We start from the raw sequence: 115343 nt of genomic DNA on the forward strand, positions 1-115343 counted from the left end.
TGCTTCGTGCGTAATTAAAATATCAGCCTTTTCCTGTTCTAATGCTTCAAAATCCGATGGAAATATAGAAGAGCGATGTCTTAATGGTACTCCACCACGCCAAATTTTTTCTTGTGGCGAGTATTGGCAAAAATGAATCGGATCAAAAAACATAGGTCGGTTAGGTGGCATCCAAATATAACCTCTAAAGACGCCACCAATCCCCGCAATTTTTACGCCTTGAATTTCCACTACCCTGCCGTGAATATTGCGTTCTTTCCAATGGCTGTTCCAAATAGCGTCAAAGGCGGCAACGGTTTTGCTATCATGATTACCGTGAATAAACCAAATATCACAATATTGTGAAAGTTTATCTAACTCATCGGGTGTAGTTAGTTGGAGATCGCCTAGAATAACTAGAGCTACATCTTCTTTTTGTTGTTGCAAAATAGGATAGAGATGTTCATAACTGCCGTGCGGATCTCCTGCAAAAAGTATCATTATTATGTCCGTTACTATTACTGTGATTGTGAATCGTTAAGGTTATATTGTTTAAATTGTAATGGAATCGGCTCTTCATTTAAAATCGCCTCAACAACCTCTTTTGCCTGATTATAACGATCTAAATAACTTGGCGATTCAATTTCAATATAAGGAATGCGGTATTTTTCAAGCAATTTTTTCAATAATTGTTGGAATTGTTGGCGTTGTTTCTTGGAGCCTAAACTACGTAAGCCGTCGGCAACCCATTTTGTGTTGTTAGACAGCAAAATCGTGACATCAAATGGATACTCTCGAATCATTGAATCTAAGAATGGGTGAGATTTACCTTCATATTGAATACAAAACGCCTGCGTTGTAATGTAATCAGTATCAATAATCGCTACTTTATGTGCGTGCTTCATCGCATAATCAACATAACGCTGATGCCCTAGTACCATTTGAGGATAGTCGGAATATTGCATTGCCTGTTCATTACCACCTAGTTGCTCAAACACAAATTCACGCCCGAATTCCCAAGCCGACGTAGTGTTAAACACATTTGCCAACTTACTCACTAATACCGATTTACCGCTACTTTCGCCACCTAAAATTGCAATTGTTTTGACAAAGAACGGGCGAACTTCTTTCGGGATAAAACGCCAATATTGAAACGGATTATTACGAATTTGGGTTGCAGAAACATTAAATGATTCACGAGCAGGATCGACTAAATGTACCTCTAAATGCAAATATTTTTCATACGGATCTTTATCTTGTGTTTCGCTACTAAACACAACGGTTGGATTAATATTTTTTTCTGCAAATAACGCTTTGACACGCGTAGACCAACCTTCCCAACCGTTAGGATAACTTGGAATGCCATCTTCGACTAAATGATGAATAAAAATTTGTTTTTGTTGATATTTAAAAATTTGTTGCACCCAACGAAGGCGATCTTCGTTAGTTGGCATACGCTTCATTTTGCTTTGCTCAAAAAGACGTAAATCACGCTCGGAATCAGTACACACAATAACATGTAGCACATCAACTTTACTGAATGCCTCATAGATCATATTAATATGACCTGTGTGAATTGGGTAAAACTTACCAAAAATGACACCAGAACGCTGATTATTATCTTCGACAATCTCTAAAACTGAGTGTAATGCTTTAAGTTTATTGGCACTTGGATTTTTAATTTTGCCGCTCACAAGTTGATTAAAATAGGCTCGTGTTACACCAGCTTGTTCACAAATATCATTCACTTTAAGTTTGAGCTGTTTGCGTTTTTGTTGAAGATAAGTGAAATCTGTCATAATTATTCTCCCTGAGTTTAACTGCAATCATATAGCAAAATGTAGCATTTGAATATCTTTTTATACAAAATAAGCGATATTTATGTCATATTCATATATTCATTAATAACACATAGGATTTTTTTTCCTTTTTTGCCGATTTATCGCTATAATCACAGCAATTTTCACTCATAAAACGGTTTATATTTTATGCAGCTCATCCGAGGCTTTCACAATTTAGACAAATATAGTGCTTTAAACAAAGGCTGTGTTCTCTCTATTGGAAATTTTGATGGTGTGCATATTGGGCATCAAAATATTCTAGCTCGCTTATGCGATAAAGCACTTGAGTTAGGTTTACCGTCAGTTGTGATGATTTTTGAGCCACAGCCTCGCGAATTTTTTGCAAAAAAAAGTGGAAATTTAACCGCTTGTAGCCCACCTGCTCGCCTTATGCGTTTGCGGGATAAGCTAAAATATTTAGAAGAAACAGGCGTGGACTTTATACTTTACGTTCGTTTTAGTGAAAAATTTGCCCAAATTTCAGCAGATGATTTCATTAGTGATTTATTGGCGAAACGCCTGAAAGTTCGTTATTTAAGCGTAGGTGATGATTTCCGATTCGGTGCAAAACGCAGCGGTGATTTTGAAACCTTACGCAACGCAGGCTTAAAATATCGTTTTGCCGTGGAAGAAAGCCATACTCATAGCTTAAATGAAGAGCGGATTAGTAGCTCATTGGTGCGTGAGGCGTTACAAAACAATGACTTAGACTTAGCCGAAAAATTATTAGGTAAACCTTATTCCATTCACGGTCGAGTTGCACACGGTAATAAACTTGGCAGGACGATAGGCTTTCCAACCGCTAACATTATGCTTAATCGCCTTGTTACTCCTGTTCAAGGGGTATTTGCAGTAAAAGTGAACACTAAACAAGGTTGCTACAACGGTATCGTAAACGTGGGAAATCGTCCCACTATTAATGGCACAAAACCACTATTAGAAGTGCATATTTTCGATTTCAACCTCTCTATTTATGGCGAGGTGATTGAGGTAGTATTTCTTCATAAGATCCGCAATGAAATTAAATTCCCTAACTTTGAGGAATTAAAGGCTCAGATTGAAAAAGACTGTCTGCAAGCGGTAGAATTTTTTAAGAAATTTGCAAGTTAAATCTCTCTAGTTTTCAGCCTCATAGGGGCTTAATTATGCTTAACTGAGTACGGTTAGGCGTTGCTAGGTATAAAACAGATAATTATGTACGAGAAAAAAATGACTATTGATTACAAAAACACCTTAAACCTGCCTGAAACAGGCTTTCCGATGCGAGGGGATCTCGCAAAACGCGAACCTGATATGTTAAAAAACTGGTACGACAAAAACCTCTATCAGAAAATTCGTATCGCCTCTAAAGGCAAGAAGACTTTTATTTTGCACGATGGTCCTCCGTATGCGAACGGTAATCTGCATTTAGGGCACGCTGTAAATAAAATTTTGAAAGATATTATTATGAAGTCTAAGACTTCATTGGGCTATGACACGCCTTATGTGCCGGGTTGGGACTGCCACGGTTTACCGATTGAGCTGAAAGTAGAAGGCATTGTGGGCAAGCCGAACGAAAAAATTTCAGCTGCGGAGTTCCGTCAAGCGTGCCGTGATTATGCCAAAGAGCAGGTGGAAGGGCAGAAAGCAGACTTTATCCGTATGGGCATTTTAGGCGATTGGGATAATCCATACCTCACAATGAATTTCAACACCGAAGCGAATATTATCCGAACTTTAGGTAAAGTGATCGCAAATGGTCATTTATATAAAGGTTCAAAACCAGTTCATTGGTGCTTAGATTGCGGTTCTTCTTTGGCAGAAGCGGAAGTGGAATATGAGGATAAAGTATCACCTTCAATTTATGTGCGTTTTGAAGCGGTAGATGCAGCTGAGGTGGAAGCAAAATTCAATGCACAAAGCAAAGGCAGTGGTAAATTATCCGCCGTGATTTGGACGACTACGCCGTGGACGATTCCCTCTAACCGTGCAATTGCAATTAATCCTGAATTAGCCTATGCCTTAGTGCAATTCGGCGATGAGCGTGTGGTACTAGCGGTCGATTTAGTGGAAGATGTTGCAAAAGTAGCAGGCGTGGAAGCCTTTGAAATTTTGGCGACCACTCAAGGTGAAAACCTAGAATTATTACGCTTTAACCACCCATTTTACGAGTTTAACGTGCCATTTATTTTCGGCGACCACGTTACCACCGATGGCGGTACGGGCTTGGTTCACACCGCACCAGACCACGGTGCGGACGACTTTGTCGTGGCTCGTAAATATAATATCGAAATGGCTGGCCTAATTTCAAACGATGGTAAATTTAAAGCAGAAACGCCATTCTTTGCTGGTTTAGGTGTGTTTGAATCGAACGAAAAAGTCGTGGAAAAACTGCAAGAAGTGGGGGCGTTATTAAAATTATCCCGCATTAAACATAGCTATCCACACTGCTGGCGTCATAAAACGCCGATTATTTTCCGTGCTACTCCACAATGGTTTATCGGTATGGAAACCCAAGGCTTACGCCAACAAGCATTAGGCGAAATCAAATCGGTACGTTGGATCCCAAGCTGGGGCGAAGCTCGTATTGATAATATGGTGGCAAACCGCCCAGATTGGTGTATTTCACGTCAGCGTACTTGGGGTGTGCCAATGGCAATGTTTGTTCATAATGAAACTGAAGAACTGCACCCACGCACTTTAGAGCTTATCGAAGAAGTGGCAAAACGTGTGGAAGAAAAAGGCATTCAAGCGTGGTGGGATTTAGATCCAGCAGAGCTATTAGGTGATGATGCGAAAGAGTACCGCAAAGTGCCAGATACGCTTGATGTGTGGTTTGATTCAGGATCAACTTATGCCTCTGTTGTAGAACAACGCCCAGAGTTTAATGGCAAATCTGCTGATATGTATTTAGAAGGTTCAGACCAACATCGTGGTTGGTTTATGTCATCATTAATGCTTTCCACCGCAACTAACGGCAAAGCTCCATACAAGCAAGTTTTAACGCACGGTTTCACCGTAGATGAAAAAGGCAGAAAAATGTCGAAATCACTCGGTAACGTGATTGTGCCAAGTGAAGTATGGAACAAAAATGGAGCGGATATTTTACGTTTATGGGTGGCTTCAACCGATTACACAGGCGAAATTGCGGTTTCACACAATATTTTAAACAGTGCAGGGGAATCTTACCGTCGCATTCGTAATACGGCTCGCTTCTTGTTAGCGAACTTAAACGGCTTTGATCCGAAACGTGATTTAGTTAAACCAGAAGAGATGATCGCTTTAGATCGCTGGGCAGTATCGTGTGCGTTAGAGGCTCAAAACGAGATCAAAGAAGCTTACGACAACTATCAATTCCACACGGTGGTGCAACGCTTAATGCGTTTCTGCTCAATTGAGATGGGGTCGTTCTATTTAGATATTATCAAAGATCGTCAATACACGACTAAAGCAGATAGTCTTGCTCGCCGTAGTTGCCAAACTGCGTTGTGGCACATTTCTGAGGCTTTGGTACGCTGGATTGCACCAATTCTGTCATTTACTGCTGATGAAGTTTGGGGCTACTTACCGCAAGTAGAAAACCGAAGTGAGTTTGTCTTTACCGAAGAATTTTATGACGGTTTATTTACCTTAATTGAGCAAGATAAATTAGATGACGTTTACTGGCAGCAAATCTTAAAAGTACGTTCGGAAGTAAACCGAGTGCTTGAGCAAGCCCGTAAAGACAAAATTATTGGTGCAGGCTTAGAAGCAAAAGTAACGGTATATGCAAATGATGAAATTCGCCGATTGTTAGAACAACTTGGCAATGAATTACGTTTTGTATTAATTACCTCACAAGCTATCATCAAGCCACTTGTTAAATCAGATATTACTGAAGGCGAATTAGCTGGTTTAGCAGTGAAAGTCGAAAATGCAGATGGCGAGAAATGTCCTCGTTGCTGGCACTACGCTACCGATATCGGCAGCCACGCAGATCACAAAGAAATTTGCGGACGTTGTGTGGAAAACGTAGCGAAAGTTGGTGAGAAACGCTTGTTTGCTTAATTGATAAATTGAGTATGTTAGGCAGGGAAACCCCTGCCTTAATTTTTTATAGGGTAAGTGCATTTATACGCAATATAAATTTTCGTTTATTCATTTCACTTGCCTCTATCCAAATGCAGCTTATGTGTGCCGTTAAGCGAAAATCGCTTTATTGCCAATTTCAGTGTAAAATACGTGCCATTGATTGAAAGATCAGGAATTTTAGAATGTTAATTTTAAATAAACAACGCAAAGCCAAACATGTATTGGAAAATTTGCCCTATTTGCCGCAACAAGCGGAGCAGGTGACATTTCTCTCCTCAAGCCAAGCGTTTAAGCAGGAAATTCTCAAGCGGATTGCGTCTGCAAAAAATCGGATTTATTTGACCGCTTTATACTTTGAAAAGGACGAAGCAGGGCAGGAAATTTTAACTGCACTTTATGATGCTAAACGAAGTAACCCTGATTTAGACATTAAGGTATTAGTTGATTGGCATAGGGCTCAACGTGGGCGTATTGGGGAAGTAGAAAATCTTTCAAATGCAGGCTGGTATAATCAGTTTAGCATAGAGCAAAATTTACCCGAAGGCCAAGAAATTGCATTTTACGGTGTGCCGATTAATAGACGGGAAGTATTTGGTGTGCTGCATCTCAAAGGTTTTGTATTTGATGATACGATTTTGTACAGTGGTGCAAGTATTAATAACGTTTATTTACACCAATTCGATCGTTATCGTTACGACCGCTATCACGTAATTAAAAATAAAGCGTTATCGGATAGTTGGGTAGATTTTATTCAACAAAATATATTATCTAGTGAAGTGGTTAAGCGTTTAGATACAGCTAACCGCATGAAAACAAGTGAAATTCGCCCACAAATTAAGGCCTTTCGCAAGCAATTAAGCCGAGAAAAGTATCCGCTTAAAGGTGCTTTGAGAAGTCACGATTTGATGGTTGCGCCATTGTTTGGTTTAGGTCGTCGCAGAAATCAGCTCAACAAAGTTATTGAGGCGTTGTTCTACCAAACAGAACAAAAATTAACGATTTGCACGCCTTATTTTAATTTTCCGCTTTCGTTAAGAACTCGTATTGAATGGTTGCTGGCAAACGGCAAATCAGTGGAAATTATTGTGGGCGATAAAACCGCTAATGATTTCTATACCAAGCCTGATGAAAAGTTTACGATGGCATCAGCATTGCCTTATTTGTATGAAAAGAACTTACGGGCTTTTGCTAAGCGGTTAGATTTTTATATTCAAAATCAACAGCTTACTATTCGTTTGTGGAAAGATGGCGAAAATAGTTATCACCTAAAAGGGGTGTGGGTAGATAACCGCTATATTTTGCTCACAGGGAATAATTTAAATCCGCGTGCGTGGCGTTTAGATGCTGAAAATGCGATTTTAATTTCTGACCCGAAAGCAGAGCTAAGTGAAAAAGCGGAAATGGAGTTGAGCCAAATTCGCCAACATACGCAGGTTTTAAGCCATTATAGCGATTTAGAAGTGCTGACAGATTACCCTGAAAATGTGCGTAAATTGCTGAAAAAATTTGGTAGAGTTAAACTTGATAAAATTGTGAAGATGTTATTGTAGTAGATTTTGTATGGGCGGACCGATGTGTTCGCCCAATTTTAAGGAAAAATATGAGCGAACAAATTTATGGTATTCACGCTGTGAAAGCTTTCTTAGACAATGCTCCAGAGCGTTTAATTGAGGTGCTAGTGCTTAAAGGGAGAGAAGATAAGCGATTAATTCCGTTATTAAATGAATTACAACGTTTAGGCGTTTCAGTGCAACAGGTTAATCGCCAAACGTTGGATAATAAATCACAAGGTGAAGTGCATCAAGGTATTATTGCGAAAGTCGTGCCACAAAAAGAGTTAAACGAACACGATTTAGATGCAATTCTCAGCCAAAAACAGAATCCGTTGCTACTTATTTTAGATGGTGTTACCGATCCTCATAATCTTGGTGCGTGCTTGCGTACTGCTGATGCAGCAGGGGTTGATGCGGTAATCGTGCCAAAAGACAAATCGGCCCAACTGACATCAATCGCTCGTAAAGTGGCTTGTGGTGCAGCAGAGGTAATGCCGCTTATTCGCGTTACCAATCTTGCCCGTACAATGCGTGATTTGCAAGAAACCTACAATATATGGATTGTTGGAACAGCAGGAGAAGCCACGTCTAGTATTTATGAAGCGAAATTAACTGGCTCAATTGCCTTAGTGATGGGAGCAGAAGGAGATGGAATGCGTCGTTTAACTCGTGAGCATTGTGATCAGCTTATCAGCATTCCAATGGCAGGCTCGGTATCATCGCTTAACGTCTCTGTAGCAACAGGTGTTTGTTTGTTTGAAATTGTTCGCCAAAAGCTGGCAATAGAATAAGAAAAAAAGATGAGTGTAGTAGGAGCTTATAGTCAGGATTTGTAATATTATGAAAGTGGCGGGCAAATAACCCGCCTTTCTTATTATTTGGAACCAGATCCCCAATTAAACCCCCAATTATAATAGTGATCGCACTCTTTATGTCCATTGTGGAAAGTGATCTCTTTCCTTACTGACATTTGATTTCCGTGAAACTCAATTGAGGCAATCGCACAGAATGTTCTGGGATCAATTTGTCTACCCATTTCCACGACAATATCAGGCTGGCTAGGCACTTTTACTGTTACTACTGCATCAGATTCCCCCCATCTAGCTACACCCTCATAGATGAAACAGTAAACGATAATTCGTTTAATATATTGAGTTCCTTGCGGATTCACTAAAATATTCTCACCTGAATTATTGCCAGCACCTCGATCATCGCCACAATGCCAAATATAAGGGGCTTCGGTATAGCAACCTTGTCGGGTACGTTGATTTCTAGCTCCTCCTCGATTATGTGAAAATTGTAATCCATCAATCACTGAAGATTGCCCATTATTTAATTCATAATAACATCCTAAATCTAAATCAATATCTTGGCTTTTGTTAAATAGGTTGGCAAATAGCCCACTATTTTTTTTCTGCGTCCAATTTAAATTGATTACAATGTTTTGATTATTACTTTTAGATAAATCAATACTCGTAGAATCTCCCGATTTTTCTAATACGACTTTACTAAGTGATATTTTAGGCTTTTTAGTTACATCAATCGCCATATGCTTTCTCCATAAAAAATGGGTAATTGCTTACCCATTTATCCAATTAAATATTAATACCGTAATTTCTTGCTAATGCGGCTAAACCACCGGCAAAGCCTTGTCCTACGGCACGGAATTTCCATTCTCCGTTATGGTGATAGATTTCACCAAAAATCATTGCTGTTTCAGTTGAAGCATCTTCACTTAAATCAAAACGAGCGATTTCATTATTATTTGCTCCATCTACACAACGAACAAATGCACTAATAATTTGACCGAAATTCTGTTTTCTTGATTCTGCTTCATGAATAGTTACTATAATCGCAATTTTTTCTACCATAGTAGGTAATTTGTCAAGGTGTACAATGATGCTTTCATCATCACCATCGCCAGCTCCGGTACGGTTATCACCCGTATGTTCAACACTGCCATCAATTGATTTCAAATTGTTATAAAAAATAAAATCGGCATCTGAACGTACTTTTCCATTTGCATCCAAAATAAATGCACTAGCGTCTATATCAAATTCTGCACCATCGGTTGTGCGAACATCCCAACCTAATCCAATCACTAATTTAGTTAAATTAGGGGCGTTTTTACTTAGGCTTACATTACCGCCTTTTGATAAAGATACTGACATATAAATTCTCCATTAAGTTGATGAGTAAAAATGCACCTTCATAGAAGGTGGCTTTGCTAAAGCCCCCTAGAAGGGGGCAATTAAAATTCGAATTCATAGAACCCGAATTTTTATATATCTGATAAACGAAGTTGTTTATCTTCTAATTCGTGCTTTTCCTGATATTTCACATACTTCCTTATCATTTCTGCATTGACACCTACGGTGTCTACGCAATAACCTCTTGCCCAAAAGTAGTTACCCCACAATTTATGCCTACGTAATGAGTTTTTTATTCAGGCAAAGCCTTTTAAGGCGATGACCACCTTCATAGAAGGTGGTTTTTAGTTAGCGATAAAATTAGTAGCAATTTTGATTAAACCAGTTAGTTAATTGGTTTAATTTTGCAATATTCTGGTTGTATTGATTCACTTCATATTGAGAATATTGATTAAGCGAACTATGATTTAAATCATTTTCTAACCATTCAGCTTCATTATAAATTTTGACACACTGCTCCATTAACTCATCACTAATTACAGGTACATAGCCACTTGTTGAGGATGTTGGTGGAGTTTTATAAGGTTGCGATAGTGCAGAGCTAGAAACAAGTAACAGGCTTAAGACAAAATTAATTTTTTTCATTATTATCTTTCTCTGGAAAAATAAAGGAAGCCAATACACCAACAGTTAATGTTCCTAACACAATCAATAAACTGGTATTTGGAGAGATATGAATACCTGTATCACCGAATGCATGATTCCAAGATTGAATCCCCATCTTGATACCAATAAAGAAAAGTAAAGCGATAACAGCTTTTTCAAGATGAACCAGATATTTAGTAAGTGCAGCTAAAATAAAGTAGAGGCTACGTAATCCTAGAATGGCAAAAATCATAGCAGCATAAACGAGTAATGGTTCTTGGGTAACTGCAATGACGGCAGGAACAGAATCAAAAGCAAATGCAACATCTGAGGTTTCAATTGCCATAAGGCAGAGGAATGCTGGTGTAGCATAGCGAATCCCTTTACGAGTGACTAAGGCTAAATTTTCTGCACCCAATTCATGATGTTTAACAAAGAAACGTTCTCCAAACAATTTGGGATAAACACGCATTGTTTTCCCGATAAAGCGGACACTCCAATGATTAGAATAGTCTTCAATCTCCTCATCTGACTCATTGTTACTATTGAGCATTTTATATCCACTCCAAATAACAAAAGCAGCAAAAATGAAACCAACATAAGGACTGGCTGTAAATAGGCTTGCTCCAATTACCACAAATATTGCACGAAAAACCAATGCTCCTATAATTCCCCAGTAAAGAATACGGTGTTGCAATTTGCCAGTGATTCCAAATGATGCAAAAATAGCAACAAAAACCATTAAATTATCAATTGATAGACTTTTCTCTAGCACATAACCAGCAAGATAAAGATCAGCGGATTCCTTATTAAATCTCGCCCACAAATAACCATAAAAAGCTACAGCTAGCCCAATCCAAAATAGAGACCAAAGCGAAGCATCTTTAAGCGTAATCTCTTTAGTATTGCGATGAGCAAACAAATCAATGTACACCGAAAAGGCAATAACCCCCAAAAAGACAAGGATTGTTTCGACAGGAAAGCCAAAATTAGCCATAATATAATTCCCTTAAAATTCAAGCATAGCTTGATAAATAAACAAACAAAAACTAGAATCAGTGTAGTTTTTTTCGTTTTACTTAACCACCTAAAAAAGATGGGTAAAATTACACTTTTTATAAGTAAAATTCTCCAAATAGTAGGTATTTATGGAATACAATAAAAAAATTAGGGTATTAAGAGAGATTAGGCAATGGTCTCAGGAAGATATGGCAGAAAAATTGAATATGTCAGTAAATGGTTATGCAAAGATTGAACGGGGAGAAACGAAATTAACACTCAATAAATTAGAACAGATTGCCAATATATTTAATATGGATGCTTTGGAATTTATGCAAAATGCAAATAATGGTGTCTATTTTATGATGAATGAGGTTGTAGATAATAATACAATATATTATGGAACTAACGAAATCTCAGCTATTGAAATTGAGAAGCTAAAATTATCGCTACAATTAAAAGATAATATTATTTTCCATAGTGAGGAGCTTTTAAAAAGTAGAGATCTTTTATTAGAACAGAAACAGAGGGAGATTGATTCATTGAAAGAGATTATTGCATTGTTGAAAGAAAAATAAATGCCTCTTTTAGGAAAGATAATAGGTCAGTTTTGCTGATATTTTGCTAAAAACTGACCGTCTATTGCTTGGTTTAGCTACTTTATAAAATTTTTAATTCAAATAATCTTCTAAATTAATCACCTTATCGCACGATTTCTCAATTAAATACGGATCGTGGCTAACTAAAATTAAGCTACAATTTCTTGCCCTGCATTGGCTTATCAATAATTCAATGGTTTCTTGCTGCGTGATCGGGTCAAGTCGAGAAGTGACTTCATCGGCAAATAGTAACACTGGGTCAAGTAATAAAGCACGCAAAATTGCTACTCGTTGTAGCTCACCACCGGATACATTTTCCGCATTGCGTTGTAAAATTTCTGGGCTTAGAGAAAGTTGTGCCAATAAATTTGGAATTAGTTTGCGATCTAATTTATGTTTATTGATCACATCATCAAGCAAGGTTTGTAGGCTCACATTCGGGGCGAAAGCCTCGGGTGGATCTTGGTAGAGCTTTAATACCTGGTGCTTTTTGTGGCTTTGACTGTGCCATTTTACCTCGCCCGATTTTGGTTTTAGCAAACCACATAACACATCGGCAAGGGAGCTTTTTCCAATACCACTATGCCCCACCATACCTAGCACTTCGCCTTTGTGTAAATCAAAAGAGAGATTGCTAAACAAGGTTTTCTTGCCTCGAGCAACACTCAGATTTTTAACCGAGACAAGCGGTTGTTTTTGGCTCAAATTTTGCAAATCTTGAAATGGTTGCCAATGTTTTGGATCTGCGGCAATTAAGGCTTGGGTATAAGGGTGTTGTGGATTGCTTAATAGAGCTTTTGCCTCGCCTTGTTCCAACAGCTCGCCTTTTTTCATTACCAGTATGTAGCCACTGAGTTGTTCGGCAACTTCAATATCGTGGGTAATGGTTAATAAGCCACCACCATTTTGGTAAGCGGATTTTAACAGTTCAATCACTTTGCCTTTGCTAATTGGATCAAGCCCTTTGGTCGGTTCATCTGCCAGTAAAATTTTTCCACCCGCAGCAGTTGCAATTGCAAAAGAGGCACGTTGAGCCATTCCGCCCGAAAGTTGGTGAGGGTAGCTTTCAACCGATTCACCTAAACCGAGTTTGGCCAAATAGGCTTGGCTCTCCGTTTTCGCTTGAGGCGAAGATTTTCCAGCCACATAGTGAAAGCTTTCCCACAACTGCTTGCCGATTTCCATAATAGGGTTTAGCGAGCGACGAGGTTCTTGTGGCAGCATTACTAAGGTTTTGCCCCACATTTTTTCAATCTCAGATTGTTGGTTAAAATCAATTTTGCAAGTTTCAACAAAAAATTGACCGCTTGCAATAAGCTCTTCAGGTAAAGCACCCATAATGGCTTGAATTAACAGGCTTTTGCCCGACCCAGTTTCGCCTAAAATGGTAATATTTTTGCCTTGTTGCAGTGAAAGTGAAATAGGTTGAACCAGCGTTATACCTTCTTTGGTCTGTACGCTTACATTTTGAATTTCTAGTAACATTATTTCACTCTCCCTGATAATAATTGTAGGCTAAGCACCATCAAAAATACGGCAACTACTGGCTGTAAAAAGATCAGTGGTGCTTCGTAGTAATAAGGGAATAATTCCGTCATCATTAAGCCAAGCTCCGCTGTAGGTGGGCGTAACCCTACACTCACAAAGCCAAGTGTAGCTAGAGCCAAAATCGCGTTGCCGAGTGAAAATGCAGATAATGTGGCGATCATTGGCAGTAAACGAGGTAATAAATGGCGTTTGAAGCTATAAAGCCAGCCCATTCCCATTAAGCGTGAGGCTTGAATTTCCGAACTGTTTGCCATTGTTGAGCTAATGGAACGGATCACACGGAAAAATTCTACCCACATTACCAATGAAATCCCTAAGTAGAGCGTCCAGAACGAACCTGGAGAGAGTGCGGCAAACAGTAACACCAGTAATAAGCCCGGTAGTGCCATCACTAAATCACACATAAAGCTAAAAATGCGATCAATCCAACCACCGAAAAAGCCAGCCATAACGCCAGTCAATAAGCCTGCAATTAAGGCACAACATACGCTAAATAGTGATAAGCCAAAAGAGAGGCGAATTGCAGATGACAGGCGAGCAAGCATATCTCTGCCAAGATGATCGGTGCCGAACCACGCCAACGCATTCGGGGTAGAAAGCGTATTGGTTAGATCCTGAAAGCTGATATCCATTGGATAAAAATAAGGTTGTAGAAATGCAAACCCTAGCATCACCACTAAGATCGTAGCACCTAAATATTGTGAAGTTGAAATTTTCATCTTGATGTCCTATCGCTTAATTCGTGGATCAATCCAAGCACTTAGTAGATCAGCGAGGGTGTTTAGTACAACAAATAATCCGCCCATTACTAAGGCTGTACCCTGAATCATTGGTACATCACGGGCAATAATGGCGTGGACTAATGCGTGTCCGCTACCTGGCCAGGCAAATAAACTTTCTACCACCACAACGCCTTCAATTAAATAGACAAGCTGGACTGCGTGATAGGCAATAACTGGGACGGCAATGTTTGGTAAACCGTGTCGGATAAAGGTTTTCCAAAGACTTAGCCCCTTTAATTGCGAGAATTGGTAGAACTCAGCATTTTTTACTTGCACCATTGCAGTACGGGTAACTCGCACCGAAACTGCACTTAAACCAATCGCAAGAGTGAACGCTGGCAAGATAAAATGTTGCCAACTGCCATACCCACCCGCAGGTAGCCATTTTAGCTGAGCTGAAAAGAGCGTAATTAAGCCAATGGCGATGATAAAGATTGGCAAAGAACGCAATAGTGTGCTCAATACTAATGTCAAGCGGTCAAAAAAATGGTTTGGTTTGCCAGCGGCAAGTAAGCCCAGTGGTGGACCAATAAGGATTGCCAAGATTAATGCTACAATCGCAAGGCTTAATGTATGACCGAATTGGTGCTGAATTTCAGCCCAGACTGGATCGCCTGTTACCAATGATTTACCTAAGTTAAACTGCAACAAATCGCCTAGCCAACTGAAATAGCTTTGCCACCAAGGTTGATCTAATGCTAGCTCGGCACGTACGGCTTCAGCTGCCATACTATCGGCTTGATCGTAACCATAGCGGCTGGCAGCAATACGGTATGCCATATCGCCTGAAAGCTGGCGGGTAAGGATAAAGGTCAATGTGCCAACCGACCAAATAACTAATATTAATTGGGTAAAGCGGCGGAGTAGGATTTTTAGCATAGGATAATTTTCTATTTATACTCTTTTCTTCGTTAATTTCTACTGCCAAATCTCCCCCTCCCCTCTTTGCTAAAGAGGGGGACTATCGGATATAAATTTATACTTTATCTCTATTTTAATTATCCTAATGAAGGACTTGAATTTAAAATTTACTGGAGATCTATCACCCCTCTTTAGCAAAGAGGGGAGGGGGAGATTTGGCAGTATATATTGGCGAAGTACGAGCGGTTATTTACTTAGTTTTTCCAAATAAAATCGTCTTTCAAACGGATCTAGTGTTAGGCCACGAATGCTTTGATGCCCTACAACGGTTTGCTGATCATATACAATCGGAATAATCGGCAATTCATCGTGAATAATTTGGCTGACTTGTTGTTTTAATTGCTTAGCTTTTTCAGGATCGTTTTCCGTTTCAAGCTTTTTCAAGGCTTGATCTAAGTTTTCATTACGCCAATTCATTACTCCCCAATCACTACCGCCATTCGCAAAGTCTTGTACCATTAAAGCAAAAGGATCGAGCGTTTTAGCGTAGTTGAAAGCATAAAGTGCCATCTCTAACGTACCATTTTGATGACCTAGCGGGATTTCACTAAAGTTACCCACTGAAACATTGACATCAACTCCGATTTTTTTCCATTCTGCTTGTAAAATAGTGGCGATAATCGGTAATTCAGGACGATCAGAATAGGTTTTTAAGGTAAATGTAAATGGTTTGTCGTCTTTCGTTAATTGACCTTCTGCATTATATTGATAACCAGAAGCGGTCAAATTTTCTTTAATTTTTGCAATCGTTTCTTCGTGGCTCAAATGAGATTCTGTAGTATTAACTCGCCATTCTGAGAAGGCTTTTGGCAAGATCTGATCTGCCATACCATCTTGAATTTTTAAGATCTGCTCGGCAATTGCTTTGCGGTTAATTGCTTGTGATAAGGCTTGACGAATGGCTAAATCATTAAAAAATGGCTTTGCAATGTCCATTTTTAGCTGAGTAGTACGTGCAATCGATGTATTAATCAATTGTAAATTCGGATCGGCTTTTAAACGAGCCACACTGGCTTTATCTAAATTGAAAACTAATGCAGTTTTATCGCTTTGTGCCATTAAGGTTCGGGTTTCACTACGACTGCTGGCTAAATAATTGGCTTGCTGAAGTTGTGGCTTGTTGCCCCAATATTCGTCAAAACGAAGGGTTTCTAATTTTTGTGGTGCTTCGATTTTAGTCGCTTTGAATGCACCTGTACCGATAACTTGTGCCACATTCCCTTTTTCGTCAAAACTATCTTCTGCTAAAATCAACGTGGTGTAGTGCGTTAAGAAAGATGGGAAGGGTACAAACGATTTGGTTAATTCAAATTGAATTTGATTGCTATTTAATGCTTTAATCTCTTTAATAAAAGCTTTTTGCAGGATGCTTGGCTTTGAAAGTGCAATTTTTAATGATTTTTCGACCGCTTGTGCAGTTAAAGGCTGACCGTTGTGGAATTTCGCTTCACGTAAAGTAAATGTCCAAACACTTGAATCTTCATTAGCCATCCATTTTGTGGCTAAACCTTCTGATAACTGACCTTCAAGATTTGCTTCAACTAAAGTTTCCGCAATATTCATTCGCTGGAAAATCACACCTGATTGGTTTAAATCTAAGCTGTTTAATTCCCAAGGAGCCACTACCGTTACAAGCGGTAATATTTCTGGATTTTTTTGCAACTGTTCATTTTGAGCAGTAGGTTTTTCTACATTTGTTTGTGTATTATTTTTTTCATCACAAGCAGCAACACTGAAGGTGGCTACTGTTAATGGAATTAACCATTTTTTCACTTTATATTTCTCCATAAAAAATTGTAGTTTTAGTTAACAACGGCACTTTAGCATATTTCCATAAAAAGTATAATTATGTGTAGTTGGTTGTTTAATAGGCAAAAATAATTATTTCTTATTGCGGTGATGGCACTATTTTTATACCAAAGTGGTTGGCTACTTTCCGTTCTTCGCTTTGTAAAAACGGTAAAGAATTTACCCTCTTATTATTGATAACCATTGTTGAACTACCGCCACCATCAAGATTAATTGCTTTAGTTAGTTCAAGTTTGTGAGCGACTTCTGCGAGCTCATCTAATGTCACGCCACTAAAGGAGAATTGTCTTCCTTCTACCACAACCAGATAGAGCCAATTTTTCTGTTCATTTAAGCCGATAAGAGTGCGAGGGTGTTTATCGTAAAAAATGCTCTGAGCACAGCCGACTTTATCTGTGTCTGCACATTCAAATTTTTTGCTTTTCGCGTTGTACCAATGCCAGCCACTAATTGCTACTTGCCATTTGGGGTTGGTTGACGTCACTTTATTTTTTTCCTCAATCATACATTGATTTGCTTTATCACAAGCAAATATAACCCGATTTTGCACATCATTATATTTTGACCAGCGTTTGCCCTGACTAATAACTAGGCTAATCGGGGTATAATCTTTCCAGTAAAAGTTGGCATTGATCGCAACGTTAGTTTGATATTTTTGTGCAAACTGAGAAACGGTGGATTGGTTATCGCTTTGTTGAGAACCAATCAGACTGATATTTTTGCAATTTAGATCAACACGGGTAATGTGAAACGGGGATTGGTTTGAATAATCAATACATTGGTCTGTAGCGTGGGCAAAGCTAGTTAGAAAGAGCGATAATAAAATAAAATATCTTTTCACAGGCAAATTTAAGTGTTTTGAATACATCAAATAAGCAGTCGGTTTGCAAAATTTTCTGCAAAATCGACCGCTTGTGTTAAAAGGCTAATGTTCTCTTGTTTTAAAGAAGCTTACATCAGGGTAACGTTCTTGTGCAAGGTTTAGGTTTACCATCGTTGGGGCAATGTAAGTGAGGTTATCACCGCCATCAAGGGCTAGATTTACCTCGTTTTTGCGTTTAAATTCTTCGAGTTTTTTTGCATCGTTACACTCTACCCAACGAGCAGTTGCTACATTCACGGTTTCGTAAATAGCTTCTACGTTATATTCTGATTTAAGACGTGAAACCACGACATCAAACTGTAGCACACCGACCGCACCCACAATTAAATCATTATTAATAAGTGGGCGGAAAACCTGCACCGCACCTTCTTCTGAAAGTTGAACTAAACCTTTTAATAGCTGCTTCTGTTTTAGCGGATCTTTCAAACGAATGCGGCGGAACAGTTCTGGTGCAAAGTTTGGAATGCCTGTAAATTTCAAGTTTTCGCCTTGCGTGAACGTATCGCCAATTTGAATTGTGCCGTGATTATGTAAGCCGATAATATCGCCTGCGTAAGCTTCTTCAGCGTGAGTACGATCGCCAGCCATAAAGGTTAAGGCATCAGAAATTACCACGTCTTTGCCGATGCGGACGTGTTTTAACTTCATTCCTTTTTCATATTTGCCTGAAACCACACGCATAAAAGCAACACGGTCTCGGTGTTTAGGATCCATATTCGCTTGGATTTTAAACACGAAACCGCTGAATTTTTCTTCGCTGGCTTCAACGGTGCGAATGTCTGACTCACGAACTTGCGGAGCCGGAGCCCATTCGGTTAAACCATCTAAGAAATGGTTTACGCCAAAGTTACCTAACGCCGTTCCGAAGAACACTGGGGTTAATTCACCTTTGATGAAGGCATCGTGATCAAATTCGTGCGAAGCACCTTGCACCAATTCCAACTCATCACGTAGTTGTTGCGCTAAATCATCACCAACCGCTTGATCTAACTCTGGGTTATCAAGCCCTTTAATAATACGCACTTCTTGAATGGTATGCCCTTGCCCAGTTTGGTAAAGATAAGTTTCATTGTTATAGATATGATAAACTCCTTTGAATAATTTGCCACAGCCAATGGGCCAAGTGATAGGCGCACATTTAATTTTTAATACGCTTTCCACTTCGTCTAATAATTCCATTGGATCACGAATATCGCGGTCGAGCTTGTTCATAAAGGTCAAAATTGGCGTATCACGCAGTCGGGTCACTTCCATCAATTTAATCGTACGTTCTTCAACCCCTTTTGCTGAGTCGATAACCATTAAGCAGCTATCCACCGCTGTTAAAGTGCGATAAGTATCTTCCGAGAAGTCTTCATGCCCTGGGGTATCTAAAAGATTGACTAAGCATTCGTTGTAAGGGAACTGCATCACAGAGGTGGTAATAGAGATACCACGTTGCTTCTCCATTTCCATCCAGTCCGATTTTGCGTGTTGTGCGGAACCTTTACCTTTTACCGAGCCTGCGGTTTGGATCGCATTTCCGTAAAGCAACACCTTTTCGGTGATAGTTGTTTTACCTGCATCGGGGTGAGAGATAATCGCAAAGGTGCGACGTTTATTAACTTCTTGTGGATATGACATAATGTTCTCGTGTATAGGTTAAAACGTAGGGGCGAATTATTATTCGCCCCCCAATCATAATTTGGACTGGTTTTCCATTAAATTAAATATTGGAATATCAAATAGCTACCAGCTTTCTCTGCGGATTGCATCTATCTGACAATTACCTGTTTTACATTCACGTAGGCGATCACGTAAGTATTCGGTGCGTAATTTATTAACTTGATAGTTACAATCTACCTCAATATTTCCATTAGTTTCGCAACGATTATCTCTATATTTGATCCAGTTACGTTGTGTAGTGGTTAAACTTTTTGATATTTCACTTTTTAAATAGGTTTTTAGCTCTTTATAAACTTGATTCAGCTCATTGTCTGATTCTACAAATAACTTAGCAACGCAATAGGTACGATCGTAAGATGTAGTAAATTTTTCACAGGATTCTTCAGCAAAAACCTGGTTTGTTATAAAAAGTGATACTATTCCCAATAGTAACTTTTTCATATTATTCTCCTCAAAAAGCAATTATAGTAATTATGAACATATTTAAATTGACGGGAATATCGCCAGAAAATTAAGCTTATTTTCGCCGATTTGGGACAACAGGGCAAGCGGTTAAATTTTGAGAGAACTTTGCAAATTCGCATTTGCAAAAATTTTGTAAAAATCGACCGCTTGCTATGGAACAACTCAGGAAACGAAGTACAATACCAAACTTTGACTTTATTTTTCGACGAATCTTTTTATGAAAAAACTTATCCCTCTTATCATTACCGCATTAGTATTGAGTGCTTGCTCTTCACAACCAGCAAAGAAACCAAGTCCTCGTATTAAAGCGAAACCTGCTTATATCCCTGCTGAAAATTCAGCTTATGTAGTGTTTGATTTAAAACAGAAAAAGTTTTTAGAAGGTAGAAATGTGAATTTAGTTCTGCCGATTGCTTCGGTGACTAAGTTGATGACGGCGGTTGTATTTTTAGAAGAAAATCGTTATGGAGAAAATTGTCAAACGCAAATTTTGCCTTCAGATGCTGATTTTATTAAAGGCACAACCAGCCCGTTACCGAAGAATACCAACATTGCCTGTAGCGAATTATTAAAAGCGATGTTAGTGCGCTCGGATAACTATGCTGCGCATTCTCTTGCTCATGCAACACACTTAAATAAAGCTCAATTTTTAGCTCGAATGAACAGTAAAGCAAAAGAAATCGGTATGACTCAAACCTACTTTGGCGATAGCTCTGGTTTATCTTCTTATAATGTTTCAACGGTGGTTGATTTAGCAAAACTTGCAGGTTATGCCGCGAGTAAGCTTGAAATTCAGCAACTTTCTAATTCTCCATTGGTAAGTGTTTATGCAGGTGGTCGATATTTTTCAATGAAAAACACCAACAGTATGGTTCGCACCCAATCTTATCAAGCGTTAGTAAGTAAAACAGGTTATACCCGAGAGGCGGGTTATAATCTTGCTTTTATTGCAAAAGGAGATTGTAAAGGTAAACAAATTGGGGTAGTAAGCTTGCATAACAATAATGCAACATCTCGTGCTTATTTTACTGAAGCGATGCTAGCAAAATACCAATGTGTGGCAAATCCATATAGGCAATATGATTAATGGCAAGCTAAATACTTGTCTTGAGAAAACCTCCGTTTTTATCTACAATGTTGCCCTTTAATTAAATGAATTGAGACAAGATAGTGTCAGAAATTAAACTAATTGTTGGTCTTGCAAACCCTGGAACAAAGTACGAAGACACTCGTCATAATGCAGGTGAGTGGCTTATTAATGAACTTGCTCGAATGTATAATGTAAGCCTAAAAGAAGAAGCCAAATATTTTGGCAAAGTGGCTAAAATTAATACCGCTCAAGGAGAAGTGCGTTTATTAATACCAAGTACGTTTATGAATTTAAGTGGAAAAGCGGTTGGTGCACTAGCCAATTTTTATCGTATTAAGCCAGAAGAGATTTTAGTTGCTCACGATGAACTTGATTTGCCGCCTGGTTCGGTTAAGTTGAAAAAAGATGGCGGACACGGTGGGCATAACGGCTTGAAAGACATTATTGCGGCACTGGGTAATAACAAAGCGTTTTACCGTGTGCGAATCGGCATTGGACACCCTGGGCATAAAGAGTTAGTTGCGGCGTATGTATTAGGTAAGCCTGCTCCACAAGAAAAAGCATTAATTAATGCAGCAGTTGATGAGGCGGCACGTTGTACTGAAATTTTATTGCAAGACGGAATAGTTAAAGCAATGAACCGTTTAAATGCGTTTAAAGTGTAATAGAACAAGCGGCAAATTATTATTCGCTCTACAAGCGGTTAAATTTGCATAATTTTTTGCAAAATTGAATTGAAATAAGGAAACAAAAATGGGATTTAAATGTGGTATTGTGGGTTTACCTAATGTTGGTAAATCAACCCTTTTTAACGCATTAACAAAAGCGGGTATTGAAGCGGCAAACTATCCGTTTTGTACCATTGAGCCAAACACGGGTGTGGTGCCAATGCCAGACCCTCGTTTAGATGCGTTAGCGGAAATTGTTAAACCTGAGCGTGTATTACCCACTACAATGGAATTTGTGGATATTGCAGGCTTAGTCGCAGGTGCAAGTAAAGGGGAGGGTTTGGGTAACAAATTCTTAGCCAACATTCGTGAAACCGATGCAATTGGCCACGTTGTACGCTGTTTTGAAAACGATGACATCGTTCACGTTGCAGGTAAAATTGACCCTGCAGATGATATTGAAATCATCAATACCGAGTTGGCGTTGGCAGATTTAGACAGTTGCGAGCGTGCTATTCAGCGTTTACAAAAACGTGCTAAAGGTGGCGACAAAGAGGCGAAATTTGAATTATCAATTATGGAGAAAATTTTACCTGTGCTTGAAAATGCGGGAATGATTCGCTCTGTTGATTTAGATAAAGATGAGCTGCACGCCATCAAAGGTTATAATTTCTTAACGTTAAAACCGACGATGTATATCGCAAATGTAAATGAAGATGGTTTTGAAAATAACCCATATCTTGACCGTGTGCGTGAAATCGCAGAAAAAGAAGGGGCAGTGGTTGTGCCGGTGTGTGCGGCAATTGAGTCTGAAATTGCAGAACTGGATGATGAAGAAAAAGTTGAGTTTTTACAAGATTTAGGGATTGAAGAACCGGGTTTAAATCGTGTCATACGAGCGGGCTATCGCTTGCTTAATTTACAAACCTATTTTACTGCTGGGGTAAAAGAAGTGCGAGCGTGGACTGTTTCAGTCGGTGCAACTGCACCAAAAGCTGCAGCAGTAATCCATACTGACTTTGAGAAAGGTTTTATCCGTGCAGAAGTGATTGCTTACCAAGATTTCATTGATAACAAAGGCGAAGCCGGTGCAAAAGAAGCCGGAAAATGGCGTTTGGAAGGGAAAGAGTATATCGTTCAAGACGGCGATGTAATGCACTTCCGTTTCAATGTGTAATTTGCAAAATTTAGTAGAAAAAAGACCGCTTGCAAGCGGTCTTTTTTGTTTAATTAATTGCGTATTGAATGGTTACCACCAAGCGAACTTTTTTGTCGATGGTTGAAGTATCATAACTACCGCCATAGCTATTATCATCGCTATCTTCGGTGTTTGGGCGGCTTGATTTAATATCAAACGAACCTTGTGAGGCAGAGCGTAATAAGCCGACTTTCACATTGCTGGTTTTAGCAAATTCTTCTGCTCGTACGTAGGCATCTTGGGTGGCTTTTGCAATTAAATCACGTTTTATTTCTTCCAAATTCTCTAAATAATAATCGGGCTGGCTAAAATCAATGGCTTCGTTTTCAGCCCGTAAGAATTGGATTTTTGATAATCCATTTTGTAATTTGGCTAGGTCTTTGGTTGAAAGCACAATAGAACGTGTTGCGTTATAACCATTTTGACGAGAGCGATCTTTACCAAATTCGTCTACATAGTACTCTGTTCTCACATTCACGGAAAGCTCGGTAATTTCACGCTCTGTATCCAAAAAACCTTGTTCTTTCAAAAACTTAACGGCTTGATTTAAGTTTTGCTGATTGGCTTTCATTGCATCATTATAAGTTAAGCCCCAACCAAAAATAGACACTCGCCAAGTGCCTAGTGTGGCTTTATGTTCAGCTTCGGCAAGCCCTTTTACCGTAATGACACCTGTTTGTTGCAAGTTTTTAAATTGATGTCCAAGAATAAAGGCGGCAGCCATCAAACCTACGGCTAAAATAACACCAAAAATGGCAAGATAGCGGTTATTAGAAGTTAAAGACATAATGTTTCCTTGAAAAGTAAAGTAATTACGAAAGATTATACTTTATTGAATTGAAAAATAAACTCCAAATGAATAACTTTTGAGTGTTGTTTATAAAAATTAGGCTTTTTTTTAATCATACGCACCTTAAAAATTTGAATTATATCACAAATTTACAACAAGCCAGTTACATTACTTTTTCTAATGTGTAGAATGCACACTCAAACCAGTTGGTCATATTTTATAATCATAAAAAGAGGTGTTCTATGGCTCTATTCCTGAGCGTTTTTCCAATAGTTTTACTCATTTATTTAATGGTAAAACGCAATGCGTTACCGTCTTATGTAGCGCTTCCACTAACAGCGTTATTCATTTTTATCCTTCAACTTACTTATTTTGGTAACGATACGACCCTCATCTTTGCAAACATCATTGCAGGTTTAGGTGATGTATTAACGCCAATTACCGTTATTTTCGGTGCGATTTTATTTAATCGGTTTTCTGAGGTTTCAGGTGCAACCAACATATTGCGTAAATGGTTAGGAGCGATTAACCCAAATCCAGTTGCACAGCTCATGATCATTGGTTGGGCATTTGCCTTTATGATTGAAGGGGCATCAGGTTTTGGTACGCCAGCTGCTATCGCTGCACCAATCTTAGTAGGTTTAGGTTTTAAGCCATTACAAGTGGCAATGTTAGCACTTGTGATGAACTCTGTACCCGTTTCATTTGGTGCAGTAGGCACGCCAACGTGGTTCGGAATGGGGCCATTATTAAAAGATGGTTTATTAAATGATGGACAAGTACTTGAAATAGGTGCTATTACCGCATTAATTCACTCAATTGCGGCATTTATTATTCCAATTATGGCATTGCGTTTAATTGTAAGCTGGAAAGAAATTCGTCAGAATATTGTGTTTATTTACATTAGTATTCTAGCTTGTGTTGTGCCTTACTTTATTATTGCTCAATTTAACTATGAGTTCCCTTCATTAGTTGCAGGTGCAATTGGTCTATTGGTTTCTGTATTTGTAGCAAATGCAGGTATTGGTTTAGCGAAAACTGAGAATAATCTTGCAGGCGAAAAAGCAACTTTTGGCGAAGTAGCGAAAGCGTTATTACCAACAGGTTTGTTAATTTTTATCTTAGTAATTACACGCGTCCAACAACTTCCATTTAAAGCCTGGTTAAATGATGCAACGACTTGGATTTCAGGCTCGTTAGGTTTTGCTAATGTTGAGATCAGCCAAGGTTTGATTTTTGCTCTAAAAAATATCTTATCTACTAATGTAGCAACCAGCTATAAATTACTTTATGTACCAGCTTTAATTCCATTTGTTATCACGGTATTAATCTGTTTACCGATTTTCTCTGTCTCAGGTAAAAATACTAAAGATATTTTCGGTACATCATTTAGCCAAGTGAAGAAACCATTCTTAGCACTTTTAGGTGCAATTATTATGGTAAAATTAATGTTAATTGGCGGTTCAGAGTCAATGGTGCAAGTTATCGGCAGAAGTTTTGCAGAATTTACAGGCCAATCTTGGACATTATTTGCTTCTTTCTTAGGTGCAATTGGTGCGTTTTTCTCAGGTTCTAATACAGTATCTAACCTAACCTTCGGTACTGTACAATATGCAACAGCACAGCAAGTTGGTTTGTCTGTAACGTTAATCCTTGCATTGCAATCTGTAGGTGGTGCTATGGGTAATATGGTATGTATCAACAATATCGTTGCGGTATGTTCTGTAACAGGTATTGAGAAACAAGAAGGTAATATTATTAAGAAAACAGTAATACCAATGTTTGTGTATGGTGTAATAGCTGCTATTGCTGCATTATTTATCGTGCCAATTTTTTATAATGTATAAGTAAATATCAACATTTAATTAAGAAAGGAAGTGGTGAGTTTTTGTAAATTTTTGCAAATTCCCCTTCCTTTCTCTTTCTTAAATGGAGTCATTTGAATTTAATTCTTATTTTTATTCTGGGAGTTCCCCTATGGACGTTAATTTTTACGTTACCTGCATTGCAGATGTAATGAAAGCGGGTGTTGCAAAAAACACCGTACTTTTATTGGAAAAATTAGGTTGTAAGATCACTTTCTTAGAAAAACAAGGTTGCTGCGGTCAGCCAGCAATTAACAGTGGATATACCAAACAAGCTTTACTAGGTATGAAAAATTTAGTTGAAACTTTTGAAGCAAATGATTACCCGATTGTTGCTCCTGCTGGTTCTTGTGTCTATGCAATTAAAAATTATCCTGAATATTTTGAACGTTTTGGTGAGGTTGAATGGATTGCTCGTGCGAAAAAGATAGCAGATCGCTTTTACGATTTAACCGATTTTATTGTAAATAAATTAGGCGTTAAAGATGTTGGTGCTTACTTACCAGGTAAAGCGGTTTATCATCCGTCTTGTAGCTTATTTCGTAAATTGGGCATTAAAGATGAGCCGATTACCTTATTACAAAATGTAAAAGGTTTGGAACTATTACCCATTAAAAACCAAGAAACCTGCTGCGGTTTCGGTGGCACTTTCTCAGTCAAAATGGCGGAAATTTCGGGTGAAATGGTAAAAGAAAAAGTAGCGAATATTGATACTGATGAGCCAGATTATTTAATTGGTGCAGATGTAAGTTGTTTGATGAACATTGGTGGTCGATTAAGCCGTGAAGGTAAAGAGATTAAAGTGATGCACATTGCTGAAGTGTTAATGCAGGGGGCAAAATAAAATGTCTTATTTACAAACTAACACCCTACCTTTTAAGCAACGAGTTGAACAACAAGTTAATAATCAAGTCGTTCGTAAAGCGTTAGTAAAAGCACAAGAAACGATAGGTGCTAACCGTCAGCGTATGGTCGATGAGTTAGGTAACTGGGAAGAATGGCGTGATGATGCGAAGGCGATTCGTAACCACGTTTTAGCTAATCTTGATGCTTACCTTTACCAATTAAGTGAAAAAGTCACCCAAAACGGTGGACACGTTTTCTTTGCGGAAACGGCAGAAGAAGCGACAGATTACATAAAAAAAGTGGCGAAAGCGAAAAATGCGAAGAAAATCGTTAAGTCGAAATCGATGGTAACCGAGGAAATCGGTATGAACCACGTGTTAGAGGCAGAAGGCATTAACGTGGTAGAAACCGATTTAGGTGAATATTTGCTACAAATTGTAGGCGATAAGCCCTCTCATATTGTTGTACCTGCGATTCACAAAGATCGCTACAGAATTCGCCAAGAAATGCACGATGTGCTAGGTTATGATGGGTCTGAAACCCCAGAAGAGATGACCGCATTCGTTCGTCAAAAAATCCGTGAGGATTTTTTAGAAGCAGATATCGGTATCTCAGGTTGTAATTTTGCGGTACCAGAAACGGGTTCTGTTTGCTTAGTCACAAACGAAGGTAACCTGCGTATGGCAACAACTGTGCCAAAAACGCACATTGCAGTAATGGGAATGGAGCGTATCGCCCCAACTTTCAAAGAAGTCGATGTGTTAATTACAATGCTTGCTCGTAGTGCAGTAGGGGCAAAATTAACGGCATATAACACTTGGCTAACAGGCCCTCGTCTTGAAGGCGAAACAGATGGTCCTGAAGATTTTCATTTAGTGATTGTAGATAACGGTCGTTCTAAAATTTTAGAAAGTGAATTCCAAGAAGTATTACGTTGTATCCGCTGTGGTGCTTGTTTGAACACTTGCCCTGCTTATCGACAAATTGGTGGACACGGTTATGGTTCAATCTATCCTGGTCCGATTGGTGCGGTGATTTCCCCATTATTAGGTGGCTACGAAGAGTTTAAAGAGCTTCCATATACGTGCTCACTTTGTACTGCTTGTAATAGTGTATGTCCGGTCAAAATTCCACTTGCTCAACTTATCTTAAAACACCGTGAGAAAATTGTGGATGCAGGCTTAACGCCGATGACAGAACGCCTCTCTATTTTTGGTTTCAACTTTGCTAACTCACACCCAACACTTTGGAAAGTTGGTGTAAAAGTGGGGGCTAAAGTGGCGAGTAAACTCATTAAAAACGGAAAAGCACCTGTGAATTTTGGTGCATTAGGTGAATGGACAAAAGCACGTGATTTACCTGAATCTGAGGGTGAGAGCTTCCGTGATTGGTTTAATAACAGAGGATAAGAAAATGGATTTACAAAATCGTGAAAATTTCTTAAATAAATTGGCACAACGTATGGGCAAAGCACGCCAGAATGTGCCTGAACCAATGCCTGTGTTGGAAAATAACCACGCTATTACACGTTTAACTGATCTTGTTCAACCACAACTTTGCCAAGAGTTTATTGACTTTGCTCGAGTAATGATGGCAGATGTTATAGAGACGAAAGAAGCCGATGTAGCTCAATCGATCATCGAGATCTGCGAAAAATATGGAGGTACGAGCGTGATCATTAATAACGATCAACGCTTAAAAGATCTCGGCATTACTGAGGCGATTCAAGCGAAATACGAAGACAGCTATGTGTGGGATTTTAACCAATCAGAAACTAACTTTGAGAAAGCCAAAAATGCAAATATCGGTGTGGTTTACGGCGAATACGGCTTGGCAGAATCGGGGGGTATTGTGATTTTCTCAGATAAAGAGTTTGGACGTTCAGTGAGTTTACTCCCTGAGAAATCGGTGGTGGTATTACGCAAAAGCACGGTATTACCTCGAGTCGCACAGCTTGCCCAAATCCTGCACGAAAAAGCGCAACGAGGAGAAAGAATGCCATCTTGTGTGAATATCATTTCAGGCCCATCAGCCACCGCAGATATTGAGTTGATTAAAGTCGTTGGCGTACACGGTCCCGTCAATAAAATTTACCTCGTAATTGACGATCTGTAATTTGCAGAAAAAATCTAAAAAATAACCGCTTGTTGATCTGCCCCCAAAAGTTGGGCACCAAACCGACTGATTAAGGTGCAGATTTTTTATGGGTAAAGATTATGCTATCGAATTTGTCTACTCTGCCTAAAATCCTTTTAAGCATCATCTTATGTTCATCTGTTAATCGCTGATGTGGTGCTAATTTTGCTTTTATCTGTCTAAAAAACACTCAACCAAGTTGATTTTATGAGCAATAGTTAACGCAGGATATTTTTGATACCTAAATAGATGTTTTAAACGCCAATAGCACTCCGTAATCGCTTATGTTTATTTAACTATTGAGATAAGGCTAGAGTCAGTTTCTTGTGTTTGAAGTTTAGTCTTAAAGGACAAAATTAATGGTCAAAGCCTCATTAAAGCCTTATATTACAAGGTTTTAACCTACTTTGTAGATTCAATTTGTCCACTATCCCGATTTTTTAAAGACCAAGCCCTGCGAAATACAGTGCTCAGTCTTTATAATAAACCCTTTTGAGTTCAGTTCAAATTTCAGCCTCTTGTTTCATTATATTAGTACAGCACTCGTGCTCGAATTGTACCTTCGATGGCTTTTAAGCGTTGTAAGGCCTCATCTACGTTATCACATTCTACATCAATGACAACATAACCAATTGTAGGATCTGTTTGTAAATATTGTGCAGCAATGTTCACATTTGACTCCACAAAAATTTGGTTGATTCGGTTTAAAACACCTGGGCGATTTTCGTGAATATGCAACAAACGTTTTGCTTGGTTGTGAATAGGTAATGAAACTTCAGGGAAATTTACTGCAGATAAGGTTGAACCATTATCTGAATATTTCACAAATTTATTCGCTACTTCTGTACCGATATTCGCCTGAGCTTCCGAAGTGGAGCCTCCAATATGCGGAGTTAAGATCACGTTATCAAACTGACATAATGGAGAGACAAACGGCTCACTAATTGAAGCAGGTTCTTCAGGGAAAACATCAAGTGCGGCACCACGCAATGATCCATCTTCAATACGAGAGGCTAATGCGTCTAAATCAACCACTGTGCCACGCGCAGCATTAATTAATACAGATCCTTTTTTCATTTGACCGATACGTTCTGCATTCATTAAATTTTTAGTCGATGCCATTTCAGGCACATGGATGGAAATAATATCACAGCTTGAAAGTAAACCTTCCAAGGTTGGTACTTGTTGAGCATTACCCAGTGGTAATTTATTTTCCACATCGTAGAAATAGACCTTCATTCCTATCGCTTCGGCAAGCACACTTAATTGAGAACCAATATGACCGTAGCCCACAATGCCTAATTTTTTGCCACGAACTTCATTTGAGCCAGTGGCAGATTTATTCCATACACCACGGTGAACTTCTGCATTAGCTGTGGGAATTTGACGCATTAATAAAATCATTTCCCCTAACACTAATTCTGCCACCGAACGTGTATTTGAGAATGGTGCGTTAAATACGGGAATACCTCGTTTTTTCGCAGCCACTAAATCTACTTGGTTAGTGCCAATACAGAAGCAACCCACTGCAATTAATTTTTGAGCTTGAGCAAGCACCTCTTCTGTTAAAAACGTACGTGAGCGAATACCAACAAAGTGTGCATCTTTGATTGCCTCAATGAGCTCTTGGCCGTCTAATGCCTTCTTGTGCACTTCAATATTAGTATAACCTGCTGCCAAAAGTACATCGATTGCATTTTGATGTACGCCTTCAAGCAGAAGAAATTTGATCTTTGATTTATCCAAAGAAACTTTAGCCATATCTTGCTCCTAGTATTATGTGTTTGCGATAATAAATTATTCTAATATAACTGCACCTTCAGGCGTGCCAACAATCGTTACGTTAGCATAACGTTGTGCGAAAATGCCGTTTGTTACCACACCTGCAATATTATTGATGGTATGCTCCATTTTCAATGGTTCTATAATGTTGAAATTATGCACATCTAAAATGACGTTACCATTATCAGTGACAACCCCTTCTCGATATTCAGGCGAACCGCCCAATTTTACTAACTGACGAGCCACATAAGAACGCGCCATCGGAATCACTTCTACAGGCAACGGGAAGGTGGTACCTAAAACATCCACTTGTTTTGAGCTATCAACAATACAGATAAATTTTTTAGCCAAAGAACTTACAATTTTTTCACGAGTTAGAGCCGCACCGCCACCTTTAATCATTGCCCCTTGAGGAGTAATTTCATCAGCACCGTCAATATAAACATCGAGTTCGCTCACTTCATTGGCACTAAAAACTTCAATGCCAATATCACGCAAACGCTCTTCAGACGCTTTTGATGCAGCAACTGCCCCTTTAATTTCATCTTTCATTGAAGCTAATGCCTCAATGAAATAATTGACTGTTGATCCGCTTCCCACACCCACAATAGTATTGGGTTTTACAAATTTTAATGCCGCTTGTGCTGCAATTTTTTTCATTTCTTGCTGATCCATTTTCTGCTCCTTTTAAGCAACAAGCGGTCATATTTTGCAAATTTTTTACAAAATATGACCGCTTGCGATTAATTGCGTTTTACCGCTTCGACAATCTCTTTTGCACAGCTTTGAGCAAGTTGTGCATCTTCACATTCCACCATCACACGAATTAACGGCTCGGTGCCTGATTTACGTAATAAAATACGCCCCTTACCTGCCAAACGTTTTTCAACGCCAGCTGCGACAGCTTTTACCTCATCACTTTCAAGTGGATTTGCGGCTCCTTTTTCAAAGCGAACATTCAACAACACTTGTGGAAAGAGTGGTACAGCTTTAGTTAAATCGTTCAAGCTTAACTTATGGCTTACCATTGCTGCTAACACTTGGAGTGAGGCAATCACACCATCTCCCGTGGTATTTTTATCTAACACGATGATGTGTCCTGAATTTTCGCCACCAAGTTTCCACCCTTTTTCTTTAAGCTGCTCTAATACATAACGATCGCCTACATTCGCACGAGAGAATGGAATCGCTAATTGCTTTAACGCTAATTCCAAGCTCATATTACTCATTAATGTGCCCACCACTCCGCCTTGTAATGTGCCCGAACGCAGTGCTTCACGAGCTAGAATAAAGAGGATTTGATCGCCGTCAACTTTGTTACCTAAGCTATCGACCATTATTAAACGATCACCATCGCCGTCGTAGGCTAAACCTACATCAGCACCTGCTTCTACCACCACTTTTTGTAGTGCTTTAATATCCGTTGCACCGCATTTTTCATTGATGTTTAAACCATCTGGTTTAGTGCCGATTTCAATCACTTCTGCCCCTAATTCACGCATAACATTTGGAGCGATATGATAGGTGGCACCATTAGCACAATCTACCACGATTTTGTAACCTTCGAGGCTTAATTCAGATGGAAACGTGCTTTTACAAAATTCAATATAACGCCCTGCGGCATCGTTGATACGGCTTGCACGGCCTAAACTCTTAGAATCTACGCAGTCCATTGGCTCATCTAACATAGCTTCAATGGTTTCTTCCACTTCATCAGGCAACTTTTCGCCCACTGAAGAGAAAAATTTAATACCGTTATCGTAATATGGATTATGCGAGGCTGAAATAACAATACCCGCTTCTGCACGAAAGGTTCGCGTTAGATAAGCCACTGCTGGGGTTGGCATAGGACCAACAAACACTGCGTCTAACCCCGCTGAGGTTAAACCAGCTTCAAGTGCCGATTCCAACATATAGCCAGAAATACGGGTATCTTTACCGATCAACACTTTTTTTGTGCCTTGTGTAGCAAGTACTTTACCTGCTGCCCAACCTAATTTTAACGCAAACTCTGGCGTGATCGGAAAGCTACCTACCTCACCACGCACACCATCTGTACCGAAATATTTACGAGCCATTACTATTCCTAGTTCTTATAATAAAAGTTTATTTTAAAAAATATTGATAAGCTGGGCTTTCACTCACATTTTGGAAACGATAGCCAAGCTGTTCGAGATGCTGGTTTAATTCTACTTCATCGCAATGATTTAATGCAAATGCCGCAAGAATATCGCCATAATCTGAGCCATGGGCTCGATAATGGAATAACGAAATATCCCAATTTGTTAGTGCTTGTAAGAATTTTAATAATGCCCCTTTTTGCTCAGGGAATTCAAAGCTATAAAGTTGCTCGTTTTGAACTGATTTTGCTCTACCGCCTACCATATAACGAATATGAGTTTTGGCAATGTCATCATCTGATAAATCCACTACATCATAACCATTTTGTTGTAAATCTTTGATGATCTCCATTTTTTCTAGCAAGCCTGAAATTCTCACCCCAACAAATACACACGCATTTCTATCATCTGAATGGCGATAATTAAACTCTGTTACTGCTCTATCACCTAAAATGTGACAGAACGTTAAAAAACTGCCTTTCTGCTCTGGAATTGTTACCGCAAGTAAAGCCTCACGTTTTTCGCCAATCTCACAACGTTCTGAAACAAAACGTAACGTATGGAAATTCAAGTTTGCCCCAGACAAAATACAAGCAAGATTTTTGTCTGTTAATTGATGCTGTTTCACATATTTCTTCAAGCCAGCTAATGAAGTTGCTCCAGATGGTTCTGAAATGGCGCGCACATTTTCAAAAATTAACTTCATTGAGGCACAGATTTCATCATTATCGACTAATATCACATCATCAACATATTGCTGGCAAAGACGAAATGTTTCATCACCAATACGTTTTACGGCAATGCCATCGGCAAATAATCCAACACGTTCTAAATCTGTTGGTTGTCCTTTTTTTAGAGCGTGATACAAACAGGCGGAATCTTTTGACTCCACCCCAATCACTTTAATATTTGGCAATACTTGCTTAATTAACACAGCAACTCCGGCAATTAAGCCGCCGCCGCCGACAGGAATAAACACATAATCTAAATCTGATTTTTGTTGAACTAACTCTAAACCAATCGTGCCTTGCCCTGCAATTACCGCAGGGCTATCAAATGGATGGATAAACGTCATTCCTAATTCTTGTGAGAGGGCAATCGCTTTGGCTTTAGCCTCATCAAAATTTGCCCCAAAAAGCAAGACTTCACCACCAAAGCCACGTACCGCATCGACTTTAATCGAAGGCGTATTTTGCGGCATCACAATCAGTGCTTTTAGCCCTAAATGTTTCGCTGAAAGTGCTACGCCTTGTGCGTGATTGCCCGCAGAGGCGGCAATCACGCCTGCCTCTTTTTGCTCTTTGGAAAGGTTCGCAATCATCGAAAAAGCACCACGTAATTTGAAGCTATGAACAGGCTGACGATCTTCACGTTTAATAAATACATTATTATTTAAACGCTCAGACAGCTTTTCCATTTTTTGTAATGGTGTAACCTGAGCTAAATCGTAAATATTTGAACTTAAAATCAAGCGTAGGTAGTCGATACTAAGTAGGGTTTGTTTGGTTTCACTCATTTTCTAGAAAGGTTGTATTATTTTGTTGTTATTTTAAAGATATTGGTAAACTTTCAGTAAAATTTGACCGCTTACCTACTATCTTTATGGGTATTTAAAAGCAGATCTCCCTCCATAAAGGAGGGAGATCAAAAAATTAATGATGGTGGTGACCATCGCAACCACAGCCATTGTGGCTATGGTGATGATCGTGGCCGCTGCAACAATCTTCCTCATCGTGTCCACCACAACCGCAACTGTGTTCGTGTCCACCGTGAACGTGACCGTGAGCGATTTCTTCGACTGTAGCCTCTCGCACGCCAACTACTTCTACAGAGAATAACAATTCTTGGCCTGCTAACATATGATTGCCATCAACCACCACTTCGTCACCATCTACTTCAGTAATCACAACAGGTAATGGACCTAAATCGGTATCTGCAATAAAACGCATCCCTACCTCTAATTCATCCACTCCCATAAAGACCTCTTTTGGCACACGCTGAACCATATTGTCATTGTATTCGCCATAGCCTTCTTCTGGTTTTACTCGCACTTCAAATACATCGCCAACCGCTTTGCCTTCAAGTGCTTTTTCTAAGCCTTCCACTAAGTTATTATGGCCGTGTAAATACTCTAACGGTTGATTTGCTGGTGCTTCATCAACTAATACGCCCTCTTGAGTACGCACTTGGTAAGCGATGCTTGGCACCAAATCTTTTGTAATTTTCATATTGAATCCTTTATCCACGTTTAATTAAAAATAGCAAGCCATTGTAACGATTTATTTTATATTTGCAATCTATCGGCAAATTTTAACCGCTTGTCGTGTTTATTCACGATATTTCATTTCTATTCAAACTCTACATTTCCTGAGGCTGAAGCATAAATGGTAGTTTTACCTGCCTCAAGTGGCAACGCTTTAGCGGATTTTCCGATTGCAGCTTGTTTCACCGCATACTCCGCACTGTCATACGCTAAACGATGCTGATAATATTGCCCACCACTTTCATCTGGCGTTTGAATATTAATATTGCTCAATTTATATTTTTTTGCCCCTAAGCCTTTTTGGATAATATCAGCTTTATGTTGGAATTTTTTGATGATTTCAAGCGTCATCTCATCTTCAAGTGACGCCTTTTTTTCTGGCGACACGCTAAAATCAACATAACGAATTGCAACATCTTTACTTACACTTTCCAGCACGGCTGCCATTGCATCAAAATCTTTACTTTTTAAATGGATACTGCCTGTGGTTTCCCAACCATCAATATTGCCTTTACCATTATAATTAGCATAGTTAATTACGCCTTCGGCTTCTACTTCAATTGAAGGATATTTTTTCGCTTCTTCCAACACACGATTTAAATGTTGAGCAACCTCTTTTTTCAAATTGGGCAATGACTTACCCGATTTTTGGCTATATACATTTGCTTGCATTAAATCTTTTTCAACAGTGCGAAACACCTCTGTTGAAAAATGAAAGGTCGCAGGTTTATCTTTATTTTCGGCTGACACAGCCGCCGCTTCAGGTGTGACTGTTTGTGCAAAGGTGGTTGCTGTTGCCAGTACAAGCGGTAAAATAGTGAGAAAATTTTTCAATGTCATAATCGTCCTTAAAAGAGTTAAAGGTGATTTATTAGATCTCGTTACATTCAGAAAGTTCATTTACTCAACAGAAAGCACGAGTGCCTGATTACGCCCCTCAATTTTCCAGCGAATGTTGTAGCCCGCAAGATTCATTCCATAAACTCTATCGGCGGTTTTGTTTTGTAGATAGGCAGGCCTTGGATCTTGTGCAATCACATCACGAATAAAGGCAAGTGGCTGTTGAATGCCATATTTTGCAAAATTTTGGCAAAATTCGACCGCTTGTTGAGCAGCTTCACTAAACACAACGGATAACCTCTGCTCTGGTTTCTCTTGTGCAAAGCCCGAAACTGCTCCAGGCTCATTATCTGCATAGGCAATGTAAGGCTTAATATCGAAAATCGGTGTGCCGTTTACTAAATCCACACTGCCTAATTTCAAATAAACTTCACCATTATTCATCACGACTTGTTCTAATTTTACTTTTGATAATCCTAACGGATTTGGGCGGTGCGTTGCTCGGCTGGCAAACACGCCCACTCTTTCATTTCCACCCAAACGCGGGGGGCGAACAGTAGCGTGCCAATCCCGTTCAGGAATATGATGGAACTGAAATATCAGCCAGATATGACTAAATTGCTCCAAGCCTCTTACTGCATCAGGGCTGTTATAAGGAGGCACTAAATGCAAAATACCTTTGCCTTCTGCCACTAAATTGGGCTGACGCGGTACGGAAAACTTTTCATCATAAGGGGTATTAACAAAACCGATAGGGTTTAACTGAATGGAGGCTAATGGCATAAAGGTAGCGTTCATCGGGCTTTTTTCTGTTAAAATAGTGAAAGTGACGATCATTTTAAACGAAATATAAACGATGAACAAAAATTCTCTTTTTTCGATCTGGTTTACTACCGCCCGCCCAAAAACCTTACCGCTGGCACTCGCTTCAATTATTGTGGGCTCAGCGCTAGCACACTGGGCTGGAAAATTTGATTTTATTACAACGCTACTCTCATTTTTGACAACCATTTTATTGCAGATTCTTTCTAACTTTGCTAATGACTACGGTGATCACGTTAAAGGCTCAGATACCAAAGAACGGATTGGGCCTTTACGCGCCATTCAACAAGGTGCAATTAATGGGAAGCAGCTTAAAAAAGCGGTGATGACTTTAAGCTTGCTCTCTTTTCTTTCAGGTCTGGCATTAAGCTTATATGCTTTTGAAACTATTCAAGACTTGTTTTTCTTTATCGGGCTAGGTGTTCTTTCCATTATTGCGGCAATAACTTATACGGTTGGCAAAAAAGCCTATGGTTATTTAGGTTTAGGCGACTTATTCGTGCTGATTTTCTTCGGATTTGTGGCGGTTATTGGGGTATTTTATCTGCAAGTTCATAGCGTACTGCCAATGATTTTATTACCTGCTTTCGGTTGTGGATTACTTTCGGTTGCGGTACTAAATATCAATAACTTACGAGATATTAACCAAGACAGACAAGCTAGTAAAAACACGCTCATTGTGCGAATTGGTAGCCAAAACGGGCGGAAATACCATATTGCGTTATTAATACTCGCGGTCATTTCTTATCTAATTTTTGCAATTTTGGAATTTGAGCATTGGTACAGCTTCGTCTTCTTACTTGCTATTCCTCTACTCGCAAAACACGCTCGCTTTGTTTATCAGCATAAAGATCCGAAAGAGCTTTATCCAATTTTAGGGCAAATGGCAGGATTGGCGTTAATGACTAATTTGCTATTTAGCTTAGGAATTGTGCTGGGTTAAGTGGCAAAATTTCAACAAAAATAAACCGCTTGTAGAAAAACCACAAGCGGTTATTTTTTAGTTAAAATTTACGATTAATCTTTCAAATCTTCTTCAAAAAAACCATCTTTTTCGCCAACTTGGTAATCCGAATTGAGTAATTTATTGACACTATACCAACCCGCTTCAACTTCCACATTCCCCTCAGCATAAGAGCCTAATTCGTATGGCGGATAAACAAACACGATGCCACTAGGCGAGAAATAGAACTGCTCGGAAAGACGAAACTCCTTCTCATTTCCAAATCCGTTATATTTGCCTGATTCATCCACTCGCGTACTACTGTAATTTTTCCAAAGGATCTGTTTAAGCTCTGCTTGATTTTGCTGGCTGATTAAGTCATTTAATTTAATCTCTGCTTTTTTATCCAAATCAACATTAATATAACGAGTATAGTGCATACCATGTGCACCTCCCGCATAGCTATAGGAAGTCATTATGAAAGTAGCAATATTATTGCGTTGCCCGACAAAAGTGCTGTAGATATGGTCATCATACCCAATTGCTGGCTCAGTTTTCGCACTTTCCACTAAATCTTGATAAACGCTTTCACGGTAGTTTTTAAACTCTTCTTCTGTTGGATTTTTTAGCTTTCTGCCTTGTTCTTCGTTGTAATCATAAGCTTGATTAATCAAAAGCTGATTGAGCCAATCAAAATTTGTTTTTGGCAATGAAACAAAAGAGCTAACCTTGCTCTCTGTAATTGCAAATTCTTCTTTTGCATCAACTTGATGCTTAATGACATCTTTTTTATCAAAAATGTTTACAATTTCAACGTGTAATGCCATATTTTTTTGAGCCTTTTCAAGCTCTGCTTTTAAATTCTCATTCTCTGCTTTCACTTCTGAAAGCTCGGCAAGCTCTAGCTCTTTTTTCTCTAAAGCATCTTTGGTACTTTTTAACTCGTTGCCAAGCTGCACAATTTGTTTTTCTGCCTCAAGCACCGTTTGTGTCATTTTTCCGTCTTCACAACCAGCTATCATAAATACGGAGCCAATTAACAGAGCTAATAGTGATTTTTTCATATATTTTCCTTTTGCAAAAAATGCGATAAATACAACCGCTTGTCATAAGTTTAAAAAAATCCCCCACACCGCTTGGCACAGGGGAACTATCAATTAATCGTCTAAGAAACTACGCAAGGTTTCTGAACGACTTGGGTGACGAAGTTTACGCAGTGCTTTTGCTTCAATCTGACGAATACGCTCACGGGTTACATCAAATTGCTTACCTACTTCCTCAAGCGTATGGTCTGTGTTCATATCAATCCCAAAACGCATACGTAATACTTTCGCTTCACGAGGAGTTAAGCCTTCCAGCACTTCGTTTGTTGCCATACGCAAACTTTCTGCCGTAGCTGAATCTAGTGGCAATTCAAGGCTTTCATCTTGAATAAAATCACCTAAATGTGAATCGTCGTCGTCCCCTATTGGGGTTTCCATTGAAATTGGCTCTTTGGCAATCTTCAGCACTTTGCGGATTTTATCTTCTGGCATTCCCATACGTTCTGCCAACTCTTCTGGTGTGGCTTCACGCCCCATTTCTTGCAAACATTGGCGAGAAATGCGGTTTAGTTTATTGATAGTCTCAATCATATGCACGGGAATACGGATTGTACGAGCTTGGTCAGCAATTGAACGAGTGATTGCTTGGCGAATCCACCAAGTTGCGTAAGTTGAGAATTTATAACCACGACGGTATTCAAATTTATCTACCGCTTTCATCAAGCCAATATTACCCTCTTGGATTAAATCCAAGAACTGTAAGCCACGATTAGTATATTTTTTTGCAATCGAAATAACTAAACGCAAATTGGCTTCCACCATCTCTTTTTTCGCACGGCGAGCTTTTAATTCGCCATTTGAAATACGTCCGCCAATTTCTCGAATTTGCGCAATAGTTAAGCCTGAAGCTTGTTCTAAATTTTGTAAATTTGAGATATTAATACGAATATTATCCACATAATTTGCTAATTTTGGCACTGCATTTTTCTTCGCATTAATGGCTTTTTCTATCCACATCTCGCTTAATTCGTGACCTTGGAAGGCTTTTAAAAAATCAGCTTTATTCATTCCTGCATATTCAACTGCATAGCGTTGAATTTGACGCTCTTCCATACGCACTTGTTTCATCAATTTTTGTACAGATGCTACCAGCAAATCAAATTGTTTAGGCACTAAACGGAATTCTAGGAAAATATCGGAAAGAGCCTCAATTTGCTCTCTTGATTTTTTGCTAGTACGCCCGTGTTTTTGAATAAACAGCAATACTTTCTGATGCTGATTGCGTAATGCTTCAAATTTCTCACGAGCAAGCTCAGGATCAATTGAACCATCATCACTACTAGATGAACTATCTTCGCTTTCTTCGTCCTCATTTTCATCATCAACATCAGGAACATCCGCTACTTCATCATCCTCTAATTCTGGATCGATTTCTACTAATGGAGTCTCTTCCAAAACATTTAGATCCACAAATGCCGTGACTAAATCCGATAAACGCATTTCACCTGCTTCAACTTGGGCATAGCTCTCAAGTAAGCCCACCAACGCTTCGGGATATTCCGCTATTGCACATTGTACTTCATTAATGCCTTCTTCAATACGTTTTGCAATGTCGATCTCGCCCTCTCGGGTAAGCAGTTCTACCGTTCCCATTTCACGCATATACATACGCACAGGATCTGTGGTTCTACCTAATTCGGACTCTACGGTTGAAAGCACTTTGGTTGCTTCTTCTACCACATCTTCATCGGCAATATTTTCAGAAAGCAGAAGATCGTCAGTGTCTGGGGCAACGTCTAAAACTTGAATCCCCATATCGTTGATCATCTGAATAACATCTTCGATCTGCTCCGCATCAACTAACTCTTCTGGTAAGTGATCGTGAACTTCAGAGATCGTTAAATATCCCTGCTCACGCCCTTGTGCGATCAGAAGTTCCAATTGGGATTGCTGTTCTTGTTCTAATTGTTGATCTGCTTGGTTTTCCATAGTTTATCCGTTTATTATGCGAGCAAAAATAGTAGAGGATTATACCACTAAATTAGAGAGTGTGTCCTCATTTTATTCTATTGTCTATTTGCAAAAAATTTATAAATTTTGACCGCTTGTTATACGATTTTGCTCTAAAAAAAAGTACTCTTTTTTCTCATCATCAGTTAAGCCCACTGTTCGGTCTTTAGCAATCAATTCTTCTTTTCGACATTCCACTAATTTTGCATAGAGAAAATCAAGCGTATCAATAAAGGTAGTTTCAATATTTTCTGGCAACACTAAATGCTCCCAGCTTGCTAAAGTTTCAAGGATGTTATATTGGGGATGCGCTCGGTAATGTTCAAGTAGCCCACCCATACTGATGCCCGTATTTTGCTGACAAATCGAAACAATATCGGTTAATAATTCAAAGCCAGGCTCTTTTAACGCTTTCAGCGAGCTAACATCAGGCACAAATTTTACCAACTGCGGATTTTGTAGCAATAAGGTAATGAGCAATCGCATTGGAGTTCGCCGAATTTTAACAGCTTGATGTGCTATCTTTTCTTCTGATTTTTTATTCGCAAGTAACGCTTCCAGTTGTATTGGATCTAAAATACCTAGCTTCTGCCCTAAAATATTGCGTAAGTAAACCCGCAACATTTCTCCAGGAATCCGATTAATGAGTGGCACAGCTAAGGCAGCCAGCTTTGATTTTCCTTCTTTTGAGGAAAGATCCACATCTGAAAGCAAGCTATCAAACAGAAAATCACTGAGCGATTTAGCATTCTCTGCTAAATATTGCTCAAACCCTGCTTTTCCTTGTGAGCGAATGAAAGTATCTGGGTCTTCCCCGTCAGGTAAAAAAATAAATTTAAGCTGACGGCCATCTTGCAGATACGGCAAGGCATTTTCTAACGCTCGCCACGCAGCATCTCGACCCGCTCTATCGCCATCATAACAACAGATAATTTGCTCGGTGCAACGGAACATTTGTTGAATTTGCTCACCCGTGGTTGCCGTGCCAAGCGAAGCCACCGCATTATCAATGCCAAATTGAGCCAATGCTACCACATCCATATAACCCTCTACCACAAAGAGATAATCTGGATTTTCATTGACTTGTAAGGCTTGATATAAACCGTATAGCTCACTTCCTTTATGATAAATTACGGTTTCAGGCGAGTTCATATACTTCGCCCCTTGCTCATCATTTGGCAGCACACGCCCACCAAAGGCAATTACTCGCCCACGTTTATCCCGAATTGGAAAGATGACTCGATTGCGAAATTTATCATAAATTCGACCGCTATCATTTTTGGTTAAAACCCCTATATCAAGTAACTTTTGCGTTTCCTCAGGCGATTGCCCAAAAGTGCGTAGTGCAGCGTCAAAAGCGTTCGGAGCAAAACCAATTTCAAAGCGTTTAATAATCTCAGCTGATAAACCCCGTTTCTGCAAATAACGTTGAGGCTCAATTTGGTGGGATAAATTTTGCTGATAAAACGTTGTCACTGCTTCCATCAACTCATAAAGATTACGTTTGGTTTTAAAACTCGCTTGAGGCTTGCCATCTCGATTAATCACATTCTCTCTGGGCACTTCCAAACCGTGCATAGTGGCCAGTTCTTCAATGGCTTCTGGAAATTCCAGCTTATCGTAATCCATTAAAAATGTAATGACATTACCGTGAACACCACAACCGAAGCAGTGATAAAATTGTTTAGATTGACTTACCGAAAATGAAGGCGTTTTTTCGTGATGAAAAGGACAACAAGCCTGATAATCTCGGCCTGCCTTTTTAAGTTTGACCCGATTGTTGATAACCTCAACAATATCGGTACGAGCAACCAGATCATCAATAAACGAACGTGGGATTGTACCTTTCATTGATTTCCTCCTGCTCTTTTAATTGATACAAGCGGTTAAATTTTGGCAAAATTTTACACATTTACACAAACGCTTGCGTTGAACATAATTAAACAACCATAAAGTTGAATAAGCGAGCAATATACAACTGCTTGAAATAAAAATATAAAAACACCAAAACCGTGACCCTAATAGGCATCACGGTTTCGATATATTTTTCCAATTAGCGAACTAAGCTAATTAGTATAAACGTGTATTACGTGCGTTCTCACGGAAGTTACGTTTAGCGTGACGTTTAGCAAGTGATGCTTTTTCACGTTTACGAATTGTAGTTGGTTTTTCATAGAATTCACGAGCACGAACTTCTGCTAAGATACCCGCTTTTTCGCAAGAGCGTTTAAAACGACGTAATGCAACGTCAAATGATTCATTTTCACGAACTTTAATTACTGGCATATGCCATCACCTCAGAAAAATATGATTAAATTATTAACCGCACACAATTTTGGCGGCATAGAACAAAAAAGGTAGCGTATTCTACCCCAAGCACGTTGATAAGTAAAGTGCTATGTTTATCCAAATTTACCCATTACTTTGCGGATGTCTATAAATCATCTCATTTCAGTTGAGATGGAAAATTCAATGTTGAGGGCAACACAGGCACCGCCATTTCATTAGATGAACTTTAGCTTAATGGCGATATATTTATCTTATAGCACAAAAATGTGAATAGCCTTGGCTCAAAAATACCAACAAATCCGCTTTCTCTTTTATGCCAAATAATCGTTTAAATTCACGTATACCGCTTTAAAAAAGAGATAGATAGCCCACATACCTTAGTATAAAATAAGTATCGTTCTTTCATAATATTAGGATTGTCTAATGCTTTTTAATTTCAAAATAGAGAAACCACAAATTATACTTTTCTGCAATATTCTAGTGGCAACATTTTTTGTGAGTGTTTTAACGTTTAAAAAAGGCTATAGTTATGCGCCAATCATATTGGGCATTATCGCAATACTTAACCTTCTCTGCCATTCTCTGCCATTCTCTGCCATTCTCTGCCATTCTCTGCCATTCTCTGCCATTCTCTGCCATTCTCCATCATTTAAAATTAAAACAAATGCGGTTGCTTGATAATGAAGACAAATTTTTTATTTTCTCTCTTATTGCTTATTTTTCAACATTTCTAATATCTGTTATAGATAATCAAGATAGTTTAAGAGAAATTGATAATCCAAGTAGAGTTTTACTATTTATTCCATTAATTTTTTTCTTTAGTCTTTATCCAATAAAGAAAAAAATAATTTTCTATTTTATTCCTATTGGTTCATTTGTTATTGGATTATTAGCCATATACCAAAAATTTATTCTTAACTTTCCTTTACCATTTCCTGAAACACACAGTATTCAAGCTGGCGATATTTCTATGACATTATCTTTATTAAGTATGGTTATTGCTTTTTACTGGTTCAATAAAAATACTAAAATTGCCTTTTTATGTATTTTATTTGCAACTTTTGGATTAAGTGCAAGTATTCTAACTGGTGCAAGAGGTGGGTGGATTGCATTTCCGTTTTGCTTTTTACTTATTTTAGTATGCTATTATAAAAACCTGAATAAAAAGATATTATTACTGATTGTTTCTATCATTACTATTGCTATTTCACTGTTTATTACTAGACCCGAATTTGGATTTAAACACAGATATAATTCTGCTAAAGCAGATATTACAAATTATATAGAAAAAGGAATAAAAAACACGTCTCAAGGTGCTCGGCTAGATATGTGGCAAAATGCAATGATTGCGATTAGTGAAAAACCCATATTAGGGCACGGCAGTTCAGGTTATGAATTATTTAGGAAAAAACAGGTCAATTCCAATCAAATGGCAGAAACAACGTTGCAATATCATAGCCTGCATAATCAATATTTAGAAGCTTTTGTAAAAAGAGGAATGGTTGGTTTTATAGCATTAATTGCTATTTTAATTATTCCGTTTTTTCTTTTTGTAAGAAGATTAAAAACTGATGATTTCGCATTAAAATGTATCGCTGTGTTAGGTATTGTACATATTACTTCTCACTCATTCTTTTTCTTAACTCAATCATATTTAGCACATAATTCAGGATCCATATTTTATTTCTTTGTATTGATATTGCTCTATCATTTACTTAAACAAGAAAAAGAGAATATATAATCAACAAAGGCAGAATGAAATTTCTGCCTTTCTTTTTATCTCTATTAATTGCCATTCTCTAAATACCATTGCACGGTTTTACGCATACCACTTTCAAAGGTTTCTCGCGGTTTCCAACCTAATTCTTGTCTTATTTTTGTGGCGTCAATAGCATAACGAATATCATGTCCGGCTCGATCATCAACATAAGTAATCAAATCTATATAATTTTCTATATTTTTAGGTTTATTTGGTGCAAGTTCTTCTAACAAATTACATATAGCTCTTACTATCTCAATATTGGTTTTTTCTTGATGAGAGCCAATATTGTAAGTTTCTCCCACTTTACCTTTAGTTAATACTCGATATAAAGCTCTAATGTGATCTTCTACAAAAATCCAATCTCGCACCTGCAAGCCATTACCATAAATGGGCAACGGCTTACCCTGCAATCCGTTTAAAATCATCAAGGGAATCAGTTTTTCAGGATGTTGAAACGCCCCATAATTATTGGAGCAATGAGTAATCATCACAGGCAAAGCATAGGTGCGATGCCACGCCCTTACCAGATGATCGCTTGCTGCTTTTGAAGCAGAGTATGGGCTACTTGGGTAATAAGGCGTTTCTTCAGTAAAGAGCCTATCGCTATCCGCCAGATCGCCATAAACCTCATCGGTAGAAATATGTAGAAATCGGAAATTCGATTTCTTAGGCTCATTCAGCCCTTGCCAATAAGCTTTTGCAGACTCTAATAAAGTATAAGTCCCCACAATATTGGTTTGAATAAAATGAGATGCCCCATTAATAGAACGATCAACATGGCTCTCAGCCGCTAAGTGCATAACGGAATCAGGCTGATATTTGCAAAAAATTTCAAAAATATGACCGCTTGCACAAATATCAACTTGCTCGAAATGGTAGCGTTCATTATCGGTAACACTTTCAAGTGAAGCTAGATTCGCAGCGTAAGTCAGCTTATCAACATTGATGATGATATGGTTAGTTTGTTCAATCAAGTAACGAACCAAGGCCGAGCCAATAAATCCAGCTCCGCCTGTAATAAGGATAGTAGACATAAGTTATAAGTGAAAAGAGCTTATTTTAAGATAAAGTATTATACACTTTTCCCAACACATACCTTTGCTCTTTTTAAGATTGCACTTCTACAGCAATTATTAGATAATACTCAACCAAGTAAAATTTGATCTAAAACAAAATGAGCGATATTCAAATTCCTTTAATCTTTACTGATGCCGCGGCACGTAAAGTGAAAACCTTAATTGAGGGCGAAGAGAACCCGAACCTTCGCTTACGTGTTTATATTACGGGAGGGGGCTGTAGTGGGTTTCAATACGGTTTTACCTTCGACGATCAGGTAAATGACGGCGACCTGACTATTGAAAACCAAAGTGTCGGCTTAGTCGTTGATCCGATGAGCTTACAATATTTAATCGGCGGTACTGTAGATTACACTGAAGGGCTAGATGGCTCTCGCTTTGTGGTAACAAATCCAAATGCAAGCTCAACCTGTGGTTGTGGCTCTTCCTTTAGTATTTAAACCATACCATTTACATAAAAAAATAACCGCTTGTATATAAGAAGATAGCCTCACTTTTCAGTGAGGCTATTTTTCTTTATGCTTATCTTTACAACATTTTCCTTTACAAAGCGGGACAAGATCCTCTCCGCCTTCGCTCATTGGATTGCAACGTAAAATCCGTTTAAAGGCAAGATAGCCACCTCTGATTGCACCGTGAATTTTAATTGCTTCAACCGCATAAGTTGAACAGGTAGGGTAAAATCGGCAACGAGGTCCAATCAATGGGCTAATTGCATAGCGATAGAAATAAATAGGCAACAATAAAAGCCTTGCTAACAAGCTAATACTTTTAGGCTTACTTATTGATTGCTCTGAGCTGGCTTTTTGCTCAGACGGATGTGTCTTGCCCATAGTTTTTCCAGTGTTTCAAAAAGCATTGCATTGTCTAATTTACCAATTCCGCCTTTTGCCACAAAGACAAAATCAAAATTCGGTAATTCGTGCTGTTTTAAACGAAAACTTTCTCTCACAATACGTTTAATTCGATTGCGATCGTGAGCACGTTTGAGATGTTTTTTAGCAACCGTTAAACCTAGACGAGGATTCTCTAATGTATTCTCTCTAGCAAGAAGGGTCATTTGAGGGGTACTGGCTCGAAGTGGCTCTTCAAACACCGCTTTAAATTGAACGGGAGCTAACAAACGCAGCTCCCGAGAAAAATTTAGCTTATTCACACTTAAGATTAGAAAGGTGTTTTGGCTGAGTTCTGCAATTATGCAGATAAAGATTTACGACCTTTAGCACGACGACGTGCTAATACTTGACGACCGTTTTTAGTAGCCATACGAGCACGGAAACCGTGTGTACGAGCACGTTTTAATACTGATGGTTGAAATGTACGTTTCATTGCTATCTACCTAAAATTCAAAAAGTTGGCATACAAAATGTTTCTGCCAAACAAGGACCATAAAAAAGAGTTGCAATTCTACAAGCAATCAAAACAAAAAGCAAGAATCAATATAAGTCAAATCCGCTTGTTTGCAAAGTTTTTGAAAAATAAGACCGCTTGTAATAATCACAGAAATTTATATTGGTTTATGGCATAATCTGTTTATGTAATTTACCACCTGTCTTAAGTGAGAATGTAATATGAATCAACAAAAAATCGGTATTTTATTAGCCAATTTAGGCACACCAGACGAACCCACCTCCGCAGCAGTAAAACGCTATTTAAAGCAATTTTTAAGCGATCCTCGTGTTATCGACTTACCTAAAATTAAATGGCAGGCAATTTTAAACTTTATCGTTTTACCGACACGCTCACCAAAGGTAGCAAAGTTATATCAATCGGTATGGAGGGAAGGAGGCTCGCCTTTGCTGGTTATTTCTCGTGAGCAACAAAGAGCAGTGCAACGGTATTTTGATGCCAAAGGCAAAAGTGTGGTGGTTGAATTGGGTATGTCTTACGGTAATCCAAGCATTGAAAGTGCAACAGATAGCCTCATCAAGCAAGGCGTTGATCGAATTATCGTACTACCACTTTATCCACAATATAGCAGTACCACCACCGCTTCAGTATTTGATGCTTTCGCAAACGCTTTAAAAGCACAACGTAAAATTGTGCCATTTGATTTTATTCATAGCTATCATAACGATCCACTTTATATTCAAGCTTTAGCTAACACCATTCAGATTGAACAAGATGAGCTCTTACTCTTCTCATTCCACGGCATTCCCAAACGCTACGAAAACGAGGGCGATTTTTACTCAGCACATTGCTATAAGACGGCTGAATTAGTAGCGGAAAAACTTGGCTTTCCGAAGCATAGATGGCTTGTTTCATTCCAGTCACGTTTTGGGAATGAAGAATGGCTACAGCCTTATACAGATAAAACGCTTGAAAGCTTTCCGCAAAAGGGCGTGAAAAAAGTGGCTGTCGTTTGTCCAGGCTTCTCATCAGACTGCTTAGAAACATTAGAAGAAATTGCAGAAGAAAACCGTGAAAACTTTGAACAGGCAGGCGGAGAATCTTACCGTTACATTCCAGCACTTAATGCGAACGGCGATCATATTAGAGCTTTAGTGAAATTGATTGAAGCAAAGATGTAAAAAATACAAGCGGTTAAATTTTAATACAATTTAACCGCTTGTTAGCTATTTACGGAAAACGTTTACCACACCATTAATGCTGGATAATTTGCGTAAAATCGCCTCAAAATGCGCTTTATCTATAACAGAAATTTGGAATATCACTTGATAGACATTTCCTTCTCTTGCTTCACTATGAATGCTACCGATGTTGCTGTCCATCTTCGCAAAGGTTGAAGTAATGGCTGCCAACACCCCTGGTTCATTCATAATGTCCAACACAATTTCAGTTTCAAACTTAATTGGTTTATCTTTTGCCACTTCCCATATTACTGGCAAATAGTGGCTTGTTTCAACAATATGATCTCTCACATTCGGGCAAGCCGTGTTGTGAACCACTAACCCTTTCCCTGCACTGACATACGCCACAATGTCATCACCTGGTATGGGTAAGCAACATTTCGCAAAACGAATAAGATGATTTTCAATACCTTCAATTTTGATTGGTTGATTATTCTCTGGATTACCGTCCGTATCAATCTGCAGCGGCTCACCCAATAAACGTTGAGCAATCACACTACTTATCTGATTACCTAATCCAATTTCAGACAGCAAATCATTAAATGTTTCTAAACGTAATTCATCTAATACAGGTTGAATCGCTTCTGGTGTGAGTTCATCAATTGAGTTTAAATTCATTACTCGAATTAACTGGCATTTTCCTAATTCAATCGCACCATCTTGTTCTTGATTTTTAAGGAATTGACGAATTTTTGCTCTTGCCTTACCTGTTACCACAAAATTTAGCCAAGAGGCTTTTGGACGCTTACCTTGCTCAGTAATAATTTCAACGGTTTGACCTGTTCGTAAAGGCTGTGAAAGAGAATATGGATTACGATCTACCATCGCTCCTACACAACGATTACCAATATCAGAGTGAACCGCATAAGCAAAATCAATCGCTGTTGCATTCGCTGGAAGTTCAACAATCCGACCTTTAGGAGTAAAGACGAAAATATCATCAGAGAACAAATCAGATTTCACACTATCAATAAATTCAGCAGAGTTGCCTGCACTGTTTTGCAATTCAACAATGCTTTGTAGCCATTTCTGTGCTTTAAGCTGAACCGTGGTATTATGCGGATTTTCGCCCTCTTTATAACGCCAGTGAGCGGTAACCCCCATATCAGCCATTTTATCCATATCTTCAGTACGAATTTGTACCTCAACAGGCACGCCATGCGGACCAATCATAGAAGTATGTAGCGATTGATAACCATTTGGTTTCGGCACAGCAATATAATCTTTCACACGTTTAGGCCGAGGCTTATATAAGGCATGCATCTGACCTAACACTCGATAGCAGTTCTCTACATTTTCAACTACCACACGGAAAGCATAAATATCTAAAATGGAATGAAAATGCTGATCTTTCTGACGCATTTTTTGATAAATTGAATAGAGATGCTTCTCACGCCCATAAACCCGTGCTTCAATTTGCACGTCATCTAAACGCCCTTTAATATCATCTGCAATGCGTTGAATCAGCTCCTTACGATGGCCTCGAGCACTTGCAATTGCCATTTTAAGCACGTGATAACGCTGTGGGTACATAGCTTCAAAACCCAAATCTTCTAACTCATTTTTAATATGTTCAATCCCCAATCTATGAGCCAGTGGACTGTAAATTTCCAATGTTTCTTTCGCTATACGGCGGCGTTTATCAGGACGAAGTGAACCTAAGGTTCGCATATTGTGGGTACGATCAGCAAGTTTAATCAGAACAACTCGAATATCTTTCGTCATTGCCAAAATCATTTTGCGAAAATTAGCCACTTCAGCTTCTTGGCGAGTACGGAATTTTAACTTATCAAGTTTGGAAACCCCCTGCACAATATCTGCAACGCTCTGCCCAAATTCGGCGGCAAGTTCTTCTTCGGTATAAGGTGTATCTTCGATGACATCATGTAAGAGCGCGGCAATCACCGCTTCGTGATCTAATTTCATCTCAGCAATAATAGAAGCAACCGCAACGGGGTGTGTAATATAAGGCTCTCCGCTAGAGCGTGTTTGCCCCTCGTGTGCATCACGTGCAATCACATAGGCACGTTTAACACGCTCAATTTTATCACTCGGTAAATAGCCTTGGATAATTCGATCTAAAGGTTCAAAAAGATACACGTTATACCTCAATAGAAATAAAAATGGACAACGAATTTGCAAATATTGAGGAAAATCCTACCGCTTGCAGACCCTATTGCCCATTCTCTCTTGACGAAAAATAAAATTACGCTTCGTTACTCATTTCAGTTAAAAATGAAATAGCTTCTTGCTCTGCCGCTTCTTGCTTAATAGACTCATGATTTTCTAACTGATCCATAATATCAGCGGTAATAAACCCTTCTTCAATTTCACGTAATGCTATCACCGTTGCTTTATCATTCTCTTCAGGCACAAGTGGCTCACGTGTGTGAAGTTGTAATTGTCTTGCACGACGTGCTGCGACTAAGATCAAATCAAAACGGTTACCAATTTTCTCCGCTGCTTCTTGTACGGTTACACGAGCCATAAATTTACTCCAAAGATATATTCATTTTTATTCATAAAAAGATTGCAGATTATATAGAAATTAGGCAAGTTCTGCAATTATGGCAGGCAGTATTTAGGCAATTTATTTCGCAATTATCTCAACTAATGCCTCATTCTCTTAGATTAGATCGCTTCCCGCCACAAGATTTCACAATCCACTTTCACACTTTCCACCGTGTTCTGGGCTAATTTCTGCTGAATTAAGGCAAAGGTTCTTTCTGCGATTTGTTGATGATCTTGCTTAATTGAGTGAATATGAAACGGCAACGCATTCAATAAATGATGATCGTCGAAAGTGGCTAAATGCAGTTCTTGGGTTAAGAGTTTATCCATTTGGCGATGCTCGGTTAAATAACGCATTACCCCTTCAAGCAAAGTAAAAGAGGCGGTAAATACTGCTTCAGGCAGTCGTCCTAACTTTTCTACAATCTGCGAAAACATCTGATAACCCGATTCAGGCTGATAATCTTTGTGCAGCAGCCAATTTTCATCAAAATCCAAATGCGACTGCATCAATCCTTCACGAAAGCCTTTCAAACGATTTTGGCTCGGCGAGAGCGAGAGCTGACCGCCCAAATAGAAAAATTCAGTTGGCTGATAAGCTCTAACCATATTTTCCACCAACATACTGATTGTTTCGGTATCATTACTGGTTATAGATGGCACATCTAGCCCGGAAATATAACGGTCTAGCTGTAACATTGGGGTATATTGAGTAATACTTTTATAGTAACTCGGCTCGTAGTGAGTAGGAGCGGTAATGAGCAAATCTACCTGCCTATCTAACAAACGCTCTATCGCTTTTTTCTCACCTTCAAAGCTGTCATCAGAGCAAGCAATCACAAGCTGTAAGCCGTTATCACGACATAATTTTTCTAACGTTTTTGAGGTTAACGCAAAACCATAGTTAGTTAAATCAGGAATGACTAAGCCAATTACATTGCTACGTTGAGCTTGTAAAGATTTAGCATAAACATTGGCTCGATAACCGTATTTTTGGGCAATATCTTTTACTTTTTGACAGGTTTCAGGCTTAATTCTAAAATCATTGCCCCGCCCGTTTAAAATCATACTTGCGGTGGTTTTAGACACACCGCTTAGCTCTGCAATATCGCTTAGCGTTAAGCGTTTTTTCACACTTTCTCCTTTTTATCATTTTGGGGCTTTCCCGCCCACTTTGTTTTATTCTACGCTAATTGGTATTACTTTTGCTACTCTCGCTTGGAGAGGACGAGAACTTTTCACGATATTTTCACGCTTAGCAATAAAAAAACGAGACGTTAGCACTTGTTCGCCACCATTGAGGAAAATTTCCACTACCGAGCGGTCAAAGAAAATATCCAGCGTGTCTAATTTTTCGATTTTACAATGACGAACCGTACCAAACTTTTCCATTAATTCCGTTTGCTCACTTTGGCTGCGGTCTAAGCTAAATACGCCGTTTTCAAAACGGATTGTGAGCTTTTGCCCTTGTTCATTGCTGAAAAAATCTAATACAAGCGGTTGATTTTCCACAGAAATTTGCAAATAAGCTGTATCTAAATCATCAATTGCAACATTTTCTGAAATTTCGACCGCTTGTGGCTCGCCTAAATGCACTATCGGCTGCTGTACCACTTTGCCATTTTTTAAGGAAAGCTTGCGAGGCATTGTCAGCATTGAGTGCCATTGGTATTTATCTGTTGGATAAGTGAGATCTGGCAAGCCAACCCAGCCAAACATAATGCGATCCGAATTTTCCACCGTTTGTGGTGCATAAAAATCGAAGCCGTAATCTAATTCTTCAATATGCTCGGCATTAAAACTATTACTATTTAACTGCCCCACCGCATAAGTGGCGTGATAGTTATTTTGGAATTGATGACTGTCACGCAGTTTACCCTGTGGCGACCAAACAAACAGATCTTTTCCGCCAAGTCTGAATAGATCCGGGCATTCCCACATAAACACGTTGCTATTATCAAAACCATTCACATCAAGTTCGGCAACTAAACGAGGAGTATCATTTAGATCATTCATTTCATAAATTAACGCCGTACCAGTTAAATTTTCACGTTGAGCACCAAGTACAAAACGAATTTTGCCTTCCGCTGTAATATAAGGTTTCGGATCACGCACGTGTTCAGTATAACCTGCAGGGGCCTGGTCAATAATACAACGTTTTTCAAGCAATTTGCCTGAAGTATCAAAAATCGCAATATTTTGATGTGGAACTCGAGCGTTATCAGAAGGGCGGCGGGTGTTACCCGTATAGAAAGCCACGATTTTGCCTTGCCATAAAATCGCTCCACCGGAATAGCAACCGTGTGATTCAAACAATTCATCAGGAATTAATAACTCCCCTTTTTCAAAGGTTTGAAAATCTTCGGTCATAAAATGCTGCCAATGCTTCATTCCGTGCAACGCACCGTAAGGAAACCATTGAGCAAAGATGTGGTAGTTCTTACCATCAAAAATTAAACCGTTTGGGTCGTTAAATAAGCCTGTTTTAGGAGCAAGATGGTAAGTTGGGTAGAAATCTTGGTCAGAAAGTACGGTTTGGCGAAGAGTATTTAATTCGCCCTCGCTTTGAGCGTGTAGGCTTTTGTATTTGCCGTTATTGAAAATGTGCATAGGGATTTCCTGTTTAGTTACCCTCTCCCCTTGTGGAAGAGGGACAGATTTTTCTTCGTTCAGAAGACAAATCAGGGAGAGGGAAAATAAAACTATTCTGCCAAAAATGCGTCTAACTCTGCTTTATTCGGCAATGCTGACATCGCCCCTTTTGCAGTGGTGGCTAACGCACCGGAGGCATTTGCTTTGCGGATAACCTCAACTAAAGCGGTTTCATCTTTCCAATCTCGCGTGTTGGCTAAACCGGCTAATAATCCGCTGACAAAAGCATCGCCTGCACCAGTCGTATCAACAGGTGCGAGGGCTTTACCTGCAACCATTTGGCTTTTACCGTTGAAGTGATAAATGGCACCATCTTTGCCCAAAGTAATAATAATGAGTTTTTCTGGATACTGAGCAGTCATTACTTTGGTTGCGTCTTCTAAATTTGCTGTATCGGTTAATAAGGTCAGCTCTTCTTCTGAAAATTTGAGAATATCCGCCATTGAGATCACAGAATTCACCACCGATTTCATCTCATCAAGATTTTTCCAAAGCGATTCACGCAAATTTGGATCAAACGAAACATATCCACCTGCACGTTTTATACGGCAAATCGCTTCAATAGTGGTTGATCGTGAAGGATCGTTAATAAAAGCAATGGAGCAACAATGTAAGAAATCACCTTGACTAAATTCAGGTAAATCGCCAATTTCTAAAAATTGGTCTGCACTTGGATTTACCATAAAGGTAAAGCTACGCTCACCATTATCTAAACCAACGATCACGGTTGAAGTGCGATAATGATCATCTAAAATCATATTCTCTACAGACACCTTTTCTGCCGCCAGCACATCTCGCATAAATTGACCAAGCGGATCGTTACCTACTCGTCCAATAAAACCAGCCTCAACACCTAAACGAGAAACCCCCACCGCCACATTTGCTGGTGCACCGCCTGCACATTTCAAATAGTGATTTTCGCCATCGGGAATTAAATCAACAACGGCATCACCAGTTACCCAAATCTTATTCATAACGTCTCTCTTAATCTGCTTAATATAAAACTAAAACGATTTAGCTAAAGCTATTATATAATTTATTTTATGCTTTAGTGAACTACAAGCGGTTGTTTTTGCCTTCTTTTTTGCACTTTAAAATTTACAAAACCATCGTTACTCAAATGCTTGAACAATGTCGAGAGGCGATAAAATGCCAATTTTTCTAAAAAAATGACCGCTTGTATTCTCGCTACAAGCGGTCATAAAATGTCATTTTTTTACAAATTGACTACATATTTGCCAACACCTAAGGCATCTTCTTTACGAGTTCGGGCAATCACATCTTCTGCTGATTCCACCATACGTAATCCCATTTCCTCTTCCGTACGGATAACCTCACCACGCAGAGAGTTGGTGTAAACATCGGTAATTTTCACATCAACAAATTTGCCTATCATATCAGGCGTTCCCACGAAATTGACGACTCGGTTGGTTTCAGTACGCCCTGTGAGTTCCATTAAATCTTTTTTAGAGGGTCCTTCAACCAAAATGCGTTGCTCTGTGCCCAACATTGCTCGGCTAAATTGCATTGCTTGGTGATTAATGCGTTGTTGCAGACGTGATAAACGCGCTTTTTTCTCCTCTTCTGATACATTATCAGGCAAATCTGCCGCAGGCGTACCTGGACGAGCTGAGTAAATAAAACTGAAGCTCATATCGAAGTTTACTTGCTCAATAATTTTCATCGTTTGCTCGAAATCTTCCGCCGTTTCTCCTGGGAAGCCGACAATAAAGTCTGAGCTAATTTGAATTTCAGGGCGAACTTCACGCAATTTGCGTATAATCGCCTTATATTCTAACGCAGTGTGGTTACGTTTCATCATCGTCAGCACTCGATCTGCTCCGCTTTGAATAGGTAAGTGCAAGAAGCTGACTAATTCAGGCGTATCACGATAAACTTCAATAATATCATCGGTAAACTCAATTGGGTGGCTAGTGGTGTAACGAAGGCGATCAATGCCGTCAATCGCCGCCACTAAACGGAGCAATTCAGCAAAAGTACAAATTCCACCGTCAAACGTTTCGCCACGGTAAGCATTTACGTTTTGACCGAGTAAATTTACTTCACGCACACCTTGAGCAGCAAGTTGTGCAATTTCAAATAATACATCATCCACTGGGCGTGAAACTTCTTCGCCTCGTGTGTAAGGCACAACACAGAATGAACAATATTTGTTACAGCCTTCCATAATTGACACGAAAGCAGTTGGACCTTCCGCTTTGGGCTCTGGCAAGCGGTCAAATTTCTCAATTTCTGGGAAAGAGATATCCACAATCGAGCTTTTACCGCCACGAATTTGGTTAATCATTTCAGGTAAGCGGTGTAAGGTTTGAGGACCAAATACAATATCCACATAAGGGGCGCGATCACGAATATGTTCCCCTTCTTGAGAAGCAACACAGCCACCTACGCCAATAATTAGATTTGGCTTGTCTTTTTTCCAATTTTTCCAACGACCAAGTTGTGAAAATACTTTCTCTTGTGCTTTTTCACGAATAGAACAGGTATTTAAAAGTAAAACATCTGCATCTTCTGGATGCTCTGTGAGTTCAAAACCGTGTGTTGAGTTTAGCAAATCTGCCATTTTTGACGAGTCGTACTCGTTCATTTGGCAGCCCCAAGTGGTAATATGTAATTTAGCCATAGTTAAAAAATAATAAATATATCAATTAGTTAGAAAAGAAAAGCGTAAAGCAATTTATTGTTTTTATACTCAAAATAAACTCTTTACGCAAAATTTATAGCACATTTTACCCTCTCGCCTATTTTTTATCTAGAAATAATCTGCATAAATCTGATATTGCACAAATAAAAAAACCACGATTTTTTTAATATCGTGGCTCTATTCATTATTTTAGAATTATTTTGTTAAGGTTAAAACAACGCTCTCGCCTGCAACAACTTGACCGTTTAATTTAGATAAGTTGCTGATTTCGTCCATATTTGAAATCACAATTGGTGTTAAAACAGATTTAGCTTTACCTTCAAGTAAGGCTAAATCAAATTTAATGATAGGATCGCCCACTTTTACAGTTTGACCTTCTGTCGCAACACGAGAGAAGCCTTCGCCTTTTAATTCAACGGTATCAATACCAAAGTGAACAAATAACTCAACGCCATCTTCAGACTCAATAGAAAATGCGTGGTTAGTTTCAAAAATCTTACCAATTGTCCCATTTACTGGTGCAACAATAACATCACCTGCAGGACGAATTGCAATGCCATCGCCTACGATTTTTTCAGAAAAAACCACATCTGGCACATCTTCAATGTTTACTATCTCACCTGTTAATGGTGAATAAATTTTGATTTCTTGGCTCTCTTTTTGTTTTGAACCAAATAATTTATCAAATAAACCCATCTTAAAATCTCCCTCAGATATTACAGAATTCCTATACATTTTATACGAGAATTTTGTATTTGTATGCTAAATAATTCAAGTTAGTTTAATTTTTGATAAAACTCATCAACTAAACGTTCAATATCCGCAACGGTTGGTTGAGCAAGTGCTTTATCAGCTAATGCTTTCGTCTCAGCAAAATGAATTGAGCGGATTAATTTCTTAATATGTGGCACAGAAATACCACTCATACTAAACTCATCTAAGCCCATTCCAAGTAATAATGCGGTTGCACGCACATCACCTGCTAACTCACCACACATACCCGTCCATTTACCTTCAGCGTGCGAAGCATCTATTACTTGCTTAATTAAATTTAGCACAGATGGGCTTAATGGATTGTATAAGTGAGCAATAATTTCATTCCCACGATCCACTGCAAGTGTATATTGAGTTAAGTCATTCGTACCAATACTAAAGAAGTCCGCTTCTTTTGCTAAGTGGCGAGCATTTATCGCAGCCGATGGAGTTTCCACCATAATACCCAGTTTTAAGTTTTCATCAAAAGCGTGACCTTCACTGCGTAATTGCTCTTTTAATTCTGCCACGATAGATTTCAACAAACGAATCTCTTCTACTGAAATAATCATTGGGAACATTACCGCTAAGTTACCGAATGCTGAGGCACGCAATACTGCACGTAATTGAGTATCTAAAATTTCACGACGAGTGAAACCAATACGCACTGCACGCCAACCTAAGAAAGGATTCATCTCTTTCGGTAAGTCTAAGTATGGTAATTCTTTATCGCCACCAATATCCATAGTACGAAGAATAACCATCTTACCATCCATCGCTTCTACGATTTCTTTATAGGCTTGAAACTGCTCTTCTTCACTCGGTAATTGGCTCCGATCCATAAATAAAAACTCAGTACGGTATAAACCAACCCCTTCAGCACCGTTACGCAAAATTCCATCTACATCACGAATAGTACCAATATTACCTGCTACATCAACTTTATGACCATCTAAGGTTTCAGCTGGTAACTCTTTTAATTTAGCCAGTTCTTCTTTTTCTGCTTTTAATTTATCCTGTAAGGATTTAAATTCTTCAATTTTTTCTTCTGATGGGTTTAAATGCACTTCGTTATTAATGGCATCTAAAATTAAGAAATCACCCGTTTTTACTAAAGAAGTCACATTGTTTGTGCCTACAATCGCAGGAAGCTCTAACGAACGAGCCATAATAGAAGTGTGGGAAGTTCGACCACCAATATCAGTAATAAAGCCTAATACTTTATCTAAATTTAATTGTGCCGTTTCAGAAGGGGTTAAATCGTAAGCGACTAAAATAACTTCATCTTGAATATCGCCTAAATCAATAATATTCATATTTAAAATATTACGCACTAAGCGATTACCGATATCACGAATATCGCCTGCACGCTCTTTTAAATATTCATCATCAATTTCTGCAAGCATTGAGGCTTGCATTTCAATTACCTTACTTGCTGCAACATCTGCAGTCACAAGATTATCACTCAGATAACTTAGAATTTCTTCTTCCAGTTCTTCATCTTCTAAGATCATTAAATGACCTTCAAAAATCGCTTCTTTTTCCTCACCTAAGGTTCGGCGAGCTTTTTCTTTAATTGCGGTTAATTGAGCTACAGCTTTTTCACGTCCATCAAAAAATTTCGCTTTTTCCGCCTCAATTTCGCTTGAGGTAATTTTGCGAGCATTCAATATAATCGGCTCTTCTTTTAAAACTAATGCCTTTCCGAATACAGCACCAGGGGAAGCTGCGATACCTGTAATCATAATCGTGTCCTTATGTAAGATGATAAATCGTCTCGATATTACATAGCAAAACACTTTATTACAGCATTTCGCTGCAATAAAGTGATATAAATCTTAATCCAAGAATAGAAAAAATTACTCTAAAGTAGGAATCAAATCTACTAAGAAATCAACTGCTTTTTGCTCGTCTTCACCGTCAGCAGAAATAGTGATGGTTGTACCTTGAGTTAACCCCAATGTTTGTAATTTAAATAAGCTTTTTGCACTTGCACTTTTACCACCTGAAGCAACCGTAATATCTGATACAAAACCTTTAGCGGCTTTAACAAACTCAGCTGCAGGACGGGTGTGTAAACCATTAGGAGCTGTAATAACAACATCTTTTGAGTACATAATGTATTCCTCTTAAATTTGAGAGTTAAAAAAATTTATTTTTAATCAATTGATTTTCAACCGCAACTTTACTACAAATTTAAATTAAAAACACGCTAAAAAAAGTAAAAAACTTGTTGCATCATACCCCAAAATTGCTATTTTTTTGAGCTAATTTAAAAATCATTTGCTAAATGTCAAGATTCTAGCATACTGCCAGATGGAAATGTTACAATAATTTCAGCACGATTTTCCCTTAATTTTCAACATTTGGAGCAATATGCTTAGCAAATTAACCAAAACAACAGCCTGGTTTATCTACTTCAGCATTATTGCACTTTATGGCTTTAGTTTATGGTCACTGGTCGGACATCAGCAAGATACTACCTTAATTTCTGGCATTTATGTATTAAAAATTCTGGGTTATAGTTCACTACAAGCTACCCTTTCTGCTGTACTTTCACTGATTTTAGGTAGCTTTTTAGCGAGATCTTTTTTCTATTTAGACTTTAAAGGCAAACAATTACTTTATAAAACCCTATCTTTTGTTTGGGCATTGCCTTCTCTTGTGATTATTTTTGCTGTGATTGGCGTATTCGGTCATTCAGGCTGGCTGGCACACCTTTTTCAATTTTTAGGTTGGGAATGGAAGTTTAATTTGTATGGCTTGCAAGGCATTATCATTGCTCACTGTTTATTCAATATCCCATTTGTGATGAAATATTACATTAGCGGATTAAACCTCATCCCAAGTAATCGCTTTCAACTTGCTGCTCAATTAAATTTAAAGGGACGGCACTATATTCAAATTGTGGAGCTACCTGTCATCAGAACGCTTTTACCTTACATTTTTATGACGGTCTTTCTAGTTTGCTTCACCAGCTTCCCGATTGTTTTAATGCTAGGTGGAAGTCCGAAATATAGCACTTTAGAAGTTGCTATTTATCAAGCCGTGACGTTTGAGTTTGATTTTGCAAAAGCGATTATTTTGATTTCGGTACAATTTGTTGTGGGAATGAGCTTACAATTTTTGATGAACCGAATTACCACCTCTGCTTTCAAGCAGTTAAAACAACAACCTAATCGAGTAGATATTTGGAAACTCAAACCAACAGGTTTAACTAAAGCCTTTTTACAAGCGGTCATTTTTTTGCAAAGTTTTGTCATAATTCTACCGCTTGTCAGTGTGATATGGGCTGGCATAAGCGTGTCAAACCTCGGCGAGCGTTTACTCAATCCAGCCCTCTGGAAAGCAATTCAGTTCTCGTTAGTCTTAAGCCTTATTGCCTCTTTTGTAGTGATTGGCATTAGCTATCTTATTGCTCTTGAAGCTCGCCAACTGCTCTATAAAAAATCAAAAATTGCCCACAGTATTTTAGGTAGCGTTGCAATTTATCCATTGTTACTGCCTATTTTTTTATTATCTGTCGGATTGTTTATTTTATTGATGAATCAAGATCTCTCAACGACTGAATTATTAGTTTTGGTAGGCGTATGCAACGGATTAACCTTGCTGCCTTTTATCTATCCGATGCTCTTTTCAGCAATGTGGCATAGCCTCATTTCTCACAACAAACTCGCTCAAAGTTTAGGGCTAACAGGCTTTCAACGCTGGTGGATTGTGGAAAAAATGCAGCTAATTCGACCGCTTGCAACCTGCTTTGCATTGGCGATGTCCTCAAGTTTAGGCAGTTTTACCGTGATTGCCTTTTTTGGAAATCGTGATTTCAGTTCGTTACCTTATTTGCTCTATCAACAACTTGGAAGCTATCGAACCGAAGATGCTGCCGTTACCGCATTAATATTAATGCTATTCGCCTTGTTGCCATTTTTATGTATAAAGGATAAAACATGATCAAATTAGATCTTCAATTTACCTATGAGCAAATGCCAATGCACTTCCAATTTTCCGCTAATCAAGGCGAACGCATTGCTGTAGTTGGGGAAAGCGGTGCGGGTAAAAGCACTTTGCTTAATCTGATTGCAGGTTTTGAAAAAGCGAAAAATGGGGAATTGTTTTTAAACCAAGAAAATCACACTCACACTGAAGTGGCACAACGCCCTATTTCAATGCTGTTTCAAGATAATAATGTTTTTCCACACTTAACGGTAGAGCAAAATATCGGTTTGGCACTTGCACCAAAATTATCCTTCAATGCAGAGCAAAAATTGCAGGTCAAGCAGATTGCCAAACAAATGGGAATTGAAGCATTTTTAAATCGTCAAGCCGATCAGCTTTCAGGTGGGCAAAAACAGCGTGTTGCTCTCGCTCGCACCTTATTACGAGATAAACCAATTTTGCTCTTAGACGAACCCTTCTCTGCCCTCGATCCAAAACGCCGAGAAGATTTACAAAAAATTGTGCTAGATATTTGCCAAAGCCGCAACCTTACACTTCTTATGGTTACCCATCAATTAGAAGAAAGTTTATTTTTGTTTAATCGAGTGCTGACCATTTCAAATGGAAAAATCATTCAAGATCAATTTTTATAAAAATGTGATCTAAATCACAATTTTAGAAATATTTTCAATCTTTTCTTTTTTAGCTAAACCGTTTTAGTTAGAATGCAACCGTTCTATTCACATAAAAGGTAATTACTATGAATTTTCCTAAAATCGCCGAGCAAACGATTGCACAATTAGGCGGAAAAGAAAACATCACAACGCTTGCCCACTGTGCAACTCGTTTACGTTTAACCCTTGCGGATGAATCAAAAGTAAATAAAGAAGCTATTGAAAACATCGAGGGCGTAAAAGGTCAGTTCTCAACAGCAGGGCAATACCAAATTATTTTTGGCTCAGGCACAGTAAACGAGGTGTACGCTGAAATGCAAAAACAGATGGGCATTGGTGATATGTCCACCTCTGAAGTAGCCGCTGCTAGTGCAGCAAATCAGCCATTGCTACAACGCTTGGTAAAAGGCTTAGCCGATATTTTCGTGCCTATTATTCCTGCAATCGTTGCAGGCGGTTTGTTAATGGGTATTCACTCAATGCTTACTGCGGTAGGATTCTTCTGGGAAGGGGAATCGGTTGTAAGTCGCTATCCTGCAATTGCGGACTTAGTGGATTTCATCAATACAGTTTCAAATGCACCGTTCGTTTTCCTCCCCGTTCTATTAGGCTTCTCCGCTACCCGTAAATTTGGCGGAAATCCGTTCTTAGGGGCAGCTTTAGGTATGCTATTAGTTCACCCTGCATTGGCAGATGGTTGGAACTATGCGAAAACTTTAATGGAAGGTAATATCAAATATTGGCATATTTTCGGGTTAGAAATCGAAAAAGTAGGCTATCAAGGCACAGTGATTCCAACGATTATTTCTGCTTGGGTATTAGCAACTCTTGAAAAAACTTTCCGTAAATTTGTGCCATCTTATTTAGATAATTTGGTTACACCACTGTTTTCTCTCTTTATTGCAGGCGTACTCGCTTTCACTGTTATCGGTCCATTTGGACGTGAGGCAGGTTCTGCCATTTCAGCAGGATTAACTTGGTTATATGACACATTAGGCTTTATTGGTGGTGCCATCTTCGGTACATTCTATGCACCAATTGTCATTACCGGTATGCACCAAACCTTTATTGCAGTAGAAACTCAATTGCTTGCAGAAGTTGCAAGAACAGGCGGAACGTTCATCTTCCCAATTGCCGCAATGTCTAATATTGCACAAGGTGCCGCTTGTTTAGGCGTGGCGTTTGCAATGAAAGATGCCAAAGTACGTGGTTTAGCTGTTCCATCGGGTATCTCTGCACTATTAGGGATTACCGAACCTGCAATGTTTGGGGTGAACCTACGCTACCGCCAAGCCTTTATTGCGGCAATGCTTGCCTCAGGTTTATCCAGTGCATTTATTGCATTCTTTAATGTTAAAGCCATTGCCTTAGGGGCAGCAGGTTTCTTAGGCATTCCTTCAATCAAACCAGATAGCCTTGCTATGTACTCTGTCGGTATGGTGATCTCATTTGTTTTAGCCTTCACCATTTCAGCGATTTGGGTAAAAAAAGCTCAAGCGAAAGTGAAATAAAGATAATAATCTAAATAAGAAAAGGGATTAAGTGTTAGCTTAATCCCTTTTGCTATTACAAGCGGTTGTTTTTTTCTAAACAATTGCAAATGATGGGTTAGACATTTTGCATCACACGAGCAATACGTCCATTTTGAATTTCTTCATCACGAATTGTCAGCACTTCGCAGCCGTTTTTAGTTACCACAATTTGATGTTCGTATTGGGCGGAATGACTGCGGTCTTTGGTTTTTACTGTCCAGCCATCTCCCATTAAACGGATTTCTCGTTTTCCTGCATTAACCATTGGCTCAATGGTAAAGACCATACCTTCTTTTAGCACTACGCCACCGTCATCTGCGGCATAATGTACGACTTGTGGATCACAATGGAATTCAGTACCAATGCCGTGCCCACAATATTCACGCACTACCGAAAAACCTTCTTTCTCGACATATTTTTGAATTGCCGTGCCGATCTCTTTTAAACGAATACCCGCTTTTACAGTACGAATGCCTACATAAAGCGACTCTTGAGTCACTTCAATTAAACGCTTATCACGCACACTTGGCTCACCCACCATATACATCATTGAGTTATCGCCGAAATAGCCATCTTTAATCACTGTTACATCAATATTGAGAATATCACCTTTTTTCAATTTTTTATCATCACTTGGAATGCCGTGACAAACTACCTCATTTAAAGAAATACAGACCGATTTCGGGAAACCGTGATAGCCTAAACAAGCGGAAGTTGCGCCATTTTCTAAAATATATTCGTGGCAAATTTTATCTAACTCACCTGTTGTGATGCCTTCTTTCACATAAGGTTTGATCATAACCAACACATCTGAAGCTAACTTACAAGCCTCGCGTAATTTTTGAATTTCTTCTTCATTTCTAATTGGGATATTATTCATTACATTATTCTCACTTAAAAAAATTAAGGGGATTATACCTTTTTTCGGCATAACCCCCAAACCCTCACTGCACTATTTTCTATTTCAAATCTAATTTCTTCATAATGACATTTAACACCACGCCATAAAGTGGGAGAAATAATAATAAGCTCACAAATAGCTTAAAGGCATAATCTACCGATCCGATGGTAAACCAATGTTCCGCCATATATTCATCACTACTTTTATAAAATGCCACAGCGAAAAAGACGAAGGTGTCAATTAATGTACCGAAAATGGTTGAGCACATTGGTGCTAGCCACCAACTTTTGCCTTGACGTAAACGATTGAATACAAAAATATCCAGAAGTTGTCCAACCACATAGCCACTAAAACTTGCCAACGCAATACGAAAAACAAAAAGATTAAATTCAGATAACGCCGCAACTCCCTGAAATTGAGTTTCAAAGAATAAAACTGAAATAACATAGCTAACTAACAACGCGGGCAACATCACGAGAAAAATGATTTTTCGAGCGAGCTCCGCCCCAAAAACTCTCACCGTTAAATCCGTTGCTAAGAAAATAAATGGGAAAGTAAAAGTTCCCCAAGTAGTCGGAATAATCCAATCAGTAAAAGGCACGTTTATTTCAAACGTGATCTGCACTAAATAGTTACTGATAGTAATAATAAAAATATGGAAAAGGGAAAGTAAAATCAGTGAACGAAATTTACCTTCATCGGAAAAGTAAGTATTAAGATTCATATTGTATCCTTTTTAGTTAAACAACAACTTGAGGTAAGGGAACTCAAGGGGGCGTAATCATAACGGTTTTTAAGGAAAATGCAAGCGGTCATTTTTTATTAATTATTTACCAATAAAAACAATGAAGACAAAAACACATATTTATCTATTTTTAGATAAGGTAAACTAGGCTCAACAAAACAAAAAAGGAATATATAATGTTACAAATTAGAAAAGCAAACGAACGTGGTAATGGATCCTTTGATTGGCTTGAGAGCTATCACACTTTTTCATTCGCTAATTATTACGACCCAAAACATATTCACTTTTCCCATTTACGGGTAATTAACGAGGACTTCATCGCCCCAAATCACGGCTTTGGCAAGCACCCGCACGATAATATGGAAATATTAACTTATGTGCTAAGCGGCCGTGTGGCTCACGAAGACAGTATGGGAAATAAAACCGAAGTGAACGCAGGCGAATTTCAGATTATGTCGGCAGGTACGGGAATCTTCCACTCTGAGGTCAATCCCTCTTCAGACGAAACGCTACATCTTTATCAAATATGGATTATTCCAAATCAAAAAGGTGTAACACCACGCTATAGCCAAGACAAATTTACGCCGAAAGAGGGGGCAACGTTAATTCTTTCGCCAAACGCAGAAAATGGCTCATTCAACATTTATCAAGATATGAAATTGTGGCGTTACCAATATCCCACGGCAAAAACAGAACAAGTTACCCTTAACACTAACCGCAGCTATTGGTTACAAGTCGTAAAAGGAAATGTAAAAGTAAACGGGATTGAGCTAACCACCAGCGATGCACTAGGTATTCGCCAAGAAGATCTATTAGAAATCTACGCTCAAAATAACGTAGAATTTTTACTGTTTGACTTAGTATAAATTAGGGCTGTAAATAAGATACAAGCGGTTAAATTTGTAAGATTTTTTCGGTATTATGTAGCAGTTGCACAAAGATTTAACCAATTAAAAACATTAAAATCCCTATTGAAATTTTCACTCAATAGGGATTTTTATTATGACACAAAAGTTACTCAAACACGAGTTAGTTGAACGATTACTTCAACTGAAAGAAAAGCAAGATTTATTAACGGTGCAAATGCAACTTTTAACGCAAGAGATTAGCGAATTGACCGATCCATTTATGCCGAAAACACCGAAAAGCCAGTCTGTGATTACCGCTCGTTTAATCGCACAAGTATTAAGGGAAAATCAGGATACGTGGTTAGTATGTGGAGATATCGCAGAACAGGCATTACGGTTAGTGGGGCAACCGCAGTTTGTTGATGTAGGTGATAGCTATTATAAGGTGGTAAAAAGAATGTTGTTGCGGTTAGCAAAAAAGGCTTGGTTGAGCGTGCAGGGTTTCATTGGCGGTTGAAATTGCTAAAATAGCGACATTTTGTCGCTATTTTTATCAAGGTTTAAATTTTAAGGTTGAAGAAATCGACTGCTTTTGTTCTTCTTTTGTGCTTGTTGCTGAATTTAATAAACTTTGAAAATCACGTTGCGAACTTGTCATTATGGCTTGCATTGCTGGGTGATTTTGCATAAGTTCTGTTTGCTTATTTAACCAAATTTCATTAGCAATATCATTCAAGTTAAGAGCAATTTGCTCTACGTCCATAATTTTATTTAGTAGTGGATCGGCTTCTATATCTTCTCTATATAAACTTACGAGCTTATCAGGATCTTGAACAAAATTACTTAACCGTTCTGCTAGGTCTGGTGTGAAGTGTTCAGCGTATTGTGTGGCTAAAAAATGCAAATCAAATAAATCACGCCCTTTGGTTCGTGTATTTTCCCCGTCATAAGCCGCATTTAGTTTATTATCAATAATCCGATCTACCGATGAAAAGCGAATCCCATCTTTAATCGTAATTTGTTCATCAGGTGTTGGGGTTCGATAGGAAATTTCTATTTTTAACGAATCCTTGATACCTGTATCACGAATATGATAATTAACTACATAACGGCTTACGGTATCTGTATCTTTTTTCACATTGATATTATCAATCACAATACCTTGTGGAGCCGAAGATTTAATTTTATTCAGCAAATTTAATTTCTTTGACGAATCAAAATCTAAATCTTCTGAAAAACGGTTTAAGCCATAACCTAAATAAAGTGCTGTTCCACCTTTTAATACCAACGGTGTATCAGAAAGGTTTTTTAAAATATTGATCATTAACTTTTCGTGATATTTATCACGTTCTGTTAATAGCTTGTTATTGGGTTTTTGTGTTTCCATAGCATTAAATTTTCTCTTTCTTGTTCGGTTAAGTGCGGTTCAATTTGGTCAAGTAATTGATAAACCGACAGTTTATCTTCATCACTCGGGAACCAATCATCTAAAATAACACGCCCAATGGAGCCTGTTTGCAACACAGCCGTGTAAAGATAATCGACACAAGCTCTTGGGTGGTCAGCAAGCCAAACAGGACTGTTTTCAGGGAAATACCCCATATCATTGAGCCTTTTTGTACCGTCAATAATCCCAATATCGCCTAAAAGATGATGGGTATTTCGTTTTTGACCAAAGCCATAAATATAAAAATCTTGCGGATATGCATTGTCATTTAATGCTGCCGCACTATGCCAATCGCCTGTTCCATTGGGGCTATGAATATTGAGAGCCACAAGACTGCTCACATAGCGATTGGTTTGTGTTGGGGGAATGAGTAGCATAGTTTGTCCTAAAATCAACCAGTTATATCTGAATTATCGTTAAAATCTGATTTTATATCAATGGGTTTTCCACTGCCAATAAACTTCTCTACGGCTGATTTGTGTTCTTGTAATCCAACCACGCTGATAAAACGCATTTAACTGCTTACGCACGGAATCCAAATGTTTTTCTGATGGAATGCCTTGTGTCTGTTCAATATCAAAAATTCGTAGGGTAAGCTCGGTAATGGTAAAGGCTTTATTCGGTTCATCACGCATTATCTGAACAAGATACTTTCGGATTTTCCCTTTGAATAATTTATACCTATGGCGATAAATGAAGTTTTCCGTGTTATAACGTGCTATATCTTCTTCCGCTTTCATTAAATCAATGGCTTTTTGAACGGTAGCAATCTTCACATCTAATAATGCTAAATGCTCTAGCACTTGCTTACGTTCAAAGACAAGGGCTTTTAGTTTTTGGTCAAGTTTATAAGCCATTATTATTCCTATTGCCAAATCACTTCTTGATGAACAATTTTTCGTTGCCAATAGCCACACCATTCATTATTTTCATTCGTGGTATTTAGGCATTTGCTTAGCACATCTTTGAACTGCCAACCATTTGATTTTCTACGATGATCTTCACGGTAAGCTACTTCATTAGCATAATTGAGTAAATAGGTATTACTCATTTTATGGGTTTGTCCGTAGTACATTCGTTTGAAGGGGCTAAAGAAACTTTCCGCTTGATTGTTGGTTACACCTAAATCACTACGATATTCTTTTTTGTGATTGACGGTACGTAAATCATAATTCAGCAATAATTCACCGTAAGCATTACTTTCATCAGTATTGATACGGCTCTTTTTCTCAATATAAGCATTAGCAAAAGAATTAACAACAGATTGCGTTTCCAAATGGGTAACAAAGATGTGTGAGCGTTTTGCCCCACGATTTAACTTATCCACTTCCCCTGATAGGGGTTGTAAATCTCGCTTATCTAATAAGGCTTTGCGGATTTTATGCGACAGCACAAACGCCGTACGGTAATCGCCGTACGGTAATTGACTCCCGCATCACGAGCCAGTTGTAGTGATGAAATACCTTTGGCGGCATTCACAAATTTGGCGATGATGTAGAGATAGGTTTGCAGCGACTTCTTGCGATTGGCAAAAATCGTGCCTGATGTAATGCTAAACGTATGATTACAATGTTTGCATCGCCACTGCTGCGAGTAGAGATAAAATAAGCTTTATGTTGTACACTGCACTTAGGGCAAACCACCACGTCTTTACTTCCCCAGCGTAACTCGCACAATAAGCTAAACGCTTCATCATCAGATAGGCGAGCTATCTTAATAGATGAAAGCGTGCGAGCTTTGCTGGTTAAAAGAAAGTGCTGGGTCATTGTAGTTATTTCTGATGATATATGTCTGATTAGGTTAATAATTTAAATTGCAAATTTAAATTGCCGTAAAACTTTTAATTGCCAAAAAATTATGTTATTAGAGTATTTCATACACGCTCAAACGTGATAAAATATTCCTCATTTAATGTCAAATATACGCTCATTTGCGATATTTGTCAATCTAGTATTGAAAATGGAACGCTCAAATGTGCATATCAGAAAGACTGAGACAAATTTGTGAAGCGAAAAACTGGAAAATTAAAGATTTTGCAGAACAGACTGGCATCGCTTACCGCACACTACAAGGTTATGTTGGCGGTGAACGTGAACCTAATGCAGAAGGAATGACTGCCATTGCTAAAGCTGGAGTGAATTTGAACTGGCTGGTAAGTGGTGAAGGCGAAATGTTTCAATCTGAACAACAAAAAACTGTAATGTCAGAGCAAGAAACGAAATTAATTTCAGACTACCGCACTATGCCTGAAAACTTAAAAGATGCTTTCTCAATTTCTTTTAAAGAAATTTCAGAGAAACAGTAATTATTACTTGACATACTAAAATAGGGATCTCAAAAATGTTCAACGCAACGCAACGCAACGCAACGCAACGCAACGCAACGCAACGCAACGCAACGCAACGCAACGCAACGCAACGCAACGCAACGCAACGCAACGCAACGCAACGCAACGCAATAATTTACGTTTATTCATTCAACCTTGCAAATTTACTTTTGGAGGTTGCTAATGAAATCTAAACATTCAGAAACAGAAACAGAATGGTTATTCAAAGATCTTTTGAATGAGAATGGATATTTAGGTGATGACGATTTAATCGTTGAATTTAAAGATAAAACAAAAAATGAAAAAGTAAAGAAATTACTATCCAATGCAAGTAAAAAAGGCAATCGAAATGGTATCCCTGACTTTATCATTAGATCACATAAATATCCCGATATTATTTTTTTGATTGAATGTAAACCCGATATTCGTTTTCATGAAAGTAAAAATAGAGATAAATATGCTGGATATGCAGTTGATGGAGTTTTGCTTTATTCATCTTTTGTATCAAAGGAATTTGATGTTTTATCTATTGCAATCAGTGGAACTCCTAGTGATTACAAAGTAGATGCTTTTTGGCAGCTAAGAGGTACAGATAATGTTAATCATGTTGATGCAGATAAACTTTTACCATACAAAAATTACTTACGTTTAATTTTGGAATCAGACGAAGCATTTCGTAGAGATTATAATACTCTTTTATCTTATGCTAAAACATTAAATGCTGATTTACACAAAAAGAAAATTAAAGAATCAAACAGAGCTTTACTAATTAGTGGCGTATTAGTAGCATTGCAGAATAATGTTTTCAGAATTTCTTATCAAGAAAACAAAACATCAAAAGACTTAATTACAGCTTTGTTAAATGCCATATCATCTGAATTAAGATCGGATGAATTAAAAAATAAAAATGCAGATACGGTTTTAGGAGCATTTAATTTTATTCGTTCAAACAAAACTTTTGAAGATAAGAAAACTGGGCTTGCTAATTTGTTATCTGTAATTAATTCAATTAAAGATAATGTTTATACTTTTCTTGATAAATATAAATATATTGACACTCTCAGCCAATTTTATATTGAATTTCTACGATATGCTAATACAGATAAGGGGTTGGGTATTGTATTAACCCCATTACATATTGCACAACTTTTTGCCAAAATGGCTGGAGTAAACAAAGATACTGTTGTACTAGATAATGCAGCTGGAACAGGGGGGTTCTTAGTTGCTGCAATGGGGGAAATGATCTTAGATGCTGGTGATGATGAACAAAAAATTTTAGATATTAAGAGGAATCAGATTTATGGTATTGAATATGAAGACAGTATTCTTGCTCTATTAGTATCAAATATGATCATTCATTCTGATGGGCGTAGTAATATTTACTGGGGAAGTTCTTTCGATATTATTCCACACAAATTATTAACACATAAAGACAATAATAAAGAAAAAAACGAAGAAAGTAGAAAAATACCCAAACGTTATGAAGATATTGATTTAGATAAAAATAAGATAGATATTGGATTATTAAATCCCCCATTTAAAATGGCTACGGATGATATTGAAGAATTTGATTTTATATTTTCAAATTTAAACGCCGTAAAAAAGGGAGGTAAAGTTATAGCATTAGTCCCTGCCAGTGTTATTAATGATACAACTGGAATTAATTATATAAATAAGAAGAAGCTATTGGATAATCATACATTAGAAGCCGTTGTATCTCTACCAGAGGATTTATTTGCAAATAGTAAAACTTCTATAGTTACAGTTGGGGTTGTTATAACAGCTCACATTCCTCATTCTAAGTTAAAAGAAACTTGGTTTGGATATTGGAGAGATGATAAATTTGCAAAAACAAAAAATCTTGGCCGTGCTGATATAAATAATGAATGGTATGGTGAAAATAAACTTCAAGAACAATGGCTATCATCTTTTATTAATCAAAAAGAAGATTCTCAATTTAGTGTTAAAAGAAAAGTAACAGCTGATAATGAATGGTTAGCTGAAGCTTATTTAAAAACGAATTATAATTCTCTAACTATTGATACTGTGTTGAAGCCTTGCTATCAATATATGGCTTTTAGAATAGAAAATGGCAATATTGGAGATGAACAAGAGATTATTGAAATAATAAATAACGTAACATGTCTTCATTCAAAATTGAATGTTAAGCATCAAAAAAGGCTAGATGAAGTCTTTAATATGCATAACGGTGTTATTTCATCTAATGTTGAAGTCCAAGAAGATAAAATATCAAATGATTACTTACCTTACGTAAGACCATCTAAAAGACAATCTACTAGCTATGCTGGTTTTGTCGAAAGTAAAGCTGTCAGAGATGAAAAAAAATTTCCTGCTGGCACACTATATGTTTCAACTGATGGTGCGGGGAGTCATACATATGCTTATGTATCTATTGAAGAATTTATCCCAAATAGTAATGTTGTAGTATTAGAACCTAAGTTGGATATGAATTTAGAAACAAAGTTATTATATGCTGCATATATAACTGCAAACAGATTCAAATTTTCTTATGGTAGAAAACCTAAAGGTGAACGTTTGGGTGAGCTCCTGCTTCCAATTATTTAATTAGGAAGTAATCTACATTAGCCCTATTTTATGTCTATTATTTAAGTTCTTAGTACCTTTTTTATTTGACAAAAAAACAACGTAGTTCTATATTAAATACCGTTCATCATTGATGAACAATTTGCCAATGAACCATTTATTTATATTTAGCCTAGCTTCTTTCAAAGAAGCACTGCGAACCATATAGGCGTAGAAACCTTTTATTAAGGCTCCATTTTTGGTTTGCAAGTTGTTTATTATTAAAGCCCACGTATTTCTTGTGGCAGTACGGTATTCAAGGCAAAACGCTTTGAGCCGACCTGAAAATTCAAGTGGGCGATTTTTTATGTCTGGCGTTTAGCTTTGAGTGCCTTGTACACACAAGGAATACTTATGGCTCATTACTTACTTTCAAGCAAATCTAAAACATTATCCCTTAAACACATCTTCCGTCTAAGTGAAGATGAAGCCTTCCAACTTTTAAAAGCAAACCGTTGGGGAAATCTCTGATAGAATCATAGAAGTAGCACGTCTAAATTACAGAATAAGTCACTTAGGATAACCACTCAATATGTTTAAAATATCAGCAATTAAACTCATCAAAAAATTTCTCTTGACATAGCTTAGGCCTTTTTTGAACTGGTTATATTCAAAAATACAAAAAATTTCAAAAAACACTTGACAAAAGAAAGTGCTTGACAAGCACCCTATAAAATAATATCTTTTTGCCCACAGAGAATAGTCCCTTTATTATGACTTTGCTTTTTAAGCCTAAAAAGGCTTGAAAATTTCAGAGTTATAATGAAGGGATTTTTGTTTCTATGGCACAACATTTTCGGTTATCAGCGACAGCACGCCAACTATCTGTGGATAGCTTGGTGAGCTTGTCTGATGACGAGATTTTTCAGCTATTAAAACAAGCTCGTTGGGATAATGTAGATGGGATGAATGATGTTATTTGTCCGCATTGTCATACTCGCCACCACGCCTATTTCATTTCTACTCGTAAACAATGGCAGTGCAAACATTGCCAACATCGTTTTTCTATTACAGCAGGCACTATTTTTCAAGGTGCAAAACTTTCTTTGCGTAAAATTGTATTGGCAATTTTCTATTTTTCGACTGAAAGCAAAGGATTATCTGCTATTACGCTATCACACAAGCTCAACGTGCAATATAAAACAGCGTGGGTATTGCTGCATAAATTTCGTGAATCGCTTGATAAAGCCAAAGATTTAACACATTTAAGTGGCGAAGTTCATATTGATGGAGCTTACATGAACAACTACATTCGTCCTAAAAACTTTCTCCATAAACGTATTGATAGACGAAAGAAACGTTATCAGCGTGCAGATAAATCTTGTGTATTGGTATTCCGCCAACGTGCCGCTAATCAAGAAGTGATGAAAGGGGCTGATAGAAGTATTGTAGCCTTAATTAAAGAAGAAAATACGCAAGATATACTTCATTTAACGCAACGTCTAGTCAAGCAAAATAGTACCATTCATGCTGATGAAAACTCTGCTTACGACAGTTTAGCCTTTCATTATGATTTATGGCGAGTAAACCATTCGAAAGAGTACTGTTCGATTGACGGCGTAACGAATAACCTAGCCGAATCCTTTTTCGCACGGTTACGGCGAGCAATTACAGGTGTCTATCATAAGATGAACAATAAATATCTGATGTTTTATGCAAATGAAATAGCGTGGCGAGAAGATAATCGCCGAAAAAGTGTAAAAGAGAAATTTGAGCAATTACTAAAATGTTGCTTAAACACCTTACCATCACGAGATTTTACAGGGTACTGGCAAGGCAATAAAAAACCAGAAGCTAAGTTTGGCTTAGAAAGCCTATATGCTTCAAATGACTTTCACTATTCATTGGTGGCATAATGCAAGCATTTATTTTAATCTACATTCTTACATTAAATGTCTTTTATCAACGAGTAAAACGACTACGCTTTTTCTACTATGTAATGTTATTGGCGATCATCATCACAATAAGCCATTACTTGATTGTGAATTATCAAGATACGCCAATATATTATGCCATAGCAATAGGCAATACTTGGGTAATATTGCTTGAACTCATCACGCTTATCGCAGGCTTAATTTATCGATTTGGTTATTTAAAAACACCTATCCCTGATGCAAATACAATTTTGACAATGCCTACATTGGCACTCTTTCCCTATATTAGCCTATGGGGAAAGATGAAAAATGAACATATTGCCTATTGGGAAAATTTCACTCGTTAATAAGGAAAAACAATGACAGACACATCACTTAACGTTGATTTACGTAAAATGTCCTATGAAGATTTTAAGAAGTTTATGAAAGGATTAGCGATGATTTATTCAGAATCCACTTTTGATTTCAGTTTCTTTTCCCTGCATAAATCCTTGAGTAGTATCGCCAAACAAATAGATCGTCCGCTATATAGCTTATTTACCATTTATGGTGCGTACGAAATCGCAGATAATCAAGTGGTGTTAGCCATTTTTGATATATGCATCAACCTTGATGACGATGAAAGTGAAGAAAACAAAAGACCTAAAGTAGAAGTGAGCTTTGCAGAAGATACCACTCGTTTGCGTTGTCCAATGAGTGTAAGAGATTTACTCACTCAATCAGATTATGTATTACGAGCAGAGCAAGCCTTTCCCCGAATAATGGAAGAAATGCTCTTGGAAAGGGAAAAAGAAAGACGAAAATCAGCACCTATCACGTTTACTGATGAAGAACTTGAGTTACTATTAGAAGGTAGCATTCCATTTGAATAAACAAACATTACTAGCTCTAACTTATTAAACTAAAATGCCTTTAACTTTAATTAGTTAAAGGCATTTTTTATTGCGGTTAGATTTGAGTTTAGGCTTTGTGCAACTGCTACATAATACCGGATTTTTTGCAAATTTCACCGCTTGTTATTTATCCATTATTTTGCTGACGCATCTTCATACAACCACCTCGCGACACGTTTAGCAAAGTAAGTTAAAATACCATCCGCTCCTGCTCGTTTAAAGCAGAGTAACCCCTCCATAATGCACTCACGCTCTTTTAGCCAGCCATTTTGAATCGCAGCCATATGCATTGCATATTCGCCCGAAACTTGGTAGGCAAAGGTTGGCACACCAAAGTTTTCTTTCACCCGCCACACCATATCCAAATAAGGCATTCCTGGTTTTACCATAACCATATCCGCCCCTTCTTGAATATCAATTGCCACTTCGTGTAAGCCCTCATTACCATTCGCAGGATCAACCTGGTAGGTATATTTATTGCCGCCTTTTAAATTACCAGCAGAACCGACAGCATCACGAAATGGCCCGTAGTAGTTAGAAGCGTATTTTGCGGAATATGCCATAATTTGAGTATTAACAAAACCATTTACCTCCAACGCTTCACGAATTTTGCCAATTCTTCCATCCATCATATCACTTGGTGCAACAATATCCGCTCCTGCTTCTGCGTGGGATAAAGCCTGTTTTACTAACACCTCAGTGGTTATGTCATTGAGCACATAACCTGTTTCGTCAATAATGCCGTCTTGTCCGTGAGTAGTAAACGGATCTAAGGCGACATCGGTAATCACACCAAGCTCAGGATATTTCTCTTTTAATGCACGAACCGCTCGCTGTGCCAAACCTTCCTCGTTGTACGCTTCTTCTGCCATTAATGATTTTTTTGCATTGCCCACCACAGGGAAAAGGGCTACCGCAGGTACGCCATATTTCACGAGTTCTTCCGCTTCAATTAAAAGTTGATCGAGAGTTAAACGTTCCACACATGGCATTGAAGGCACTGACACACGCTGATTTTCACCTTCAATCACAAACACAGGATAAATTAAATCATTTACAGTTAATTGGTTTTCTGCCACTAAACGACGACTAAAATCGTGTTTGCGTAAACGACGCATACGGCGTAAAGGATATTGGGATTGAATTACTTGCATTTTAAATTCCTTAACTCCTAAAAATAAAGGCACAGCCTCAGGTGCTATGCCTTTTTAAATAAATAGACTATTACTGTGCAACCTGCTCTGATGGCTCATCATCTTTTGGCCGATAAAATTTAGCACACAGCACCCCCACCTCAAACAGCAAACATATTGGAATTGCCAATAAGGTTTGAGAGAAAATATCAGGTGGTGTGAGAAACATACCAATGACAAAAGCAGCCACAATAATGTAAGGGCGTTTTTCCTTTAAATCTTCAGGGGTTGTTACCCCTGCCCAACACAATAAAATGATAGCAACAGGCACTTCAAAACAGACACCAAACGCCATAAAAATAGTTAAAACGAAATCTAAATAGCTGCTAATATCGGTTGCCATTGTTACCCCTTCTGGTGCAGTTGAGGTTAAGAAACCAAAAACTAATGGGAACACCACATAATAAGCGAAAGCTACTCCACAATAAAATAACAATGTGCTTGAAACCAGCAGTGGGTAAACCAAGCGTTTTTCCTGTTTATACAAAGCAGGGGCAACAAAAGCCCAAATTTGATACAAAATAAAAGGCACAGATAAAAACACTGAAACCACAATCGTCAATTTAATGGGTGTAAAAAATGGCGTTGCAACATTAGTGGCAATCATCGTTGCCCCTTCGGGCAAATTTTCTGTTAAAGGAGTTGCCAATAGCGTATAAATATCATTTGCCCAATACACTAACGCACAAAACACGACTAAAATGCAAATAACACAGCGTAGTAATCGGTTTCTGAGTTCAATTAAATGCGAAATCAGCGGTTGGGATTCATCAGCGTCTGCCATACTCTTCCTCCTATGATGTCTTAGCTATTTCAGCCGTATCAGGCACTGCCAAATCATCGTCTGATGGATAGTATTTAGAAATATCAACTGGCTCTTCCATTTCGGCAAGTTCAGCAATTTCATCTGATGACAGCTCGCTTTCTGCTTGAGTAACATTTAACTGCTCAGACAAATCATCTACAAGCGGTTGCTTTTCCACATTTTTTTGCAATTCTTGAGCTTCTAACTTTTGGTTTTCTTGCTCAATTTGTTGCTGAATTTCAACAACCTGCTCATCCGTTAGTTTCAACACTGTTGCGGATGTAGTAGCATTTTTGTCAAACTCATTTTTGGCAGAGTGAATAGAATCTTGAAGCTGCGTGGCAGAGCTTTTTAGATCTTCCACCGTTTTACTTAACTCAGGCGAGAGAGAACTCAAATTCAGCTCTTCCGCCTTTTTGATACTCTCTTTTAACTCTTGCAGCTTAAGCTCTTGAGACAATTCATTTTGCACATTTGCGGCTAAACCTCGAATTGTACTAATCCAGCCCATTACGGTGCGAATTGCAATCGGCATACGCTTTGGGCCTAGAACTACTAAGCCCACAACCATAATTAGCACTAATTCAGAAAAACCTACATCAAACACGGATTAAACCTGCTCTTTATCTTTTACAACGGTTTGCTGTTGCCCTGTTGAAACGCTTTCTTTTACTTCAACCACTTCAACTTTTTCAACGTTTTCAAATCCTGCATCTTTTTTTTCATCAGACATTGCTTTTTTGAAACCCTTTACCGATTCGCCCAAGTCAGAACCTAAAGTGCGTAACTTTTTGGTACCAAAAAGTAAAACAATAATTGCCACTACAATCAGAAGTTGCCAAATACTAATACCGCCCATAAAAACTCCTTTGTTTAGTTTAGGTAAATAAAATCTTGCTTATTATATGCCAGTTTGGCATATAAAAAAGGGATTTCGCAAAAAATTATGAAAATATGACCGCTTATTTACGCTGTATCAAAATTAATAACAGTGGAAACAGCGTTAATAATGGCACACTTAGCCAAATCGGCAAAGATTCAAATTTCCAAAATGTGCCAAAGATCACAATTGCTGAGAGCGAAAGCACAATAAAACGACGATTAGTATTTAAATGCTGAGATTTCAAACTTTCATTGATTTCAGCTAAACGGAAGTTAATCTGCTTTTGTTGCTGCAAAGCTTTAAATAAGGCCTCAGGAAATTCAGCAAAATACTCACGATATTGCGGCAAACGCTGTTTTATATCCCGAATCATTGCTTTTACGCCAACTTGTTCATCTAGCCAATTTTGTAAAAATGGCTTCGCAGTTTGCCATAAATCAAGCTGTGGATAAACCTGTCTGCCCAATCCTTCGATATAGAGAAGCGTTTTTTGCAACAGCACCAGCTGTGGCTGCACTTCCATATTAAAATCTCTCGCTACATTAAACAGATTCAACAACACCTGCCCAAATGAAATTTCTGACAATGGTTTGGCAAAAATTGGCTCGCACACTTCACGGAAGGCTTGCTCGAATTTATCAATATCGGTATCTGGCGGTGTCCAGCCTGATTCAACGTGCATTAATGCTACACGGCGGTAATCGCGATTGAAAAAAGCCACAAAATTTTCGGCTAAATAACGTTTATCGTTATGATTGAGCGTGCCAACAATACCGCAGTCAATGCCAATATATTGTGGATTTTCGGGGTGATTTGGGTTCACAAAAATATTGCCTGCGTGCATATCCGCGTGAAAAAAACTGTCTCGAAACACTTGGGTAAAAAAGACCTGTACACCACGCTCTGCCAGCAATTTCATATCCGTACCGTTTGCTTTCAGTTCAGCAATATTGGAAACAGGAATACCGTAAATTCGCTCCATCACAATCACATTTTTATGACAAAAATCTTGATACATTTCTGGCACATAGAGCATTTCACTATTTTCAAAATTTGCTCTCAATCGAATGGCATTGTGCATTTCTTTGCGTAAATCAAGCTCGTCTAAAATGGTTTTTTCGTACTCTCGAACCACTTCTACCGCACGTAAACGCTTGCCATCATTCGATAATTTCGGAATAAGCTGGGCGATTTTATACATTAACGCCAAATCGGCTTTAATAACAGGCTCAATACCTGGACGAATCACTTTCAGCACCACTTCTTTGCCTGCAAGCGGTTGATTTTGATTAAATTTTGCCGTATGAACTTGAGCGATAGAAGCAGAAGCCAAAGCAGTTTCATTAAAATCATCAAACCACGTTTCTAAAGGTGCCCCCAAAGCCTGCTCAATAATTTGACGTGCAACGTTGCCATCAAAAGGCTCTACATTGTCTTGTAGCAAGGCAAGTTGGTCAGCCAACTCTGGCGCCAAAAGATCACGACGAGTGGCAAGCATCTGCCCCAACTTAATCCAAACAGGCCCAAGCTCTTGCAAAGCCAAACGCAAACGCACGCCATAAGGTTTTTCATTATGTTGATTTTTAACCCAAAACAACACCTTACGCCCTAGCCTCATTTTGCGAGTAAACGGAATATTCGGCATCGCCTCATCAATGCCATAGCGAAGGAAAGTGCGGATAATGTAATAAAAGCGTCGAGTATTTCTAAATTGCATTAATGAATTCCTAATTTTGCAAATTTTTGCTCTAATTTAACCGCTTGTTGGGCGAGTTCTGCTACTTGATCGTAGAAATGAACCGCTTGTAAGCGGTGTACCAACACTGGGCGTTCTTGCATTAAATTCTCAACTAAATGTTGGTTATTTAGCTCGAACTGAGATTTTATTTTGCCCGCCACTTTTTTCGCAAAATCAGTTGAGGCTTGTGCTAACACATCGCCAATAAAAGGGGAGAGTAGCTCCGCTGGGTCTTTTTCTAGCTGTTCGAGTAACGCGGTGAAATGTTGTAAAACTTGAATATCGCCGTGTAAAATAAGTGATTTATTATTAATCAGTTCGGTAAGTTTTTGCTTATCTGCCAGTTTTGGGAGCGTTTCAAACGCCAGTTGTACGGAACAATCAGGCTCTCCCTCATAATTGCCTAGCCAATCTATCCTCTTCTCACTAAACAGTAGAAAAAAGTCTATTTTGGGCGAAGTTAGTGCAATTTTAAGCACTTTTCCGTTCAGTTTTCGTAAATTCGGTTCAATATGCGGTGAGCGTTTGAGCAACGCATTAAAGGCGGTTTCAATTAAACCGAATGTAAATTGAGGGAGCATCAAATGTTGTTTGAGATTAGTTAACATAATGAAACCGTTAAAATTTATAGCCTCGGTGCAATGCCACAATGCCTGCACTTAAATTGTAGTAATTCACGCTTTCAAAGCCCGCTTGTTCCATCATTGCCTTGAGCTCATCTTGTTTTGGGTGCATTCGGATTGATTCCGCTAAGTAGCGGTAACTTTCGGCATCGTTTACCACAAGCTCACCTATTTTCGGCAAAATATTGAACGAATAGAAATTATAAAGCTGGCTAATTGGGTCGATAATCGGTTTTGAAAATTCCAACACAAGTAAACGACCGCCCGGTTTTAGTACTCGGAACATTGAACGTAATGCTTTATCTTTATCAGTCACATTACGTAAACCAAAACTAATTACAATGCAATCGAAAGTATTATCAGCAAATGGCAAGCATTCCGCATTAGCTTGTACATAACCCACATTACCAACCACACCTAAGTTGCGTAATTTTTCTCGCCCAACTTCAAGCATTGAGCTATTGATGTCCGCTAAAATTACGTCGCCTGTTTCGCCAACCATTCGGGAAAATTTTGCAGTAAAATCGCCCGTACCGCCTGCCAAATCCAGCACTTTTTGCCCTTTACGAACGCCACTACAATCAATGGTAAAACGCTTCCATACACGATGAATGCCAAAAGAGAGTAAGTCATTCATTAAATCATATTTGCCGGCTACCGAATGAAACACATTCGCCACAAGCTGCTGCTTTTGTTCTTTCGCAACGGTTTTAAAGCCGAAATGAGTGGTTTCTAATTGTTCAATTTGTTCGGATTGCTTAACGTCATTCATAGCCAATTCTCTTTCATTAAAATTTAGGTATAACCATAGCAAAAAAGCGGTCGATTTTCCTTAATATTTTGCAAAAATGTTGTCTCAATTTTGAAATGGTCAATTTCATCAAAAAATGACCGCTTGTACATTTTGCAGAAATTCAACAAATACGCCCATCACACCGCCTCGCAGACATTCTTGACCGATTTTCCTAAGTAAGCCACCGCTTTCTTGACTAAAAACCTCAAATTCTGTAACATTCGCACACTATTTTTTATTGAGGATTACACATCTTGGACAGTCATAGTCGATACTTAACACTTTAATCTATCTTGTCTAACCTCAAGTTACCGACAAGATCGGTAATGCTTTCCTAGTATCTTTGCTCCTTTTTGTTCTAGCCTCCTAACCATTCGGAGCTTAATATGATCCGTGCTTTTGGATTGGATAACGCTCGTTTAATCAGCGTTGATGAAACGAACCCCATATTATTAAATGATGCCATTTGGATTGACTTGGTTGATCCAACCGAGGCAGAACGTGGCGTATTAGAAAGTCGCTTAGACCAAACCCTTGCTGAAGAACGTGAATTAGAAGACTTAGAAGCATCTGCTCGTTTTTTCGAAGATGAAGACGGCTTGCATCTACACTCCTTCTTTTATTGCTTAGATGATGATGGTTATGCTGATATCGCAACCGTTGCATTTACTATTCGAGATGGGCGTTTATTCACTTTTCGTGATCGAGATTTGCCTGCATTTCGTTTATATAGAATGCGTTCACGCCGTGAAAAATTGATTGATAGCAATGCTTATGAATTATTACTTGATTTATTTGAAACTAAAATTGAGCAGCTAGCAGATGTCATTGAAGAAGTCTATTCCGATTTAGAAAAATTAAGCCGCGTGGTGTTAGATGCTAAACAAGAAAAAGATAACTTTAATGATGCACTTTCTCGCTTAACCGAATTTGAAGATGCAAGCTCAAAAGTACGCTTGTGTTTGATGGATACGCAGCGTGCGTTAAGTTTCCTGCTGCGTAAAACTCGTTTACCAAATAATCAGCTTGAACAAGCACGCGATATTATGCGAGATATTGAATCACTCCAACCGCATAATGAATCTCTGTTTCAGAAAGTGAATTTTTTAATGCAAGCAGCAATGGGTTATATCAATATTGAGCAGAACCGTATTATGAAATTCTTCTCAGTGGTGTCTGTGATGTTCCTACCTGCCACGCTAGTTGCTTCTACTTACGGGATGAACTTTGAATTTATGCCCGAATTACAGTTTAAATATGGCTATCCTATGGCAATTGGTTTGATGATTATCGCCGCCTCAGCACCTTATCTTTACTTTAAACGTAAAGGGTGGTTATAAAATACAACCTGTAGTTTGATACACTACAGGCTTTCTTATTCATGAAAAATAGATGAGGAAATATTTATGTTCAGCAAATTACATCTTTTTGGCGTGATGATGAAAAACGCGATCATCAAACACCCAATAGAAATTTTATTCGTTACCTATGTGACCGCAATATTGCTCCCTAACATAGGGGACTATAGCCTATTTAAGAAATTTGAAAATTTACTCGCCCTTGCTCCAATTTGCTTTATCGTGCTTTATTTAGCTCGCAATACTAAGGCTTATTGGCTTTTAGTGCTGCTGCCGATTGCAACTGCACTCTTTTTTAATGAAATCAAAATCGAACTTCTTGAAGATTCACGTTATTGGGCGATCGCACTTTGTATTTTCTTATGTTTAATCAGCCAGCATTGGCATAAAAATAACACGCATTTTGTCAGTGAAATGGTCAATAAACTCGTAAATATTGGCTTTGCTTTTGTATTAGCAACGATTATTTTTGCAGCATTAAGTTCGATTACTTTTGCCATTACCGAGCTATTTAATCTTAATAGTTACGACGATTCTCTATTCCAACGGTTTTGGGTATTTGCTATCATTTGGGCTTTCCCTGTTCTCTTTCTAACACTTGAGAACCAAGATTCTGCCGATGATTCTACCTATTTAAACCGCATAGGCGAAATGCTACTGAATTGGATTTTATCACCGGCATTGATTATCTATACTGCCATTATTTATGCTTATGTGGTTTATATTATTATCCGAGGCGAAATGCCAAATGGCGTGGTGGCAAACGTTGCATTCCCCTATTTAATTATTGGTTTGGCAATACAAGCGGTGCAATTATTGCTACAAAATGCAAAATGGCAGTGGTTCTATCGTTACTATGTTTATTTAGCCTTATTGCCACTCGCTTTAGTGTGGTATGCCATTTACATTCGCCTAAGCAATTATGGCTTAACTGAAGCCCGTATTTATTTAGCGATTGGAGCTATTACTTTATCCATCTGTTATGGATTATTGCTAGTACAACGTTTCGCTCAATACCGCTTATTCTCTGCAGTTTCGATTGCAGTCATTTTGATTTCAGTATTTGTTTTAGACCCACAACAAATGGCGATTAAAGACCAAACCCAGCGTTTAGATCGCTATTTGAACGAACATAACTTGCTAGATAAGAATAATAAAATCGATAAAGAAGCCGTATTTAAGCATAAACAATTACTAGGCGATAACCATGCTGAAATTGAACGTTTTGATTCAATGGTGAGCTATGTTGCAAGGGAATTTCGCTCTGAACAATTTAAAGAAAAATATGGTATTGAGTCATCTTATGAACTGATTAGCGAGAGAGATTATAATGAGAATCCACGCATCTTTGAAACCTCTGATCTCAGCCCTATTCGCTTAACCAAAACCGATATGGAAAATGTGAAAGAGTTTATTGTTCTTGAGAGAAGGTTTTATCGCCCAACCCATATCTATACTCGAAGAACCGAAGAAGATAGAAATCAGTGCCAAACGTTAATCTATCAAGGTTATGATTTTACCACTAATGAATTTAATGCGGATAATTATACCAAAACCGCCCAAGCCTGCGATGAAATAAAAGCCCCGACGGAGTTTATCATCGCCTTTAAAGGCATTGAACCAGAAATTCAATTTAATATAGACGATGAAGTGCGAAAAATTTTCGCTAAACACAAGTTAGACATTACGCAAACTCATCAATATGAAGTATTGGAAAACATAAAATCCGATCTACTTAACATTGATTTAGGTAGTGCGGTGTTATCACTGAGTGATATTCGACTTCAGTTTGAAGATAATATTGGCTATATGGTAGATAATTTCAGTATGAAATATTTGATGTTTAAATAACGAAAAAGCGGATTATTTTTTAATAATCCGCTTTTAATTTCAACTAAGCCAAGCTTGCCACCATCACCGCTTTAATCGTGTGCATTCGGTTTTCGGCCTGCTCAAACGCTACATTCACGGGTGATTCAAACACCTCTTCGGTTACTTCAATACCGTTTACTAATGCAGGATATTTTTCAGCGATCTCTTTACCAACTTTGGTTTCACAGTTATGGAATGCCGGCAAGCAGTGCATAAATTTTACTTTAGGATTGCTGGTCAATTTCATTAATTCAGGTGTAACACGATAAGGCATTAATAAATCAATACGCTCGCCCCAGCTATCTAACGGCTCACCCATTGAAACCCACACATCGGTATGCACAAAATCTACGCCTTTAACCGCTTTCTCAATATCTTCAGTCACGGTAATTCTCGCCCCCGATTCCGCTGCGAATTTCTGGCACATTTCCACAAACGAATCTTCAGGCAACAAGGCTTTTGGTGCACAAATTCGCACGTCCATTCCCAACTTCGCCCCGATTAATAGCAACGAGTTCCCCATATTGTTGCGAGCGTCGCCAATATACACATAGCTGATTTGACTAAGCGGTTTTTCACAGTTTTCGATCATCGTTAAAACATCAGCCAACATCTGCGTTGGATGAAATTCATCAGTTAAACCATTAAATACAGGTACGCCTGCATAATCAGCAAGCTCTTGTACAACAGATTGTTTAAAACCTCGGTATTGAATCGCATCATACATTCTGCCTAGCACACGAGCCGTATCTTTCATTGACTCTTTATGCCCAATTTGCGATGAGGTTGGATCAATATAAGTGATATGTGCTCCCTGATCGTAAGCTGCCACTTCAAAAGCACAACGCGTACGAGTTGAGGTTTTCTCAAAAATTAAGGCGATATTTTTGCCTTTTAACTTTTGTTGCTCTGTGCCTGCATATTTGGCACGTTTTAAATCACGAGCTAAATCTAATAAAAAACGAATCTCACGCTCGGTATGATTAACTAAACTTAATAAATGTCTGTTTTTTAGATTAAATGCCATTTTGTTTCTCCCTGTAAACATTAAAATAATTTTTATGCAAAATTATTGCATAAAAACGCAAAATAAAGCAAATAGTTAAGGCAAATAAAATTCGCCCTTACCAACTTCAATCACGTTGCCGCCCACAAAAATGGTGTTTTGACTATCCACTTTTAACGATAAACGATTTGGGCGGTGAATTTCATCACCTTGTGTAATGGTCAGATTGATTGGCGTTAAACCTTTTGCAATATGCCAACCGCCTAAATTTGCTGCTGCAGAGCCCGTGCCAGGATCTTCTACCACCGCACCTTGAGTAGCAAAAAACAAGCGAACTTTTGCTTCACTCCCTATTCTGTGCCAGACATAGAGACTATCTTTGATTACCTTATTATGTATAAATAAATTTGCATTTATTTTGCAATTTTCGACCGCTTGTTGAGAAGTTAGCTCAATCAGTAACTGTTCTACGCCAGTGTTTACGTAGCAAGGTTCGGAGGCAATATCACTAATATCAAGTCCTAAAATATCAGCACATTCAGCACAGCTTAGTGGTGCATTTTCTGACTCAACGCCATTTTTTAAGGCAAAGGTAACAAGCTCATTATGGTGTCGAATTTCCACCAAACCCGCGTTGGTTTCAAGCAGATAATCAGCTGGCAAATTCAAGCGTGAAGCAAGTACAAACGCCGCCCCCACCGTAGGATGACCAGCAAACGGCATTTCGTCATCAGGCGTAAAAATTTTCAGTTTTTTGACCGCTTGTAAATGAACTGAGGATTGAATAAAAACCACTTCGGAAAGATTAAATTGACGGGCAATAAGCTGCATTTCGCTCTGGCTCAAGCCATCAGCTTCATAAAACACCGCAAGCGGATTGCCACCAAAATGAGTTTCCGCAAACACATTCACTAGCTGATAATTATAACTTCTCATTTCTTTTCCTCTATAAATAATCAAATTCTATCATTTTGATTGTAAAACAACCAACTCTATTCGTTATTACCCTTTAGAGTTAGTTGTTTTTGATTTATTTCAAAGTTTTAACAAATGGTAGGGAGTAAACTTGCTTCCAGTGATTATTTTATTTTTATTGAGGTTCGTATGCTTTATGTAGAATTTTTACTTTTATTAGCATTTTTATATGCAGGTAGCCGTTATGGTGGTATCGGTTTAGGGGTTGTATCAGGTATTGGCTTATTCGTTGAAGTTTTCTTCTTAGGTATGCCACTTTCTGCTCCACCAATTAGTGTTATGTTAGTTATTTTAGCTGTGGTCACCTGTGCTTCTATTCTTGAAGCTGCTGGCGGTTTAAAATTTATGTTGCAGATTGCAGAACGCATTTTACGCAATAATCCTAAACGTATCACGTTCTTAGGCCCACTTGTTACCTATATTATGACATTGATGTTAGGTACAGGCCACTCTGTTTACTCTATTATGCCGATTATCGGTGATATTGCTTTAAAAAATAAAATCCGCCCAGAACGCCCAATGGCGGCGGCATCTGTTGCTTCTCAATTAGGGATTACAGGCAGCCCACTCTCTGCAGCAGTTGCTTACTATTTAACCGAAATTACAAAATTACCTGGGTTTGAAGGTGTTACGCTCTTAAATGTAGTGAGTGTAACCATTACAGCCACTTTCTGCGGTGTGATTGCAATGTCTTTATATAGCTTACGTCGTGGTAAAGAGCTTGAAGATGATCCTGAATACCAACGCCGTATGCAAGACTCTGCCTTGCGTAAACAAATTGAAGAAACCAGTGCAACCTCGTTAGATGAGCAATTACCTGCTAGTGCAAAAAATTCGGTGTACTTATTTCTAACCGCAATTGCGACTATTGTGGTGATTGCGATGCTTCCATCTATCAAACCAACAGTTGCAGCAACAGGTAAAGTTGCTGGTATGGATCAAATTATCCAAATCGTGATGCTTACTTTCGGCGGTTTAATCTTAATTTTAACCAAAACTGATCCCAAAAAAGTACCAAACGGTATTGTATTTAAATCTGGTATGGTTGCGGCAATCGCCATTTTTGGTATTGCGTGGATGAGTGATACCTACTTCACTTACGCAATGCCCTCATTCAAAGCAAGTGTAATGGAAATGGTTCAAGCCCAGCCTTGGACATTTGCTTTCGCTATGTTTGCGGTATCTGTCGTGGTAAACAGCCAAGCGGTAACCGCGAAAATGTTATTACCCGTCGGTATTGCGATGGGCTTACCAGCACCATTATTAGTTGGTTTAATGCCCGCAACTTATGCTTATTTCTTTATTCCAAACTATCCATCAGACATCGCAACAGTAAACTTTGACGTAACAGGCACAACCAAAATCGGTAAATACTACTTTAACCATAGCTTTATGGCTCCAGGTTTAGTGGGAGTAATTACTGCCTGTGTCGTAGGCATTACTATAGCGAATATATTAATCTAAAATAGGCATACGGCTTATTATTACTTATTCTTGAATTACATATAAGGGCGAATCATTATTCGTCCTTATATCTTAAGCCCAAAAGCTATGCTCTGGCTAAAACCCACACCTGAATTTCTTCAATGCCACTTTTCAATAATTCTGCACAAATAGCATTTAAGGTTGAGCCTGTTGTCAGCACATCATCAATAATAGCAACTCGTTTATACTTTTTTATCGGTTTATAATTAAAAGCTCTTTTTAAATTTTTACGGCGTTCATTTGCAGTGAGATCTCGTTGTGAAATAGTCTGCCGATTTCTTATTAAACTACTATTATCTAAAGGAATAGCCAACCATTTCGCCAACCAACGCCCTAACAATTCACTTTGGTTAAAGCCTCTTTTCCAATATCTTTGCCAAAATAATGGCACAGGCATAATCACTTCAGGCAATATCAACGCTTGCTCTCTCTGAGCTTGCTTAATAGCGAGTAACAATTGCCGAGCAAGAGCTTGATCGAGCCAATATTGTTGCTGCAATTTAAATCTATGCACCCAATGAGAAAGTGGTGATTTATACTCACCTACTCTAACTAACTTATGCCATTTCAGTTCATTTTTTAAACAGAATCCACAATAATGACGATACTCTAACGCACTCATTCCACAGTGGTAACAATACGGCTGACTTTTAACTAATTGTTGGCAACCACTACAAAAGCCGTGAGCGTCAATTGATAAAACGCTATCGCAATGAAAGCAACGAAAGCCAAATAAATTCATCTTTTCTCCTTTTCTTGTCAGATTATCAAACTTAGTGCTAATTTTTCGCACTATTTTTGTGACATTACTCGAAAAAAGAGTAAAATCTTACTATTAAAAATACAAAGGAAAAACAGATGAATAGACCACAAAAACCAATCAAAATTGTTTTTTTCGATATTGACGAAACCTTGTATGTAAAACACAAAGCCTACATTCCAGTATCAATTAGCGAACAAGTTCTGCCTCGCCTAAAAGCAAAAGGCATTATTCCTGCTATCGCCACAGGCAGAAACCACGGCTGTTTTCCCGAAGCCCTAAAGCCTTATTTAGATCCTGAAACTGGTTTTGAATTATTTGTTACTATCAACGGGCAATATAATTTCTATAAAGATCAACTCATCAGCGATTATTCTCTTAGCCGTGAGCAAATTGAGCGAATTATTCGCAAATCGAATGAATTAGGCATCGCTTATGCCTTTGTAACACCGATGACAATTGCGGTTTCTGAAACCAACCCCATCGTTCACGAAGCCGTTTTGCCTATCACGCCCAATTATTTAATCGATCCGCACTACCACGAAAAAGAACACATTGTCCAAATGCTATTGTTTTACACCAAAGCGCAAACACAAGCGGTCGAAAATAGTGGGATTTTTGCAAATGATTTAAAAGAAGCTCGTTGGCACCCAAATGCGGTGGATATTCTCAGAAAAGAAAATTCTAAAGCACGCGGTATTCAAGATGTATTGGCAAAACTGAATATTGATATTGAAAGCTCAATGGCATTTGGCGATGGATTTAATGATATGGAAATGCTACCCACTGTCGGCTTTGGTGTAGCAATGGGCAATGGCGAGCCAGAGCTCAAGGCTGTGGCAGATTTCGTCACCAAACCCATTGAAGAAGACGGTATTTTATACGCATTAGAAACGCTTAACGTGATTTAAATACAAGCGGTTGTAAATTTTCCTTCATTTACAACCGCTTGTATTATCTCCGCCTGAATAACCTATCGCCCGAAATTGCTAAAATTGCACCAACAACTACCACAACAGCACCGATATAACCTATCCAATTCATATCAGGCTCTGCAAACATTTCAGGGAAGAAATAATGTCCAAGCAATGAAAAAATCATAGTAAAAATCGGCAGCATCGTGGTGACTACGCTCACTTTTGAGGCGTCCCAATGATTAAGAGCCTCGCTGTAAGCACCATAGCCAATTACGGTATTTACACAACAAAAAATAAAACATATCCATAGGAAAACGCCTTCAATATGACCAATTTGGGCAGGAGAAGCAAAAGGCAACATCGTCATTGCACAACCACAGTAAATAACCATTAACGCTTGCTGTGGAGTAAATTTAGCTAGCAATAACTTTTGAGCAAAGGCATAAATAACCCAAACTAAACTCGCAGCGATACCAAATAAAATACCTAATGAATAGTCGTTAAGCTGCAAAATCTCACTGAATTTATCGTTGAAAAAAGCAATTAAGCCAATCATTAATAAGCTAGAACCTAGCTTTTGAAAAACACCAAATTCCTCCTTAAAAACCAGCACGCCTAGCAAAATCATTGTAAAAGGAGCTAACAGCCATAGCACCTGATTCGTTGTAGGAGAAATATAATTTAATGCTTGGGCAAACAAAAAGAAGTTTGCCGATAAGCCTAATATAGCCACAACAAACAAACCCAGCTCTTTTTTACTACAAGCGGCTAAATTTGGTAATTTTTTTGCAAATGCTAAAATGCAGAATAATCCCAATGCTGCGGCTAAAAACCTAAACCAAACTAGAGTTTGAGCGTCCATTGCTTTGATGACTTGCTGTGTAGCAATAGGCGATGTTCCCCAAGCAATTGCAGTAATTAAAGCAAACGAAAATCCTAAAAATGGTCTTTTTTGCTGCATTTTTCTTCCTTGTATTGAGAAATTGTAATTTTAGCATACAAAAAACCTCGCAAGTTGCGAGGTTTTCTTTTGCAATTTTAGCTTTGAAATGATTAGTCAGCAATGATGCTTACATATTTACGGCTTTTATCACCTTTCACTTCAAACTTAACTTTACCGTCAGCGGTTGCAAATAAAGTGTGGTCTTTACCCATACCTACATTTGAACCTGCATGGAATTTAGTACCACGTTGACGAACAATAATGCTACCTGCTAATACAGATTCACCACCGAAACGTTTAACACCAAGGCGTTTAGCTTCAGAATCACGACCGTTACGAGTTGAACCACCAGCTTTTTTAGTTGCCATCTTCTAGATCTCCTCTGAAATTATGCTTGAATCCCAGTGATTTTCACTTCTGTGAACCACTGACGATGACCTTGTTGTTTACGGCTGTGTTTACGACGACGGAATTTAACGATTTTAACTTTCTCGCCACGACCTTGTGCTACAACTTCAGCCACTACTTTTGCACCAGCAACTACTGGTGCACCAATTTTAACATCTTCACCGTTAACGACCATTAACACTGAGTCAAATTCAACTTTTTCACCAGTTGCAATTTCAAGTTTTTCTAAACGAACTACTTGACCTTCGCTAACACGGTGTTGTTTGCCGCCACTTTGGAAAACTGCGTACATATTTACTCCGCTATGTGCCAACTGCTTTTGCGTTTAGGCACTTAATTAATTCATAAAAATAGGGTTGCAATTCTACGAAAAAACTCTAGAAAGAGCAAGCAGGATTTTTATAAAAATATAGAAAAATTTATAGTCTTCGATTTTAGCTAATAAAGGCAAGTTCCCATTAAGCAGAAAAATGAACCTTTTCTATACTCAACAACCACAGCATATCATAAAAGAAAATTATGGGTATAAATGCTTTCTGAAATTATTTTTTGAAGCTAGGCTGATTTAGGGTAGAATATGGGGCAAATTTTACCTCTTAGGTGTAGATGGAAGCAAATGACCACGCAATTAACTCTCGAACAAATTCAAGCCCTTGCGAATGAGGATATGCAAGCGGTAAATGCAGAAATTTTGGCTCACCTTAATTCGGAAGTTTTACTGATTAACCAGCTCGGGCATTATATCATCGCAGGTGGCGGTAAACGCATTCGCCCTTTAATTGCAGTACTTTCAGCACGAGCGTTGGGTTATAAAGGTAAACAGCATATTACTGCGGCAGCCTTTATTGAGTTTGTACATACAGCAACCTTATTGCACGATGATGTGGTAGATGAATCTGATATGCGTCGTGGCAGACCCACTGCAAATGCGGAATTTGGTAATGCTGCAAGTGTTTTAGTTGGTGATTATATCTACACTCGTTCTTTTCAGATGATGACGGATTTGGATTCTCTTCGCGTGCTAAAAGTGATGTCTTCTGCAACTAACGCTTTGGCGGAGGGGGAAGTTCAACAATTAATGAACGTAAACGATCCAAACACCACTGAAGCGAACTATATGCGTGTAATTTACAACAAAACCGCACGTTTATTTGAAGCAGCAACACAATGCGTGGCAATTGCAGCTGACTCAAGTGAAGAAATCGAAAATGGCTTAAAAGACTACGGCTGCTATTTAGGCACAGCCTTCCAGTTAATTGATGATATTTTAGATTACTCTGCCCAAACAGAAAATTTAGGTAAAAATATAGGTGATGATTTTGTAGAAGGCAAACCAACGCTTCCACTGTTACACGCAATGTATTCCGCAGAAAAAGCAGGCAAGGCAGCACAGGCAGAACTTATCCGCCACGCGATTGAAAACGGGGGAGAATTAGAACAAATTCCTGACATATTAGCAATTATGGCAGAACATCGCTCACTTGATTATGTGATGCAAAAAGCCCGTGAAGAAGCACAAAAAGCAGTAGATGCCTTAGCCGTATTACCAGAGAGTGAATATAAACAGGCATTGATTTCATTGGCATATTTGTCGGTGGATAGATCGTATTAACCTGTTACTTTCTTTGCTTGCAAATATAAATAACCCAAATTTCCCGCAAATTCAAAATCGCTCTGGCGGTTCAAAAGGGAATAATAATTTCATAAATAACAATATATGACCCAACCAATTGAACATATTGAAAGCGTGCGTGCTAGACGCAGAGCTCAAAATCAAAAAAAAGACGCAAACGCTCCTTTTGTGCGTGAGAAATTAGCACTGCCGAACGGTCACAACAAGCTGTTATTACACTCTTGCTGTGCACCCTGTTCGGGCGAGGTAATGGAAGCTATTCACGCCTCAGGCATTGAATTTACCATTTACTTCTACAACCCCAACATTCACCCACTCAAAGAGTACCTCATTCGTAAAGAAGAAAATATCCGCTTTGCCGAAAAATGGGGGATTCCGTTTATTGATTTAGACGATGACTACGAAAACGATCGCAAAGAGTGGTTCAAAAAAGCCAAAGGTATGGAATGGGAGCCTGAGCGTGGCGTTCGTTGTACAATGTGTTTTGATATGCGATTTGAGAAAGCGGCAGAATACGCTCATCACAATGGTTTTCCTGTATTTACTAGCTGTTTAGGTATTTCTCGTTGGAAAGATATGAACCAAATCAACGACTGCGGACACCGTGCCGCCGCCAAATTTGATGATGTTGTTTATTGGGACTACAACTGGCGTAAAGGCGGTGGCTCGCAACGAATGATCGAAATCAGCAAACGTGAACGTTTCTACCAACAAGAGTATTGTGGCTGCGTCTATTCCCTGCGTGATAGTAACAAATGGCGGTTAGAAACAGGGCGGCAAAGAATTGAAATCGGCAAACTCTATTATTCGCCAGATTAACATACCGAGCTCGACAAAGCCGTTCTCGGTTAAGCCTCTGGGCTGTGGTTACAAGCGGTCAATTTTGAATAAAATTTTGCAAAAAATCGCCAATAACGCACCGCTTGTCTCGTCAGAGCGACTTGCGATTTCTAGAAATCACAACCCTCAATATAAATTTCAACTTAAAAAGTAAAAAGGAATAAAAACAATGTCAAAATTTGCTATGGTTTTCCCTGGTCAAGGTTCACAAGCGGTTGGAATGCTTGGTGATCTTGCTACTCAATTCCCTATTGTTGAAAAAACATTCGCAGAAGCAAGCGAAGTGCTTGGCTATGATTTATGGGATTTAGTGCAAAATGGTACAGCTGAAGAGTTAGGGCAAACTCAACGTACTCAGCCTGCCTTATTAGCCGCATCGGTTGCTATTTTCCGTGTATGGCAAGAAAAATCCCCTGAGTTAAAACCTACCGTAATGGCAGGCCATAGCTTAGGTGAATACTCGGCTCTAGTTTGTGCCGGTGTGTTAAACTTTCAAGATGCCATCAAATTAGTGGAGCTGCGTGGTAATGCAATGCAAGAAGCGGTGCCTGCTGGTAGCGGTGCAATGTATGCAATTATTGGTTTAGATAACCAAGCTATTATCAACGCGTGTGAACAAGCAGCAAATGAGACAGGCGAAATCGTTTCAGCGGTAAATTTTAACTCGCCAGGTCAAGTAGTTATTGCTGGTACAAAAGCCGCTGCAGAAAAAGCAGGCGAATTATGCAAAGCTGCAGGAGCAAAACGTGCGTTACCATTAGCAGTAAGCGTGCCTTCACACTGTGCATTAATGAAACCAGCGGCAGAAAAATTAGCCACTGCATTGCAAAATATTAAGCTAAATCAACCGCTTGTATCTGTCATTAATAACGTAGATGTGGCAGTTGAAACTGATCTTGATGCTATCCGCAACGCCCTTGTTCGTCAGCTTTACAGCCCTGTACGCTGGACAGAAACTGTAGAGAAAATGGCTCAAGAGGGTATCACCACGCTTTATGAAATCGGTCCGAACAAAGTTTTAACTGGCTTAACAAGCCGTATTGTGAAAACACTTTCATCACAGGCGGTAAACGATGTTGCCAGCCTTGAGGCAGTTCAATCCTCATTTTAGTAGCACATAAAATGAGCAAAGAAACTTTATTTATGCTAGCTAGCATATTGCTTGCATTAGTGATTGTGCCTGCTAGCTATATGTTTAGCGATCTTGATACGCTTGAAAATACCCCCGTATTTAAACAATTTGGTATGCTCTCAATTGCATCTGGTTGCTCATTTTTAGTTTATTTTCTCGCTATCCATCCTAAAATTCGTCAGGCTTTTATTGGCGGTGCCTCTCTCACCTCTGGCGCTATTCAAGCGTGGGCAATTTATGGCGTGCTGTTAAGCCAAGGCGACCCAAAAGGTGCGATAGCATTATTGCAAATTTATTTATTAAGCAGTTTGGGGCTATTAGTCGTCTCAACAATATGGGTATTCGCCCGCCCACGTTGGATTTATCCACCGCAAGGCTCGGCGGTTAAATATGCCTTATTTGGTAGTTCAACCACCGTCATAAACTACTTTATTATTCTTTTTATTTTTTATATTTTAACGCGTTAATCATCGTCTTTTATAGGAGAATATATGAGCAAAATCGCATTAGTTACAGGTGCAACTCGTGGTATCGGCAAAGCAATTGCCGAAGAATTAGTAGCAAAAGGTTACACCGTAGTCGGTACAGCAACCTCTGAAAAAGGAGCGGAATCCATTTCTGCTTACTTAGGCGAAAGCGGTAAGGGTTTAGTGCTAAACGTGGCAGATGCCGAATCGATTGATTGTGTATTAAAACAAGTCAAAGAAACCTTTGGTGATGTGGATGTCTTAGTCAATAACGCAGGAATCACACGTGATGGCTTATTAATGCGTATGAAAGATGATGATTGGTTCGACATCATTCAAACTAACCTTACATCCGTTTACCGCTTATCAAAAGCGGTGTTACGCCCAATGATGAAAAAAGGCGGACGTATTATCAACATTGGTTCGGTAGTCGGTTCGATGGGAAATCCAGGTCAAACAAATTATTGTGCAGCAAAAGCAGGTTTAGTCGGTTTTTCTAAATCACTTGCAAAAGAAGTGGCAAGTCGTGGCATTACGGTAAATGTGGTTGCTCCAGGCTTTATCGCAACGGATATGACCGATGAGCTAAACGACGATCAACGCAATGCCATTTTAAGCCAAATCCCAGCAGGCGAACTTGGCTCTCCACAAGATATTGCAAAAGCAGTCGCATTTTTAGCTTCAGATGATGCTCGTTATATCAACGGCGAAACCATTCACGTAAATGGCGGATTACATATGAGCTAATTTGCTCCTAATTTTACGAAAAGTCAGCAGCTTGCTGGCTTTTCTTTTAAACGTATTTCCCTTAGCAGCATTCAAGCGGTCTTTTTTTGCAAGAAATTAGCAAATATGGCACAATGCCCACTCATTTTTTAATGCTTTTCTTTAGTAGAACTTATTATGAATAAAAATACTTTTATCGTGGGCTTTATGCTCTTTGCGATTTTCTTTGGGGCGGGCAACTTAATTTTTCCGCCAAAACTAGGTTTAGACAGTGGCCTAGATTTTCTACCGTCAATTATTGGCTTTGTACTCACAGGCGTAGGTTTACCACTGCTTGGTATTGCAGTGAGTGGCTACTATCCAGGTGGTTATAAAGAAGCCTTGAGCAAAAATGTTCACCCTTATTTCTCGCTGCTATTTTTAATGGCAATTTATTTAACTATTGGTCCCTTTTTTGCCATTCCTCGTACAGGAGCAACCGCTTACCAAATGTCAGTTGTGCCTTTTATTGGCGAGAGTGGAACATTCTCATTACTCGTATTCACCCTAGCTTACTACTTAGTTGCAGTATGGTTTAGCTTAAATCCATCAACCGTGGTAGATAGAATCGGCGCAATATTAACACCTGTATTATTGCTTGCAATCCTAGGATTAGTCGTTAAAGCGATTATCTTATTAGGCGAAAATGAATTGCCTGCACTCACGACTCAAACAGATCCTACCTCTCCTTTCTTTACTGGTATTGTTGAAGGCTATTTAACAATGGACGCACTGGCTTCTATTACCTTCTCGGTCATTGTCATTAGTGCAATTAAAGCGAAGGGTCTTGGTAATAAAGACTTAATCAAGCAAACCTCAATGGCAGGAATGATCGCCGCAATTGCATTGGCAGCCATTTATATTTCTCTGGCCTGGATTGGAAACCACTACCCGATCAGTATAGAAACCCTTACCGAGCTAAACGCAACAGGCCAGCACATTGGCACATTTATTCTCAACCATGTAGCAACTGAAACTTTCGGCGAGTTTGGTCGCACGCTCCTTGGTGTGATTGTAACATTGGCGTGTTTAACCACCTCTATTGGTTTGATCGTCACCACAAGCGAATATTTCAATGAAATATTCCCGAAAATTTCATACAAAGTATATGTGTTTATTTTCACGCTAATTAGTTTTAGCATTGCAAATCAAGGGTTAGATTTTGTTATCTCAAAATCTGTGCCTGTTCTCTTAATATTATATCCAATTGCGATGACAGTCATTTTCTTGATGTTTATCAACATCTTCTTTCAACTACCATTACTGGCTCAACGCTTACCATTAGCATTGGTTACGGCAGTCTCTATTTTATCTGTTGCGGGTGTAAATGCGATGAACGCTCTACCGTTAAAATCCATCTCAATGGAATGGATTCCCTTTGCAATTGCAGGCACCGTAATAGGATATTTACTGGGTAAGAAATCCTCATAGATAAATAACAAGCGGTCATTTTTCACTTATTTTTTACAAACTGCAAAAATAGCATTTTCTGGGGGCAGGATCAATTCCTGCCCTTTTATATTATAATAACGCTCACTTTTCACTATCCTTGGAGGAGAGAATGCCTGAACTACCCGAAGTTGAAACCAGTGTGCGAGGTATTGAGCCTTATTTAAAAGGGCAAATTATAAAGAAGATTATTGTCCGCCAGCCCAAACTGCGTTGGTTAATTAGCCCCGAATTATCACAAATGGAAAATGCGAAAATTGATGCAATAGAAAGACGAGCAAAATATCTGATTATCCGCACACAAAAAGGCGATATTTTGATACATTTAGGCATGTCTGGTTCACTTGGGATTTTGCAAGCACATCAACAAAAAGAAATTAGTAAGCATGACCACGTCGATCTTGTTACGCAAAATGGCACCATTTTACGCTATAACGACCCTCGTAAATTCGGCTGTTGGCTTTGGATTGCAAAAGCAGAAGATCACCAACTACTGCGTAAACTCGGGCCCGAACCCCTTTCTGATGATTTTACCCCTGATTATCTATTTGCAAAAAGCCGCAAAAAAACAACCGCTTGTAAAACCTTTATTATGAGCAATGAGGTAGTCGTGGGTGTAGGGAATATTTATGCGTGCGAAAGTCTATTTATAGCGGGAATCCACCCTGAACTTGCAGCACAGAATCTCACTAAAAAGCAATGCGAACGTTTAGTCAGCACAATTAAAGACGTGCTAACTAAAGCCATTATTCAAGGTGGCACTACCTTGAAAGACTTTATTAAACCTGACGGCAAACCAGGCTATTTTGCCCAAGTGCTACAAGTGTACGGAAGAAAAAATGAAGCGTGTAACGATTGCGGAAAGCCAATTCAAACCAAAGTAATTGGGCAACGCAATACTTATTTCTGCCCTAAATGTCAAAAATTGCCGAAATAAACTATCTTATATAAAAATCCATACTTAATTCTGATAAGTTTAATTAAGGAGCTATTATGTCTACATATCAACTGAATATCTATCATTTAACCGATAAAGGGAGCGTCAGACTCCTTAATGGAAAAACACATACGCTAAAAACATTAGCAAATCATCAAGACCAAATCGTCAATAAAAAGGGGGAATTGATTCCACTTGACAATATTCCAAAAGCAGAATTGGTCGGAAATGATCTTTATATTTATCTGGAAGACGGGACGAATGAGGAGCCAAACTTGATCATGCAAGATTATGCTCTATTTTCTACTATTGAGGATTTTCAGCTGTTAACCCAGACTAATACAACTTTTAATACTAATCAACCACAGCAGCCATTGACTTTGGCAAAACCGATTATCACTATAGATAATGTGACTGATGACAATGTCATTACTCGCATAGAAGCAGAAAAAGAGAGTATACAGCTGAATGGTCAAGTTGATACAGAGAGAGGAGGTAATATTTCTGTCAATGTTATATTAAATACCAAAACTTACCCGGCAAAAATTATAGGTAATCAATGGTTTGCAACAATTAATACCTCAGATCTTACGACAATACAAGGTAAACAACATCTTATTGTGCAAGCTATCGCCAATAAAACCGAGCTAGTTGCTACATCTGAACTCAAAAAAGAGTATATGGTTGATACTCAAATCGAACATCCTATTATTGAGATAGATCCGATTACAGCTAACAATATTCTAGAATATGTTGAAAGTAAAACCGAAACCATCCATATTACAGGGAAAATTATTAATGTAGAGCACTCTGCCGCTAAATCCGGTGATGAGGTGGTGATTCATTTAGGTAACTCAACCAGTACAGGAAAGTTAACAACAGATGTTAATGGTGAACTCATTTTTAGCATACCGGTTAGTACTGTTTCATTAATTGCTCATCAAAGTGAAGGCATAACGCTAAGTCTTAGTACGACTGATAGTGTAGGTAATGTCTTGGAGAGCCAAAAATCAAAAAACTATCAGGTCAATTTAGAGCGTAATATTAACGTTTCTGTTAATACTATTACCAATGACAACATCATTAATCAAGCTGAAAGTAAAGAGGATATCACAATACAGGGAGCGGTAACCAATGGTGAAGAAGGAGAAAGCATCGGTATTTATTGTTCTTGTCCGGTTTGTGCAAGCGGTTGGCGTCTACTACAAGAAGTACCTTTAAATAGTCTTGGAGCATTTAACTTAACCGTTAACGGTGAAGAATTGATTAGTAACGCTGGAGAATCTCCTGTCATCAGAGCCATCTATCGTAATCAACCAACTAAAACTACTGATAGAGAATATAGTATTGATAGAGAATATAGTATTGATACAGAATTAAATAAACCTATTACTACCGCACCTAAACTCATCAAAAATCAGTCATCGACAGGAAGTATACTATCTGGTGAGTTGGACAATATTGATAACGATGTGAACGCTAGTAATGTGGAAGTGCTTGTTACTATTGATGGTCAAGTACATAAAGCCTCTGTCTCTGAAGACAAACGCTCGTGGACTCTGCTTCAGTCCAATACTCCATTATCTGATTTAGAACATAAATCGGTAACTGCAAAAGTGCTTGTGACAGATAAAGCAGGTAATACGAATGAAAGTGACGAAGTAAAAGCGGAATTTCTACCTCAAATTAACATTACTGAAATTGGTGATAGTTTTAGTGTAAATAATATCGGACCATTAGTTACTATTTCAGGGGAAGTAAACTATAGTGGTCTATTTGCCAGTGGCAGGAATGCCTCTTTTGTTCGCATAATTAAAGTGAAAATTGGAAAAAACACTTTTGAAGTGCCAATGAATGCTGATGGAAAAACGTTTGACTTGAAACTCCCTTTTACTGAAGCCTTAGCGCTAGATAATAAAGAAATTAGCTTCAGCTTTAACAAAGTTAGTGTATTTTCTCCAAAAACAAATAACGATGGCAGTATCGGATTTGAAACTCATAAGAACCAAGCTGTTACCACTGAAAGCATCATACTAAAAAGTGACTACATCACTCCAAACGGTAATAATGGTTATAATCTCAGCATTAAGTCCCCAAGCAGTATTATTGCAGGTGAGGTCATTGGGGATAACATCGCTGTTGGTGAGACTATCGAAATTACTGTCGGTAATAAGGTATTTAACGCAAGCGTAGAACAAGATAAAACATTCCGGATTGCGGTAGAAAACCAATTCTTAGCTGGATCAGGAGATAGTCAAATTACCGCCACATTAAAAACAACTAATCTTGCAGGAGAATCAGTAGAAGTAAAAGATACGGAAACCTTTACATCAACATTAGCGGTAAGTGGGAGCTACAATCAACCACGCCATAACGATGTGGAATTTAATGCACGCCAATATAACCATTTGAGCGATAATTTCAACTTCCATTATTTTATGGATACTTTCTACTCTGCCAAATTAGGAGCTGTGGATTATGGAAGAGTACCATTCGGTGGATTAGGTAACACCCCAGTGATTAAATACCACTTTGCAACTTTAGAGGAGATGGCAATACATCACAAAAATGCAATTAAACCTCTTAGTATTTCGGCACAGCAAAAAGATGCCTTCAGAAAAGCTTATGAGTATATTGCTAAATTCACCAATCTAAAATTTGAAGAGGTTGATAACTATATTACAGATGGCTCAGGAACAAATATTTTTGCCAAAACACATAATGGTGGCGGTGCCGCTTATGCTAGCGTAGGCGATGGCTCTTGGATTTGGGTGAATAGTGCCTTTGGTAATGAAAATGGCTCTACTACCGCACCTAGAATTGCTAATCTTTATAATAATGTCCTAAATTATGTTTATTATGCCGCAATGCATGAAGTACTACACACTCTAGGTTTTAATCATTCAAATGTGCTATTCACCGATAATAACTATAGAGGAAAATATAATGAGGTTGGCCTAGGTAGTAAAGAGGATAAAACAGAATTTACTTATATGTCTTATAATGGCTTATTCGAAACTAAAGGTAGTTATATCCCATTCTATGATTTAGCAGCATTACATTACCGCTACGGTGTTAATAAAACTGTACGTTCTGGCAATAACATATATGGATTCCAACGTTATCGAGATGTAAACAGTGATGGTAATGGTGTCTATATTTGGGATGGCGGCGGTGTAGACACCTTTGATGCCACAAATGAAAGAGAACGTGTTTATATCAACCTGAAACCAGGTTCTTGGATTTATCGTGGCGATACCGCAGAGAAGATGATGACAATCAAATCCATAACAGACTTCAATGCAGTCCAATTCTTTGGGGATGAAGTGGGTGTCAATAAAACAGCCGCAAGAGGAACGCAAAAAATAACCGAATATGTTGAGGGTCAAGCCTTTATTGGTTTTGGTACACAAATTGAAAACGCTATTGGTTCGGTATATAACGATATCTTATTAGGCAATGATGCTGCAAATAACTTAATCGGTAATGGTGGCAACGATATTCTAAGAAGTGGAAAAGGCGATGATTATCTACACGGCGGTATAGGTGATGATGAAATGCACGGTGGTGAAGGAAATGACACCTATGTAGTCGATAGTAACAAGGACCAAGTTTTTGAATTGGAAAATCAAGGTATTGATACTGTCTATAGCTCTATCAACTTCGAGCTTCCTGAAAATGTAGAAAGTCTCACCCTACTAGGTACTATTGCAACACAAGCAACAGGAAATAACCTCAGTAACACCCTTATAGCTAATAATATTGGCAATACCCTCAATGGAAAGGAAGGAGATGATCACTTAATCGGAGGATTGGGAGAGGACATTCTCATTGGCGGAACAGGTAAAGATACCTTTGTATTCAATACTACGTTAAACGGTAAAGTGGATATCATCAAAGATTTTGAGAATGGCGATACTATTGAACTAGCTAAATCAATTTTTAGTGCAATTGAAAATGCCGAACAAGTATTTGATTTTATTAGCTTTAACAAAGGTGAACTTAGTTATAAACCAAATGCAACTACGGAAGCAATTCACTTTGCTACACTCGAAAACTTCTATACCAACTTAGAAACAGCAAATTTCAGCATTATTTAAGTTGATGGCCTACTATTAGCCCCAAATTAGACCAAATCTAATTTGGGCTAATTTCTAAACAACTAGTATAACCAAGCCGCTAAACCCGCAACCAAAAAGTGACGGGACCATCATTTTGTAAACTGACTTGCATATCTGCTGCAAACTGTCCTGTTTGTGTGTGAATTTTCATCGCAGCTTGTTGATGAAAATAGTCATACAAGCGTGCGGCATCAACTGGGCTTGCGCCTTTTGAGAAACTAGGTCGTAAACCCTTGTTAGTATCTGCAACAAGCGTAAATTGTGAAACTACTAATAAACTGCCAGCTGCTTGCTGCACACTCAAATTCATTTTGTCTTGCTCATCGGAAAACACTCGGTAATTCAGTACCTTTTCCAATAATTTATCAGCCTTGGATTCATCGTCATCTTTTTCAACGCCGAGTAAAACCAATAAACCGTGTTTAATTTCACCAACAGTTTGCCCTTCAACCTCAACTTTTGCCCATTTAACCCGCTGGATTAATCCGATCATTTATTTCCTGTTCCTTGCCTACTTCTGTTTCTTTTAATATTGCGGCGAACTGCCCGCCTAATAAAACGACTTGCCAGCTCAATTGAATCCACAACAACATAATCGGTAATACGGCCACTGCACCATAAAGAGCCTGGTAAGAAGGGAATGTTGTGATATACCAAATAAAGGCTTGTTTACCTAAGGTAAAGAAAATTGCCGCCAATAACGCCCCAATAGCGGCGTGCTTAAATTTTACCTCTGTAATCGGAATAAATTTATACACTAATGTAAACAACAACCAAATCAATAAAAATGGCATCAATTCCAATAAATATTGCCCTAATGATACGCCAGAAGCATTAAAAATAGCCAGCGACATCACATAAGTTGTAATTGCAATACTCGCCCCAGCCAGCAAAGGCCCAAATATTAAAATTAAAAAATAGAGTAAAAAAGAGAACCACATCGGACGTGAGCGGCTATTGTGCCAAATGGTATTTAGCGTTTCATCAATATTCTTAATCAGCATAATGGCAACAACAAATAAACCAATAATACTGACAATCCCCATATTTTTCGCATTATCGACAAATAGATCGAGGTATTTCGAGACCGTTTCACTCGCACTAGGGGCAAAGTTATCATAAATCAATGCTTTTAACATCTCACTCGCTTCATAAAAAATAGGAAAGAATGTGAAGATGGAAAACAGCACAATAATTGAGGGAACAATCGCAAGCATAGTACTGTAAGTAAGATAACCTGCAGAAATCGCAATATTATTCTCCACATAACGCTTAGCGAACAATTTAACAAATTCTAAAATCCGTTTTAACATACTATCCTCTTACTAAATAATCGCTCTCACACACCCATTTATAGGTGGTTAATGCTTCAAGCCCCATTGGGCCTCTAGCGTGTAATTTTTGCGTACTCACCGCCACTTCTGCCCCCAAGCCAAACTCACCACCATCCGTAAAACGAGTACTGGAATTGATATACACTGCTGCGGCATCAACTTGTTGTACGAATTGGCGAGCAACTTGGTAATTAGACGTTAAAATTCCCTCTGAGTGCTGCGAACCGTAATGGCGAATATGCTCAATTGCTTGTTGTAAGTCATTCACCACAACCACGTTAAGATCGAGTGACAACCACTCTTGACTTAACTTTTTCTGATCAAGCGGTTCGATTCCTTCAATTTTTTGCAAATCATTACTGTGAATTGTCACACCTAGTGCCTGCATACGGGCAACTAATTTCGGCAAAAATTCTACCGCGATCGCTTTCTCTACCAACAAGGTTTCTAACGTATTACAGGTGCTTGGACGCTGCGTTTTAGCATTCACAATCACTTCAAGGGATTTTTCTTGATCTGCGGTTTTCTCCACAAATAGATGACAAACACCAATACCGCCTACAATCACAGGAATAGTAGCGTTTTCTTTACAGAATTGATGCAAACCTGCCCCACCACGTGGGATCACCATATCAATATAGCGATCTAACTTCAGCAACGCTAATAATAACGAGCGATCTGGATCAGTAACCGCTTGCACCGCTAATTTCGGTAAGCCTGATTTTTCTAACGCCTCTTGTACGACATCAACTAACACTGAGTTGGTAAATTTAGTTTCTTTACCGCCACGTAAAATCACCGCATTACCTGTTTTTAAACAAAGTGATGCCACATCAATAGTAACATTTGGACGCGCTTCATAGATAGTTAAAATCACGCCTAATGGCACACGTTGGCGTTCAATTTTCAAACCGCTATTTAGCACACCACCATCCATTATTTGCCCGACAGGATCAGCAAGTTTTGCCACATTACGTACATCGTTGGCAATGCCCTTTAAACGCTCTTCGTTAAGCAACAAGCGATCAATAATTGCCAATGAAATGCCTTGTGATTGAGCAAATTCAATATCTTTTGCATTCGCATATAAAATTTCCGTGGCACGCTGTTCAAGGCTATCAGCAATCGTCAGTAACGCTTTATTTTTTTGACCGTGGCCAAATTGTGCTAAATCAAAACTGGCTTGCTTAGCTTGTTGAGCAAGTTCTATCATTTGCATAAATTTGTTCTCATTTCATTCACATTTGCATAATCTAACACGTTCTTTTGTATGAAGAAATATGCAAAAGCGAAGAAAATTAGATAAAATGGGCTAATTCCAAACAATTAGGCACCAAAATGACAAATAACTCTCCAAAACAGCTGATTCACATTCTCCCACCACAACTGGCAAACCAAATTGCCGCAGGCGAGGTAGTAGAACGCCCCGCCTCTGTAGTAAAAGAGTTGGTCGAAAACAGCCTTGATGCTGGTGCGAATAATATTCAAATTGACATTGAAAAAGGCGGTTCGCAGCTCATCCGCATTCGGGATAACGGCTGCGGCATCAGCAAACAGGATTTGCCACTTGCTTTAGCTCGCCACGCCACGAGCAAAATCAGCAGCCTGGAAGATTTAGAAGCCATTTTAAGTTTAGGCTTTCGGGGCGAAGCGTTAGCAAGCATCAGCTCAGTGTCACGTTTAACACTGACTTCTCGCACTACAGAACAAAATGAAGCGTGGCAGGCTTACACACAAGGAAGAGAAATGATAGTTGAAATTCAGCCTACCTCTCACCCTATCGGCACAACGATTGAAGTGGCTAACTTATTTTTCAATACGCCAGCACGCCGTAAATTTTTACGCACAGACAAAACTGAGTTCGCTCATATTGATGAAGTGATTCGTCGCATTGCACTTGCCAAACCCAATATCAGCTTTACGCTAAGTCATAATGGCAAAATCGTCCGCCAATATCGCAAAATTATTGATAATTCAGTTGAGCAAAAACAGAAACGGGTGGTCGCGATTTGTGGCGAGAAATTTATTCAAAACGCCAATTATATTGACTGGCAACACGGCGATTTACACTTACACGGCTGGGTTGGCTCACCGATGCTTGCTAGTCCACAAAATGATCTTTGCTACAGCTATGTAAACGGACGAATGATGCGAGATAAAACAATTAATCACGCAATCCGCCAAGCCTATGGTGAGAACATTACGACAGGCAACTACCCTGCTTTTGTTATCTTTTTAGATTTAGACCCCACTATGGTGGATGTGAATGTTCACCCTGCCAAACACGAAGTGCGTTTCCATCAAGGAAGGCTGGTACACGATTTTATTTTGCAAGGTGTCAGCAATAGCCTACAACAAACACATCCGTCACTTGAATTGCGAAACGAGCTCAATGAACCAATGCCTGCTTATGCAAAAGACACAAACCGCCAAGCGGCAGGGCAAAATGTATTTACACAACCCAAAGAGCCAATACAAGCGATCGAATTTTCACAAAAAAATGTAAATCACTCTACTCATAGCTCTTTTACACCTAAATTTGAGCGAAGTAGTAGCAGTCAATCTGCTCAAAAATGGTATAACGAGCTAGTAGGTGGTTCAGATATACGAACGAAAAAAGTAGAAAAAACCGCTGTTAAACTGCCCACTTTTGAGCCGAACATAAAGATAAACCCAGAACCTGCCCCTATTTTGCAAAAAACGGAGCAAATCACACCGCTTGCAAGCCACCACGCCCAAGCCTTGGCAATTGTGAAAAATCAGGCGATATTGATGAAAGAAGGAGAAGATTTCTACTTAATTCCCCTGCACCAATTAGCCAAGCTGAAATTCGCTCACCAACTAGGCACACGGCAAACACAGGCACTACTCATTCCGCTTACGCTCACCTTAAACGACAAACAAACGGAATTGTGGCAACACTATAAAGAAAGCATCGCAGAATTTGGTTTCGCTATTACCGAAAAACATTGGCAAGAACAAACTCGCCTCACGATACTTTCTGTGCCACAAGCCTTGCGTGAACAGAATTTGCAACAGCTACTGCTTTCACTCTTTAACCAACCACAAGCGGTCAAATTAACTGAATTTTTTGCAAAACACTGTGAAATTCCCACCGCTTGCACGCTCAGTGATGCCATTGCGTTACTCTCAGACATTGAGCTTTACCCGAATGGAAAGAAAGAGATTGAAGAAATTAGGAAGGAAGTGGATTTTTCTAAATATTTATAAAGACTAAAGGGCAACTCTCGCCCTTTATCCAAATAAATTAGAATGACTACCTATTCTCAACAATTCTAATTTATCATCAATCTTTCGATAAATCAGCACTAAATCAGGCTGAATATGGCAATCCCGAAAACCTTTCCATTCGCCTGTTAATGCGTGATCGCAATATTTCTCAGGTAATGGCTTATCGTTGATGAGAAAATAGAGTGCTTCAATCAGCGAAGAAGATAATGTATCAACGGTACACTTTTTATAGTCTCGTTTAAAAGCGTTACTATACTCAATCTCTCGCATTAAGTTGCTCCATTAAATCAGCAATGTTTTTAGCTGGATTTAATTTTTCATCTCCATTTCTAACCGCTTTTAATACTTCTGCTGTTTCTACGTTAGGCTGATAGTCAAACTGAAAACGTTTTTCCGTCGCAATTTTTGCTAATGTCATTCGCATAACATCAGAAACCGTCAAACCAATTCCAGCTAAAACTTCGCTTGCCTGCTCTTTAATTTCAGGGCTAATTCTTACGCTAACTAATGCACTATTTGCCATAGAAAACCTCTTTCTTGTAAATCAAATGATATACAATATGATAGCATTTATAAAAATTTGTTCAATGAATAGTTTAATTTTATGACTATGTGGCGGAGCCTAAACTTAGGCTTAAATGTGCTATACTGATTTAAAAGAATTAACTATTCAGCTTAATAATAAAATGACTCAAAAACCCCTCGCCCTTTTTTTAATGGGACCAACTGCCTCAGGCAAAACAGATTTAGCCATCGCTCTCAGACAGGAATTGCCTGTTGAAGTCATTAGTGTCGATTCCGCCTTGATTTACAAAGGAATGGATATTGGTACAGCAAAACCCAATAAGGCAGAATTAGCATTAGCTCCGCACCGCTTGATTGATATTTTAGATCCTGCAGAAAGCTATTCCGCAATGAATTTTCATAGTGATGCATTACATGAAATGGCAGAGATTACCGCACAAGGCAAAATTCCGCTCTTGGTTGGTGGCACAATGCTTTACTACAAAGCCTTATTGGAAGGGCTTTCGCCGTTGCCATCTGCTGATCCCAATATTCGTGCTGAAATTGAAGCAAGCGCGGAACAACACGGCTGGGCGGTTTTGCACCAAGAATTAGTAAAAATCGACCCTGTCGCGGGAGCAAGAATTAACCCCAATGACAGCCAGCGTATTAACCGTGCCCTAGAGGTGTTTTACATCACCGGCAAAACAATGACGGAGCTCACCGCCAAACAAGGCGAGGCGTTACCATATCATATTCTACAGTTTGCGATTGCCCCCAAAGAGAGAGCCGTGTTACATCAACGTATTGAGCAACGTTTTCACAAAATGATTGACTTGGGCTTTGAAGAGGAGGTCAAGCGGTTATTTTTACGTCAAGATTTGCATATTAATCTGCCGTCCATTCGTTGTGTGGGCTATCGCCAAATATGGGAGTATTTGCAAGGCGATATTTCCCTTGATGAAGCGATTTTTAAAGGTATTTGTGCCACACGCCAATTAGCAAAACGCCAAATGACTTGGCTTCGGAGCTGGCAAGGTGAACTCACCTGGCTAGATAGCCTAGATCCGATCAGCTCTAAAGCAAAAATGGTCGAAAAGATCGATGATTATTTAAAGAATTGTGATAATATTTAAACGCCTCAGCACTTATTACGATATTTGCTGTCCTAGTATTCATCACACAACTATAAAAAAGGAAAGAAAAATGGCAAAAGGTCAATCTTTACAAGATCCATATTTGAATGCACTTCGCCGTGAGCGTATTCCTGTTTCAATTTATTTAGTTAACGGTATTAAATTACAGGGTCAGATTGAGTCGTTCGACCAATTCGTCATTTTACTAAAAAACACGGTCAGCCAAATGGTATATAAACACGCGATTTCAACCGTTGTACCTGCTCGAGCGTTATCGCACAGCAGTAATAACCCCCATCATCAACACGCTCAAGCTGCAACAGAAGCAGCTGAACAAACGGAATAATCAACATTACTAATCAAAAAATGTTAAACGAATCATCGCCAAACTCAGAAGAAAATTCTGCGTTTGGCTTTGCTTTATCTGAAGCAAGCCAAATTTCAGAAATAAGTGAAACAACAAAAGACAAAGCAATCCTAGTCCATCTCTATCTCGGTCAGCATAAAGACACAGAAAACCTACTTGAATTTCAAACATTGGTAGAATCTGCTGGCGTGGAAATACTAGCAACGCTGACTACAACTCGCCCAAACCCTCATATCAAGTATTATGTTGGGCAAGGAAAAGCAGAAGAAATTGCAGAAACGGTGGAACAACTTGGAGCTTCTGTTGTGCTGGTTAATCATCAACTTAGCCCTGCTCAAACACGTAATTTACAATCATTATGTGGCTGTCGTGTAGTAGATAGAACAGGTTTAATCCTTGATATATTTGCCCAACGAGCCCGATCCCATGAAGGCAAATTACAGGTAGAACTCGCACAACTTCGTCATTTATCTACTCGCTTAGTTCGCCGTGTAACTCACCAAGATCAACAAAAAGGCGGTTCTGTCGGCTTACGAGGCCCAGGTGAAACACAGCTCGAAACCGATCGCCGTTTGATCAAAGTACGTATCCAACAGCTTTTAAATCGTTTAGAAAAAGTAAACAAGCAACGAGAGCAAAACCGAAAAACACGCCAAAAAGCGGATATTCCAACAGTATCTCTTGTTGGCTATACCAATGCAGGAAAATCTACTCTATTTAACACTATTACCCAAGCTGGCGTTTATGCGGCTGATCAACTTTTCGCCACACTCGATCCAACTCTACGTCGTATTCAAATACAAGATGTCGGAACAACTATTCTTGCTGATACAGTTGGTTTTATCCGTTTTCTGCCGCATGATTTAGTATCAGCTTTCAAATCCACTCTACAAGAAACAACAGAAGCTACTTTACTTTTACACATTATTGACGGTTCAGACGATCGCAAAAATGAAAATATTGATGCAGTAAATCAAGTACTTGATGAAATTGAAGCATTGGAGATCCCAACACTTCTGGTCTTTAATAAGATAGATAAGTTAGCAGGCGTTGAGCCACATATCGAACGTAATGATGACGGTACAGCAACTGCAGTCTATTTGTCTGCCCAAGAAAATAGTGGCATTGAGCTATTATTTCAAGCTATACAGGAGAGACTGAGAAGTAATTTAGTTCATGAAACGCTACTACTACCTGTTACAGCAGGTGCAATTTATGCTCAACTTAAAGCTGAAGATTGCATTAAAGCAGAACATTTTAATGATTTTGGCGAACGCATCATCTCTATCCAAGTCAATGAAATACAATGGAATAAGTGGCTAAAGCAGTTCCCCGCACTTTTAGAATATGTGGAATTAGCAAAATGGGAAAAGCCACAAGCTAAGATACTCTAAGAGAAAATCCTTTTTTAAAGATGATGAATCCTAAAATTTATAGCTCTGCACCATTGACAAATGGTGCAGGTTTTTTATGAATAACTACAATACAAGCGGTCAAAAATGAGCAATTTTCTACCAAACAAGCCTCACCCTCATTTCGTTATTTGTATCGCCGAATGTGTAGCGTAAAATCAAAAGGACTGAACTCTGTATAATACAAAGCACAGTCCTTGAATAAAACAGCCTAACTTTTTAGAGCAGATAGATAAGCGTTTTTTATTAATCTATACTAAATAGTTGCTAACGCATCCCTTGCTTTGAGAATTGGTCTAAAAATGTAGTCGATAATTCTCATATGACCAGCTTCTAATTCAGCTTCTACTAGCATACCAGTTCGAATATCCAAGCCCTTTTTCTGCCATTGTTTTAATGAGTCAGGCGAGATTTCTAAAGAAACTACATAGCTAGGAGGAGCATTTCTCTCCTCTTTATTAGGCACGGTATCTGCACCAATTTTAACAACCTTACCTAGCATAGTGCCATAAATACTATAATCATAAGCAGTTAATTTAAGAGAGGCTCTCATACCAGGCACTACATAACCAATATCTTTTGGTGTTACACGAGCTTCCACTAGCAAATTACCATTATTTGGAACAATCTCTAAAATAGTTTGTCCAGGGTTAACTACAGAACCTATCGTATTGAAGTGAATAAGATTTACTGTTCCACTAGAAGGCGAAACAATTGTTGCTCTATCTATCTGATCTTGAACGGTCTTAATACTCTCATTAGCTAAGGCTAATTGGGATACAGCTTCTGATAGCTCCTGTGCCCTCTTTTTATGGGTATCGGAAAAATAATTTTCTTGCTCCGCCCTAATATTATTAAGTGCTTGTTGTAAAGCAATAATATCTCGCTTAGGCACTGCACCACTATTTTCAAATCGAGTAAGATTAGTTAGTTCTTTCTGTTTTAAAGAAATTTGAGATTCATAATTTCTCTCTCTTGTCAAATACTCCTCCACTTTTCTTGATAACAGGCTCTTTTCTGCTTCAACAAGATCAGGGTATGTATCCTGATAACCTTTTGGAATATCAAAAATTATTGCATTTTCAGATTCTGCTTGTAATCTCAATTTTCTTAATGTAAAAGTAGCAATTTTTTTCTCAATTTCTTCTAATTGGGCCTGATATCTTGTGGTATCAAGTTCAGCCAAAACTTGCCCTGCTTCTATATTATCGCCTTCACTCACATTAAGCTGAGTTAAAATCCCACCTTCTAAGTTTTGCACAATTTGAGTTCTCTCGTGAGATACAACTTTACCATTAGCTCTCACAACCCGACTAAATTGGGTTAAATACGACCACACGAGCAAAGCACTTAATAAGCACACAATTATCCAAAGCAATTTATTGCTTTTTTTAGGTGGTTTAATTTCTTTTGTTAAATCTCTCATATTCAAACCTTAATTATTTTTGAGGTGGCTGATTGGTTTGAGCCTGTTGAATTCTATTTAATACTTCATCTCTCGGACCATCAGCAATCACGTAACCATCAGCAATGACGATAATACGATCAACCATCGCTAAAATGGGCATTCTATGTGTCACTGTAATGAATGTTTTATCCTTAGAAAAATTAGCTAAAGTATTGATAATAGAACCTTCTATATTAGGATCTAAACTTGCGGTTGGTTCATCAAGTAATAAAATTTTACTCTCACTTAATAGCATTCTAGCAAGCTGAACACTCTGTTTTTGTCCAACAGACAATCCTCTCCCACCATCTTTAATCATTAAATCTAAACCGTGTGGGTGAGAAGTTAAAAAGTTAGCCAACCCTGTTTGAGATAGAACCCCCATAATTTGTTGATCGCTAATATTTAGATTATTAAAAGTTAAATTCTGTCTTAACGTACCACTAAATAATTGAATTTCCTGATTAATCACCGAGATAGCATTTCTAATATCGTTACTATATATCTGGCGAATATCTATTCCGTCAATTTTTACTTCACCTGAATTAGGATACTGCAAACCTGATAATAAACGTAAGAAAGTTGATTTGCCAGAACCGTTCGGACCCAAAATACCAATCTTCTCACCTGGTCTAATCACAAGATTTTGAATCTGTAAGGCAGGTTTAGAATCTCTATCATATTGATAACTTACATTTCTTAGCTCGAAAAATCCTCTAATATTTTGACGGCGTAATTTCTGCTGATCTACAGGATCATCTTGCTCTGATTCAGCAATCAAATCTAACTCTTTAAGTGAAGATTTCACTTGAGCCCATCGAATTAAAAGTGAGCTTAAACGAGCAATAGGCGCAAGCGTACGAGAAACAAGAATACTCATTGCAATAATTGCCCCCATCGTCATTTTGCCATCAAAAGCATAATAAACCGCAGTAGATACTGTTAATACATAAGCAATTTGCTGAACACTTGCCGCCCATTGGGTTAAATTAGAGACCAAAGACCGCTGACGCATTGAAATATTAGCAATAATTTCACTAATATCATCCCATTGTTGAGTAAAGAAACGCTGTGATTTTGTTACTTTAATCACATCTAATTGGTAACTTACCTCGTTAAATAAACGGTTAGCAGCGGTACGTGAACCTAATGTTTCTTTTACGATATCCATCATTTTCTTTCTAAACAAGATAGGTGGAATAACCATAAATAACATTGCAATAATAGAAACCCACACAACATTACCGCCTATTGCATATATAACAAAGATAAATAACAATACAAACGGAATATCCACTAAAGAGCCGACAGCTGCTTCAGTAAAAAACTCACGAATAGAGTTAAAATCTCGTATCATTTGGCTTAAATGATTCGGTGTTGGTGTATCATTCTTCAACCTCAAACCTAATAAGCGACGTAACAATAAGCTAGTTGCTTGAATATCAATACGCTTACCGCTAAAGTCTAATAAATGCGATCGGATAATTCTAAGTGTAGCTTCTAATGCAAAAGCAATCATTACCCCAATTAGTAATGCCCACAGCGTTTCTTCAGACTTATTCGGAATAACTCTGTCATAAACCTGTAATGAGAAGAAAGAAGTAATTAACGCTAAGATATTAGCAAAAAGAGAAGCAATCAATACTTTAGTAAATACACCTTTTTCTAAAGAGAATATAGACCAAAACCAATGCTTCTTCTCAACAGGGATAGACTGTTCTAAGTAAATTCGATCAATTTGCTTTCTAATAACGAGTGCAGGCAAACTGATTAAAGAAAGCAAATTCTCTACTTTTAACTCGATTGTTTCACCAAAATTAACTGACGCTAAAGAAATAATATTATTAACAGGGTTTATATCTGTAATTACAGCATATTTACATTGAGAATCTTCTTTTTTCAATTCAATAATGCAAGGTACGGGCAAATTCAATAAGTCTTTATCAGTTAAACCGATATCTAATTGAAAATCCTCATTAAATTTCGCATTATTTTTCACATCAACAAAAGATTTTAGTTCTGCTAACTCATCAACAATTAGCTCAACCCCAATCCAATTTGCTTGAATTTTAATTGCTTCTGGTAAAGTTAAATACCAATTAGGCGTTACGTTATTCTTATCCATTTTCTACTCTGATATGTTAAAGATAGACCCATTCGTGATACGAATTTTGCTTGCTTTCAAATTTAGTAATTGAGCTTGCAACGAAATTAATTGCTGACGGGTTTGCAGTAAAGTTCTATAAGCAGATAGACCGTCAGATAATGTTGCCGAGCCTGCTTCAAATTCCGAACCAAACACTTTTATCGCACTCACTCCCTTTTTTTCTAACCCTATAAGAGTATTTTTATTATTATTTAAACGATTAGTTTCTAATTCAATTCGTTTATTTTCATTATTTAACTGAGTTTGAATTTGTGTAACTTTTCTTTCTGTTGCCTTATAAGCGGATTCAGCCGCATTAACAGTTGCAGATCGGGCAAAAACAGAGGTAGGTAATTGAAAAGAAACCCCAACGTTACGAATAGAATTTCCGTTGGTAGCCTTACCCACTTCCCCATCTAACACTAAGTGTGGGTAAATATCACTTTTGGCCTGCTGAAATTGAGCAAACGCAATCTCTTTGTTAATTTCTGCTTGTCTTAATTGCAACGATTCATTACCCAAATCTGGTAGAATCTGAGAAGTTATACTATATAAACTAGGGATATCATTTAATGTTATTGGCGACATCAATTTTGCAGACAATAAATCTAAATTTAAAGCAATTTCGATATTGATAGCCTCTAACTCAGATTTCAGCTCAGCCAGCCTAAGATTTAACGTATTCGATTCTGATACACTAGAAACACCCGCATTAAATCTCACATCAGCAAAGCCTGATAACTTAGAAATAGAGGCAATTGACTCACGTAATAATCGACTATTTTCAACTAATGAAGAAATTTTAACTACCGATTCAACGGTAGAAGCCATTACTTCTCTCTCTTCAATAAGAAAGTCTAATTGAGAATTATCAATCCCAAGCTCACCTTGTTTCTCTTTATGTTTTGACGAGCCAAAATCCCATACTGTATAGCTTGCCTTTGCACCAATATAAGGAGTTGTTCGGCTGTAATAACGAGCAACAGGCTGAATAGTCGGATAGTTATTTTTATGTATAATCTCTGCTTCTGCCCTCCTCTGCTCAATCACACTCGGTAATGAAGAAATTCTATGGTTATATTCTAAAGCAGAGTTAATAATAGATAAAAAGGAGCGATAATTTTTGGTTGGTATAGATTCCGTGTTTTCCAGATTCAGATTAGTAGTTACAAGAGGGATTGCAGATACAGATACAGATACAGATACAGATGAAATTACGCCAACATTACCAGCACTGCAACTTGAACAAGATTGACTACTAACTTCAAAATCATTTTGATTTTGGCTACAAGCACTTAGAAAAGCCGAAGAGCCCACCAATAAAAGTTTTTTCATAAACATAAATGAGTTACATCACAACACAAAAGATAGATTATTTTTATATTAATTTAATAATCTAAAAAAAAATAGTGTTTTATATATAAATTTGCAAGAAAGTGAAAAAAAACACATTTGTTATATACTTCTGATAATGGATCTTATCGGCAGTGCCATCACCGTTGTTATCGTACTCGATTTTGGTTTGACGGTTATAGTCGTTGTAGTCATATTTCTCAATAATATCAAGACCTTGTACTTCCTGACCATTGATGGTTTGCTTTGAACCAGTCTCAGTTTTATTGTCGGTATTCACATATTTTGCCGTTGTGAGATACTCGGTAATTGTGCCATTTTCTACTTTGGTCGTTGCAGCTTTGTACTCAAAGTGTTCCACTTTATCAAAGTGTGACTCGTCTAATTTCCAAGCATTTTTATTTCCTGGAACTTTCTCTGTCACTCCATTTGCATCGTTGTCGTACTCAATCTTAATAGGATTTGGGTTATCTCTATCTTTATCGGAATAAGTATATTTTTCTGCACGGTCAATTTTGCCATCTGCATTGTCGTCATAGAAAGCAAATGTTTTTTGACCTTTGTCGTTGTATTCAAAGTAGGCACGAGCATCGTCTTTACCTGTTGCATCATTGTTGTATGCAATTTGGGTTTCTAATACGACGTCTTTAGTTTGTTCTACACCAGTTTTACTTTTAACGGTTAGTTTTTTGGTTACAAAAGCTTCAATGGTTTCATATTTATCAATACCATTTTTGCCATCTTGGCTAGAACCTGTGTTAGATTTTGCATCTAAGTCGTATAGGCGTTTTTTCAGATTACCTTGCGTATCGTATATGAAGTAGGTGTGTTGGTCTGCTCCTTTTACATCAAGGTCTTTACCACCGTTTGGTACGCTCATATTACCTTCGCCATTCGCGATATCG

107 protein-coding genes and 4 pseudogenes (2 of these 111 cut by a window edge) are annotated in these 115343 nt (G+C 38.4%); 44 read left to right on the plus strand and 67 right to left on the minus strand.

Going from position 1 to position 115343, the window contains the following annotated elements:
• Both HV560_RS00310 and nadR read right to left on the minus strand, forming a co-directional pair.
• A protein-coding gene (locus HV560_RS00310; RefSeq protein WP_176811893.1) for a metallophosphoesterase family protein crosses the window boundary here: on the minus strand, window positions 1–480 show its 5' portion. 213 nt of this gene lie to the left of the window's left edge; the window shows 480 of its 693 coding nt (coding positions 1–480); the start codon lies at window positions 478–480; its stop codon lies off the left edge, out of view.
• Between the two features lie 17 nt (window positions 481–497).
• Complete coding sequence (gene nadR, locus HV560_RS00315; protein WP_176811894.1) at window positions 498–1778, minus strand: multifunctional transcriptional regulator/nicotinamide-nucleotide adenylyltransferase/ribosylnicotinamide kinase NadR; 1281 nt, start codon at window positions 1776–1778, stop codon at window positions 498–500.
• 189 nt (window positions 1779–1967) lie between these two features.
• On the opposite strand from nadR, the gene ribF reads away from it, so the two are divergent.
• From ribF to rlmB, 4 genes are all read left to right on the plus strand, one after another.
• A complete protein-coding gene (ribF, locus tag HV560_RS00320; RefSeq protein ID WP_176807361.1) occupies window positions 1968–2930 on the plus strand; it encodes a bifunctional riboflavin kinase/FAD synthetase in 963 nt (320 codons plus the stop codon).
• Between the two features lie 99 nt (window positions 2931–3029).
• A complete protein-coding gene (gene ileS / locus HV560_RS00325; protein ID WP_176811895.1) occupies window positions 3030–5846 on the plus strand; it encodes an isoleucine--tRNA ligase in 2817 nt (938 codons plus the stop codon).
• Window positions 5847–6052: 206 nt separating this feature from the next.
• Entirely contained in the window at window positions 6053–7420 is a 1368-nt protein-coding gene (pssA, locus tag HV560_RS00330; protein WP_176811896.1) for a CDP-diacylglycerol--serine O-phosphatidyltransferase, read from the plus strand.
• A 50-nt stretch (window positions 7421–7470) separates the two neighbouring features.
• Window positions 7471–8214 carry a 23S rRNA (guanosine(2251)-2'-O)-methyltransferase RlmB gene (gene rlmB / locus HV560_RS00335; protein ID WP_159628518.1) on the plus strand — a complete coding sequence of 248 codons (744 nt, stop codon included), beginning with the start codon at window positions 7471–7473 and terminating at the stop codon, window positions 8212–8214.
• 83 nt (window positions 8215–8297) lie between these two features.
• Here rlmB and HV560_RS00340 read toward each other — a convergent pair whose 3' ends face one another.
• The 5 genes and pseudogenes from HV560_RS00340 to HV560_RS00360 form a co-directional block, all read right to left on the minus strand.
• Complete coding sequence (locus HV560_RS00340; RefSeq protein ID WP_176807364.1) at window positions 8298–8972, minus strand: TerD family protein; 675 nt, start codon at window positions 8970–8972, stop codon at window positions 8298–8300.
• Between the two features lie 46 nt (window positions 8973–9018).
• Window positions 9019–9594 carry a TerD family protein gene (locus HV560_RS00345; protein WP_176811897.1) on the minus strand — a complete coding sequence of 192 codons (576 nt, stop codon included), beginning with the start codon at window positions 9592–9594 and terminating at the stop codon, window positions 9019–9021.
• A 110-nt stretch (window positions 9595–9704) separates the two neighbouring features.
• Window positions 9705–9851, minus strand: a pseudogene (locus HV560_RS00350) (transposase); the annotation flags it as partial.
• An 82-nt stretch (window positions 9852–9933) separates the two neighbouring features.
• Complete coding sequence (locus tag HV560_RS00355; protein WP_176811898.1) at window positions 9934–10218, minus strand: hypothetical protein; 285 nt, start codon at window positions 10216–10218, stop codon at window positions 9934–9936.
• Complete coding sequence (locus tag HV560_RS00360; RefSeq protein ID WP_176811899.1) at window positions 10205–11215, minus strand: TerC family protein; 1011 nt, start codon at window positions 11213–11215, stop codon at window positions 10205–10207. Before HV560_RS00360 ends, HV560_RS00355 begins: the two co-directional genes overlap by 14 nt.
• A 151-nt stretch (window positions 11216–11366) precedes the next feature.
• On the opposite strand from HV560_RS00360, the gene HV560_RS00365 reads away from it, so the two are divergent.
• Window positions 11367–11795, plus strand: a complete 429-nt coding sequence (locus tag HV560_RS00365) for a helix-turn-helix domain-containing protein (RefSeq protein WP_176807368.1) — start codon at window positions 11367–11369, stop codon at window positions 11793–11795.
• A gap of 93 nt (window positions 11796–11888) precedes the next feature.
• On the opposite strand, the gene HV560_RS00370 is transcribed toward HV560_RS00365, so the two are convergent.
• The 7 genes from HV560_RS00370 to HV560_RS00400 form a co-directional block, all read right to left on the minus strand.
• Window positions 11889–13304, minus strand: coding sequence for an ABC transporter ATP-binding protein (locus HV560_RS00370; protein ID WP_176812809.1), 1416 nt, complete (start codon window positions 13302–13304; stop codon window positions 11889–11891).
• Entirely contained in the window at window positions 13301–14083 is a 783-nt protein-coding gene (locus HV560_RS00375; RefSeq protein WP_176807369.1) for an ABC transporter permease, read from the minus strand. The genes HV560_RS00370 and HV560_RS00375 overlap by 4 nt, the downstream gene beginning before the upstream one ends.
• 9 nt (window positions 14084–14092) lie before the next feature.
• The gene (locus HV560_RS00380) at window positions 14093–15025 is read right to left on the minus strand and encodes an ABC transporter permease (RefSeq protein ID WP_176807370.1); all 933 of its coding nucleotides are present in this window, start codon (window positions 15023–15025) and stop codon (window positions 14093–14095) included.
• Window positions 15026–15253: 228 nt separating this feature from the next.
• Window positions 15254–16840, minus strand: a complete 1587-nt coding sequence (locus HV560_RS00385) for an ABC transporter substrate-binding protein (protein WP_238348742.1) — start codon at window positions 16838–16840, stop codon at window positions 15254–15256.
• Between the two features lie 115 nt (window positions 16841–16955).
• A complete protein-coding gene (locus tag HV560_RS00390) occupies window positions 16956–17717 on the minus strand; it encodes a phosphodiester glycosidase family protein (RefSeq protein ID WP_176811901.1) in 762 nt (253 codons plus the stop codon).
• Between the two features lie 84 nt (window positions 17718–17801).
• Window positions 17802–19382 (minus strand): peptide chain release factor 3, encoded by a 1581-nt coding sequence (gene prfC / locus HV560_RS00395; RefSeq protein ID WP_176807372.1) that lies wholly within the window; start codon window positions 19380–19382, stop codon window positions 17802–17804.
• 105 nt (window positions 19383–19487) lie between these two features.
• A complete protein-coding gene (locus HV560_RS00400) occupies window positions 19488–19865 on the minus strand; it encodes a lysozyme inhibitor LprI family protein (RefSeq protein ID WP_176807373.1) in 378 nt (125 codons plus the stop codon).
• Window positions 19866–20106: 241 nt separating this feature from the next.
• On the opposite strand from HV560_RS00400, the gene HV560_RS00405 reads away from it, so the two are divergent.
• The 3 genes from HV560_RS00405 (at window position 20107) to ychF (ending at window position 22824) form a co-directional block, all read left to right on the plus strand.
• Window positions 20107–20976, plus strand: a complete 870-nt coding sequence (locus HV560_RS00405; protein WP_176807374.1) for a D-alanyl-D-alanine carboxypeptidase family protein — start codon at window positions 20107–20109, stop codon at window positions 20974–20976.
• An 83-nt stretch (window positions 20977–21059) separates the two neighbouring features.
• Window positions 21060–21644 carry an aminoacyl-tRNA hydrolase gene (pth, locus tag HV560_RS00410; RefSeq protein ID WP_176807375.1) on the plus strand — a complete coding sequence of 195 codons (585 nt, stop codon included), beginning with the start codon at window positions 21060–21062 and terminating at the stop codon, window positions 21642–21644.
• 88 nt (window positions 21645–21732) lie between these two features.
• The gene (ychF, locus tag HV560_RS00415) at window positions 21733–22824 is read left to right on the plus strand and encodes a redox-regulated ATPase YchF (RefSeq protein ID WP_176811902.1); all 1092 of its coding nucleotides are present in this window, start codon (window positions 21733–21735) and stop codon (window positions 22822–22824) included.
• Window positions 22825–22873: 49 nt separating this feature from the next.
• Here ychF and HV560_RS00420 read toward each other — a convergent pair whose 3' ends face one another.
• Window positions 22874–23632, minus strand: coding sequence for an SIMPL domain-containing protein (locus HV560_RS00420; protein ID WP_176811903.1), 759 nt, complete (start codon window positions 23630–23632; stop codon window positions 22874–22876).
• 245 nt (window positions 23633–23877) lie between these two features.
• Between HV560_RS00420 and HV560_RS00425 the strand changes: the two genes are divergently transcribed.
• The 4 genes from HV560_RS00425 (at window position 23878) to HV560_RS00440 (ending at window position 28461) form a co-directional block, all read left to right on the plus strand.
• Entirely contained in the window at window positions 23878–25482 is a 1605-nt protein-coding gene (locus HV560_RS00425) for an L-lactate permease (RefSeq protein WP_176807377.1), read from the plus strand.
• Window positions 25483–25612: 130 nt separating this feature from the next.
• Window positions 25613–26344 (plus strand): (Fe-S)-binding protein, encoded by a 732-nt coding sequence (locus tag HV560_RS00430; protein ID WP_159628530.1) that lies wholly within the window; start codon window positions 25613–25615, stop codon window positions 26342–26344.
• A 1-nt stretch (window position 26345) separates the two neighbouring features.
• On the plus strand, window positions 26346–27755 hold the full coding sequence (locus HV560_RS00435; RefSeq protein ID WP_176807378.1) for a LutB/LldF family L-lactate oxidation iron-sulfur protein: 1410 nt from the start codon (window positions 26346–26348) through the stop codon (window positions 27753–27755).
• 4 nt (window positions 27756–27759) lie between these two features.
• A complete protein-coding gene (locus HV560_RS00440; protein WP_176811904.1) occupies window positions 27760–28461 on the plus strand; it encodes a LutC/YkgG family protein in 702 nt (233 codons plus the stop codon).
• 552 nt (window positions 28462–29013) lie between these two features.
• On the opposite strand, the gene serA is transcribed toward HV560_RS00440, so the two are convergent.
• From serA to tsaA, 7 genes are all read right to left on the minus strand, one after another.
• Window positions 29014–30243 (minus strand): phosphoglycerate dehydrogenase, encoded by a 1230-nt coding sequence (serA, locus tag HV560_RS00445; protein ID WP_159628533.1) that lies wholly within the window; start codon window positions 30241–30243, stop codon window positions 29014–29016.
• Window positions 30244–30279: 36 nt separating this feature from the next.
• Window positions 30280–30939 carry a ribose-5-phosphate isomerase RpiA gene (gene rpiA, locus HV560_RS00450; RefSeq protein WP_176807379.1) on the minus strand — a complete coding sequence of 220 codons (660 nt, stop codon included), beginning with the start codon at window positions 30937–30939 and terminating at the stop codon, window positions 30280–30282.
• Between the two features lie 68 nt (window positions 30940–31007).
• On the minus strand, window positions 31008–32342 hold the full coding sequence (gene glmM / locus HV560_RS00455; protein ID WP_159628535.1) for a phosphoglucosamine mutase: 1335 nt from the start codon (window positions 32340–32342) through the stop codon (window positions 31008–31010).
• A 28-nt stretch (window positions 32343–32370) separates the two neighbouring features.
• Window positions 32371–33900, minus strand: a complete 1530-nt coding sequence (gene ilvA / locus HV560_RS00460) for a threonine ammonia-lyase, biosynthetic (RefSeq protein WP_176807380.1) — start codon at window positions 33898–33900, stop codon at window positions 32371–32373.
• A gap of 136 nt (window positions 33901–34036) precedes the next feature.
• A complete protein-coding gene (slyD, locus tag HV560_RS00465) occupies window positions 34037–34612 on the minus strand; it encodes a peptidylprolyl isomerase (RefSeq protein WP_176809270.1) in 576 nt (191 codons plus the stop codon).
• 119 nt (window positions 34613–34731) lie between these two features.
• The gene (locus HV560_RS00470; protein ID WP_176811905.1) at window positions 34732–35487 is read right to left on the minus strand and encodes an SIMPL domain-containing protein; all 756 of its coding nucleotides are present in this window, start codon (window positions 35485–35487) and stop codon (window positions 34732–34734) included.
• A gap of 60 nt (window positions 35488–35547) precedes the next feature.
• Window positions 35548–36270, minus strand: coding sequence for a tRNA (N6-threonylcarbamoyladenosine(37)-N6)-methyltransferase TrmO (tsaA, locus tag HV560_RS00475; RefSeq protein WP_420371381.1), 723 nt, complete (start codon window positions 36268–36270; stop codon window positions 35548–35550).
• Between the two features lie 73 nt (window positions 36271–36343).
• Between tsaA and HV560_RS00480 the strand changes: the two genes are divergently transcribed.
• Window positions 36344–37252, plus strand: coding sequence for a 1,4-dihydroxy-2-naphthoate polyprenyltransferase (locus tag HV560_RS00480; protein ID WP_176807383.1), 909 nt, complete (start codon window positions 36344–36346; stop codon window positions 37250–37252).
• 74 nt (window positions 37253–37326) lie between these two features.
• Here HV560_RS00480 and HV560_RS00485 read toward each other — a convergent pair whose 3' ends face one another.
• From HV560_RS00485 to rpsU, 4 genes are all read right to left on the minus strand, one after another.
• Window positions 37327–38316, minus strand: a complete 990-nt coding sequence (locus HV560_RS00485; protein WP_176811906.1) for an RsiV family protein — start codon at window positions 38314–38316, stop codon at window positions 37327–37329.
• A gap of 93 nt (window positions 38317–38409) precedes the next feature.
• On the minus strand, window positions 38410–40284 hold the full coding sequence (gene rpoD, locus HV560_RS00490; protein ID WP_159628541.1) for an RNA polymerase sigma factor RpoD: 1875 nt from the start codon (window positions 40282–40284) through the stop codon (window positions 38410–38412).
• A gap of 99 nt (window positions 40285–40383) precedes the next feature.
• On the minus strand, window positions 40384–42156 hold the full coding sequence (gene dnaG / locus HV560_RS00495; protein ID WP_176811907.1) for a DNA primase: 1773 nt from the start codon (window positions 42154–42156) through the stop codon (window positions 40384–40386).
• A 219-nt stretch (window positions 42157–42375) separates the two neighbouring features.
• The gene (gene rpsU, locus HV560_RS00500) at window positions 42376–42591 is read right to left on the minus strand and encodes a 30S ribosomal protein S21 (protein WP_006252283.1); all 216 of its coding nucleotides are present in this window, start codon (window positions 42589–42591) and stop codon (window positions 42376–42378) included.
• 532 nt (window positions 42592–43123) lie between these two features.
• Here rpsU and HV560_RS00505 point away from each other — a divergent pair.
• Window positions 43124–44335, plus strand: coding sequence for an O-antigen ligase family protein (locus HV560_RS00505; protein ID WP_238348722.1), 1212 nt, complete (start codon window positions 43124–43126; stop codon window positions 44333–44335).
• A 44-nt stretch (window positions 44336–44379) separates the two neighbouring features.
• On the opposite strand, the gene rfbB is transcribed toward HV560_RS00505, so the two are convergent.
• Entirely contained in the window at window positions 44380–45390 is a 1011-nt protein-coding gene (gene rfbB, locus HV560_RS00510; protein WP_176811908.1) for a dTDP-glucose 4,6-dehydratase, read from the minus strand.
• Between the two features lie 140 nt (window positions 45391–45530).
• Between rfbB and erpA the strand changes: the two genes are divergently transcribed.
• Window positions 45531–45872, plus strand: a complete 342-nt coding sequence (erpA, locus tag HV560_RS00515; protein ID WP_159628545.1) for an iron-sulfur cluster insertion protein ErpA — start codon at window positions 45531–45533, stop codon at window positions 45870–45872.
• A 66-nt stretch (window positions 45873–45938) separates the two neighbouring features.
• Here the strand turns inward: erpA and yidD are convergent, their stop codons facing one another.
• From yidD to rpmH, 3 genes are read right to left on the minus strand one after another with little or no spacing between them, the layout of a single operon-like run.
• Entirely contained in the window at window positions 45939–46265 is a 327-nt protein-coding gene (yidD, locus tag HV560_RS00520; protein WP_176809274.1) for a membrane protein insertion efficiency factor YidD, read from the minus strand.
• Entirely contained in the window at window positions 46214–46588 is a 375-nt protein-coding gene (gene rnpA / locus HV560_RS00525; protein ID WP_176809275.1) for a ribonuclease P protein component, read from the minus strand. Before rnpA ends, yidD begins: the two co-directional genes overlap by 52 nt.
• A gap of 38 nt (window positions 46589–46626) precedes the next feature.
• The gene (gene rpmH, locus HV560_RS00530) at window positions 46627–46761 is read right to left on the minus strand and encodes a 50S ribosomal protein L34 (protein ID WP_005599701.1); all 135 of its coding nucleotides are present in this window, start codon (window positions 46759–46761) and stop codon (window positions 46627–46629) included.
• A gap of 242 nt (window positions 46762–47003) precedes the next feature.
• On the opposite strand from rpmH, the gene hemH reads away from it, so the two are divergent.
• Window positions 47004–47963, plus strand: coding sequence for a ferrochelatase (hemH, locus tag HV560_RS00535; protein ID WP_176807390.1), 960 nt, complete (start codon window positions 47004–47006; stop codon window positions 47961–47963).
• Window positions 47964–48008: 45 nt separating this feature from the next.
• Here the strand turns inward: hemH and spoT are convergent, their stop codons facing one another.
• The 9 genes from spoT to HV560_RS00580 all read right to left on the minus strand — a co-directional run bounded on the left by spoT (window position 48009) and on the right by HV560_RS00580 (window position 58721).
• Complete coding sequence (gene spoT, locus HV560_RS00540; protein ID WP_176811909.1) at window positions 48009–50123, minus strand: bifunctional GTP diphosphokinase/guanosine-3',5'-bis pyrophosphate 3'-pyrophosphohydrolase; 2115 nt, start codon at window positions 50121–50123, stop codon at window positions 48009–48011.
• A 106-nt stretch (window positions 50124–50229) separates the two neighbouring features.
• Window positions 50230–50511 carry a DNA-directed RNA polymerase subunit omega gene (gene rpoZ / locus HV560_RS00545; protein ID WP_159628550.1) on the minus strand — a complete coding sequence of 94 codons (282 nt, stop codon included), beginning with the start codon at window positions 50509–50511 and terminating at the stop codon, window positions 50230–50232.
• A 143-nt stretch (window positions 50512–50654) separates the two neighbouring features.
• A complete protein-coding gene (locus HV560_RS00550) occupies window positions 50655–51668 on the minus strand; it encodes a LacI family DNA-binding transcriptional regulator (RefSeq protein WP_176811910.1) in 1014 nt (337 codons plus the stop codon).
• Window positions 51669–51713: 45 nt separating this feature from the next.
• Entirely contained in the window at window positions 51714–53144 is a 1431-nt protein-coding gene (locus tag HV560_RS00555) for a glycoside hydrolase family 32 protein (RefSeq protein WP_176811911.1), read from the minus strand.
• Window positions 53145–53236: 92 nt separating this feature from the next.
• Window positions 53237–54160: an aminoimidazole riboside kinase gene (locus HV560_RS00560; protein ID WP_176811912.1), complete on the minus strand. Its 924-nt coding sequence runs from the start codon at window positions 54158–54160 to the stop codon at window positions 53237–53239.
• A 242-nt stretch (window positions 54161–54402) separates the two neighbouring features.
• Complete coding sequence (gene miaB / locus HV560_RS00565) at window positions 54403–55830, minus strand: tRNA (N6-isopentenyl adenosine(37)-C2)-methylthiotransferase MiaB (protein WP_176807395.1); 1428 nt, start codon at window positions 55828–55830, stop codon at window positions 54403–54405.
• Between the two features lie 216 nt (window positions 55831–56046).
• Complete coding sequence (crr, locus tag HV560_RS00570) at window positions 56047–56547, minus strand: PTS glucose transporter subunit IIA (RefSeq protein ID WP_159628557.1); 501 nt, start codon at window positions 56545–56547, stop codon at window positions 56047–56049.
• 80 nt (window positions 56548–56627) lie between these two features.
• Entirely contained in the window at window positions 56628–58349 is a 1722-nt protein-coding gene (ptsI, locus tag HV560_RS00575; protein ID WP_176811913.1) for a phosphoenolpyruvate-protein phosphotransferase PtsI, read from the minus strand.
• Between the two features lie 114 nt (window positions 58350–58463).
• A complete protein-coding gene (locus HV560_RS00580; protein ID WP_159628559.1) occupies window positions 58464–58721 on the minus strand; it encodes an HPr family phosphocarrier protein in 258 nt (85 codons plus the stop codon).
• Window positions 58722–58980: 259 nt separating this feature from the next.
• On the opposite strand from HV560_RS00580, the gene thiP reads away from it, so the two are divergent.
• From thiP to HV560_RS00595, 3 genes are all read left to right on the plus strand, one after another.
• Window positions 58981–60555 carry a thiamine/thiamine pyrophosphate ABC transporter permease ThiP gene (thiP, locus tag HV560_RS00585; RefSeq protein ID WP_176811914.1) on the plus strand — a complete coding sequence of 525 codons (1575 nt, stop codon included), beginning with the start codon at window positions 58981–58983 and terminating at the stop codon, window positions 60553–60555.
• Window positions 60552–61193: a thiamine ABC transporter ATP-binding protein gene (gene thiQ / locus HV560_RS00590; RefSeq protein ID WP_176811915.1), complete on the plus strand. Its 642-nt coding sequence runs from the start codon at window positions 60552–60554 to the stop codon at window positions 61191–61193. Before thiP ends, thiQ begins: the two co-directional genes overlap by 4 nt.
• Window positions 61194–61300: 107 nt before the next feature.
• Window positions 61301–62725: a sucrose-specific PTS transporter subunit IIBC gene (locus tag HV560_RS00595; RefSeq protein WP_176811916.1), complete on the plus strand. Its 1425-nt coding sequence runs from the start codon at window positions 61301–61303 to the stop codon at window positions 62723–62725.
• A 97-nt stretch (window positions 62726–62822) separates the two neighbouring features.
• Here HV560_RS00595 and map read toward each other — a convergent pair whose 3' ends face one another.
• Window positions 62823–63626 carry a type I methionyl aminopeptidase gene (map, locus tag HV560_RS00600; RefSeq protein WP_176809283.1) on the minus strand — a complete coding sequence of 268 codons (804 nt, stop codon included), beginning with the start codon at window positions 63624–63626 and terminating at the stop codon, window positions 62823–62825.
• 79 nt (window positions 63627–63705) lie between these two features.
• The gene (locus HV560_RS00605; protein WP_176807401.1) at window positions 63706–64371 is read right to left on the minus strand and encodes a 7-cyano-7-deazaguanine/7-aminomethyl-7-deazaguanine transporter; all 666 of its coding nucleotides are present in this window, start codon (window positions 64369–64371) and stop codon (window positions 63706–63708) included.
• A gap of 197 nt (window positions 64372–64568) precedes the next feature.
• Between HV560_RS00605 and HV560_RS00610 the strand changes: the two genes are divergently transcribed.
• Window positions 64569–65258: a pirin family protein gene (locus HV560_RS00610; RefSeq protein WP_176809284.1), complete on the plus strand. Its 690-nt coding sequence runs from the start codon at window positions 64569–64571 to the stop codon at window positions 65256–65258.
• Between the two features lie 136 nt (window positions 65259–65394).
• Window positions 65395–65771: pseudogene (locus HV560_RS00615) on the plus strand (hypothetical protein).
• A 22-nt stretch (window positions 65772–65793) separates the two neighbouring features.
• Here HV560_RS00615 and HV560_RS00620 read toward each other — a convergent pair.
• The 4 genes and pseudogenes from HV560_RS00620 to HV560_RS00635 all read right to left on the minus strand — a co-directional run bounded on the left by HV560_RS00620 (window position 65794) and on the right by HV560_RS00635 (window position 68453).
• Complete coding sequence (locus tag HV560_RS00620; RefSeq protein WP_176811917.1) at window positions 65794–66627, minus strand: nucleotidyl transferase AbiEii/AbiGii toxin family protein; 834 nt, start codon at window positions 66625–66627, stop codon at window positions 65794–65796.
• The gene (locus tag HV560_RS00625; RefSeq protein ID WP_176811918.1) at window positions 66594–67064 is read right to left on the minus strand and encodes a hypothetical protein; all 471 of its coding nucleotides are present in this window, start codon (window positions 67062–67064) and stop codon (window positions 66594–66596) included. Before HV560_RS00625 ends, HV560_RS00620 begins: the two co-directional genes overlap by 34 nt.
• A gap of 57 nt (window positions 67065–67121) precedes the next feature.
• Window positions 67122–67544, minus strand: a complete 423-nt coding sequence (locus HV560_RS00630; protein WP_176811919.1) for a hypothetical protein — start codon at window positions 67542–67544, stop codon at window positions 67122–67124.
• A gap of 8 nt (window positions 67545–67552) precedes the next feature.
• Window positions 67553–68453 (minus strand): annotated as a pseudogene (locus HV560_RS00635) (transposase).
• A 206-nt stretch (window positions 68454–68659) separates the two neighbouring features.
• Here HV560_RS00635 and HV560_RS00640 point away from each other — a divergent pair.
• From HV560_RS00640 to HV560_RS00670, 7 genes and pseudogenes are all read left to right on the plus strand, one after another.
• On the plus strand, window positions 68660–68992 hold the full coding sequence (locus HV560_RS00640) for a helix-turn-helix domain-containing protein (RefSeq protein WP_075620618.1): 333 nt from the start codon (window positions 68660–68662) through the stop codon (window positions 68990–68992).
• Between the two features lie 35 nt (window positions 68993–69027).
• Entirely contained in the window at window positions 69028–69207 is a 180-nt protein-coding gene (locus HV560_RS00645; protein ID WP_176811920.1) for a hypothetical protein, read from the plus strand.
• Window positions 69197–71599, plus strand: a complete 2403-nt coding sequence (locus HV560_RS00650; protein WP_176811921.1) for an HsdM family class I SAM-dependent methyltransferase — start codon at window positions 69197–69199, stop codon at window positions 71597–71599. Before HV560_RS00645 ends, HV560_RS00650 begins: the two co-directional genes overlap by 11 nt.
• Before the next feature lie 372 nt (window positions 71600–71971).
• Window positions 71972–72082 (plus strand): annotated as a pseudogene (locus tag HV560_RS00655) (IS1595 family transposase); the annotation flags it as partial.
• A 317-nt stretch (window positions 72083–72399) separates the two neighbouring features.
• A complete protein-coding gene (locus HV560_RS00660) occupies window positions 72400–73473 on the plus strand; it encodes an IS1595 family transposase (RefSeq protein WP_176811922.1) in 1074 nt (357 codons plus the stop codon).
• A complete protein-coding gene (locus HV560_RS00665; RefSeq protein ID WP_176811923.1) occupies window positions 73473–73838 on the plus strand; it encodes a hypothetical protein in 366 nt (121 codons plus the stop codon). The genes HV560_RS00660 and HV560_RS00665 overlap by 1 nt, the downstream gene beginning before the upstream one ends.
• A gap of 12 nt (window positions 73839–73850) precedes the next feature.
• Entirely contained in the window at window positions 73851–74363 is a 513-nt protein-coding gene (locus HV560_RS00670; protein ID WP_176811924.1) for a hypothetical protein, read from the plus strand.
• A gap of 155 nt (window positions 74364–74518) precedes the next feature.
• Here the strand turns inward: HV560_RS00670 and hemB are convergent, their stop codons facing one another.
• The 7 genes from hemB to ubiE all read right to left on the minus strand — a co-directional run bounded on the left by hemB (window position 74519) and on the right by ubiE (window position 80398).
• The gene (gene hemB, locus HV560_RS00675) at window positions 74519–75538 is read right to left on the minus strand and encodes a porphobilinogen synthase (RefSeq protein ID WP_176811925.1); all 1020 of its coding nucleotides are present in this window, start codon (window positions 75536–75538) and stop codon (window positions 74519–74521) included.
• 70 nt (window positions 75539–75608) lie between these two features.
• On the minus strand, window positions 75609–76361 hold the full coding sequence (gene tatC, locus HV560_RS00680) for a twin-arginine translocase subunit TatC (RefSeq protein WP_176811926.1): 753 nt from the start codon (window positions 76359–76361) through the stop codon (window positions 75609–75611).
• A gap of 10 nt (window positions 76362–76371) precedes the next feature.
• Window positions 76372–76989, minus strand: a complete 618-nt coding sequence (gene tatB, locus HV560_RS00685; RefSeq protein ID WP_176811927.1) for a Sec-independent protein translocase protein TatB — start codon at window positions 76987–76989, stop codon at window positions 76372–76374.
• Between the two features lie 3 nt (window positions 76990–76992).
• Entirely contained in the window at window positions 76993–77241 is a 249-nt protein-coding gene (gene tatA / locus HV560_RS00690) for a Sec-independent protein translocase subunit TatA (RefSeq protein WP_176807406.1), read from the minus strand.
• A gap of 103 nt (window positions 77242–77344) precedes the next feature.
• The gene (ubiB, locus tag HV560_RS00695; RefSeq protein ID WP_176811928.1) at window positions 77345–78982 is read right to left on the minus strand and encodes a ubiquinone biosynthesis regulatory protein kinase UbiB; all 1638 of its coding nucleotides are present in this window, start codon (window positions 78980–78982) and stop codon (window positions 77345–77347) included.
• Window positions 78982–79611: a ubiquinone biosynthesis accessory factor UbiJ gene (locus HV560_RS00700; RefSeq protein ID WP_176807408.1), complete on the minus strand. Its 630-nt coding sequence runs from the start codon at window positions 79609–79611 to the stop codon at window positions 78982–78984. Before HV560_RS00700 ends, ubiB begins: the two co-directional genes overlap by 1 nt.
• Before the next feature lie 10 nt (window positions 79612–79621).
• Window positions 79622–80398 carry a bifunctional demethylmenaquinone methyltransferase/2-methoxy-6-polyprenyl-1,4-benzoquinol methylase UbiE gene (gene ubiE / locus HV560_RS00705; protein WP_176807409.1) on the minus strand — a complete coding sequence of 259 codons (777 nt, stop codon included), beginning with the start codon at window positions 80396–80398 and terminating at the stop codon, window positions 79622–79624.
• 407 nt (window positions 80399–80805) lie between these two features.
• Here ubiE and corA point away from each other — a divergent pair, with 407 nt between their 5' ends.
• Together corA and HV560_RS00715 are read left to right on the plus strand one after the other, a co-directional pair.
• On the plus strand, window positions 80806–81759 hold the full coding sequence (gene corA / locus HV560_RS00710) for a magnesium/cobalt transporter CorA (RefSeq protein WP_176807410.1): 954 nt from the start codon (window positions 80806–80808) through the stop codon (window positions 81757–81759).
• 66 nt (window positions 81760–81825) lie between these two features.
• Entirely contained in the window at window positions 81826–83628 is a 1803-nt protein-coding gene (locus HV560_RS00715; protein ID WP_176811929.1) for a DUF4153 domain-containing protein, read from the plus strand.
• Window positions 83629–83671: 43 nt separating this feature from the next.
• On the opposite strand, the gene HV560_RS00720 is transcribed toward HV560_RS00715, so the two are convergent.
• Window positions 83672–84676 (minus strand): ornithine carbamoyltransferase, encoded by a 1005-nt coding sequence (locus HV560_RS00720; RefSeq protein WP_176811930.1) that lies wholly within the window; start codon window positions 84674–84676, stop codon window positions 83672–83674.
• Between the two features lie 75 nt (window positions 84677–84751).
• The gene (locus HV560_RS00725; RefSeq protein ID WP_176811931.1) at window positions 84752–85591 is read right to left on the minus strand and encodes a PhzF family phenazine biosynthesis protein; all 840 of its coding nucleotides are present in this window, start codon (window positions 85589–85591) and stop codon (window positions 84752–84754) included.
• 168 nt (window positions 85592–85759) lie between these two features.
• Here HV560_RS00725 and HV560_RS00730 point away from each other — a divergent pair, with 168 nt between their 5' ends.
• The gene (locus HV560_RS00730) at window positions 85760–87094 is read left to right on the plus strand and encodes an anaerobic C4-dicarboxylate transporter (RefSeq protein ID WP_176808963.1); all 1335 of its coding nucleotides are present in this window, start codon (window positions 85760–85762) and stop codon (window positions 87092–87094) included.
• An 85-nt stretch (window positions 87095–87179) separates the two neighbouring features.
• Here HV560_RS00730 and HV560_RS00735 read toward each other — a convergent pair whose 3' ends face one another.
• On the minus strand, window positions 87180–87857 hold the full coding sequence (locus tag HV560_RS00735; protein ID WP_176811932.1) for a ComF family protein: 678 nt from the start codon (window positions 87855–87857) through the stop codon (window positions 87180–87182).
• Window positions 87858–87973: 116 nt separating this feature from the next.
• On the opposite strand from HV560_RS00735, the gene HV560_RS00740 reads away from it, so the two are divergent.
• Window positions 87974–88786: a Cof-type HAD-IIB family hydrolase gene (locus HV560_RS00740; protein WP_159628580.1), complete on the plus strand. Its 813-nt coding sequence runs from the start codon at window positions 87974–87976 to the stop codon at window positions 88784–88786.
• Between the two features lie 43 nt (window positions 88787–88829).
• On the opposite strand, the gene HV560_RS00745 is transcribed toward HV560_RS00740, so the two are convergent.
• From HV560_RS00745 to rplU, 3 genes are all read right to left on the minus strand, one after another.
• Window positions 88830–89753, minus strand: a complete 924-nt coding sequence (locus HV560_RS00745; protein ID WP_176807416.1) for a DMT family transporter — start codon at window positions 89751–89753, stop codon at window positions 88830–88832.
• Between the two features lie 92 nt (window positions 89754–89845).
• Window positions 89846–90103 (minus strand): 50S ribosomal protein L27, encoded by a 258-nt coding sequence (gene rpmA / locus HV560_RS00750; RefSeq protein ID WP_159628582.1) that lies wholly within the window; start codon window positions 90101–90103, stop codon window positions 89846–89848.
• A 20-nt stretch (window positions 90104–90123) separates the two neighbouring features.
• The gene (gene rplU / locus HV560_RS00755; RefSeq protein ID WP_025218095.1) at window positions 90124–90435 is read right to left on the minus strand and encodes a 50S ribosomal protein L21; all 312 of its coding nucleotides are present in this window, start codon (window positions 90433–90435) and stop codon (window positions 90124–90126) included.
• 324 nt (window positions 90436–90759) lie between these two features.
• On the opposite strand from rplU, the gene ispB reads away from it, so the two are divergent.
• The 8 genes from ispB (at window position 90760) to HV560_RS00795 (ending at window position 101466) form a co-directional block, all read left to right on the plus strand.
• Window positions 90760–91755 carry an octaprenyl diphosphate synthase gene (gene ispB, locus HV560_RS00760; RefSeq protein WP_176811933.1) on the plus strand — a complete coding sequence of 332 codons (996 nt, stop codon included), beginning with the start codon at window positions 90760–90762 and terminating at the stop codon, window positions 91753–91755.
• A gap of 105 nt (window positions 91756–91860) precedes the next feature.
• Window positions 91861–92595 carry an epoxyqueuosine reductase QueH gene (locus tag HV560_RS00765; protein WP_176807418.1) on the plus strand — a complete coding sequence of 245 codons (735 nt, stop codon included), beginning with the start codon at window positions 91861–91863 and terminating at the stop codon, window positions 92593–92595.
• Window positions 92596–92785: 190 nt separating this feature from the next.
• Window positions 92786–93727: an ACP S-malonyltransferase gene (fabD, locus tag HV560_RS00770; protein WP_176811934.1), complete on the plus strand. Its 942-nt coding sequence runs from the start codon at window positions 92786–92788 to the stop codon at window positions 93725–93727.
• Between the two features lie 11 nt (window positions 93728–93738).
• Window positions 93739–94215, plus strand: a complete 477-nt coding sequence (locus tag HV560_RS00775) for a hypothetical protein (RefSeq protein WP_176811935.1) — start codon at window positions 93739–93741, stop codon at window positions 94213–94215.
• A gap of 24 nt (window positions 94216–94239) precedes the next feature.
• Window positions 94240–94962, plus strand: a complete 723-nt coding sequence (fabG, locus tag HV560_RS00780; RefSeq protein ID WP_176811936.1) for a 3-oxoacyl-ACP reductase FabG — start codon at window positions 94240–94242, stop codon at window positions 94960–94962.
• Between the two features lie 156 nt (window positions 94963–95118).
• Window positions 95119–96411 (plus strand): branched-chain amino acid transport system II carrier protein, encoded by a 1293-nt coding sequence (gene brnQ / locus HV560_RS00785; protein WP_176807422.1) that lies wholly within the window; start codon window positions 95119–95121, stop codon window positions 96409–96411.
• Window positions 96412–96541: 130 nt separating this feature from the next.
• Complete coding sequence (gene mutM, locus HV560_RS00790; protein ID WP_176811937.1) at window positions 96542–97366, plus strand: bifunctional DNA-formamidopyrimidine glycosylase/DNA-(apurinic or apyrimidinic site) lyase; 825 nt, start codon at window positions 96542–96544, stop codon at window positions 97364–97366.
• Between the two features lie 56 nt (window positions 97367–97422).
• Window positions 97423–101466 (plus strand): Ig-like domain-containing protein, encoded by a 4044-nt coding sequence (locus HV560_RS00795; RefSeq protein ID WP_176811938.1) that lies wholly within the window; start codon window positions 97423–97425, stop codon window positions 101464–101466.
• Window positions 101467–101545: 79 nt separating this feature from the next.
• On the opposite strand, the gene dtd is transcribed toward HV560_RS00795, so the two are convergent.
• The 3 genes from dtd to proA are packed head-to-tail and all read right to left on the minus strand — an operon-like array spanning window position 101546 to window position 104040.
• Complete coding sequence (dtd, locus tag HV560_RS00800; RefSeq protein ID WP_176811939.1) at window positions 101546–101980, minus strand: D-aminoacyl-tRNA deacylase; 435 nt, start codon at window positions 101978–101980, stop codon at window positions 101546–101548.
• A complete protein-coding gene (locus HV560_RS00805; RefSeq protein WP_176807426.1) occupies window positions 101955–102800 on the minus strand; it encodes a virulence factor BrkB family protein in 846 nt (281 codons plus the stop codon). The genes dtd and HV560_RS00805 overlap by 26 nt, the downstream gene beginning before the upstream one ends.
• A gap of 1 nt (window position 102801) precedes the next feature.
• Window positions 102802–104040: a glutamate-5-semialdehyde dehydrogenase gene (gene proA, locus HV560_RS00810; protein ID WP_176811940.1), complete on the minus strand. Its 1239-nt coding sequence runs from the start codon at window positions 104038–104040 to the stop codon at window positions 102802–102804.
• A gap of 119 nt (window positions 104041–104159) precedes the next feature.
• On the opposite strand from proA, the gene mutL reads away from it, so the two are divergent.
• Window positions 104160–106052 carry a DNA mismatch repair endonuclease MutL gene (gene mutL / locus HV560_RS00815; RefSeq protein ID WP_176811941.1) on the plus strand — a complete coding sequence of 631 codons (1893 nt, stop codon included), beginning with the start codon at window positions 104160–104162 and terminating at the stop codon, window positions 106050–106052.
• Window positions 106053–106076: 24 nt separating this feature from the next.
• Here the strand turns inward: mutL and HV560_RS00820 are convergent, their stop codons facing one another.
• Window positions 106077–106343, minus strand: a complete 267-nt coding sequence (locus tag HV560_RS00820) for a type II toxin-antitoxin system RelE/ParE family toxin (protein ID WP_176811942.1) — start codon at window positions 106341–106343, stop codon at window positions 106077–106079.
• Window positions 106330–106596 (minus strand): type II toxin-antitoxin system RelB/DinJ family antitoxin, encoded by a 267-nt coding sequence (locus tag HV560_RS00825; protein WP_159628595.1) that lies wholly within the window; start codon window positions 106594–106596, stop codon window positions 106330–106332. Before HV560_RS00825 ends, HV560_RS00820 begins: the two co-directional genes overlap by 14 nt.
• A 163-nt stretch (window positions 106597–106759) precedes the next feature.
• Here HV560_RS00825 and miaA point away from each other — a divergent pair, with 163 nt between their 5' ends.
• From miaA to hflX, 3 genes are all read left to right on the plus strand, one after another.
• Complete coding sequence (miaA, locus tag HV560_RS00830) at window positions 106760–107713, plus strand: tRNA (adenosine(37)-N6)-dimethylallyltransferase MiaA (protein ID WP_176812811.1); 954 nt, start codon at window positions 106760–106762, stop codon at window positions 107711–107713.
• A 70-nt stretch (window positions 107714–107783) separates the two neighbouring features.
• Window positions 107784–108059, plus strand: a complete 276-nt coding sequence (gene hfq / locus HV560_RS00835; protein ID WP_176811943.1) for an RNA chaperone Hfq — start codon at window positions 107784–107786, stop codon at window positions 108057–108059.
• 20 nt (window positions 108060–108079) lie between these two features.
• Window positions 108080–109474 carry a ribosome rescue GTPase HflX gene (gene hflX / locus HV560_RS00840; protein ID WP_176811944.1) on the plus strand — a complete coding sequence of 465 codons (1395 nt, stop codon included), beginning with the start codon at window positions 108080–108082 and terminating at the stop codon, window positions 109472–109474.
• Between the two features lie 274 nt (window positions 109475–109748).
• Here the strand turns inward: hflX and HV560_RS00845 are convergent, their stop codons facing one another.
• From HV560_RS00845 to HV560_RS00860, 4 genes are all read right to left on the minus strand, one after another.
• Complete coding sequence (locus tag HV560_RS00845) at window positions 109749–110918, minus strand: beta-barrel domain-containing protein (protein ID WP_176807431.1); 1170 nt, start codon at window positions 110916–110918, stop codon at window positions 109749–109751.
• A 13-nt stretch (window positions 110919–110931) separates the two neighbouring features.
• On the minus strand, window positions 110932–113064 hold the full coding sequence (locus tag HV560_RS00850) for an ATP-binding cassette domain-containing protein (RefSeq protein WP_176807432.1): 2133 nt from the start codon (window positions 113062–113064) through the stop codon (window positions 110932–110934).
• Between the two features lie 3 nt (window positions 113065–113067).
• Window positions 113068–114420, minus strand: a complete 1353-nt coding sequence (locus HV560_RS00855) for a TolC family protein (protein WP_238348723.1) — start codon at window positions 114418–114420, stop codon at window positions 113068–113070.
• 79 nt (window positions 114421–114499) lie between these two features.
• Window positions 114500–115343, minus strand: partial view of an Ig-like domain-containing protein gene (locus tag HV560_RS00860; RefSeq protein ID WP_176811946.1) — the 3' end only. Its footprint extends 5981 nt past the window's final position; only the last 844 of its 6825 coding nucleotides appear in the window; the start codon falls outside the window, past its right edge — the gene reads right to left on this strand; the stop codon is at window positions 114500–114502.

Origin of the sequence: Mannheimia pernigra (assembly GCF_013377995.1) — a bacterium.
Taxonomy (GTDB): Bacteria; Pseudomonadota; Gammaproteobacteria; order Enterobacterales; family Pasteurellaceae; genus Mannheimia; species Mannheimia pernigra.

Excerpts from the sequence above, each read along its gene's own strand:
- HV560_RS00420 (WP_176811903.1), bottom strand. The coding sequence starts at position 23,632 with ATGTCTTTAACTTCTAATAACCGCTATCTTGCCATTTTTGGTGTTATT.
- ptsI (WP_176811913.1), bottom strand. The coding sequence starts at position 58,349 with ATGATTACAGGTATCGCAGCTTCCCCTGGTGCTGTATTCGGAAAGGCA.
- HV560_RS00610 (WP_176809284.1), top strand. The coding sequence starts at position 64,569 with ATGTTACAAATTAGAAAAGCAAACGAACGTGGTAATGGATCCTTTGAT.
- HV560_RS00630 (WP_176811919.1), bottom strand. The coding sequence starts at position 67,544 with ATGGCTTATAAACTTGACCAAAAACTAAAAGCCCTTGTCTTTGAACGT.
- HV560_RS00430 (WP_159628530.1), top strand. The coding sequence starts at position 25,613 with ATGGACGTTAATTTTTACGTTACCTGCATTGCAGATGTAATGAAAGCG.
- crr (WP_159628557.1), bottom strand. The coding sequence starts at position 56,547 with ATGGGTTTATTTGATAAATTATTTGGTTCAAAACAAAAAGAGAGCCAA.
- HV560_RS00730 (WP_176808963.1), top strand. The coding sequence starts at position 85,760 with ATGCTTTATGTAGAATTTTTACTTTTATTAGCATTTTTATATGCAGGT.
- rplU (WP_025218095.1), bottom strand. The coding sequence starts at position 90,435 with ATGTACGCAGTTTTCCAAAGTGGCGGCAAACAACACCGTGTTAGCGAA.
- glmM (WP_159628535.1), bottom strand. The coding sequence starts at position 32,342 with ATGGCTCGTAAATATTTCGGTACAGATGGTGTGCGTGGTGAGGTAGGT.
- thiP (WP_176811914.1), top strand. The coding sequence starts at position 58,981 with ATGCTTAGCAAATTAACCAAAACAACAGCCTGGTTTATCTACTTCAGC.
- HV560_RS00855 (WP_238348723.1), bottom strand. The coding sequence starts at position 114,420 with ATGAAAAAACTTTTATTGGTGGGCTCTTCGGCTTTTCTAAGTGCTTGT.
- HV560_RS00425 (WP_176807377.1), top strand. The coding sequence starts at position 23,878 with ATGGCTCTATTCCTGAGCGTTTTTCCAATAGTTTTACTCATTTATTTA.
- HV560_RS00720 (WP_176811930.1), bottom strand. The coding sequence starts at position 84,676 with ATGGCATTTAATCTAAAAAACAGACATTTATTAAGTTTAGTTAATCAT.
- yidD (WP_176809274.1), bottom strand. The coding sequence starts at position 46,265 with ATGGGCAAGACACATCCGTCTGAGCAAAAAGCCAGCTCAGAGCAATCA.
- slyD (WP_176809270.1), bottom strand. The coding sequence starts at position 34,612 with ATGAAAATTACAAAAGATTTGGTGCCAAGCATCGCTTACCAAGTGCGT.
- HV560_RS00470 (WP_176811905.1), bottom strand. The coding sequence starts at position 35,487 with ATGACATTGAAAAATTTTCTCACTATTTTACCGCTTGTACTGGCAACA.
- serA (WP_159628533.1), bottom strand. The coding sequence starts at position 30,243 with ATGGCTAAAGTTTCTTTGGATAAATCAAAGATCAAATTTCTTCTGCTT.
- HV560_RS00845 (WP_176807431.1), bottom strand. The coding sequence starts at position 110,918 with ATGAGAGATTTAACAAAAGAAATTAAACCACCTAAAAAAAGCAATAAA.
- proA (WP_176811940.1), bottom strand. The coding sequence starts at position 104,040 with ATGCAAATGATAGAACTTGCTCAACAAGCTAAGCAAGCCAGTTTTGAT.
- HV560_RS00740 (WP_159628580.1), top strand. The coding sequence starts at position 87,974 with ATGAATAGACCACAAAAACCAATCAAAATTGTTTTTTTCGATATTGAC.
- HV560_RS00595 (WP_176811916.1), top strand. The coding sequence starts at position 61,301 with ATGAATTTTCCTAAAATCGCCGAGCAAACGATTGCACAATTAGGCGGA.
- HV560_RS00560 (WP_176811912.1), bottom strand. The coding sequence starts at position 54,160 with ATGAATAAGATTTGGGTAACTGGTGATGCCGTTGTTGATTTAATTCCC.
- pssA (WP_176811896.1), top strand. The coding sequence starts at position 6,053 with ATGTTAATTTTAAATAAACAACGCAAAGCCAAACATGTATTGGAAAAT.
- hemH (WP_176807390.1), top strand. The coding sequence starts at position 47,004 with ATGAATCAACAAAAAATCGGTATTTTATTAGCCAATTTAGGCACACCA.
- hflX (WP_176811944.1), top strand. The coding sequence starts at position 108,080 with ATGTTAAACGAATCATCGCCAAACTCAGAAGAAAATTCTGCGTTTGGC.
- HV560_RS00745 (WP_176807416.1), bottom strand. The coding sequence starts at position 89,753 with ATGCAGCAAAAAAGACCATTTTTAGGATTTTCGTTTGCTTTAATTACT.
- dtd (WP_176811939.1), bottom strand. The coding sequence starts at position 101,980 with ATGATCGGATTAATCCAGCGGGTTAAATGGGCAAAAGTTGAGGTTGAA.
- HV560_RS00645 (WP_176811920.1), top strand. The coding sequence starts at position 69,028 with ATGTTCAACGCAACGCAACGCAACGCAACGCAACGCAACGCAACGCAA.
- HV560_RS00850 (WP_176807432.1), bottom strand. The coding sequence starts at position 113,064 with ATGGATAAGAATAACGTAACGCCTAATTGGTATTTAACTTTACCAGAA.
- nadR (WP_176811894.1), bottom strand. The coding sequence starts at position 1,778 with ATGACAGATTTCACTTATCTTCAACAAAAACGCAAACAGCTCAAACTT.
- miaB (WP_176807395.1), bottom strand. The coding sequence starts at position 55,830 with ATGGCTAAATTACATATTACCACTTGGGGCTGCCAAATGAACGAGTAC.
- miaA (WP_176812811.1), top strand. The coding sequence starts at position 106,760 with ATGACTCAAAAACCCCTCGCCCTTTTTTTAATGGGACCAACTGCCTCA.
- HV560_RS00440 (WP_176811904.1), top strand. The coding sequence starts at position 27,760 with ATGGATTTACAAAATCGTGAAAATTTCTTAAATAAATTGGCACAACGT.
- HV560_RS00700 (WP_176807408.1), bottom strand. The coding sequence starts at position 79,611 with ATGTTAACTAATCTCAAACAACATTTGATGCTCCCTCAATTTACATTC.
- ilvA (WP_176807380.1), bottom strand. The coding sequence starts at position 33,900 with ATGAGTGAAACCAAACAAACCCTACTTAGTATCGACTACCTACGCTTG.
- rpiA (WP_176807379.1), bottom strand. The coding sequence starts at position 30,939 with ATGGATCAGCAAGAAATGAAAAAAATTGCAGCACAAGCGGCATTAAAA.
- HV560_RS00580 (WP_159628559.1), bottom strand. The coding sequence starts at position 58,721 with ATGTACTCAAAAGATGTTGTTATTACAGCTCCTAATGGTTTACACACC.
- thiQ (WP_176811915.1), top strand. The coding sequence starts at position 60,552 with ATGATCAAATTAGATCTTCAATTTACCTATGAGCAAATGCCAATGCAC.
- HV560_RS00625 (WP_176811918.1), bottom strand. The coding sequence starts at position 67,064 with ATGCTACTCATTCCCCCAACACAAACCAATCGCTATGTGAGCAGTCTT.
- HV560_RS00795 (WP_176811938.1), top strand. The coding sequence starts at position 97,423 with ATGTCTACATATCAACTGAATATCTATCATTTAACCGATAAAGGGAGC.
- hemB (WP_176811925.1), bottom strand. The coding sequence starts at position 75,538 with ATGCAAGTAATTCAATCCCAATATCCTTTACGCCGTATGCGTCGTTTA.
- HV560_RS00820 (WP_176811942.1), bottom strand. The coding sequence starts at position 106,343 with ATGCGAGAGATTGAGTATAGTAACGCTTTTAAACGAGACTATAAAAAG.
- HV560_RS00435 (WP_176807378.1), top strand. The coding sequence starts at position 26,346 with ATGTCTTATTTACAAACTAACACCCTACCTTTTAAGCAACGAGTTGAA.
- rpoD (WP_159628541.1), bottom strand. The coding sequence starts at position 40,284 with ATGGAAAACCAAGCAGATCAACAATTAGAACAAGAACAGCAATCCCAA.
- HV560_RS00735 (WP_176811932.1), bottom strand. The coding sequence starts at position 87,857 with ATGAATTTATTTGGCTTTCGTTGCTTTCATTGCGATAGCGTTTTATCA.
- HV560_RS00555 (WP_176811911.1), bottom strand. The coding sequence starts at position 53,144 with ATGCACATTTTCAATAACGGCAAATACAAAAGCCTACACGCTCAAAGC.
- HV560_RS00605 (WP_176807401.1), bottom strand. The coding sequence starts at position 64,371 with ATGAATCTTAATACTTACTTTTCCGATGAAGGTAAATTTCGTTCACTG.
- HV560_RS00360 (WP_176811899.1), bottom strand. The coding sequence starts at position 11,215 with ATGGCTAATTTTGGCTTTCCTGTCGAAACAATCCTTGTCTTTTTGGGG.
- HV560_RS00825 (WP_159628595.1), bottom strand. The coding sequence starts at position 106,596 with ATGGCAAATAGTGCATTAGTTAGCGTAAGAATTAGCCCTGAAATTAAA.
- HV560_RS00480 (WP_176807383.1), top strand. The coding sequence starts at position 36,344 with ATGAACAAAAATTCTCTTTTTTCGATCTGGTTTACTACCGCCCGCCCA.
- HV560_RS00375 (WP_176807369.1), bottom strand. The coding sequence starts at position 14,083 with ATGAAAATTTCAACTTCACAATATTTAGGTGCTACGATCTTAGTGGTG.
- ubiE (WP_176807409.1), bottom strand. The coding sequence starts at position 80,398 with ATGAATGACGTTAAGCAATCCGAACAAATTGAACAATTAGAAACCACT.
- ispB (WP_176811933.1), top strand. The coding sequence starts at position 90,760 with ATGACCACGCAATTAACTCTCGAACAAATTCAAGCCCTTGCGAATGAG.
- hfq (WP_176811943.1), top strand. The coding sequence starts at position 107,784 with ATGGCAAAAGGTCAATCTTTACAAGATCCATATTTGAATGCACTTCGC.
- fabG (WP_176811936.1), top strand. The coding sequence starts at position 94,240 with ATGAGCAAAATCGCATTAGTTACAGGTGCAACTCGTGGTATCGGCAAA.
- ribF (WP_176807361.1), top strand. The coding sequence starts at position 1,968 with ATGCAGCTCATCCGAGGCTTTCACAATTTAGACAAATATAGTGCTTTA.
- HV560_RS00485 (WP_176811906.1), bottom strand. The coding sequence starts at position 38,316 with ATGAAAAAATCACTATTAGCTCTGTTAATTGGCTCCGTATTTATGATA.
- HV560_RS00400 (WP_176807373.1), bottom strand. The coding sequence starts at position 19,865 with ATGAAAAAGTTACTATTGGGAATAGTATCACTTTTTATAACAAACCAG.
- HV560_RS00660 (WP_176811922.1), top strand. The coding sequence starts at position 72,400 with ATGGCACAACATTTTCGGTTATCAGCGACAGCACGCCAACTATCTGTG.
- rfbB (WP_176811908.1), bottom strand. The coding sequence starts at position 45,390 with ATGTCTACTATCCTTATTACAGGCGGAGCTGGATTTATTGGCTCGGCC.
- tatC (WP_176811926.1), bottom strand. The coding sequence starts at position 76,361 with ATGGCAGACGCTGATGAATCCCAACCGCTGATTTCGCATTTAATTGAA.
- HV560_RS00805 (WP_176807426.1), bottom strand. The coding sequence starts at position 102,800 with ATGTTAAAACGGATTTTAGAATTTGTTAAATTGTTCGCTAAGCGTTAT.
- fabD (WP_176811934.1), top strand. The coding sequence starts at position 92,786 with ATGTCAAAATTTGCTATGGTTTTCCCTGGTCAAGGTTCACAAGCGGTT.
- rpmH (WP_005599701.1), bottom strand. The coding sequence starts at position 46,761 with ATGAAACGTACATTTCAACCATCAGTATTAAAACGTGCTCGTACACAC.
- HV560_RS00365 (WP_176807368.1), top strand. The coding sequence starts at position 11,367 with ATGGAATACAATAAAAAAATTAGGGTATTAAGAGAGATTAGGCAATGG.
- HV560_RS00355 (WP_176811898.1), bottom strand. The coding sequence starts at position 10,218 with ATGAAAAAAATTAATTTTGTCTTAAGCCTGTTACTTGTTTCTAGCTCT.
- HV560_RS00665 (WP_176811923.1), top strand. The coding sequence starts at position 73,473 with ATGCAAGCATTTATTTTAATCTACATTCTTACATTAAATGTCTTTTAT.
- rpmA (WP_159628582.1), bottom strand. The coding sequence starts at position 90,103 with ATGGCAACTAAAAAAGCTGGTGGTTCAACTCGTAACGGTCGTGATTCT.
- HV560_RS00725 (WP_176811931.1), bottom strand. The coding sequence starts at position 85,591 with ATGAGAAGTTATAATTATCAGCTAGTGAATGTGTTTGCGGAAACTCAT.
- tsaA (WP_420371381.1), bottom strand. The coding sequence starts at position 36,270 with ATGCCATTAGCCTCCATTCAGTTAAACCCTATCGGTTTTGTTAATACC.
- mutM (WP_176811937.1), top strand. The coding sequence starts at position 96,542 with ATGCCTGAACTACCCGAAGTTGAAACCAGTGTGCGAGGTATTGAGCCT.
- HV560_RS00640 (WP_075620618.1), top strand. The coding sequence starts at position 68,660 with ATGTGCATATCAGAAAGACTGAGACAAATTTGTGAAGCGAAAAACTGG.
- HV560_RS00620 (WP_176811917.1), bottom strand. The coding sequence starts at position 66,627 with ATGGAAACACAAAAACCCAATAACAAGCTATTAACAGAACGTGATAAA.
- rlmB (WP_159628518.1), top strand. The coding sequence starts at position 7,471 with ATGAGCGAACAAATTTATGGTATTCACGCTGTGAAAGCTTTCTTAGAC.
- HV560_RS00505 (WP_238348722.1), top strand. The coding sequence starts at position 43,124 with ATGCGCCAATCATATTGGGCATTATCGCAATACTTAACCTTCTCTGCC.
- tatA (WP_176807406.1), bottom strand. The coding sequence starts at position 77,241 with ATGGGCGGTATTAGTATTTGGCAACTTCTGATTGTAGTGGCAATTATT.
- HV560_RS00670 (WP_176811924.1), top strand. The coding sequence starts at position 73,851 with ATGACAGACACATCACTTAACGTTGATTTACGTAAAATGTCCTATGAA.
- HV560_RS00380 (WP_176807370.1), bottom strand. The coding sequence starts at position 15,025 with ATGCTAAAAATCCTACTCCGCCGCTTTACCCAATTAATATTAGTTATT.
- mutL (WP_176811941.1), top strand. The coding sequence starts at position 104,160 with ATGACAAATAACTCTCCAAAACAGCTGATTCACATTCTCCCACCACAA.
- brnQ (WP_176807422.1), top strand. The coding sequence starts at position 95,119 with ATGAATAAAAATACTTTTATCGTGGGCTTTATGCTCTTTGCGATTTTC.
- erpA (WP_159628545.1), top strand. The coding sequence starts at position 45,531 with ATGAGCGATATTCAAATTCCTTTAATCTTTACTGATGCCGCGGCACGT.
- prfC (WP_176807372.1), bottom strand. The coding sequence starts at position 19,382 with ATGTCATATCCACAAGAAGTTAATAAACGTCGCACCTTTGCGATTATC.
- HV560_RS00340 (WP_176807364.1), bottom strand. The coding sequence starts at position 8,972 with ATGGCGATTGATGTAACTAAAAAGCCTAAAATATCACTTAGTAAAGTC.
- HV560_RS00345 (WP_176811897.1), bottom strand. The coding sequence starts at position 9,594 with ATGTCAGTATCTTTATCAAAAGGCGGTAATGTAAGCCTAAGTAAAAAC.
- rpsU (WP_006252283.1), bottom strand. The coding sequence starts at position 42,591 with ATGCCAGTAATTAAAGTTCGTGAAAATGAATCATTTGACGTTGCATTA.
- HV560_RS00405 (WP_176807374.1), top strand. The coding sequence starts at position 20,107 with ATGAAAAAACTTATCCCTCTTATCATTACCGCATTAGTATTGAGTGCT.
- ileS (WP_176811895.1), top strand. The coding sequence starts at position 3,030 with ATGACTATTGATTACAAAAACACCTTAAACCTGCCTGAAACAGGCTTT.
- map (WP_176809283.1), bottom strand. The coding sequence starts at position 63,626 with ATGAATAATATCCCAATTAGAAATGAAGAAGAAATTCAAAAATTACGC.
- rpoZ (WP_159628550.1), bottom strand. The coding sequence starts at position 50,511 with ATGGCTCGTGTAACCGTACAAGAAGCAGCGGAGAAAATTGGTAACCGT.
- HV560_RS00715 (WP_176811929.1), top strand. The coding sequence starts at position 81,826 with ATGTTCAGCAAATTACATCTTTTTGGCGTGATGATGAAAAACGCGATC.
- corA (WP_176807410.1), top strand. The coding sequence starts at position 80,806 with ATGATCCGTGCTTTTGGATTGGATAACGCTCGTTTAATCAGCGTTGAT.
- HV560_RS00650 (WP_176811921.1), top strand. The coding sequence starts at position 69,197 with ATGAAATCTAAACATTCAGAAACAGAAACAGAATGGTTATTCAAAGAT.
- ubiB (WP_176811928.1), bottom strand. The coding sequence starts at position 78,982 with ATGCAATTTAGAAATACTCGACGCTTTTATTACATTATCCGCACTTTC.
- HV560_RS00775 (WP_176811935.1), top strand. The coding sequence starts at position 93,739 with ATGAGCAAAGAAACTTTATTTATGCTAGCTAGCATATTGCTTGCATTA.
- ychF (WP_176811902.1), top strand. The coding sequence starts at position 21,733 with ATGGGATTTAAATGTGGTATTGTGGGTTTACCTAATGTTGGTAAATCA.
- HV560_RS00765 (WP_176807418.1), top strand. The coding sequence starts at position 91,861 with ATGACCCAACCAATTGAACATATTGAAAGCGTGCGTGCTAGACGCAGA.
- dnaG (WP_176811907.1), bottom strand. The coding sequence starts at position 42,156 with ATGAAAGGTACAATCCCACGTTCGTTTATTGATGATCTGGTTGCTCGT.